The sequence below is a fragment of the Paenibacillus sp. BC26 genome (genome assembly GCF_900116125.1).
In the GTDB taxonomy this organism is placed as follows: domain Bacteria; phylum Bacillota; class Bacilli; order Paenibacillales; family Paenibacillaceae; genus Paenibacillus_Z; species Paenibacillus_Z lignilyticus.
The window spans coordinates 1,384,114-1,499,456 of record NZ_FPAD01000001.1 but is presented as its reverse complement, the minus strand read 5'-3'; the positions used below and the strand labels follow the sequence as shown (position 1 = coordinate 1,499,456).

At 51.0% G+C, this 115,343-nt stretch carries 93 protein-coding genes and 5 tRNA genes (2 of these 98 only partly in view); 19 read left to right on the top strand and 79 right to left on the bottom strand.

The window, feature by feature from the left end:
* From BM412_RS06300 to glgB, 5 genes are all read right to left on the bottom strand, one after another.
* Positions 1-1,046: the 5' portion of a glycoside hydrolase family 15 protein gene (locus BM412_RS06300; protein ID WP_091215307.1), read on the bottom strand. It extends 922 nt beyond the left edge of the window; 1,046 of the gene's 1,968 nt are visible here — the first part of the coding sequence; it begins with the start codon at positions 1,044-1,046; the stop codon falls past the left edge of the window.
* Complete coding sequence (gene glgA, locus BM412_RS06295) at positions 1,028-2,494, bottom strand: glycogen synthase GlgA (RefSeq protein ID WP_091215304.1); 1,467 nt, start codon at positions 2,492-2,494, stop codon at positions 1,028-1,030. The genes BM412_RS06300 and glgA overlap by 19 nt, the downstream gene beginning before the upstream one ends.
* Before the next feature lie 69 nt (positions 2,495-2,563).
* The gene (gene glgD / locus BM412_RS06290; RefSeq protein WP_177245684.1) at positions 2,564-3,676 is read right to left on the bottom strand and encodes a glucose-1-phosphate adenylyltransferase subunit GlgD; all 1,113 of its coding nucleotides are present in this window, start codon (positions 3,674-3,676) and stop codon (positions 2,564-2,566) included.
* Positions 3,673-4,839: a glucose-1-phosphate adenylyltransferase gene (locus tag BM412_RS06285; RefSeq protein ID WP_091215302.1), complete on the bottom strand. Its 1,167-nt coding sequence runs from the start codon at positions 4,837-4,839 to the stop codon at positions 3,673-3,675. Before BM412_RS06285 ends, glgD begins: the two co-directional genes overlap by 4 nt.
* A 67-nt stretch (positions 4,840-4,906) precedes the next feature.
* On the bottom strand, positions 4,907-6,841 hold the full coding sequence (gene glgB, locus BM412_RS06280) for a 1,4-alpha-glucan branching protein GlgB (protein WP_091215299.1): 1,935 nt from the start codon (positions 6,839-6,841) through the stop codon (positions 4,907-4,909).
* Positions 6,842-7,280: 439 nt separating this feature from the next.
* Between glgB and BM412_RS06275 the strand changes: the two genes are divergently transcribed.
* On the top strand, positions 7,281-8,447 hold the full coding sequence (locus tag BM412_RS06275; protein WP_091215296.1) for an iron-containing alcohol dehydrogenase: 1,167 nt from the start codon (positions 7,281-7,283) through the stop codon (positions 8,445-8,447).
* A 76-nt stretch (positions 8,448-8,523) separates the two neighbouring features.
* Here the strand turns inward: BM412_RS06275 and BM412_RS06270 are convergent, their stop codons facing one another.
* From BM412_RS06270 to BM412_RS06190, 17 genes are all read right to left on the bottom strand, one after another.
* Positions 8,524-10,314, bottom strand: a complete 1,791-nt coding sequence (locus BM412_RS06270; protein ID WP_256256149.1) for an ABC transporter ATP-binding protein — start codon at positions 10,312-10,314, stop codon at positions 8,524-8,526.
* Between the two features lie 175 nt (positions 10,315-10,489).
* A complete protein-coding gene (locus BM412_RS06265) occupies positions 10,490-11,398 on the bottom strand; it encodes a helix-turn-helix domain-containing protein (RefSeq protein WP_091215289.1) in 909 nt (302 codons plus the stop codon).
* Between the two features lie 72 nt (positions 11,399-11,470).
* Positions 11,471-12,091 carry a DUF4269 domain-containing protein gene (locus tag BM412_RS06260; protein ID WP_091215286.1) on the bottom strand — a complete coding sequence of 207 codons (621 nt, stop codon included), beginning with the start codon at positions 12,089-12,091 and terminating at the stop codon, positions 11,471-11,473.
* Positions 12,081-13,295, bottom strand: a complete 1,215-nt coding sequence (gene lplT, locus BM412_RS06255; RefSeq protein WP_091215284.1) for a lysophospholipid transporter LplT — start codon at positions 13,293-13,295, stop codon at positions 12,081-12,083. The genes BM412_RS06260 and lplT overlap by 11 nt, the downstream gene beginning before the upstream one ends.
* A 145-nt stretch (positions 13,296-13,440) precedes the next feature.
* Positions 13,441-14,178: a DUF4247 domain-containing protein gene (locus tag BM412_RS06250; protein ID WP_091215281.1), complete on the bottom strand. Its 738-nt coding sequence runs from the start codon at positions 14,176-14,178 to the stop codon at positions 13,441-13,443.
* A 15-nt stretch (positions 14,179-14,193) separates the two neighbouring features.
* A complete protein-coding gene (locus BM412_RS06245) occupies positions 14,194-14,700 on the bottom strand; it encodes a DUF4178 domain-containing protein (RefSeq protein ID WP_091215279.1) in 507 nt (168 codons plus the stop codon).
* Positions 14,701-14,725: 25 nt separating this feature from the next.
* A complete protein-coding gene (locus tag BM412_RS06240) occupies positions 14,726-15,130 on the bottom strand; it encodes a DUF350 domain-containing protein (RefSeq protein WP_091215276.1) in 405 nt (134 codons plus the stop codon).
* A 142-nt stretch (positions 15,131-15,272) separates the two neighbouring features.
* On the bottom strand, positions 15,273-15,944 hold the full coding sequence (locus BM412_RS06235; RefSeq protein WP_091215274.1) for a PspA/IM30 family protein: 672 nt from the start codon (positions 15,942-15,944) through the stop codon (positions 15,273-15,275).
* A 177-nt stretch (positions 15,945-16,121) separates the two neighbouring features.
* Positions 16,122-17,009, bottom strand: a complete 888-nt coding sequence (locus BM412_RS06230; RefSeq protein ID WP_091215271.1) for a phytanoyl-CoA dioxygenase family protein — start codon at positions 17,007-17,009, stop codon at positions 16,122-16,124.
* Between the two features lie 222 nt (positions 17,010-17,231).
* On the bottom strand, positions 17,232-18,350 hold the full coding sequence (locus BM412_RS06225; RefSeq protein WP_091215269.1) for a slipin family protein: 1,119 nt from the start codon (positions 18,348-18,350) through the stop codon (positions 17,232-17,234).
* Positions 18,351-18,937: 587 nt separating this feature from the next.
* The gene (locus tag BM412_RS06220; protein WP_091215266.1) at positions 18,938-19,177 is read right to left on the bottom strand and encodes a hypothetical protein; all 240 of its coding nucleotides are present in this window, start codon (positions 19,175-19,177) and stop codon (positions 18,938-18,940) included.
* A 150-nt stretch (positions 19,178-19,327) separates the two neighbouring features.
* The gene (locus BM412_RS06215) at positions 19,328-19,549 is read right to left on the bottom strand and encodes a hypothetical protein (RefSeq protein WP_091215263.1); all 222 of its coding nucleotides are present in this window, start codon (positions 19,547-19,549) and stop codon (positions 19,328-19,330) included.
* Positions 19,550-19,558: 9 nt separating this feature from the next.
* Positions 19,559-20,962: a dihydropyrimidinase gene (gene hydA, locus BM412_RS06210; protein ID WP_091215262.1), complete on the bottom strand. Its 1,404-nt coding sequence runs from the start codon at positions 20,960-20,962 to the stop codon at positions 19,559-19,561.
* Between the two features lie 5 nt (positions 20,963-20,967).
* The gene (gene preA / locus BM412_RS06205; RefSeq protein WP_091215260.1) at positions 20,968-22,245 is read right to left on the bottom strand and encodes an NAD-dependent dihydropyrimidine dehydrogenase subunit PreA; all 1,278 of its coding nucleotides are present in this window, start codon (positions 22,243-22,245) and stop codon (positions 20,968-20,970) included.
* A gap of 26 nt (positions 22,246-22,271) precedes the next feature.
* Complete coding sequence (locus BM412_RS06200; protein ID WP_091215258.1) at positions 22,272-23,615, bottom strand: NAD(P)-dependent oxidoreductase; 1,344 nt, start codon at positions 23,613-23,615, stop codon at positions 22,272-22,274.
* Between the two features lie 3 nt (positions 23,616-23,618).
* Positions 23,619-24,896 (bottom strand): M20 family metallo-hydrolase, encoded by a 1,278-nt coding sequence (locus BM412_RS06195; RefSeq protein WP_091215255.1) that lies wholly within the window; start codon positions 24,894-24,896, stop codon positions 23,619-23,621.
* A gap of 22 nt (positions 24,897-24,918) precedes the next feature.
* A complete protein-coding gene (locus BM412_RS06190; protein WP_091215253.1) occupies positions 24,919-26,295 on the bottom strand; it encodes an aspartate aminotransferase family protein in 1,377 nt (458 codons plus the stop codon).
* 148 nt (positions 26,296-26,443) lie between these two features.
* Here BM412_RS06190 and BM412_RS06185 point away from each other — a divergent pair, with 148 nt between their 5' ends.
* The 4 genes from BM412_RS06185 to rbsK all read left to right on the top strand — a co-directional run bounded on the left by BM412_RS06185 (position 26,444) and on the right by rbsK (position 28,760).
* Complete coding sequence (locus tag BM412_RS06185) at positions 26,444-26,902, top strand: N-acetyltransferase (RefSeq protein ID WP_177245683.1); 459 nt, start codon at positions 26,444-26,446, stop codon at positions 26,900-26,902.
* A 65-nt stretch (positions 26,903-26,967) separates the two neighbouring features.
* Positions 26,968-27,043, top strand: a tRNA-Thr gene (locus BM412_RS06180).
* A gap of 7 nt (positions 27,044-27,050) precedes the next feature.
* A tRNA-Pro gene (locus BM412_RS06175) sits at positions 27,051-27,127 on the top strand.
* Positions 27,128-27,842: 715 nt separating this feature from the next.
* Positions 27,843-28,760: a ribokinase gene (gene rbsK / locus BM412_RS06170; RefSeq protein ID WP_091220234.1), complete on the top strand. Its 918-nt coding sequence runs from the start codon at positions 27,843-27,845 to the stop codon at positions 28,758-28,760.
* 317 nt (positions 28,761-29,077) lie between these two features.
* Here the strand turns inward: rbsK and BM412_RS06165 are convergent, their stop codons facing one another.
* The 3 genes from BM412_RS06165 to ilvB all read right to left on the bottom strand — a co-directional run bounded on the left by BM412_RS06165 (position 29,078) and on the right by ilvB (position 32,881).
* On the bottom strand, positions 29,078-30,535 hold the full coding sequence (locus tag BM412_RS06165; protein ID WP_091215247.1) for an amidase family protein: 1,458 nt from the start codon (positions 30,533-30,535) through the stop codon (positions 29,078-29,080).
* A gap of 151 nt (positions 30,536-30,686) precedes the next feature.
* Positions 30,687-31,181 carry an acetolactate synthase small subunit gene (gene ilvN / locus BM412_RS06160; RefSeq protein ID WP_091215245.1) on the bottom strand — a complete coding sequence of 165 codons (495 nt, stop codon included), beginning with the start codon at positions 31,179-31,181 and terminating at the stop codon, positions 30,687-30,689.
* Complete coding sequence (gene ilvB, locus BM412_RS06155) at positions 31,178-32,881, bottom strand: biosynthetic-type acetolactate synthase large subunit (protein ID WP_091220233.1); 1,704 nt, start codon at positions 32,879-32,881, stop codon at positions 31,178-31,180. Before ilvB ends, ilvN begins: the two co-directional genes overlap by 4 nt.
* A 306-nt stretch (positions 32,882-33,187) precedes the next feature.
* On the opposite strand from ilvB, the gene BM412_RS06150 reads away from it, so the two are divergent.
* Genes BM412_RS06150 through BM412_RS06140 form a run of 3 tightly spaced genes read left to right on the top strand, consistent with a single transcriptional unit; the run spans position 33,188 to position 36,486 of the window.
* Entirely contained in the window at positions 33,188-34,621 is a 1,434-nt protein-coding gene (locus BM412_RS06150) for a spore germination protein (RefSeq protein WP_177245682.1), read from the top strand.
* Positions 34,504-35,403, top strand: coding sequence for a Ger(x)C family spore germination protein (locus tag BM412_RS06145; RefSeq protein ID WP_256256350.1), 900 nt, complete (start codon positions 34,504-34,506; stop codon positions 35,401-35,403). Before BM412_RS06150 ends, BM412_RS06145 begins: the two co-directional genes overlap by 118 nt.
* A gap of 18 nt (positions 35,404-35,421) precedes the next feature.
* A complete protein-coding gene (locus BM412_RS06140) occupies positions 35,422-36,486 on the top strand; it encodes a GerAB/ArcD/ProY family transporter (RefSeq protein ID WP_177245680.1) in 1,065 nt (354 codons plus the stop codon).
* A 328-nt stretch (positions 36,487-36,814) separates the two neighbouring features.
* On the opposite strand, the gene BM412_RS06135 is transcribed toward BM412_RS06140, so the two are convergent.
* A complete protein-coding gene (locus BM412_RS06135) occupies positions 36,815-38,206 on the bottom strand; it encodes a HEAT repeat domain-containing protein (RefSeq protein ID WP_091215236.1) in 1,392 nt (463 codons plus the stop codon).
* Between the two features lie 179 nt (positions 38,207-38,385).
* Between BM412_RS06135 and BM412_RS06130 the strand changes: the two genes are divergently transcribed.
* Positions 38,386-39,216, top strand: coding sequence for an AraC family transcriptional regulator (locus BM412_RS06130; protein ID WP_091215233.1), 831 nt, complete (start codon positions 38,386-38,388; stop codon positions 39,214-39,216).
* 65 nt (positions 39,217-39,281) lie between these two features.
* Here the strand turns inward: BM412_RS06130 and BM412_RS06125 are convergent, their stop codons facing one another.
* The 5 genes from BM412_RS06125 to BM412_RS06105 form a co-directional block, all read right to left on the bottom strand.
* On the bottom strand, positions 39,282-40,952 hold the full coding sequence (locus BM412_RS06125) for a hypothetical protein (protein ID WP_091215230.1): 1,671 nt from the start codon (positions 40,950-40,952) through the stop codon (positions 39,282-39,284).
* 122 nt (positions 40,953-41,074) lie between these two features.
* A complete protein-coding gene (locus BM412_RS06120; RefSeq protein ID WP_091215228.1) occupies positions 41,075-42,187 on the bottom strand; it encodes a hypothetical protein in 1,113 nt (370 codons plus the stop codon).
* Positions 42,188-42,320: 133 nt separating this feature from the next.
* The gene (locus BM412_RS06115; RefSeq protein WP_091215226.1) at positions 42,321-43,214 is read right to left on the bottom strand and encodes a cation diffusion facilitator family transporter; all 894 of its coding nucleotides are present in this window, start codon (positions 43,212-43,214) and stop codon (positions 42,321-42,323) included.
* 139 nt (positions 43,215-43,353) lie between these two features.
* Positions 43,354-44,277 carry a phytanoyl-CoA dioxygenase family protein gene (locus BM412_RS06110; RefSeq protein ID WP_091215223.1) on the bottom strand — a complete coding sequence of 308 codons (924 nt, stop codon included), beginning with the start codon at positions 44,275-44,277 and terminating at the stop codon, positions 43,354-43,356.
* A gap of 76 nt (positions 44,278-44,353) precedes the next feature.
* On the bottom strand, positions 44,354-45,634 hold the full coding sequence (locus tag BM412_RS06105) for an adenylosuccinate synthase (protein WP_091215220.1): 1,281 nt from the start codon (positions 45,632-45,634) through the stop codon (positions 44,354-44,356).
* Between the two features lie 106 nt (positions 45,635-45,740).
* Between BM412_RS06105 and BM412_RS06100 the strand changes: the two genes are divergently transcribed.
* Positions 45,741-46,628 (top strand): LysR family transcriptional regulator, encoded by an 888-nt coding sequence (locus tag BM412_RS06100; protein ID WP_091215218.1) that lies wholly within the window; start codon positions 45,741-45,743, stop codon positions 46,626-46,628.
* Between the two features lie 44 nt (positions 46,629-46,672).
* Here the strand turns inward: BM412_RS06100 and BM412_RS06095 are convergent, their stop codons facing one another.
* Positions 46,673-47,098 carry a DUF1284 domain-containing protein gene (locus BM412_RS06095; protein WP_091215215.1) on the bottom strand — a complete coding sequence of 142 codons (426 nt, stop codon included), beginning with the start codon at positions 47,096-47,098 and terminating at the stop codon, positions 46,673-46,675.
* A 21-nt stretch (positions 47,099-47,119) separates the two neighbouring features.
* Positions 47,120-47,860: a GNAT family N-acetyltransferase gene (locus tag BM412_RS06090; RefSeq protein ID WP_091215213.1), complete on the bottom strand. Its 741-nt coding sequence runs from the start codon at positions 47,858-47,860 to the stop codon at positions 47,120-47,122.
* A 139-nt stretch (positions 47,861-47,999) separates the two neighbouring features.
* Here BM412_RS06090 and BM412_RS06085 point away from each other — a divergent pair, with 139 nt between their 5' ends.
* From BM412_RS06085 to BM412_RS06070, 4 genes are all read left to right on the top strand, one after another.
* A complete protein-coding gene (locus BM412_RS06085; protein ID WP_091215210.1) occupies positions 48,000-48,779 on the top strand; it encodes a hypothetical protein in 780 nt (259 codons plus the stop codon).
* A gap of 204 nt (positions 48,780-48,983) precedes the next feature.
* A complete protein-coding gene (locus BM412_RS06080) occupies positions 48,984-50,822 on the top strand; it encodes a DEAD/DEAH box helicase (protein WP_091215207.1) in 1,839 nt (612 codons plus the stop codon).
* Positions 50,819-51,757: a YqhG family protein gene (locus BM412_RS06075; protein ID WP_091215203.1), complete on the top strand. Its 939-nt coding sequence runs from the start codon at positions 50,819-50,821 to the stop codon at positions 51,755-51,757. The genes BM412_RS06080 and BM412_RS06075 overlap by 4 nt, the downstream gene beginning before the upstream one ends.
* A 136-nt stretch (positions 51,758-51,893) precedes the next feature.
* Positions 51,894-52,844, top strand: coding sequence for a hypothetical protein (locus BM412_RS06070; protein WP_091215200.1), 951 nt, complete (start codon positions 51,894-51,896; stop codon positions 52,842-52,844).
* A gap of 13 nt (positions 52,845-52,857) precedes the next feature.
* On the opposite strand, the gene BM412_RS06065 is transcribed toward BM412_RS06070, so the two are convergent.
* On the bottom strand, positions 52,858-53,058 hold the full coding sequence (locus BM412_RS06065; RefSeq protein WP_177245679.1) for a YqzE family protein: 201 nt from the start codon (positions 53,056-53,058) through the stop codon (positions 52,858-52,860).
* Between the two features lie 133 nt (positions 53,059-53,191).
* Between BM412_RS06065 and BM412_RS06060 the strand changes: the two genes are divergently transcribed.
* Positions 53,192-53,950: an N-acetylmuramoyl-L-alanine amidase family protein gene (locus BM412_RS06060; RefSeq protein ID WP_256256144.1), complete on the top strand. Its 759-nt coding sequence runs from the start codon at positions 53,192-53,194 to the stop codon at positions 53,948-53,950.
* Here BM412_RS06060 and BM412_RS06055 read toward each other — a convergent pair.
* The 29 genes from BM412_RS06055 to BM412_RS05915 all read right to left on the bottom strand — a co-directional run bounded on the left by BM412_RS06055 (position 53,918) and on the right by BM412_RS05915 (position 89,964).
* The gene (locus tag BM412_RS06055) at positions 53,918-54,730 is read right to left on the bottom strand and encodes a divergent polysaccharide deacetylase family protein (RefSeq protein WP_091215194.1); all 813 of its coding nucleotides are present in this window, start codon (positions 54,728-54,730) and stop codon (positions 53,918-53,920) included. The two genes, BM412_RS06060 and BM412_RS06055, sit on opposite strands and share 33 nt — an antisense overlap.
* 132 nt (positions 54,731-54,862) lie before the next feature.
* Positions 54,863-55,276, bottom strand: a complete 414-nt coding sequence (locus BM412_RS06050; RefSeq protein WP_091215191.1) for a hypothetical protein — start codon at positions 55,274-55,276, stop codon at positions 54,863-54,865.
* A gap of 106 nt (positions 55,277-55,382) precedes the next feature.
* Positions 55,383-55,958, bottom strand: a complete 576-nt coding sequence (locus tag BM412_RS06045; protein WP_091215188.1) for a P-loop nucleotide/nucleoside kinase family protein — start codon at positions 55,956-55,958, stop codon at positions 55,383-55,385.
* A 156-nt stretch (positions 55,959-56,114) separates the two neighbouring features.
* A tRNA-Leu gene (locus BM412_RS06040) sits at positions 56,115-56,201 on the bottom strand.
* A 94-nt stretch (positions 56,202-56,295) separates the two neighbouring features.
* Positions 56,296-57,348, bottom strand: a complete 1,053-nt coding sequence (locus BM412_RS06035; protein WP_091215185.1) for a glycoside hydrolase family 18 protein — start codon at positions 57,346-57,348, stop codon at positions 56,296-56,298.
* 13 nt (positions 57,349-57,361) lie between these two features.
* Positions 57,362-59,980, bottom strand: coding sequence for a transglutaminase domain-containing protein (locus BM412_RS06030; protein ID WP_091215183.1), 2,619 nt, complete (start codon positions 59,978-59,980; stop codon positions 57,362-57,364).
* Positions 59,981-59,986: 6 nt separating this feature from the next.
* Positions 59,987-61,012, bottom strand: a complete 1,026-nt coding sequence (locus BM412_RS06025) for a carbohydrate-binding family 9-like protein (RefSeq protein WP_091215180.1) — start codon at positions 61,010-61,012, stop codon at positions 59,987-59,989.
* Between the two features lie 202 nt (positions 61,013-61,214).
* On the bottom strand, positions 61,215-62,363 hold the full coding sequence (locus BM412_RS06020) for a GntR family transcriptional regulator (protein WP_256256143.1): 1,149 nt from the start codon (positions 62,361-62,363) through the stop codon (positions 61,215-61,217).
* Between the two features lie 81 nt (positions 62,364-62,444).
* Positions 62,445-63,395 (bottom strand): carbohydrate ABC transporter permease, encoded by a 951-nt coding sequence (locus tag BM412_RS06015; RefSeq protein WP_091215175.1) that lies wholly within the window; start codon positions 63,393-63,395, stop codon positions 62,445-62,447.
* A 16-nt stretch (positions 63,396-63,411) separates the two neighbouring features.
* Positions 63,412-64,311, bottom strand: coding sequence for a carbohydrate ABC transporter permease (locus BM412_RS06010; protein ID WP_091215172.1), 900 nt, complete (start codon positions 64,309-64,311; stop codon positions 63,412-63,414).
* A 2-nt stretch (positions 64,312-64,313) separates the two neighbouring features.
* Entirely contained in the window at positions 64,314-66,917 is a 2,604-nt protein-coding gene (locus BM412_RS06005) for a DUF5696 domain-containing protein (RefSeq protein ID WP_091215169.1), read from the bottom strand.
* 37 nt (positions 66,918-66,954) lie between these two features.
* Positions 66,955-69,021 carry a YIP1 family protein gene (locus tag BM412_RS06000; RefSeq protein WP_256256142.1) on the bottom strand — a complete coding sequence of 689 codons (2,067 nt, stop codon included), beginning with the start codon at positions 69,019-69,021 and terminating at the stop codon, positions 66,955-66,957.
* An 18-nt stretch (positions 69,022-69,039) separates the two neighbouring features.
* Positions 69,040-69,912, bottom strand: a complete 873-nt coding sequence (locus BM412_RS05995) for a carbohydrate ABC transporter permease (RefSeq protein ID WP_091215166.1) — start codon at positions 69,910-69,912, stop codon at positions 69,040-69,042.
* Positions 69,913-69,917: 5 nt separating this feature from the next.
* Positions 69,918-70,850 carry a carbohydrate ABC transporter permease gene (locus BM412_RS05990; RefSeq protein ID WP_256256140.1) on the bottom strand — a complete coding sequence of 311 codons (933 nt, stop codon included), beginning with the start codon at positions 70,848-70,850 and terminating at the stop codon, positions 69,918-69,920.
* Positions 70,847-73,798 carry an extracellular solute-binding protein gene (locus BM412_RS05985; RefSeq protein WP_091215163.1) on the bottom strand — a complete coding sequence of 984 codons (2,952 nt, stop codon included), beginning with the start codon at positions 73,796-73,798 and terminating at the stop codon, positions 70,847-70,849. The genes BM412_RS05990 and BM412_RS05985 overlap by 4 nt, the downstream gene beginning before the upstream one ends.
* A gap of 100 nt (positions 73,799-73,898) precedes the next feature.
* Positions 73,899-75,335 (bottom strand): ABC transporter substrate-binding protein, encoded by a 1,437-nt coding sequence (locus tag BM412_RS05980; RefSeq protein ID WP_091215161.1) that lies wholly within the window; start codon positions 75,333-75,335, stop codon positions 73,899-73,901.
* A gap of 458 nt (positions 75,336-75,793) precedes the next feature.
* Positions 75,794-75,880, bottom strand: a tRNA-Leu gene (locus BM412_RS05975).
* Positions 75,881-75,971: 91 nt separating this feature from the next.
* Complete coding sequence (locus BM412_RS05970) at positions 75,972-77,111, bottom strand: SGNH/GDSL hydrolase family protein (RefSeq protein WP_177245678.1); 1,140 nt, start codon at positions 77,109-77,111, stop codon at positions 75,972-75,974.
* 263 nt (positions 77,112-77,374) lie between these two features.
* Positions 77,375-79,840, bottom strand: a complete 2,466-nt coding sequence (locus tag BM412_RS05965) for a glycoside hydrolase family 27 protein (protein WP_218163123.1) — start codon at positions 79,838-79,840, stop codon at positions 77,375-77,377.
* 72 nt (positions 79,841-79,912) lie between these two features.
* On the bottom strand, positions 79,913-81,610 hold the full coding sequence (locus BM412_RS05960) for an extracellular solute-binding protein (protein ID WP_091215156.1): 1,698 nt from the start codon (positions 81,608-81,610) through the stop codon (positions 79,913-79,915).
* A gap of 142 nt (positions 81,611-81,752) precedes the next feature.
* The gene (locus BM412_RS05955) at positions 81,753-82,649 is read right to left on the bottom strand and encodes a carbohydrate ABC transporter permease (RefSeq protein ID WP_091215154.1); all 897 of its coding nucleotides are present in this window, start codon (positions 82,647-82,649) and stop codon (positions 81,753-81,755) included.
* Positions 82,650-82,664: 15 nt separating this feature from the next.
* The gene (locus BM412_RS05950; protein ID WP_091215153.1) at positions 82,665-83,588 is read right to left on the bottom strand and encodes an ABC transporter permease; all 924 of its coding nucleotides are present in this window, start codon (positions 83,586-83,588) and stop codon (positions 82,665-82,667) included.
* Positions 83,589-83,812: 224 nt separating this feature from the next.
* A complete protein-coding gene (locus tag BM412_RS05945; RefSeq protein ID WP_091215152.1) occupies positions 83,813-85,462 on the bottom strand; it encodes an extracellular solute-binding protein in 1,650 nt (549 codons plus the stop codon).
* 14 nt (positions 85,463-85,476) lie between these two features.
* Complete coding sequence (locus BM412_RS05940) at positions 85,477-87,774, bottom strand: helix-turn-helix domain-containing protein (RefSeq protein WP_091215151.1); 2,298 nt, start codon at positions 87,772-87,774, stop codon at positions 85,477-85,479.
* Positions 87,775-88,036: 262 nt separating this feature from the next.
* Positions 88,037-88,123, bottom strand: a tRNA-Leu gene (locus BM412_RS05935).
* Between the two features lie 109 nt (positions 88,124-88,232).
* Entirely contained in the window at positions 88,233-88,616 is a 384-nt protein-coding gene (locus BM412_RS05930) for a TFIIB-type zinc ribbon-containing protein (protein ID WP_091215149.1), read from the bottom strand.
* A 70-nt stretch (positions 88,617-88,686) separates the two neighbouring features.
* Positions 88,687-88,896: a hypothetical protein gene (locus BM412_RS05925; protein WP_091215147.1), complete on the bottom strand. Its 210-nt coding sequence runs from the start codon at positions 88,894-88,896 to the stop codon at positions 88,687-88,689.
* 89 nt (positions 88,897-88,985) lie between these two features.
* Positions 88,986-89,306, bottom strand: a complete 321-nt coding sequence (locus BM412_RS05920; protein ID WP_090978009.1) for a hypothetical protein — start codon at positions 89,304-89,306, stop codon at positions 88,986-88,988.
* 88 nt (positions 89,307-89,394) lie between these two features.
* Entirely contained in the window at positions 89,395-89,964 is a 570-nt protein-coding gene (locus tag BM412_RS05915; protein ID WP_091215145.1) for a xanthine phosphoribosyltransferase, read from the bottom strand.
* A 190-nt stretch (positions 89,965-90,154) separates the two neighbouring features.
* On the opposite strand from BM412_RS05915, the gene BM412_RS05910 reads away from it, so the two are divergent.
* Positions 90,155-90,868: a hypothetical protein gene (locus tag BM412_RS05910; protein ID WP_091215144.1), complete on the top strand. Its 714-nt coding sequence runs from the start codon at positions 90,155-90,157 to the stop codon at positions 90,866-90,868.
* Here the strand turns inward: BM412_RS05910 and BM412_RS05905 are convergent.
* On the bottom strand, positions 90,851-92,134 hold the full coding sequence (locus tag BM412_RS05905) for an ArsB/NhaD family transporter (protein ID WP_177245677.1): 1,284 nt from the start codon (positions 92,132-92,134) through the stop codon (positions 90,851-90,853). The two genes, BM412_RS05910 and BM412_RS05905, sit on opposite strands and share 18 nt — an antisense overlap.
* Before the next feature lie 110 nt (positions 92,135-92,244).
* Between BM412_RS05905 and BM412_RS05900 the strand changes: the two genes are divergently transcribed.
* The gene (locus tag BM412_RS05900) at positions 92,245-93,285 is read left to right on the top strand and encodes a YkvI family membrane protein (protein ID WP_091215140.1); all 1,041 of its coding nucleotides are present in this window, start codon (positions 92,245-92,247) and stop codon (positions 93,283-93,285) included.
* A 17-nt stretch (positions 93,286-93,302) separates the two neighbouring features.
* Here the strand turns inward: BM412_RS05900 and BM412_RS05895 are convergent, their stop codons facing one another.
* From BM412_RS05895 to BM412_RS05885, 3 genes are read right to left on the bottom strand one after another with little or no spacing between them, the layout of a single operon-like run.
* Positions 93,303-96,725 carry an AAA family ATPase gene (locus tag BM412_RS05895; protein ID WP_177245676.1) on the bottom strand — a complete coding sequence of 1,141 codons (3,423 nt, stop codon included), beginning with the start codon at positions 96,723-96,725 and terminating at the stop codon, positions 93,303-93,305.
* Complete coding sequence (locus BM412_RS05890; protein WP_091215136.1) at positions 96,722-98,074, bottom strand: metallophosphoesterase family protein; 1,353 nt, start codon at positions 98,072-98,074, stop codon at positions 96,722-96,724. The genes BM412_RS05895 and BM412_RS05890 overlap by 4 nt, the downstream gene beginning before the upstream one ends.
* Before the next feature lie 11 nt (positions 98,075-98,085).
* Positions 98,086-99,228, bottom strand: coding sequence for a glycosyltransferase family 4 protein (locus tag BM412_RS05885; RefSeq protein WP_091215134.1), 1,143 nt, complete (start codon positions 99,226-99,228; stop codon positions 98,086-98,088).
* A 150-nt stretch (positions 99,229-99,378) separates the two neighbouring features.
* Between BM412_RS05885 and BM412_RS05880 the strand changes: the two genes are divergently transcribed.
* A complete protein-coding gene (locus BM412_RS05880) occupies positions 99,379-100,593 on the top strand; it encodes a GGDEF domain-containing protein (protein WP_091215132.1) in 1,215 nt (404 codons plus the stop codon).
* An 83-nt stretch (positions 100,594-100,676) separates the two neighbouring features.
* Here BM412_RS05880 and queC read toward each other — a convergent pair whose 3' ends face one another.
* The 9 genes from queC to fdhA form a co-directional block, all read right to left on the bottom strand.
* Positions 100,677-101,369: a 7-cyano-7-deazaguanine synthase QueC gene (gene queC / locus BM412_RS05875; RefSeq protein WP_091215130.1), complete on the bottom strand. Its 693-nt coding sequence runs from the start codon at positions 101,367-101,369 to the stop codon at positions 100,677-100,679.
* A 5-nt stretch (positions 101,370-101,374) separates the two neighbouring features.
* Positions 101,375-102,088 (bottom strand): 7-carboxy-7-deazaguanine synthase QueE, encoded by a 714-nt coding sequence (locus BM412_RS05870; RefSeq protein ID WP_091215128.1) that lies wholly within the window; start codon positions 102,086-102,088, stop codon positions 101,375-101,377.
* Positions 102,078-102,560 (bottom strand): 6-carboxytetrahydropterin synthase QueD, encoded by a 483-nt coding sequence (gene queD, locus BM412_RS05865; protein ID WP_091215126.1) that lies wholly within the window; start codon positions 102,558-102,560, stop codon positions 102,078-102,080. The genes BM412_RS05870 and queD overlap by 11 nt, the downstream gene beginning before the upstream one ends.
* Positions 102,561-102,641: 81 nt before the next feature.
* Entirely contained in the window at positions 102,642-103,451 is an 810-nt protein-coding gene (locus BM412_RS05860; RefSeq protein WP_091220225.1) for a PhzF family phenazine biosynthesis protein, read from the bottom strand.
* An 8-nt stretch (positions 103,452-103,459) separates the two neighbouring features.
* A complete protein-coding gene (locus tag BM412_RS05855; RefSeq protein WP_371264802.1) occupies positions 103,460-103,891 on the bottom strand; it encodes a DUF6789 family protein in 432 nt (143 codons plus the stop codon).
* Positions 103,892-103,907: 16 nt separating this feature from the next.
* Complete coding sequence (locus BM412_RS05850) at positions 103,908-104,852, bottom strand: DMT family transporter (RefSeq protein ID WP_091215122.1); 945 nt, start codon at positions 104,850-104,852, stop codon at positions 103,908-103,910.
* 52 nt (positions 104,853-104,904) lie between these two features.
* A complete protein-coding gene (locus BM412_RS05845) occupies positions 104,905-105,357 on the bottom strand; it encodes a GyrI-like domain-containing protein (protein ID WP_090977979.1) in 453 nt (150 codons plus the stop codon).
* A 172-nt stretch (positions 105,358-105,529) separates the two neighbouring features.
* Complete coding sequence (locus BM412_RS05840) at positions 105,530-106,660, bottom strand: eCIS core domain-containing protein (protein ID WP_091215120.1); 1,131 nt, start codon at positions 106,658-106,660, stop codon at positions 105,530-105,532.
* Positions 106,661-108,123: 1,463 nt separating this feature from the next.
* A complete protein-coding gene (gene fdhA / locus BM412_RS05835) occupies positions 108,124-109,341 on the bottom strand; it encodes a formaldehyde dehydrogenase, glutathione-independent (protein ID WP_091215118.1) in 1,218 nt (405 codons plus the stop codon).
* Between the two features lie 237 nt (positions 109,342-109,578).
* Between fdhA and BM412_RS05830 the strand changes: the two genes are divergently transcribed.
* Positions 109,579-110,202: a class I SAM-dependent methyltransferase gene (locus tag BM412_RS05830; RefSeq protein WP_091215116.1), complete on the top strand. Its 624-nt coding sequence runs from the start codon at positions 109,579-109,581 to the stop codon at positions 110,200-110,202.
* 32 nt (positions 110,203-110,234) lie between these two features.
* Here the strand turns inward: BM412_RS05830 and BM412_RS05825 are convergent, their stop codons facing one another.
* The 3 genes in view from BM412_RS05825 to BM412_RS05815 are tightly spaced (at most 37 nt apart) and all read right to left on the bottom strand, a layout consistent with a single transcriptional unit that may run on beyond the window.
* On the bottom strand, positions 110,235-113,270 hold the full coding sequence (locus BM412_RS05825) for a HEAT repeat domain-containing protein (RefSeq protein ID WP_091215114.1): 3,036 nt from the start codon (positions 113,268-113,270) through the stop codon (positions 110,235-110,237).
* 37 nt (positions 113,271-113,307) lie between these two features.
* Positions 113,308-113,838, bottom strand: a complete 531-nt coding sequence (locus BM412_RS05820) for a GNAT family N-acetyltransferase (protein WP_091215112.1) — start codon at positions 113,836-113,838, stop codon at positions 113,308-113,310.
* Between the two features lie 20 nt (positions 113,839-113,858).
* On the bottom strand, positions 113,859-115,343 hold the 3' portion of the coding sequence (locus BM412_RS05815; RefSeq protein WP_091215110.1) for an adenylate/guanylate cyclase domain-containing protein. Its footprint extends 1,296 nt past the window's final position; only the last 1,485 of its 2,781 coding nucleotides appear in the window; the start codon falls outside the window, past its right edge; its stop codon occupies positions 113,859-113,861.

Below are 115,343 nucleotides of genomic sequence, written 5' to 3'. Positions count from 1 at the left end.
TGAAACAAATACCCGTCCGGTGACAGCGTCTGCGCGCAGAACTGGAAGAACGGCGCGATCACGCTCTGGAACCCTGCAGCAGACATCGCATCGGCAATCAGCGCTCCGTCTCGCGGCCACATATAGCTGTAATGGTCTCGGTTGTACTGCAGAATATCGGTATCATTCGCCGCGACGATGGCTCCCCGCTCATCGGTTTGCGTCCGAACGAGCAGCAAGCTTAAGCGGAACATGTTCGCCGCTTCCTCATTCAGATCACCCAGATTATTCTCCGCACGATGGAGCCAGTGCTTCCAGTAGATCACGATCCGACTTAGCAATTTCTCCGGATGACTTTCCTGCACGTATTGGTTGAGCGATTTGACCTCTTCCAAGTTCTTGCCGATCGACATCCAGTAATAGACCGTCTTCTCGCCGCCTGCCGGCACTACCGTTCGGAAGCTGATTGTGCTATCAACCGATCCTTGCGCGATAGAGTTGCCCATCAGCGTTCCGTCCTCGGCATCCCGCCATGTTCCTTCCGCGGATTGGAATCGTTTGATCCCGGTCGTGTACTGCATGATGCCGCCTTCGTCCGAGAACCCGTTGAACATGAAGTATGACGAGCGTTTGTAATGATAGAGCGTATGGTTCTCCGGATAATATGCGGCCGTGTCCCCTACCTCGGAGCCATCAATCATGAGATCATGATGGAAGAACAAACGGATTTCACGCGGATCCGAGCCCAGGTTGCGAACGACTACGCGCTTAATGTAGATGCATTCCCGCTGATGGATGCCGTCATTCATATGCAGCTCAACAGCGAGGCGTTCATTGCGCGCGATGACGTTCGTCACGAGCGAATCCTCGATGTAGGACAACTCAAACTTCCATTCCGGATCTTCCAGCCAAGAGAATTGACCGCCTGCCCAAATCCCAAATCGACAATATTGGCCGCCCACATGATTCAGTTGACCGACGAATGGATAGTAGATGTCACGGATGTAATTGTTTCGGTCCAAATTAATCAGTATTTTACCATTGCCAATTACGAGATGACGGGCCATGGATGACTCTCCTTTCGATTAGGCGCAATCGCACTATACAACGACATATAGGCTTTCGCTGAACGCGTCCAACTGATATCGTCTTTGGCGCCGTTGGCCACAATGCGCTGCCACACTTCTTCATCCCGGTAGAATTGAAGCGCTCTGCGGATCGTATAAAGAAGATCATGCGCGTTATAGTTCGTAAAGCTGAATCCGTTGCCTTCACCTGTAAACTCGTTATATGCCTTAACCGTGTCTTTTAATCCTCCTGTCTCGCGAACAATCGGCACAGACCGATAACGCAGCGCCAGAAGCTGGCTAAGTCCGCAAGGTTCAAACTGCGAAGGCATTAAGTACATATCGCTGCCGGCGTAGATTCTGCGAGCCAGCCCATCGTTGAACCCAAACCAAGTCGTGACTTGACCCGGCTTCTTCTGCTCGGCACAGCGGAACATTTGCTCGAAATGCCAATCGCCGGAACCAAGCACGACGAGCTGCACATCTTCTTTCAAGATCTGCTCCAGCACCGCTTCAATCAGATCAAGACCCTTCTGATCGACCAACCTGGAGACGATACCGATTAAGGGCGTGTTCTCCGATTCTGTCAGCCCCAGTTCACGCTGCAGCGCAAGCTTATTCTTCCGTTTGCGAGGCAACGAGCCTCGATATGGAATTTCCACAGCCGGGTCATTCATCGGATCAAACAGCTCCGTATCGATTCCGTTCACGATGCCGACCAAGTCCTCCGAGCGGTAACGCAACAGTCCTTCGAGCTTCTCCCCATAGGCTTCCGTCTTGATTTCCTCCGCATAGGTAGGGCTTACGGTCGTCAGCTTGTCCGCGTACCGCAAACCTCCCATCATGCAGTTGCCTGCCCCATAGAAATCAATGCCTTCCGAGCCAAACAATTCGTCCCCGGAACCAAGCAGGTCCTTCAGCAGCTCTCTGCCGAACACCCCTTGATATCTCAGGTTATGTATGGTGTACACGGAAGCGATGTCGCGGCATGCCGGGTCGTGTTTGTATCTGGTTTTGAGCAGGAACGGAATAAGTCCGGTTTGCCAATCATGGCAGTGAATAATAGCCGGCCGGAAATCCATATGGTAGAGCGACTCCATTACGGCAAAGCAGAAAAATACGAACCGCTCCGCATCATCGCCATATCCATACAGCACGCCGCGCTTGAAATAAAATTCGTTATCGATCAAATAGTAGACAATGCCGTCGATCTCGGCCTTGAGCAGGCCGCAGTACTGGTCCCGCCAGCCAAGCCGTACGTTAAATGTGGCGATCGTCTCGAATTGTTCCGCCATCTCGGCCGGAATCGTATCGTACTTGGGCAGAATGACGCGCACATCCGCGCCGACTTTAGAACGCAGTGCTTTCGGAAGTGCGCCGGCTACATCAGCGAGGCCGCCCGTCTTAACGAGCGGCACCGCTTCAGAAGCAGCGAATAATACATTCATCGTATGGTTTCACCTCTACTCAACTTTCTATCTCTCTTTAGTTGCAACTAATACCGACAACGATAGGGTTTAGATTACTTTCCGCTTAACGGCCAGGAATGGCGAAACTTCGGCACCGCGCAGCTCGCGACTGCGTTCCACGGTGACATCTTTGTCGAGGATGACATGATCTACGAAGCTATGCTCTCCGATGATACCGTTCTGCATCACGATGCTGTTGCGCACAACGGCTCCTTTGCGTACATGAACGCCTCGGAACAAGATGCTGTTGATTACCGTTCCTTCGATGATGCAGCCGTTGGCAACGAGGGAATTTGAAGTCTTAGCCCCTTCCGCGTAGCGGGCAGGAGGCTCATCCTTGACCTTCGTGTAGATCGGACCCGGCTCAAAGAACAGGCTCCTCCACACTTCCGGACGAAGCAGCTGCATGTTGTTTTTGTAATAGCTGTTCAGCGTATTCACGATGCCGAGATACCCGTCATAGGCATAACTCTGAATGTGAAGCTCGTTCACCCGCGACATAATCGCATGGCGGACAAGATGATCCTGCCCTTGCGCAAGCGAAGTGTCCACAAGCTCAAGCAGCAGCTCCTTGCGCATCAAATACATCTCCATCGAGATCAGATCGCTCTCCAACCGGCCATAATGATCCTGCATAGCCGTGACGCGTCCTTTCTCGTCGGTTTGCAGCTTGCGCGCTTTACCGCCAAACAGCTCCGTTTGTTCTTTCGTCACGACCGTAATGTCCGCCCCGCTCGCTTTATGCGAAGACAGCATGGCGTCAAAATCCACATTACAAACCATATGACTGCGTGTTATCAATACATACTCTTGCGAGGAGCGCGTGAAGTAATCGCGGTGCTGGTAGAAGTGATACAGGTCTCCGCGACGCACTTCGTTCACGTCATCCGTGACGGGCGGCATGATGAACAGCCCGCTCTGACGATGATGTAAATCCCAATGCTTGCCGGAGCCCAAATGGTCGATAAGAGAACGGTATTTGGTTTGCGCGAACACGCCTACCTTCGTAATTCCGGAATTCACCATGCTGGAAAGCGTGAAATCGATAAGCCGAAACCGCGCTCCAAACGGAACAGTAGCCAAGCAGCGGCTTGCCGTCAAAGTCTCTAGTTCGTCTGATTCGTGTATAAGATTTATGACACCTAGTATGTTGGAGTTCATGACTGCTCTACCTCCTGCAACGAATGAGTAGCCGTAACGAGTTCATCACTTCCGATAACCGTAACCGAGCTGGAATCCGGGCTTCCGATCACGACCCCGTCACCGATGATCGCCCCTTCGCCGATGATGGCGCGGTAGATTCGAGCCCCTTTGCCAATCTTAACGTTCGGCATAATGACCGATTCCCGCACTTGACTGTCGAGGCCGGACTGCACCCCATGGAACAGCACCGATCGATGCACCAGCCCTTCTATTAAACAGCCTTCCGTAATGAGCGAGTCTACGATATCCGCGGTAGAAGCGGAATAATGAGCCGGCCGATTCGGGTTAACGGAGTAAATCCGCCAATCGCGGTCGTTCAGATCAAGCGCCGGCTTCTCCGACAGCAGATCCATATTGGCTTCCCATAAACTCTCGAGCGTACCGACATCTTTCCAATATCCGTTGAACGTGTAGGACTGCAGCTTCACGCCGTCTTGCAGCATAGCCGGGATGATATCTTTGCCGAAGTCGTTACCGGACAACCGATTCGCTTCATCGCGAACCAAATACTGCTGCAATACCGGCCAGGAGAAAATATAAACACCCATCGATGCCAAATTGCTTGTAGGCACTTTCGGTTTCTCTTCAAACGAAGTGATGGCACCTTCATCGTCAACATGCATAATCCCGAAGCGGCTTGCTTCCTTCCAGCCCACTTCGATGCATGCGATCGTAACATCGGCACCACGCTCCTCATGCTCTCTCAGCATGAGCTCATAATCCATTTTATAAATGTGATCGCCTGAGATCACTAGTACATAGTCGGGGTCGTACCGATCGATGAACCCCATATTTTGATAGATGGCATTCGCGGTGCCTTTATACCACATACCGCCCTTTTGCTTGACATAAGGAGGAAGTATTGCCATTCCGCCGTCGCGCCGGTCCAGTCCCCAAGGACTGCCGATACCGAGATAGGTGTTCAGGACCAGCGGCTGATATTGCGTCAGAACGCCGATTGTGTCGATGCCCGAATGTGCACAGTTGCTTAAAGTAAAATCGATAATTCGGTACTTCCCGCCAAAATGGACCGCCGGCTTAGCCACATCTTTCGTTAGCACGCCGAGCCTTTTCCCTTCTCCTCCGGCAAGAAGCATGGCCACCATACGTTTTCTGCCCATGGACACACTCTCCTTCTATACTGCAACGGCTAGCTGCAGTAGGTGTAGTGATTGCTGTCGATCCGTGCTACGTGGTAAAGCGATCATTGCGGTCAAGCGAACCCTTGGCAACCACCAGCAATTGTATGGATAGCGGCGGAAGTTCAAGCGAGATGCTGCAAGGCCTTCCATGCCAAGGTGTCGGCTTGCTATATAGAACTTCCGGAATGTCCGTTAAGACACCACCGAAGGTTGCCGCCTCACTGTGCAAAGCGATCCGGTATTCACCGGATTCCGGTACGCCGATTCGATAGTCGGAGTAGTGATGATAGGAGAAATTGCAGACCACAATCATAAACTCGTCAGTTGCATGTCCGCGGCGCATGAAGACGATGACGCTCTGTGCGGCGTTGTGGACGTCAATCCATTCAAATCCGCCGGGATCGCAATCCCTTTCCCAAAGGGAAGGCTGCGCGCCGTAAATATGATTAAGGGTTTTTACATAATGGTGCATGCTCCCGTGAGCATGATAGTCAAGAAGCTGCCAATCCAGTGCCTCAGCGTCTTTCCATTCGTCAAACTGCCCCCACTCACCGCCCATGAAGAGCAGCTTCTTGCCCGGATGCGTCATCCAATAGCCGTAGAATAAGCGGAGCTGCGCGAATTTCTGTTCATAGGTGCCGGACATTTTGTTCAAGAGCGAACGCTTCCCGTGAACGACCTCGTCGTGTGAAAGCGGCAATACGAAATTTTCAGAGAATGCATATACGAGAGAGAAGGTGATGAGGTTGTGGTGACGCATGCGATCATTCGGATCAAGCGCCATGTAGCGCAGCATGTCGTTCATCCAACCCATATTCCATTTGAAGTTGAAGCCGAGTCCGCCCATGTAGGTTGGTGAGGTGACGGCCGGCCAAGCAGAAGAGTCTTCGGCAATCATTAAGGCATCCGGGAAATACTGAAAAACGGTTTCGTTCAATCGTTTCAGAAAACGGATGGCATCGGTATTCTCCGTGCCGCCAAATGCGTTATAGGTGTAAAGCTCTGGAGGTTTGTCAAAATGAAGATCGATCATACTGGCAACGGCATCCACGCGCAGACCGTCGATATGGAATACATCCATCCAATAGATCGCATTGGAAATGAGAAAACTTTGCACTTCCGTACAGCTAAAGTCGAAAGCCAGCGTTCCCCATAGCGGTTTCTCAGCCAGCTTCCAGTTCTTGCCTTCGAAGATCGGTGTCCCGTCAAACAGCCGCAATCCATGATCATCCTTGCAAAAATGACCGGGAACCCAGTCCAAGATGACGCCGATGCCGCGCTGATGGCAGCGGTCGACGAGATGCATGAGCTGCTCGGGTGTACCATACCTGCTCGTTGGCGCATAATAGCCGGTGGCTTGATACCCCCATGATTGGTCGAGCGGATGCTCGGTAATGGGAAGCAGCTCGATATGGGTATATCCCATCTGGGCGACGTAATCAACAAGCGCACCTGCCATCTCCTCGTAGGTCCAGAACAGCTCCTTGCCCCGGTTGCGCCATGAACCAAGGTGGACTTCATACGTGAGCATCGCTTCGTGATAAGGACTGTCTTCTAGCTTACGCTGATGCCAGTCTCCATCATTCCAGTTAAAATGGAATACTTCCGCAACAACCGATGCCGTGCTTGGCCGCAGCTCGGATTGGAATGCATATGGATCCGATTTCAGAAGAAGAGCGCCATCGAGGGTTTGAATTTCATACTTATACACCGTTCCCGGCCCGATGCTTGGAACAAATAAGCTCCATACGCCGGTTTCGCCAATAAGCTCCATCTCATGATGGTACCCGTTCCAATCGTTAAACGAACCAACAATTCGGACACGCTTGGCATTGGGAGCCCAAACGGTGAATCGCACGCCGGTTTCGTCGCCGAGTCGGATGGGATGCGCACCGAAAGTACGGTAACTATGAAACAAATTTCCTTTGTTAAAAAGATATAAATCGCGCAAAGAAAGTCCGATTGCAGCCGCATTAGCCATAGTGGCATGCACCTCCCTAGTGTAGCTACTTGTAAAGGTATTGTCATGTTTACTAACGCAGGCGCGATTTTTATTTCATTATACACTCTCTTTTTAAAGTTGGCACCCTATTTTCAGAAAATTTTGATTCGTCCACTATTTCACCCTTTGTTATCTAGATGTCAGATTTGTCAAGAAAAAATTTTGTAAAAATATGGCGTAAATGAATAAAAAACTGCCCCGATAGGGACAGTTAATATTTTAATATAATGGGAGAATCAGGACAATATTTTCTTCATTCGATACTCGCGCGGCGTCGTGCCGAAGGGTATCGCAGATGTAAGATTCCGAAATAAGCGGCTTAGACACGCCTGACGCAGGCCGGATTGTCGTCGCCTTGACTTCACTCCTCTCCTATCGATAAGATAAGCATGGTGTAACCAACTTATGGAGGTGCGACATGAATTCATTTACTTTTCAGAACCCAACGAAAATCGTCTTCGGCAGCGGTACGATCAGTCAATTAGGCAAACTGACGGAGGCTTACGGCAAGTCGATTCTTCTCGTTTACGGATCCGGCAGCATTAAGAAAACCGGCTTATATGATGAAGTCATGGCGCAATTGAAATCCATCGACGCGAAGGTCGTAGAACTGTCCGGTATCGAGCCGAACCCGCGCCTGACCTCCGTTAACCGCGGGATCGAGCTGTGCCGCAGCGAGAAGGTTGACCTGGTGCTTGCCGTCGGCGGCGGAAGCGTACTCGATGCAGCCAAAGCGATTGCAGCCGGCGCACTGTACGACGGTGATGTTTGGGATTTCATGATGCAAAAAGCCGTAATTCGCGATGCCCTCCCAATCGGCACGATTCTGACCTTGTCGGCTACAGGCTCCGAGATGAACGGCAATGCCGTTATTTCGAACTGGGAAACGAAGCAGAAGCGTGCATTCGGCAGCATACATGCGTATCCGCGTTTCTCGATTTTGGATCCGACGCTTACGTTCTCGGTACCTCGCAACCAAACGGTTAACGGCGTAGTGGATATCATGTCGCATGTATTCGAACAGTACTTTACGCTAACGCCGAATGCTCCGCTGCAAGAACGTCTCTGCGAATCGATCCTTCTGACGGTTATCGAGAATGCGGAGATTGCGATGGAGAACCCGCAGAACTACGAGGCGCGCGCGAACCTGATGCTTTGCGGTACGCTGGCTCTTAACGGCGGTTTGATCAGTGTCGGCACGCAGAATGATTGGGCTTCTCACGGCATTGAGCATGAAATCAGCGCCATCTATGACATCCCGCACGGTGCCGGACTGTCCATTGTGTTCCCGAATTGGATGAAATATGTGTATCAGGAGCGGATTGACCGCTTCACGCAATATGCAGAACGCGTATGGGGGATTGAACGCGGAAACAAATCGGACGAGGAGCTGGCGCTTGCCGGCATCGAAGCAACCCGTGCGTTCTTCACACGTATCGGTGCGCCTGCGACACTGGCTTACTACGACATCGGCCGCGATAACTTGGACACGATGGCCAAAGAAGCAGTTCTCTTCGGGCCGCTTGGCAACTTCAAGAAGCTAAACGAAGCAGATGTGCGTCAAATTCTGGAGCTGTCCCTGTAAAATCAAGTCTACAAACAATAAGGCTGTCCCGAACGCTTCATCCTGATGGATAAGGTTCGGGACAGCCTTTATTGGCTTAGATTTGAAGCTGCTTCAGATGATAAAACTCCCCTTTGCTCGCGATCAGCTCATCGAATGTACCGATCTCGGCAATGCGGCCTTGCTTCATCACGACGATACGATCGGCATCGCGAATCGTGGACAACCGATGGGCGACGATGAACGTCGTTCTTCCTTTGATCAGCTCCTGCATCGCTTTCTGCACATGGTACTCCGACGCATTATCGAGCGCTGATGTCGCTTCATCCAGGATGATCACTTTCGGATTACGAATGAGTGCCCGTGCAATCGCAATGCGCTGGCGCTGTCCGCCGGACAGCTTGCCCCCATGCTCGCCTACCTTCGTATGGATGCCTGCCGGCAATCTCTTAACCATTTCCGACAGGTTGGCCATTTCAATCGCAGCATAAATTTGCTCGTCTGTTATATCCGGCAAGCCGTACACGATATTGTCGCGGATCGTACCGGAGAACAAAATATTCGTTTGCGGCACAACCGAAATGAATTTCCGGTATTCCCGAAGATCGATATCATCGATGTTCACGCCGTCGATCGTCAGCTTGCCGCCTGTAGGTCGGAGGAATCCGGTGACCAGATTAAGAATAGTCGATTTCCCTGCCCCCGACTCCCCGACGAAAGCGATACATTCGCCGGCTCTTACCGTCAGCGTTACTTCCTCCAAGACATGATGCTCAGAGCCCGGATATACAAGCTGAATATCCTCGAAAGCGATCTCTCCGCTTATCTCGCGAAGTTTTAGCTTGCCATCGTTACGTTCGATCTCCTGCGAGTTGAGAATCTCCGTGATGGAGTAAATCGACTCGAAACCTTTCGCCATATTCGGGTAGGTCGTAATCAAGGCAGAGACCGAGCCTAGGATCATGCTGAAGAACCCTTGATACATGACAATATTGCCAACCTCGATCTGCCCTTTGTAAGCCAGAAAGGCAGTGAACAGTAAGCAGAACACCTGGAACAGCTGGAACGTTACCCAGTTGGAAGCGCCAAAATACGCCTCGGCAATATCAAGCCTCAGCCCTTTCCCTTGCAGCTTTCGCAGCGTCCCGTCAATGCGCTCGATCTCCACTTCCTCCAAACCATGTGCTCTCGTGACCGGAATCATCTCGACCATCTCTGACATTTTGGAGGACATCTTCTCGATTTCTTTACGGAATTCCTTATTGGTCGAACTGATTTTCTTGCGGAATATCCGAACCAGCAGAATGGCTGCAGGAATCGTCATCACGAAGAAGAGCGAGACGGACCAGCTGTTGCGCACCGTAATAACGATTGAAACGATAATATTGATCAGTGCAGGCATTAGCGTCAGCATCACTTGCTTGGATAGCTGCTCGACTGCCTCAACGTCCCGAAGCACCTTCGACTGTAGCCTCCCCGCTTGAAGGTCGCGGTGATAGGTAATCGACAGCTGCTGCAGCTTGCGGACAAGCGCGCTGCGAATTCCGGCTTCGACATGTCGGATCGCACGGCTCATGTACGAGACATACCAAGTATGCGTCGGGATATTTTGCAGGATGACAACTACGATGACGGCGAAGTTTATCCATAATTCCCGTTCCGAATGCGCGCTTGGCTGGCTGACAATGTTGATGATGTTGGCTGTCACAATCGGCAACACGAAAATCGGGGCGCTCTTCACGATGTAAAATAACAACGAAAGCAGCAGGTTCGTGAAATTCCCTCGATATAGAGCAATCAGAAATTTCACGGGGCTTTTCTCTTCCAGCGTAGCGGCCTGCTGAAAGGTATGTTCATAATTCAGTCGAGCTTTCTCTATCTTCTCCAATGTACTCCCATCCCTCATCCTTCATCCGGTAACAAATACGAAAACGTCTTTGGTTATCTTAATTGAAAACGCCAACTTCGTAAACAGGCAAAACACAAGGGAAGCCGCTCGATCCATAGAAAACAAAAAACCTGCCAGCCCTCATAAGCGAGGACCGGCAGGCCGCGTGTTTCTATTACTCTCGATCAAGCGCGTGATTTCGCATATCCAGCATCGTTTGCTTATCCCTGCTGCTTCCCGTAAACCGCTTTCGATAGGAAAGCGGCGTAATCCCGACATGCTCGGCGAAGGAGCGCGAGAAATGCGGGGTTTGCTTAAATCCGGTTTCATCGGCGATTTTGGAAATCGGCCAATTGGTTTTCATGAGCATCAGCTTCGCTTGATCCATCCGATATGAAAGCAAGTACTGCTGAGGCGTGCAATCAAACACTTCGCCCATGCAGCGCGCAATATAGTTCGGATGCAATCCCATCACTTCGCCGAGCTTCGAATTCGTTACGGTTGTGCGGAAGTGCATCTTCAAGTAGGCGGCTGCCTCTTCGGCTACGGCAATCGGAGCTTTGGCCGCATCGCTTCGCCAGCCCTCATCGAATAACTGCAGCAGATGGAGGAACCACTGCTGCCGCTGCCAGAACGCTGCATGCGAAGTTCCCATAGCCGCATCATGAAGCTTGCTGAAGAGCGAGATGGCTTCATCCGGATACGAGAACGTCATCGTCTTCGGCAGCCGGATGGCGTACGAATAATAATCGCCGCGAATCGTGCCGCAGTTCGTTTCGTTTAACTCTTCCCAAGGACCCGCGGTTTGAAAATGAACCCAATCAAACACGGTTTCCTCTGTACATGGTTTCGTTGGATAATGCCATAAGTCCGGTCTTAATATAAGCATCTGTCCCGGACCGATTGCCCAGGAATTCGATTCCTCGCCAATGTATAACGTTCCGCTATGCACAAACAGCAAGTCGAACACGCCGATATTCCGACGGTTTGGATGTTCGCCGCCCGGCCCATAAGAGCCGCGGTTGGATTCAATGAAGTAAGGCAGCGGCGGTGAAAGAAAGGTGAGCAGCGGTTCGGACGACAAGGTAAGGCCTCCTAGCAAAAGAGTTGAGTCCGTATATTTTAACAGACATTCGCTAATGGAGATACATCTTTTCTACGATTCTTGATAATTGTTTATCCAGTCAGCCACATTCAACGCAAGCAGCTGCTCATTCGTCCAATCTGCCAGCTCCAGCAGCTTCAAATAGGGATCTCCTTCCAGCTTGAGCACCTTCGCGAAAGCCGGTTCCGTTTTGAAACCATTCTCTTTCAGACGTATGATCTCCGCTCTCAAAGCAGGACCGAACAATGCCAACAGCCGCGCTTCGACAACCATGTGACGGTAACCGTTCTGCTCAGTAGTCCGTATGGATTGCGCGAATATCTCGATCGGCCAGCGCTCCAGCGTGAAATTCACCTTGATGCGTTCCAAGCCGGCCACAACTCTTCGAACGATCGTAAAGTGCTGCTCCTGCTTGAACGCCGCAAACATCTCGATTTCGAAGGCATGGAAGTCCGCCACTTCACAGATCAGGTCCAGATCGCTGCCTGCTACGTTAATCCCGATCGGTACAGTTCCCACTAGTATCGGCGAATATAGACGAAGCTTCTCGAAGAGATGGCGATTCCTCAGCAGGTGATACACTTCGATTTGGACAGGACTTCCGTCCAGCAAATAAGAAGGGTCCTTCCAATTCACGAAATGGAACGACCCTTCTGCATAACTAGTGCTCATGTCTTTGCTTTAACGGAGCGGTCTCTCCGCCTTCCTTTATGCCGCCCACCTGCGTTGCCAGGAACAGGATGAAGAGGAGCAGCACGAGTCCAATCCCGATGACGGAGCCGTTAACGGACACATTCATCTGGCTGAGCGTCAAATAAATCACGAGTCCGCTGACCGTAAGAATATTCTCCACGAAATTCTGCACCGCAATTGTCTTGCCGGATCCGATCAGCGCTTTGCCTTCTTCCTGCAGCATCGTATTCAGCGGAATAACGAAGATGCCGCCGAAGAGACCAATTAAGAAGAGCAGGAGAATCGTCATCCACAGTACATAAGTTAACGATGCGACCATAACGGACGCGACCATAAAGAGTCCATAATAGAATGCGCGGTGCAGCCTGCCTGCCGGAACGAGCCTCGGCGTTAGGAACGCGCTGCATACGACGCCGATTGCCGTTACGCCAATCATCATCGACTGCTGATCGGTATCTTCGATCCCGAGATTGAGCGGCAGCCAAGCAATAAGCGCAATGCGCAGCACTGCAGCGGTGAGCCAGAACGATCCGGTGCCGATCAGGGAGAACCGAGCACGGGCGTTGCGAAACAGCAAGGTGAAATCACGCAGAAATTGTACTGCTTCTTTGCTGTAACGCAAGGAGTTGTTTCCTGCTTTGGCCGGAATCATCAGCGTCATGAACAACGACAACAGATAGACGGCCAAACATGTCAGTACGGCCGGCAGATCCGAATTCTGCGCGAGGAAACCGCCTGCCACTGTGCCAAGCAGAATCGCAAGTATGGTTGAACCCTCGACTTTGGCATTCGCTCGCAGCAGTTCGCTTTCATTCGAGGTAAGCTCGGTGAGGATGCCGTATTTCCCGGGTGAATAGACAACAGCTCCTATACCGACAAATACATAACAAAGTGCCGGCGGTAAACCGAAGAGCAGCAGCCCAATCCCGATCGCTTTCAGAATATTGCCTAGCAGCAGCACATTCGATTTCGCTTTCTTATCCGCAAATGCGCCAACGACCGGAGCAAGAATCACGTAGGCGCAGAGGAATGCGATCTGTATGTAATTGACGGCGATATCCGGATTGTCGACCCCTTGCCGCTTAACCATGCCCACGATAAGAAAAAAGTTCAAATTATCCGCGAATGCGCTCAAAAATTGCGTGAGTACGACCGTATTCAGCGGTGACAGCAAACGTTTCATTTCAGTTCCCCTTTCTATTACATGCAGCCATTATGATCTCTCCATCATACCTAATGCCGCATTCGAATTAAAGTAAGAACATGCGAAACCAGCAAAAAAAAGACCGGTATTAGCAGCACTAAGTCTGCATTACCGATCTCTTGGTTTATCGTCGCCTTGTTACTCTGCCGAATCCGACTCTGGTCTTCGGTTTCGAGGATTTGCGCGGCGTAAGCCAGCTGCCTGACTTCTTGCTGTCGCCGGAATCACGCGTAATTTTACCGGTCTTGGGGGGAGCTTTGTTGAAGAGCCCACCTTCGCCCACCTTGCTGGTATCCGCATTCTTCGAACGTTTGAAGATTGATCCGGTCCGATTAACCGTCATCGGAGGAACGGCTTTCTTCTCCTGAACCGACGGCGCATGGTACGTGCCGCCTTTCGGCTTGTACTTATCCCGATCCGTATAACCGCGATAAGTGCCATGGCCATAACGGCCGTTATCGAACAAATCACCTAAAATGCTGGCGATCAAATAACCTTGTAAGAAGCTGGAGCTGTAATTGTTGCGGACGTACTCTTTGGAATCCACTTCAATCAGTGTATCTTCCGGCTTAGCTGCATCCTGCTGCAGATGGACTACGCGATCCGAATAGACAAGAAACATATGGTCCGTTTTCTCCGGCGATTGCTGCTGCGGCTTGGACTCGTCGATGAGCGCCTTCGCCACCTCAGGTACGCTGACACCTGCTGCGCGGTATACATAGGACGTTTCATTCCCGCTGCCGTTGACGGACTCAAGCGGATAGTTCTCTTCGATCGTCTTGTTCAAGCCGCAAGCCGCAAGAAGTGGAACAATGAGCGTTACAACAAGCAATAATTTGATTAAATAGCTGGCTTTGCGCATCCCACTCATCATCTCCTAACTGCCGCGGAGAACGCGAACATCGGCCGGAAGCACATCTTCACCTTCATAAAGCATGAATCGGCCATCCTGCCATTCAATACGCAGCAGCTTCATATCGTCAGATTGATACTGCCAGACGTATTGCTCTCCGCCTTGCACAAACGGCGTCTTGCCTGTTGCCGTAACGAGGCCTGAATACTGCTCCTCCAAATGGAACACACGGTCATCCAATTCTAATTCCGTCGGTACTTCCTCGACCGAATCGAGCCGCCCATCGATGGAATTGTACAAAGCATACTCGGTACGTTCCCGCTCTTCAATGGTTAAGTATTGGATAGCGGAACCGTCTTGAAGCGTTAATACGATAAGATTTCGCTGACGGTTATGCAGTCGGCCGACAACCTGATACGTAACAAGCGACACTTCCACAACATCGCCGGGGCCAATAGTCAGGACGCTTTTCTCCACCTTCGCCGGCTCCGGCTTGGCCATTATATTCTTAATACGTTTGAATAAGCTCATGACGATAACTCCCTATTGTTCAAGTTTACAGACACGAACCGATGATCAGTGCGCCTGCAACGTGAAGCGATCCCGCCAGCAGCGCATGCGACAGCTTGTTGTCCTTCGTGCCTTCACTCAGATCAAGTCCTGCCGTAGAACGCAATACGTATTCCACCAAGCTCTCCACAAGCAATAAGATGACAAACGAAATGACGGATACGAGCAACGCTTCACCGAGATGATTCGAAGTCGAGATCGACTGCGACAGGATATAAGCCTGCGCGAGCAGCTTCATGACAAAACGGCTCGTCACCGCGACGTTACCCTTCTTGATTTCTTCCAGATCCTTATACCGGGTAAACAAGGAATCCACTGCCATCAGTACAACTAACAGCACCGCTCCGGCACCGGTCCATACGAATATTGCTACCATCTCATTCAATGTCATTCGATTATTCCTCCGTCATCCATTGTGCCGCAGCCTATCTGCAAAGAAAAAACGCCGCAGGGCGTGGAATCAAGCAATGTGCATGATTCCGGCCGGCAGACGTTCTTCCCTAAGCAGCCACTTGCGGATAAAGCTCCACCCGTTACTCTTTGTTCTCGTATTTCTTCATAAGCGCCGCGAGCTCATCGTCAACGGCTTTATTCTTGCCGAGCGCTTCGAACTCATCGTCCAGCGACTTGGCTTTGCTGTTCATCTCATTGCTTGCTTCCGCTTGCGCTTCAGCCTGCAGCATTTTCTCTTCCATGCGCTTCAATCCGGACATCGCCGTATCGGAGCTGAAGCCTGCCATCGATTTGTTAATCTCAGCTTGCGCTTTCGCTGCTTTGTAACGGGCAACGAGCGTTTCACGCTTGTTCTTCATTTCAGTCAGCTGCTCGCGCATTTCACCCAGCTTGGAGCGAAGATTGTCTGCGGATGCTTTGTTCTGATCGTAGCTGACTTTGTATTCGTCACGCTTCTGCTCGGCTGCTTTCTTCTCTTCCAGTGCACGTCTTGCCAGCTCGATATTCTGCATGGAAGCGGCTGTGTGCGCTTGTTCTTCACGTTTCTGAACAAGTGCATCCTGCTCTTCGTACAGCTGCTTGAACCGTTTCTCGATCGCGATTTGGGATGCAACGGCTTTCTCCGCATCCTCCAGATCCTCTTGCATATCGCGGATATATTGATCGGTCAGTTTAATCGGATCTTCGGCTTTCTCAATAAGAGAATATACGTTCGACAAGGTAAGGTCGCGCAATCGTTTAAATACAGACATGTTTCGTTTCCTCCTCAAAATGGTGTTCGCATGCGTTCATGTTCTCTAATACGACAAGTGAATCCATTCGTTTCACAAATATTCGGTCTTGTTGCAGCCTTCCCCTAATTTACCATAGGAACGTCAGACAAGAAAGAGCCTTTCGCAGTTGCAATCGCGAAAGACTCCTGATCATTCTTATACGCCCCAATTTGCTCTTGCATCCTCCATGCTGACCGTCGGGCCTGCATGCCAACCATAATGACCTTTCGGCTTCGCGCCGATCCAGCGCTCATCGACCGGCTCCGACTTGAGCTGGTATCTCGTATCCGCGCTGAACCGGTAACGGTTCGTTTGATTCGTTAGGGAGCCGTGCATCGTATACATCCCGAACAGAATCGCATCCCCGGCTCTAAACTCCGCCGTCGCCCAGCAGCCGCCATACTGGTTGATCAATTCCAGCGGATCTGATGAGAACCAGCCGTCCACGCGATCGCGATCGACATCCATCTGACCATACGTTTCACGTATGCGATCGAAATGCTGGGAGCCAAGCAATATCGCAAGCCCGCCTAATTCATACGGAATATCGTCAAGCGGTGTCCATAGCGTGTATAAATTTTTCGTACCGCGCCCCATGTAGACGATATCGTAATGGGCACCCGTGAATCCGCCCGTCTCAACGGCGCGCACCCATTTGTAATCGTAAGTGATACATTCGCCGCCGAGGAATCGTTCGAAGAACTGCATCGTCGACTCGCTGTTCACAACATCAAGCAGCTCCTGCGGTTGATTCTCGCTGCCTTGGAAACCCGCTGCCTTATTGCTTGCATTTATGACGCCTTCTTCCAGGTCCGTGCCAGGCATCAGCTTGCCTTGCTCATTGATGCGCTGCAGGAAAGCCAGCCTTGCCTGCTGTACTTTCGTGCGATTATGAAAATCTCTGATGAACAGATAGCCGTCTTCTTTCAGCCTTTCGCGCAGTTTCGCTTCGTCGTCAAGGATATCGTTGGACTCCCTCAGTTCCGTCAAATAAGGACCGTTCATGTCCAACTCACATTCGCCGATTTTCACCTTTACAGTCATATCAATTCCTCCCAAAGTAACATTGTCCTTGATACTTATACTTGTATGTATAGAAATTCGGCGCCGAAATGTATGTACCTTCCTTTATCAAGGAACAAGAAGGAAATAGGGTCATAGTCCACCAATTTCATAAGACTGACAACTACACCATTAAACTTGCTGGAATGAATAGGAAATGGCTCATTGAGTCTAGGTAGTGGTCAGTCTTGTCGATTGGCGTAACTATGCGCCGGGATTATTCGGTTTCAGCAGCATATTAAGCTGCTCCAGCAAGCCTCCGCCGCTGCTGCCCATGAGCGAGATCGTACCGATCTTCTCGCAGATCTTCTCGAGATATTCCAGCTCTTTCAGACGAAGCAGCGTCTGATTCTCATCCATGAGCTTCGCCGTATTCAGCAAGCTCCGGGTTGCCGCTGTTTCTTCTCTTCTCGTGATGAAGTTAGCTTGTGCCCGTTTCTCAGCTAGAATAACCGTGTTCAGAATCTCCTTCACGTCTCCTGGAAGAATGATATCCTTCACCCCGGCAGATAGAAATTCTACCCCGTAATCCCCTTGCTTCTCGCGAAGCCGTTGAAGCACGAATTCGCTTACCTCCCGCTTCATCTGCAGCAATTCATCGAGCTTTAATGTACCCACATACTCCCGCAATACGAGCTGTAAGGCAATATGCAGCTGCTCCTCAACAGAACGGATTTGAATGGTTTGAAGCGAATCCTTAACTTGGTACTGACACACAAAGTTGAGCCGGAGCGGCACTTTGTCCTGCGTCAACATCTCTTGACCGGTCAAATCGATCTGCTGCCTCCGCAGATCAATCGTTCTCACGATAACCTGAACATTGCTCCTCCAGAAGTAATATTTCCCCGGTCCAAGCTGCCGCTCTAATACATTGTTGTAATAGAGCAGACCTGTTTCCTGCGCACCAACATCAAATATCTGTACCAAGTTGCCTAGATGAGGCAATATTGCTAAGTCAATTTGGGGCGTCAGCTCCGGTTTGGTCAAGTCAACACGCACAAACGAGTGTTTCTTGAGCACATTCCAGAAGGCATACTTCCCTGTGCGATATAAGCCAGCGAACTTACCGTCCTCGTACCTTAGCGCCAATTCGGCGTCCGACATATCCAGAACGATAAGGTCCGCACGCAGCCGCTCGTCATGCAGGAAGAGTTCCAGATCTTTACCGGGAACCTGAAAAGGCTTCGTAATGTCAAGTACCTCTACCTTTGCATCACTGAAAGGGGAGAAACGGTAAACTCCCGGCTCCAAGTACCGTACGTAGCTTCCTTTTTGGAATAGTAATCCGCGTTGGTCGCTTTGAATGTTGATTTTCGTGAACATGTATATCAAACCTCCTAGGGGTTGTTGAAGAACGCTAAGTTGAATCTGATCGAGAGCTCTCCCGATATCAGGCAGCGGAGTTGCGCTTAAGCATGTTACGCTGTGCACTGTCTCTGAGGTTTTCCGGTGGCAGGGGCTGCCTCATCAAGCATCTGGGCTGCTCTGCCTTCCCTATTCATCTCAAAGACAACTTGCATGGCGAGTTCATGCGGTATCCGCGAACTGCAAGCTCCTGCTTCAGTGTCCGCTTCGGACTGAGAGCTCCGTCATCAGAATCGTGTAGTTTCGACTTGACGTCGAATTCGGCTAAACCATAGTCGCTTTACAGGCGATCGGGGATTCGAACCCCTTTTCAGAGCTTGAAGTCATTCCCGGCCTACAGCACACTTCGGCACATCGTGCCAAGTACTGCGGGATGAACAGACATCCTCGCCCGGTTAGGCCGGTTGAGCAGCAAGCTCCTTTATTATCATGCAAGCGCCGCATGGCGAACATGGCACAAGTATTACGACGTCTTCGAAAATATAAAAAAACCGACTGATTCTTCAGTCGGTTTCATGCCTTATATGGTTGCTTCTAATAATGCACTACTCTCGTTTACTGTCTTTCTCATTGCCGCGTTTGAAATTTCCGGTCACCTTTGCCATGACAAGCTGAACGGCTTTGAAATCCTGTCCGCTGATTCGGGTCAAAAACTTATCCGCTTCTTTACCAACTAAAGACGTAACCTGCCTTCCCATATACGAAATAAACACCTTATTGTCCTTCGTCACCCGATAAGTGAAAACTTCCTCATCCAGACGATTCCGTTTGTCGATGTTACTCATTGCAATCCCCTTCTCCGGTTATACATCATTGCGAATTCCTTACGACTAACGAATTCGATCCGCTGTAGTCGAATTCCTTGAACGATCTGCAATAAACCGGAATGAATCACAATAAAAAACGTCTCGGAATTATCCGAGACGCTGCGTAAGCTATCCTTGTCCTTGAGTCAATAAGAGAGTGGACCAATACTTCCGTGCATTGGCATTCCGCAGATGGAGCGTCGTCAGTTTGGCGTTCCCTGCCTCACCGGGAGGCGCAAGAAGCAGTTTATCGCCGCTTAAATCCTCGATGACGCCGACGATGCGGTATCCCTGCTCCAAATACCCGTCGATGGCCGCTTTCTCCGCCAGAAATTCGCTGTGCTCCGACATGGCGCCGATTCACCCTTTCTCGCTCAAGCTGACGTACTTATTGCGACGCAGAAAATTGCCGCTTCCCGGCGTGCCGACAAACTGCTGATCTCGGATAATAAACTCCCCGCGGCTGAGAACGGATACCGGAACTCCCGTTACGGCCATCCCTTCAAACGGATTGTAATCGACATTCATATGATGCGTTTCGGACGAAATAACCCGCTTGACGGTCGGATCAAAAATGACGATGTCCGCATCGCTGCCGACGGCAATCGTCCCTTTCTGAGGGAAAATGCCGAATAGCTTCGCAGCTCGGGTAGCGATAATATCAACAAACTGGCTGAGACCAAGCCTGCCTTTCTCGACTCCCTCGGAATAGAGCAAGCTGAATCTGTCTTCGATGATCGGGCCGCCGTTTGGTATTTTGCTGAAGTCGCTTAAACCAAGCTCTTTCTGCCCGTTGAAATTAAACGAACATTGATCTGAGCCGACCGTCTGCAGCTGCCCATTCTTCAGCGCATTCCATAATGCCTCTTGATGTTCCTTCGCGCGCAGCGGTGGCGACCACACATACTTGGCTCCCTCGAAATTCGGCTTCTCTAAGTACGAGATATCGAGGAGCAAATACTGCGGGCAGGTCTCTCCCCATACGCGCAGTCCGTCCAACCGTCCGTCGGCAATTTGCCGCACCGCTTCCTCGCAAGTCACATGTACGACATACAGCTGCGAATCCGCGAGTCCGGTCAAGCGCACAGCTCGCCCGGTCGCCTCGCCTTCCAATACGGAAGGGCGCGTCAAAGCATGATAGATCGGCTCCGTATGCCCTGCTGCCAATGCTTGGCGGATTAAATAATCGATGACGTCGCCATTCTCCGCATGCACCATAACCAAAGCGCCATGCTCCTTAGCACTAAGCAAGGTACGATACAGTATGCCGTCATCGGCTTGAAGGACGTTTTTGTAAGCCATGAACACTTTGAACGATGTTATCCCTTCGTCGTTGATGATGGCCGGCAGTTCCTCCAGCACCTCATCCGTAATCTCACTGATCATCAGATGGAAACCGTAATCGATGACGGCTTTCGCTTGCGCCTTCTCATGCCATGTTCGAATCGCGCTGCTGAGCGGCTTCCCCTTGTCTGTCAGGCAGAAGTCGATGATCGTCGTCGTACCGCCGTAAGCTGCCGCGATGGTGCCGGTCTCGAAATCATCAGCGGTAATCGTACCGCCAAATGGCATATCGAGATGCGTATGGGGATCGACGCCTCCGGGGAACAGATAACAGCCCGCAGCATTAATAACTTCCGCTTGAGGCGCTAACCGAAGCAAATCGCTGCCGATTGCGGTGACAATCCCGTTCTCGATGAGCAGATCCGCGCGGCTAACGTCCGCAGCGGTTACGATTATACCGTTTTGAATGATTTTGGCCATCCTGCTCATGCCTCCTTCCGCTGCTTAAGCGTCGCAATCGCCGCTTGTCGTTCATTCCATGTCATGGCGATGCCGGACGCAGGCTGCTCGATCATTTCGATAGCGCCTTCGACCGGACAGACGATCGCGCATAAATTGCAGCCGACGCAATCCTCTTCCCGCACCTTCAAATAACTCCGACCCGTGTCATCCGTCAATCGGTCAATGCATTGATGAGACGTATCCTCGCAAGCGATATAACATTTGTTGCAGGAGATGCATATTTCGGTATCGATCTGCGCCGTTACGGCATAGTTCAAATCCAGGTTCCCCCACTCGGTATAACGCTCCACCGAGCGGCCGGTCAACTCGCTGACGCTCGCAATCCCTTTGCTGTCGAGGTAATTGTTCAAGCCGTCAATCATATCCTCCACGATTCGAAAACCGTGGTGCATCGCAGCCGTGCAGATCTGCACGCCGGTTGCGCCCATCAGCATGAATTCGACGGCATCCCGCCAATCCGAAATGCCGCCGATGCCGGAAATCGGCACATCGATACGCGGATGCCTTGCACATTCCGCTACCATGTTCAGCGCGATCGGCTTCACGGCAGGTCCGCAGTATCCGCCATGCGAGCCCTTGCCGCCAACATGCGGTATCGTGTTCCAGGTGTCGAGATCGACGCCGGCGAGCGAATTAATCGTGTTAATCAGCGATATCGCATCCGCACAGCCTCTGACGGCTGCCAGCGCCGTAGCGGTAATATCGGTAATATTCGGCGTCAGCTTCACAATTACCGGCGTGCGTGCCGCTTCCTTCGCCCAGTAGGTTTGCTTCTCAACCAAATCAGGCTGCTGACCTGACGCGGAGCCCATCCCGCGTTCAGCCATGCCATGCGGACAGCCAAAATTCAGCTCAAGCCCGTCGACGCCAACGGCCTCCACCTTCTTGACGATTTCATGCCACTTATCCCGCTTCGGCTCCACCATCAGAGACACGACAAGCGCGCGATCAGGGAACAGCTTCTTCGTCTCGGCGATTTCCTTCAAATTCACTTCAAGCGGTCGATCCGTAATCAGCTCGATATTGTTGAAGCCCGCGACCCGTTGTCCGTTAAAATGAACGGCGGCGAATCGAGATGAGGTATTGATTATGGGATCGCCGAGCGTTTTCCACACCGCGCCGCCCCAGCCTGCTTCAAACGCGCGCTGCACCTGATACCCGGTATTCGTAGGCGGAGCAGATGCAAGCCAGAACGGGTTCGGTGATTCGATGCCAGCCAAATTAATCCGCAAGTCAGTCATCGGAACGTCCTGCCTCTCCTAGAAATTTAAACGCTGTCTGCCGCAAGCTGACGATAGATTGCATAAGCAGCAAGCTTCCCTTGCTGAGCAGCCGAGACGACCATCGCTTCCCCTTGCCCATCACCGAAAATAATATCGCCTGCCGCGTAAATGCGCGGGTTAGAGGTTAAATAGGTCGCTGAATCAACCGTTACAATGCCACGTTTATGCGCCAATCCAAACTGATCGATCAGCGATACATGCCTGGACTGTCCGATCGCTTTCACGACCGCATCTGCCTCAATGGTGAACTCACTGCCCGGTACTTCTACCGGCCGCGCTCTGCCGCCTTCTTCAGCGGCTTCGAGCTTCATGCGAATACACTCGATTCCTTTCACACGGCCCTGCTCGTCTCCAATAATGTGAAGAGGCGCGGTCAACCAGCGAAAAGCAACGCCGTCGCTCTTCGCAAACTCATACTCAAACTCGTAGGCCGTCATCTCCTGCTGCGAGCGGCGATAACAAATTTCCACGCGAGAAGCGCCCATACGTACGGAGCAGGTTGCCGCATCAATTGCGGTGTTGCCCGCGCCGATAACGACGACATTGCGGCCGGCAAGCTCCGCGGTAAGCGATACTTTCGTTAATTCCACAAGCTCGATTGCATCATATACACCTGCCAGCTCTTCACCGGGTATGCCAAGCATCGGCACCTTCGACATGCCCGCAGACAGCAGCACTGCGTCATATCCGCCGAGCAGCTCCTCCGCGGAAATGTCGCGGCCGACTGCCGTGTTCGTGCGGATCTCGACGCCTAACCGGCGCACCTGCTCGACCTCCCACAACGCGATCGGCTGCGGCAGCCGGAACGACACGATGCCATACGTGTTCAGCCCGCCTGCTTGCTCCTTCGCTTCAAACACGGTCACCGCAAACCCGAACCGGGCCAGCTCCCGTGCAGCCGACAATCCTGCGGGCCCGCCTCCGACGACAGCAACGGACCGACCGTTACGTTTACCGGCCGTGAATAGCTGCTGCTCATTCTTGATGGCCCAGTCCGTTGCATAACGCTGCAAGTCTCCGATGCGAATCGGCTTAGAGGAATGATTAAGCACACATGCGCCTTCGCAGAGTTCCTCTGTCGGGCAAACACGCGAGCAGCTCGCCCCAACGGGATTCGCATCCATGATGGTACGGGCCGAACCGGTCAGGTTGCCCGTTGCGATTTTTTTGATGAAGGAGGGGATGTTAATGCCTGTCGGACAAGCTTGTATGCAAGGCGCGTCGTAGCAGTAAAGACAGCGGTTGGACTCTTCGACGGCTTCCTTCGGCCGCATCCCCGCCTTCACTTCGGCAAAATTTCGCTTTAACGCTTCAACCGAAATAAACAAGGCTTATCCCCCTTTCTCTTCGCCCTCTACCGTAGACATGCGTACCATTGTGCGATACAGCAGCTCTACTCCCAGCTCGATATCCTCCGGCGTGGAATACTCCAGCGGATTATGGCTGATTCCATCCTTGCACCGGACGAAAATCATCCCGTAATCGCACACATGAGACATGGCCAGCGAATCATGAAACGGACCGCTCATCAGCTCAGGCGGCGCGTATGCAAGCAGCTCAGCTGCCTCTTCATGCATCACTTGCTTGATTCGATCCGCACAATATCTCGCTTCGCTGTTCGTATCCTCGCGCACCGTGTAGGATAAACCGTGCTCCTGTGCCACCTCTTCCAGAATCCGCCAAAGCTGCGTCTCCCGTTCTCTTCTACGCTCCATGTCGATATCCCGGAGATCGATTGTGAATGTCACTTTCTCCGGAATGATGTTGCGCGAGTTCGGGAATACGGTCAATGCGCCTACAGTTCCGACTGTTGGCGCTCCGGGCTCTGAGCGAGACAGTGCATTCAGCGCCGAAATGACGCTGGCTGCCCCAACCAGTGCGTCTCTGCGCATCGGCATCGGCACGGAACCGGCATGCCCTGCAAATCCCGTCATCTCGACCGTCAGCCAAAGCGGACCGGATATCCCGCTTACAATGCCGATCGGGCGACCCAGCGCTTCCAATACCGGTCCCTGCTCGATATGCAGCTCCAGAAAGGCGCCGACGGCTCCTTCTTGATAACGGGCTGCCTCGAATGCATCCGGGTCACCGCCAAAAGCAAGCAGCGCCTCGCGTCTGGTCACGCCTGCGGCATCTGTCCGTTCCAGCTCTCCTTCCTCCAGCTTCCCGGTGATGCCCCGGACTCCGAACAATCCTTTGTTGAAGCGGCAGCCTTCTTCATCGCAGAAAGCGGCAATCTCGATTGGCATCGCGGGCACAATGCCTTGCTCTGCCATGGATTGCACCGCCTCCAGCGCGCCGAGCACGCCGATGACGCCATCGAATCTTCCGCCATAGGGCTGCGAGTCGATGTGCGAACCGGCCATCAACAGCGGCTTACCGGCATCCTTGCCCGGAAGACGTCCGAATAAATTGCCGAACGCATCGATTCGAGTCTGCAATCCGGCTTCATCCATCCATCGTTTGACCAGCAGCACACCTTGCAAGTCCTCTTGCGACAGCGCTAGGCGGCAAACACCGGTATCGCCAAGCTTGCCGATCTGTGCCAATTCATCGATTCTGCGATGCAGTCGCTCTCTGTTTATCGCCGGGCTCCCGGATGCTGTCATATGCCTTCGACTCCTTTCTTGTTCAGCTGACAGGCTGGGAAGCGGTTAGAGCCTCGATTGCCGCAATGACGGTTCCCGCTATAAATTCAAGCTCTTCATCCGATGTAATCAGCGGCGGACATAGCGTAATAATGTTGTTGAAGCCCGGAACGGTATCGCCGTTCTTGCCCACAAGCAGGCCTCGGCGCCTGCATTCCCCGATGACGCTGAGCATCTTATCTGCCGCTGCCGGGACCTTCGAAACGTGATCCTCCACAAGCTCAATGCCGCATGCCGAACCGAACAATCGAATGTCGCCGACATGCGGATGCGTTCGCAGCACTTGGAGCCGCTGCCCCAGCTCTTGACCCAAATAGGCTGACCGTTCCACCAACCCTTCCTCTTCCAAAATCGCCAAGTTCGCCAGCGCAACCGCGCACGATACTTGATTCCCCCCAAACGTGTTCACATGCCGGAAGTGACTGTTCGCCTCCTTCGCTTTGAAGCTGTCGTACAAGCTCGCACGGACAGCCGTTGCGGAGAGCGGCGAGTACCCGCTGGTCAGTCCTTTCGCCATCGTGACGATGTCCGGCACGACACCGTAGTTGTGATGTCCGAACCGCTCTCCCGATCGGCCAAACCCGCAAATGACCTCGTCTATAATGAGCAGTACGCCATATTTATCACAAATCTCGCGTACCTTCGGCAAATATTCGGGCGGCGGGACGATCATTCCCCCACCGGTTATGACCGGCTCCATGATGACGCCTGCGACGGAATCCGCACCTTCCCAATTAATCGCGTCCTCGATGGCTTCGGCGCATTCCAGCTTGCAATTGCCATAGGTTTGTCCAAACGGGCAGCGATAGCAATACGGCGGCGGCACATGCTCGAAGCCCGCGCCAAGCGGCTCGTATTTCAGCTTGCGCTGTGCTTGACCGGTTGCGCTGAGTGCGCCGAAGGAGCTGCCGTGATAAGCGCGATGCCTCGCAATAAATTTATGGCGGGACGGCTCCCCATTTTGATGAAAATGCTGCCTAGCAATCTTGAAAGCTACTTCGTTCGCGTCCGAGCCGGAATTGGAATAGAAAATACGATAATCGCTGCCCAGCCATTCGTTGATCTTCTCCGCCAGCTCGATGGCCGGAACATGGGACTGCATCATTGGCGAATATGCGATTGTCTTCATCTGCTCATAGGCAGCCCGCGCAATCGTCTCTCTGCCATGGCCGACATTGACGCACCACAGTCCCGACATGCCGTCGAAATACCTTTTGCCCTCCGCATCCGTTATCCAGCAGCCATCCCCGGAAACAAAAATCAGCGGGTTATCATTATGAGGCGAGATATGATGCCAAACATACTTCCGATCCTTCGAAAGCCATTCCTCCGCGCCCGATACCGGTTGATCGCCGCTCATTTTTCCCCACCCTTTCGCCCATGTCGCTCTACTTCTTAGTTCAGTTTATTCGGCCTCTTTCGTCGATATGGCAATAGGTTGTCATTTCTTATTCCGCTCTACATAATATGTACATACAGGAATGCTCATCCAAACCGGGAGGTCACTGATGATGATCGAAAACTGCATCCTTACGCAGATTGAGCTCATTTCAACCGACAATTGTTACGTACACCGGATTGTGCAAACAAGGCAGGGCGATACCGTCATTCTCTACTCCCCGACCGGAAGTTTTGATATCCATGCGAGAATTGTGTTCGCTACCGGGATTGCAACCAAACGTCATCTTAATGACCTCAATATGTACATCACAGCTGTTGATGGACGACGTGCTTGGAATCTACAGTACATTCGCATTTTGGGTGAGAAAATCAATCAAGGCTACGGTTCATTAATGATGGAACAGTTACTAACGCGGGCTGTGGAGGAGAATATTCGTTCTATCGAGGGACGTATGCAGGCCGCCGAACATAAGGAGCATCTGGAGAGACTCCGTCATTTCTACACCAAGTTCGGCTTCACAATCGATGAGCAGAATCAAATTCATTGGACCAATAAAAATTTTTAAAATGGGACTTGCATAAATTATTTTTTCTGTGGTAAGATACGTCTTGTGTTTCGGTAATCACGCGCGCCGGTGTAGCTCAGTTGGTAGAGCAACTGACTTGTAATCAGTAGGTCGGGGGTTCGAATCCTCTCGCCGGCACCACTTACCGCGGGACGTAGCTCAGCTTGGTAGAGCACCTGGTTTGGGACCAGGGGGTCGCATGTTCAAATCGTGTCGTCCCGACCATATATACATAATGTATCATAGAATAGAGTTATAGAAGAGAATCTTGAGCCCTAAGCTCAAGGTTTTTTTTTATTTTGATTCGTGGAGGTGGTGAGACCCCTCGGCGTTCGCCTGTGCGGGCGGAGCTTAGCGGATATGAGCTCGGCGTCTTACCGCTAGGTCCTCTTCGAGTAAGCATAGTCATCTATTAAATCGGGATTGGGGCATCCCTTTCTTAAGTGACCATGCAAGTGTCAAACCCCAGACTTCAAGGGGGCTTATGGAGCGACCCCCTCAAGGCTAGTGATACGGACATTGGTGTCCGTTAACATCGATTAATAGTAATTTTAGCTTTCTTGCGGTCATTTGTGTCCATAAGCGAGCCTAAAGGCAGAGAAAACCGTGAAATATTCTTTCTAATGGTCATTCGTGTCCGTTAACACAGGGAATGTACTTTTTTTGTTATAATGGTCAAAATTGACCGCTGGACAGGTCCGCTTACGCTGTTGTCCATTCTGAACAATGAATACATTCATTGCTACAAACTTGTCTTATATTCCTTTGGTCTGTCTAGTGGATCGATTCAGGTATACGGAAAGTTCATCTGAGCGAAAGGTCGAATGAACTTGCGCGCGGAAAGCGCAATAAATGTCAATATGGCGCATTGACGCTTCAATTTAGCACATGCTATATTCAGGAAATGATAGAAACGCTTACATCAGCTTCGCATGAAAGGATGACCATTGTGGCAAAGCAGCCCAAGATATCGGTAGCAGGAAGCTTGAATATGGACCTTGTTCTGAAAATGCAGCGGATGCCAAAGGTTGGCGAAACCGTGCAAGGCGATGAGATTCACTACATTTCCGGCGGCAAAGGCGCGAATCAAGCCGTCGGCTGTGCACGGCTCGGCGCTGAAGTTAAGATGATCGGTGCTGTTGGCGGGGACGCCTTCGGATCGGAAATCATGGAACGGATGCGGAATTTCGGTGTGCACACGGAAGCAATCTCCAAGCTGGAAGGCGCATCGACAGGCACGGCGACCATCATGCACACGTCAGAGGATAACTGCATCGTAATCGTACCTGGCGCAAACGGGCACAACACCGCGGAAAGCATCGCGGCTCATGCTGAGTTAATCCGCCAATCGGATGTGCTTATCGTTCAGTTGGAAATTCCGATGCCTGCTGTCGAGAGAGCGCTTCGGATCGCGCGCGAAGCCGGCGTTCGCACGATTTTGAACCCGGCCCCTGCCCTTCCGCTTACGAAAGAGCAAATCGCGATGGCGGACTATTTTACGCCGAACGAGACTGAATTTGAGCTTTATTGCGGCACTGCGATTACATCGGAGGAGCAGCTGTTCGAGCGCATGACCGCATGGCAGCAACAATACCCCGATCAAACCTTGATTGTGACGCGCGGTAAACATGGCATTTCGTGCGCAACTGCGGATGGCATCGTCACGGTGCCTGCACCGCTCGTGAAGGTCGTAGACACGACCGGCGCAGGAGACTCGTTTAATGCCGCGCTGTGCTTCGGCATTGCAAGCGGCTGGTCGCTCGACCAAACGCTGCCGCTGGCCGTAAAAGCAGCTTCCTACTCCGTCACCGTATTCGGCGCGCAGGACGGCATGCCGACGCTTCAGAACTTGAATTAGTTTATTTGATGAAAAGGAGGTAAGCGACTTAGGTCGCTTACCTCCTTTTTGGCATATCTCTGATTTCCACGTTTCCCCCTCATTTCCGCCAATGTAGATCCCTAGACGAGCTACTTTCTCGCTCATGTGCGGTACAAAGTACCTCTCTTCGACCACAAACCATCATTCCACTTTTTAAGAGCGGTATCCCGTGCCTCTCTTTAGCCCCAAACCATCATTCCTCGCTCCTGCGCGGTACGCACAGCAATGCTACACAACAAAAAAAGACCTTCTCAAAAGTCGCCAAACGCGCTTTTGAGAAGGTCCCTACCCAAAACCTATATAAAACTCTTCAATGAAGGAGCCCTGCGCACCTTACTGCGCTGCTCATAGGCATAGGCCAGTTGAATGAGCCGCGGTTCGCTATATGCCTTGCCTGAGAAGGTAACGCCGAATGGGACACCGGCGGAGGTGTAGCCGGCCGGAACAATAACGGATGGATATCCGGCCCGGGCGGTTATGCGTGAGCCAAAGTCAGCCGGGAACAGCAGAGCATCCAGTCGATGCTCGTTCATGACGGCATCGATCCCTTCAACTTGGCAAAGCCGCAAATCCGTTAGTCGGTCCTTTAAATATTGTGTCTCCGTTAATGTGCCGGACGTGTTATTTTCAGCGAGCAGCAGTAAAGTTTGCCCGTATTTCAACGTTTGCTCCGGATGCGCTTCATTGAACGCGATGATTTCCGCCAAGGAGCGTACCGGTGCGTTCGAAGGCAGCGCGGACAGGTACGCATGAAGTGAAGCTTTGAACTCATTCAGGATTACAGAGGAATAAACAATTTGCCTAGCTGTTGGAATGTTGGCCGGATCGATGATTTCGGCACCAAGCTCACGCATCGTTCTAAGCGCTTGGTCGAAGATGTCCAGCTGCTCAGGCGTCAATTCTTCAAAATAATAATCGCGCGGGACGCCGATTCGAGCCCCCTCCAAACCGCCTAATTGAAGAAACTGTGCATAGTTCGTCTGACGTTTCCCTAAGCTGCTGCCCATTGCCGGATCGGCGTCGTCCACCTGCACTAGCGCATCTAACAGCACAACAGCATCCGTTACGGTTCGAGCCATCGGACCTGCCGTGTCCTGACTATTGGAGAGCGGAAGAATGCCTGAGCGGCTAACGAGTCCGACAGTCGGCTTAATACCGACGGTCGAGCTCAAATTAGCGGGATTGATGATGGAGCCGGATGTCTCCGTGCCGATTGCCGCCATGCAGAAATTGCAAGAGACCGCTACGCCTGAGCCGGAACTCGACCCACCGGTCGGCTCCGAAATATTATAAGCATTTAATACTTGTCCGCCTCGCGAGCTGTATCCGGAGGGCATGCCTTCTGTCATAAAATTCGCAAACTCGGTCATGTTCGCTTTGCCCAGTATTACTGCACCCGCTTCACGAAGCTGCTTCACAATGAAGGCATCTTCTCCGGCGTACAGGCCAGCGAGCGCGAGGGAACCTGCGCTTGTATGCAGTTTGTCGCCGGTATTAATATTGTCCTTCAACAGGATGGGGATACCGTGCAGCGGTCCTCTTGACCCGCGAGAAGCCCGTTCGGCGTCCAAGGCATCCGCGATAAACAAAGCATCGGGATTCAGCTCGAGCACGGAATTGATGGTGAGTCCATTCTTGTCGTGATCGGCAATGCGCTCCATATAGAGCAGAACTAATTCTCTGGAGGTCATGTCACCTTGTTCCATCGCAGCCTGGATATCGGCTATGGTCGCTTCTACGATTTCTACGCTCATCTTATTCCCCTCCGGATTAGCTATGGGTAAACGCCATTCATACGCAATCTAGTTCTATTGTACATGATCGCTATGAAACTTGTGGGAAGAAAAAGAGTCTGGATTCGGTTGGTTACCGCATCCAGGCTGATTGTTCCTACTTCTCTCCTTATTACTTGTTACTTCCCTCTCCACGATTCATTGCCGTCACCCCGGTACGGGATAGTTCCAAGATTCCATAGGGTTTCAGCAGCTCGACTAACGAATTCATTTTAGCTTGATCGCCAACGACTTGAATGATCAGACTTTCCACTCCCATATCGACGATCGAAGCACGAAAGGACTCAACAATACTAATGATCATCGGTTTCACTTTGGACGGCGCGCTTACTTTGATAAGCGCAAGCTCGCGATCAACCAGCGGATGTGCGGTTAAGTCAACAATTTGAATGACGTCAACTAGTTTATTAAGCTGCTTTTGCACTTGTTCGATCATATTGTCATCCCCCGACGTCACTATGATCATGCGGGATAATCCTGCTTCTTCTGACTGGCCAACCGTTATGCTTTCAATGTTGAACCCGCGGCGTCCGAATAATCCGGCAACTCGCTGCAACACGCCGGGATGGTTGTTTACAAGAACCGAAATCGTGTGTCGCTTCATCATTCATCCCCCATAATCATGTCATCAATGGTGGAACCGGGGGAAACCATGGGATAAACATTTTCTTCCTGACTGACAACAAAATCGATAAGAACAGGTCCCGGTATTTCCAGTGCTTCTTTCCATGCCTTAAGGGCTTCTTCTCGATTGGTTGCCCGCAGCCCTTTAACCCCGTAGGCTTCAGCCAATTTCACGAAATCCGGACTGCCGGAGAGCTCCATATGGCTGAAGCGATGATCATAAATGATTTCTTGCCATTGCCGTATCATGCCGAGAACCTGATTATTCAGAATGACGATCTTCACGGGAATATGATGAGCGGCGCAAATCGCAAGTTCTTGCGCACACATTTGAAACCCGCCGTCACCATTGACGGATACCACAAGCCGATCCGGCCGACCTACTTGCGCACCTATTGCAGAAGGTAAACCAAAGCCCATTGTTCCAAGTCCGCCTGAGGTTATTAACGAACGCGGGTGCTTAAACTTATAAAATTGAGCGGCCCACATTTGATTCTGGCCAACGTCCGTTGTGACGATAGCTTCGCCATCAGTCGTTTCACTAATCATCTCAATAACGAATTGCGGTTTTAACATTAATTCAGAATCCGTGTAACGCAGAGGATACTTCTTATTATTTTCTTGGATTTCTGCCAGCCATGCTTCTGATTGATTCGCTTTCGCATGAACGTTAGCCAGCCCAAGCACGGATTTCACATCGCCAATGCAAGGAATGGCCGTTTCCACAATTTTTCCGATTTCCGCCGGATCGATATCAATATGGGCGATCGTTTTCGCCCGAGGAGCAAATCCGCTTGTTTTCATCGTGACCCTGTCATCGAAGCGTGCGCCAATACTGATAAGAAGATCGCAATTTTGCAACGCTTTGTTGGCTGTGTAGGTTCCGTGCATGCCAGGCATGCCGATCCATAATTCATGCGCACTTGGAAATCCGCCTAATCCGAGCAATGTCGTCGTAACGGGTATCCGGGTTTTCTCTGCAAATTCGCGTAATTCCGCGGCTGCATCCGAATAGATAACGCCGCCGCCGGCCAGAATGACCGGTCGTTCCGCTGCTTCGATAGCGCTGATTAACTTCTTGATTTGCGTCACGTCCGTTTGGATGTCCGGGCGGTACCCGCGAAGATCAGGACTTCCTAACGGATGCTGAAATGCCATCATTTCATTGGAAACATCCTTCGGAATATCGATCAATACCGGCCCTTTTCGTCCGGTGGACGCAATATAAAAAGCTTCATGAATGATCTTCGGCAGCTCATTGACGTCGCGAACCAAATAGTTATGCTTCGAGATCGGCATTGTGATGCCGGTAATATCCGCTTCCTGAAACGCATCCGTACCGATCAGGGCTGTCGATACATTGCCGGTAATAACAACGAGCGGAACCGAATCCATATTAGCAGTGGCGATTCCCGTAACCAGATTCGTCGCCCCAGGTCCCGATGTCGCAAAACAAACGCCGACTTTGCCCGTAGCGCGCGCGTAACCGTCTGCAGCATGGATTGCCCCTTGTTCATGACGGGATAAAATATGTTTAAACTCAGGCATGACATGAAAGGCGTCATAAATGTTCAAGACACTCCCTCCCGGAATACCAAACACACAATCCACGCCTTCAAGCAGCAAACTTCTGATGAGCGCCTCCGAGCCCGTCACCCTATCATTCTTAGTAAGCCTAGTCATCCAATCCGTATTGGGTTGCTCCGTCTCTATGTCTTTCATTTATTATTCCTCCCATCGAAGCCAATAAGTTAGCCGCCCGAGGCAGTTATTGCTCCTGTTGCCCCATTCTATGGGATTCAAAATTATTGATCAATATCGTTGTTTCTATGAAAACGATAGATGTTGTCTATCGAAAGCCATTTGCAAAAGGTTACCTGTATTGGGCAAACTCAAACTGTCAAATTGGAACAGAAAGGAAGTTCAGGCGCATGCTCAAGAAACGAGGTATTCATCGACGCATGCCTCATCCTCCACTTCACACAAGGGATGGAGAAGATTCGCAATTTGGCTCAAGCTTGCGAGTTGGAGTATTTCTCAGTCCTGCAATCGAAGACAGCAACTACCTACATTGATGTGATTCAGCCTATATTAAAATCGCAAATTGCCGTGCTGGTAAATCATGAACCGCTGGCTTTGCTGGTCGATATGAAAAAATCCGAAAATCGCGGAGTAGAAGAACCGAGCTTAGAATCCACGCTTCGCGGACCTCGCGAAGGCTTTAACGAAAGCCTGCAGCTCAATCTGACTCTGCTGCTCAAACGGATTCCCAGTCATTTATTGAAGTTGGAAACGCTCGAGCTCGGTAAAATCACCCGCACAAGCGTCGTTATCGCCTATATGGAGGGGTACGTGGATCCATCCGTATTAGCCGAGGTAAAGGCAAGAATAGCGAAGATTGAAGCGGCTGCCGTTCTCGAATCCGAATACATAGAAGAATATATTGAAGATTCACCGTTCTCCCCGTTTCCGCAAATTCAAAACACGGAACGCCCAGACGTCATCGTCTCTTGCTTGTTTGAAGGCAAAGTGGCCATCATGACGGACGGCGCTCCCTGCGCACTGTTCGTACCCATGACATTCTGGGTAGGTCTGCAGGCAGCGGATGATTATTACGAACGGTTTATATATGTCAATGCCATGCGTATGGTCCGTTTCACGTTCTCGTTGGTTTCGCTGTTAGCGCCGGCGTTATACGTCACGCTGACAACCTTTCATCAGGGGATGATACCGTTTGTCTTGATGAGCAGCATTGCGATCGCGCGGGAAACGTCTCCGTTCCCTACCGCGATCGAAACGATCTTAATGGAGCTTGTGTTCGAGGGACTGCAAGAAGCCGGAATCCGGCTTCCCAACCGTATCGGACCGCTCGTCAGCATCGTAGGCGCACTGGTTATCGGACAGGCAGCCGTACAAGCAGGTATCATTTCCGCCGCGATTGTCATTGTCGTATCTGCCACCGGAATCGCTTCATACGCCATACCCAGATACAGCTTTGGAATTGCTTTTCGGCTCCTCCGTTTCGTCATGCTCGTCCTGGCATCGACGCTCGGACTGTTCAGGATGGCAGTTGGCATCATGGGGATATTAATCCACCTGGTCAGCATGAAATCTTTTGGCGTACCTTATTTCTCTCCCGTTGCCCCCCGATTGTGGACTCAAATGCTGGATATGATCATCCGTGCTCCTAAACGGATGAGAATCGGGCGCTCAAACAGCTGCGGGAGGGCGGTGCAGGGCAAGGTAACCGCAGTGGAGGATCACAAGGGAAACCTTATACGGTCGTTTCCGCTTCGGGGAAAAACATCTCCGATGCGGCATTTCACATTCAAGAGAAATTGTCCAGGCAGTTATTCCCCGGGCACAGGATCGCTTTGTTTATCAGTGAGGATGCAGCGAAACGAAGCTTCACCCCATGGCTAGACGAGCTGATTCGAAATCCGGACAGCAATACCAGAGTAAGTATCTATGTTCTTAAAGGAATTAGCTCGCAGCGCTTTCTGGAAAGCGAATATGCGATGGAACGATTCTCATCGCTTTACGCGACCCGAACAACGAGAATTGTCGGATTCGCGGAGAATATTTTCGACCTGCAGAAAGAGAAGAACAATCCTTCCAGATGCTTCATGCTCCCTGTTATATCTACACAGATGAATGGCGCAGAAAGTCAAATGGAATTTCAGGATATCGCCCTCTTTGATCAGCAGTCCAGAATGATCCATACGCTGAAAGGCGACGATGCTCTGCTTGCACTTTGGATGGCGGGGAAAATTACTCACTTGCCACTAACGTTGCCAGTCTCTTCAGACAAGGGCACCATTACACTCGATCTCCGGAAATTGAAGCACAAAATATCGGTTAAATTCAGCGGAGAGTCTGTCAAAATCACAGTCAATCTGACGGGCAAGGGGCTTATTCGTGAAAATAATACGAATCAGTACCTCCTATCTGCTTCGGTAAAGGAGCAAATTGCAAGGGAAATGAGCGAGCAAACGCAGAAGAAAGCTCGTCAAGTCATTCAAACCGCGCAAACCTATAGAACCGACATTTTCGGAATTGGCAATCAAATCGCTTGGAAGCATCCTGCTAAATGGCGAGGCCTGCGCGACAACTGGAGCCAAACCTTCTCGCATGCAGAGGTCTCTGTCCATGTCAAGCTGACCATAAACGGGGTCGGACAAGTCGGTACCGGTCCGAAATATTAACGCAGAGGATCGATGGAGATGAAACTGTCAAAATCGCAATTGTTCTGGATGGTTTTCATCTCGGAGATTGTTTTATTGACCTACTTTGCCTTTGGCCCTTCACTGAAACAGGCTAAGCAGGATATATGGATTGCTTATCTTCTGGCCGGCGCGGGAGCTGTAATCGGGTCTTACCTGATGGTTAAGGTGAGCATGGCTTATCCAAACCAAACCATGGTGCAATACATCCAAATCATTCTGGGCAAATGGCTGGGCAAGGTTGTCGCACTGGCTTATATTTGTTTCTGGTTGCTCATCATCATGATCATGCTTCGCGGAACCGTTGATTTCATAGGCACGAATCTGCTCTACCAAACACCGGCCTTGGTTATCATCGTCTTCGAGATCCTGTTAATGCTCTACTTTAATCTGCAAGGCGGCATTACGACGATCGGAAGATGCAGTCAAGTGATTGGCCCACTGCTTTTTGTTGCCGCTTTCTTACCGATGATGCTAAATAGCACGCATATGGACTACAATCAATTACTGCCGGTTTATAATGAAGGCAGCAAAGGCATTGTGAACGGAGCAGCCATAATATTCTGCTTTATCGGTGAAACCTCCATTGTCATGATGGTGACTGCATTCGTGAAAGAGTCCAAATCGGCATCATCGGGGGTATTAAGCGCCGTCGGCTTCGGAACTCTATGGGGCTGCATGATGTCGGTTGCCGTCATTTTGCTCTTCGGTGCAGTGAGTGCGGCGGATATGTATCACCCGCATTTCATGTTCATGAAATCCATCTCGATCTTGGATTTTATCCAGAACTTCGATTTGGTGATTACGTTCTTCCTGCAGTTTGGCATTATGATTAAGCTGGCATCCCATTTGTTTATCTCAAGCTATGGAATCGCTCAATGGATGAACTTCCGCAATTGGAAGCGCGTCACCTGGGTACTGGCTTTCTTGATCTTAATCGGCATGCTGACTACCTCCAATCTCAGCTTCGAGTATCTGATTCAACCCTGGTTCTTCCTGCTGTTTAACTTTGCCCTGCCTGTTCTGGTTTGGATCATTCATCTCGTTAAACGGGCTGCAGTGTAACGATTTCTTCTGCGATGAGCGCATGCGATGCCGCGATCCGACTCTAACGGTTGTGACAGTGGTTATTAGGCATCAATTTCCCCTTTTTATAAGCTAACGGTTGCCAGCGAGCTTATTTGAACGTTTCTTCTGGGAATCGACCCCTTTGCCGCAAATAACGCCTGTCACAACCGTTAGAGCTACAAAAAGGCTTATTCTCATCAAATAGCCACGCTGACAACCGTTAAAGTTTCGTTCATGAAGCAGAGACAAAAAGTGGCTGTCGATTTGGGACGATCTCGGATAACCATAAAAAAAATCCCTCTAACGAGGGATTTTTTGAGTTCATTTAGAACGTGCTCGCAGGCGTTGTATCCGAACACCAGCGTGTATTGAACAGCTCCTGAATCAGCACTTCATGGGCTTCCGGCGTGCCGATATAGCGCAGTGCTTCAAGTGCGTGGCCGCGAACGTAACGGTTCTCGTGCGTCAGCTGCTCTGCCAGAGCGGGAACGGCTTCTGCAGCATCTTTCCCGATTCGAACAAGCGACAGGCCTGCCGTAAAGCGAACTTGAGTATCCTCATCCTGCAAGCCTTTGATGAGAGCGGGAACGACCAGCTTCGCATTGGCGCTGATGATGCCAAGCGCGTCAACTGCCGTGCGTCTGATCCTCGCGGATGGGTGATCCAGCTGAGCCTCTATGTGAGATACAGCCTGATCGGCGTGACCTCTTAGCTCCGACAAAGCGAAGATGGCATGATTCACGACATCCTCATTCTCGGCACGCAGCGCTTGCAGCAATCCTTCAACAGCTCCCTCGCCGGCTACGGATAGTCCGTAAGAAGCGATGCGGGATACTTTCTTCTCTTGCTCAAGCGCGCCGAGCAAGGCTTGAATGCCTGCTTCGCCTCTTGTTGCGAGCTCGTAAGCCGCATTCAACGCATCCGGCTCTTCGCTTCCGCTCAAACGCGCTGAGAGGCTGGCGACTTCCGCAGCATCGGCGGATTTCGTATTCGCAAGCGCCGCGGTACGGCCGGACATCCAATTCCATACCTCTTCCGCAATCGGATCGTTGCTTTGGTCGCCGGCAACAGCTGTCCAGGACTGCTCCTGATTGTCCCAAGTCGGCGATTGCGGAGCTTCTGTGCGCATGAATTCGAACTTCAGCATGAAGCGCGGCTTGCCGATCAAGTTCGGCGTCGAACGATGCCAAATATCATAGTGGATCAGCGCAAACGTGCCCGCTTCGCCGTTTGCAGTCGCTTCCTCTGCCGTTTCGTCCGACACAAAGTTGCGGCTGTCTTGATATTGCGTGCCCGGCATGACTCCTGTTGGCCCGAGCTCAATCGGAGTATCTTGCGGGAAGTACATAATCATCGCCCACCATGGGTGATGGTTGCGCAGCCGGTTGTAGCCCCAGTAGCTGTCTTTGTGCCAGCCGCCCGGCTTCGGTACGGAGTTATAATGACCGTGTCTGTGCGTATGGAGCAAATAATTCGGGCCAAGCACGCTTGTCAGCGCCCCCGTGATAACCGGGTTCTCGAACACGCGTTGCAAATCGCGGATGCGAGGCAAAATGTTGTTACCCGGGTTCCCTTCGGTATCATAAATCGTATTGAGCTGCTCTACTAAACGCTCGTGAAATTCACGCGGGAAGTCGGTCTTCAAAATAAGAAAGCCATCTGTAATAAACGATTTGATTTGTTCATCTGTCAACAAAAGGGGTTGTGCAGTCGTCATTTCTGTTGAGCCTCCCATAGAATTACTTTTACAACTTGATTATAGGAGGATGCCGTCAGCGATGTAATGGCTAGAAATAAGAATGAAGGTGCTAAAACTAAGATTGCGGTTTCATCCGCCAACGAAATGCTCTATGATAAGAGAAAATCATTCAATGCTTTACAGCTGGGAGACTTCCAATGACGATATTACGTGCGGATCATGCCTTAACCGATCTCTTGCGCGCCCTTCAAATCGACGTCATCACCGCTCACCGAACACAAGTGAACAACGAGTGGGTCGATATGGACTACGTGCCCGAGTATAATAAACTCTACTATATTGTGGACGGAGAAGGGTGGCTGAAGGTAGACAATCAGGAGATGCTGCCATCCCCCGGCGAGATCTGCTTAATGCCTGCTTTCACGAAACAATCCTATTCCGTAATCAAAGGAAAAAAACCGTTCCTTAAATATTGGTGCCACTTCACGGCCTCGCTCGGTCCATTCGACTTATTCCAATGGATCGGCGTCCCGCTGCGCATTGTCCTTGCCGATCAAGAAGAAATGACCGCCTTGTTCAAGCTGCTGGTCAGCCTGCGTCAAAGCGACTCGGTCATCTCGCGGCTGCGTGAGAAAGCCATTATGCTGGAGATAGTTGCGCGGTATTTGGAGCATGTGCCGATTACGATTTTGCAGCATCGGTCGGAGGATCTGAAACGAATTCAGTTCATTCAAGCGTATATAGACAGCCATATGGCCGGTCATTTGCGCGTCGAGGATATGGCGAAGGCCGCTCATTTGCATCCGAACTATTTTATCGCCTATTTCAAGAAGCATTTCGGCGTGCCGCCGCTTAAGTACGTCAGCCGCAAACGAGTCGATAAAGCGAAGATCTTATTGTCGAGCACGACGCAGAGCATTAAGGAAATTGCCGATCAAATCGGATTTAAGGAAACAAACCATTTCGCTAAATTTTTCCGCAAAGAAACTGGGCAAAGCCCCACGGAATATCGCACACTCCACACCTAAAACAAGGCGTTCCGCTGCAGACCTGAAGCTGCAGATTGGAGCGCCTTTGTCATTAGCTCTATAAGCTACAGATTCTTCATTGTAGATACCATGACCTCGCCTGTCAGCCATCTGCGCATCAACAGGAGAATCAACAGGGTTGGCAGCGATATTAAGGCGCCGGAGAGCAGCAAATCAGCCGGCGTATACACGGGTCCCGCTTCGCCGATTTCATTCATCGCATTAGCAAATGTCATAAGCGGCGGAAACGTCTGCGGATTCGTGAGATGAATGAAGGCTTGCGTGAACGTGCTCCACAGCATGACGAAATGCAGGGCTCCAAGCGCAAGAAGCGGCTTCCAGATCGAAGGGAGATACACGTAGAAGAAGATATACGTTTCTCCTCGACCTGCCGCGGCTGCCTCTTCCCTTCGACTGCCATATTTGCTGTTAAAGATGCTCTTCAAGATGAAGATAGGCAGAATGGAGTAGAACCCTGTCATGAATAACGGGAATATTGTATTGCTCATATGTAAATCCCGATAAAACAAATATTCATGAAACGTTGAGCTGCTAAGAGTCAGCAGTGCAAGCAGCAGCAGCTTATACAGCCCCCTGCCCGGCAAGTCCTTGACGGTTAACGGGAAAGCTAGCGCTGCCGTAATCATCATAAAGATCGTGACTGCCCCCAAGTCCATGATCATGTAAACCACATACCGATGGGGAGAAAGCAGCGTATGCAGTGCGGAACCGGACAATTGGAACGTAAACGGATATAAGAACAGCAAGTACAGTAGAATCAACACGGCAGAGGATAACACAATGCCGATAAGGATGCCCGTACTATTTTTCCCCTTGCCGGTTGATTGAATAGCAGCAGCTCCGCCCGTAGAAGTAAACAATTCACGCGCGAACAGACCTCTAATGAGAAAGTACGCCAGCAAAGAACATGTAAATTGCACGATAAACTGAAAAACAGCCAGAGGTCCGGCCAGGTTGTATTCGGCATTCATAAACACCGTCCGGAAACCGAAGCTATCCAAGGTATCCCCTGTTTCGAATACGAGCGGATTGACCAGTAATCGCTGCAGCTCTGAATCCATCGTCAGCAGCGAGCCAAGCTGCATCAGCATAAATGCGGTAACTGCCTTCAATGCCGGAATGACATTGCGGTGCAAATAGCTGCTGCGGACCCGAATGCTTCCGTTATCCATCGCCGCTTGTCTCGCTCCAATCGCCGTCAGCGCGATAAGGATGGGAATACCGCAGGTTTTAAACGCTTCTACCCCGACAAGTACCACCGGAAACAGCTCCGAATGGGCAAGCGGCATCGCTTTTATTCCAAACGGAGATTGGCTTTGCGATAGAGTAAGCATCGTAACATAGACGATAACGGCCGATGGAATGAAGTAAGGGATCAGAAACAAGGTGGTTAATCCGCCTCTTAGCCAGCGGAAGCCTATACCGCTAAGCGCGAGCGCTGCACCCAGTGCGAAGATGCCGCTGACTGCCGTATAAAGAAGCTTCAACGTTAACGTATTGCTGAGAACCGACGTAAACGAAGGCAGATTAAATAGGTTACGATAATTGTCCAGCCCAACCCAGTCGCTGCTGAATAGCCCTTTAAAGATGACAAAATTGACGAATGAACCGTACAGCGTCATGAAGTGCGGAATACCTTTGAAAATAAACCAGAGCAGTAACGGCGGGATTACGAGTAAATAATGCATCCTGTACTTCCAAATTCGTTGCAGCATTGCAGTAACTTCCTCCTAATGAATTATCATCCAGTTCTTCCTCTCTTATATTCGATAAAAAAGAGGATTGTCCCTCTGTCACCTTCCGATGACTTTAGGACAATCCTCTTTATGATTACAAACTATCTGCGAATACGGTTACCGAAGTATTCTTTGGTATCGGAGCTAAAGCCCAGTGTAAGCGGCCCAAGAAGCTGGTCGTCGTCTGTTTTATAAGTAACAAGAACTACGTTGCCTTTCTTAGCTACATAATCCTCGTAAGCTTTCTTCTTGTCATCTTGCGGGAAGAGCGCTGCATCGGAAGCAGGAACGATTGTTACTTCTGCTTCGTCTTTCTTCGTTACCACATGTTTCTTCTGATCATCGGAAAGCTGTTTCCAAGCAAGCTCGCGATATTCAGTTACTTGTGCCGGGGACAAGGCAGCGGATTGCTCTGCCACAACCAGGAAGTGAAGCGCGCTGATTGGCGGAATGCTCTTAGTCGTCGCAGGACCGTAGTAAGTCGTAACTTTCATGCCGGCTTTCAAAGCCGACCATTCGATCGGTTGACGCTCGGTATCGCGGATCGTTGTTTCTTTACCGGAGTTAAGAACCAGCGTAGTTTCTTTACCGTCGCCAAATTTCACTTGCCAGCCGTCGCTTGTTTTCTCAACGGATTGAATAACATCTGTTTTAACAAGACGCTCAGAACCGACTACAACCTTCACGGCATGCGATTGACCTGGGTAGCTCATCGCCACGATTGGGCCGTATTCAGCGGTAAGCTCCAAGCCTGCTTTCAAATCTTTAGCGGCAAATGACTTGCCTTCTTGATTCGTAAGTACGGTTTCTTTATCAACGGTAAGTACGATCCAGTTGTTCTGGCCTCTGCCAAGTACGCTGATCTGAACGGAACCGTCTTTGGTAGGACGAACGTCTTCGATAATGCCGGAAACATTAATCAAATTGGACTCGCCTTCCTCCGGTTTGTCTTTGGAGGTAATCTCCAGAACTTTGTTTCTTGCGTTATAGTGCAGCTCGTAACCAAGCGCTTCCGCTTCGGAACGTGCTGGAAGATAAGCTTGGCCATTAATGAAAACAGGCTCTAAGGAAGTTGCTTTTCCGTCTACAGTAACATCAATGTCACCGCGTAGGAATCCATTCACTTTCTTCATAAAACCGGATGCCTCTACTGCTGCTGTCGTACCTAGTAGCCCGGCAATCGTGGCTACAATGATGAGTTTCTTCTTATTCATCATTTCTTGCTCCCTTCGCGATCTTTTCTATTGGTTGTAAGGCCCTACATGATCTCCAGACGTGCCTACCTACAGAAAGGTTGCACAAAAAAATAAAAAACGATCTGGACCCTATCGTCCAGACCGAATCAACTTATCCATTATCGTCCTCATACCATGGATTCAAGTGAACCAATACTTCATCCACTTCCGGATGTGCGTCCATCAATTTCTTCTTGATGGTTCTGATAATATCATGTCCTTCTTGTATGGTAAGGGTCCCGAGGACCGCGACCCTGGCATCGACCAAGACGTAGTGGCCGTGCTCCCTTGCACGCAGCCGATCAATGCGTTTCACTTCCGGAACTTCGCGCAAATGCTCCGTTATATCCTCGATTTTCTCCGGGCTTAGACTCTTGTCCATCAGGACGTCGGCCGTCTCGCGCGCCATATCAATCCCGAGCTTCAATACAAGGAGCGATACGATAACCCCTGCGGCGGGATCTCCGTAACTGAGCCAGCCAATATCTAATTTCTCGCCCAACCAGCCAAGACCGATCCCGACCGTAGCTGCCAGGGAGGCGTAGACATCTGCCAAATGGTCGTACGCGGTAGCGAGCATCGCTTTGCTCTTCGATTCCTTCCCGATGCGCATCGTGTACATATATAGAATTTGCTTGGCGATCAAGGAAACGACGGCGGCCGCAAGCGCGATGAGATGCGCTTCCGTCGGCGGCTCGAAGAACGTGAGAACGGCATGATATCCCATATATAAGGCTGCTGCAATGAGGATAAAAGCAACGATTCCCGCCCCAAGCACCTCAGCCTTGCCATGTCCGTAAGGATGATCCTCATCCGGCGGCTTGCCGGACACGCGCATGGAGCTGTACGCTGTCGCAGTGGCGATAACGTCGCCGGCATTGTGAATACCGTCCGCAATGAGAACTTGACTCTGAAACAAAATACCGACAATGAGCTTGATTCCGGTCAGAAGCACATTGCTGATCAGAGAGATCCACATCGCGACGATTGATGCTTTGCTTTCCATGTGTCCCTCTTCATTCCCCTCTTCTGCCATAGTTCATAATAATGGAGATATTACACTTTATGACATTCAAACGCAAGGTACGGAAGCGCAAAAGAGGCTCTTCCGACAAAGTCGGAAAAGCCTGTTTTTAAGGAGGTGACTATGACTGGGTCGCGGCTGCTTTCGCTTGTCTGGCGAGCTCGGGCAAATGCGCTTGATTCTCTTGAATCTGACGCAGATGGCGCAGCCGCTCGCTGCTTGCGTTATGCAGCACGGCTTCGCCATGGAGCTCCTCCACCCAATAAGGGGCAAAGGTACTCACATACTCATGCAGCTCAGCCATGTGCTCTTCGGTGTAATGTCTGGAGAAATTAATCAACAGCACGCGTCGATTATTCCCCCCGCCAAAAGCAGCATGCTTCATATAGTTATTAAAGACCAGCAAGTCCCCCGGTCTAATATCGAGCGGCACGGCCGGCAAGTCTGCGCGGTCAATGCCCCACTGCTTCTGCATATCAGTCGCATGAATTTGCTCTTTGAGAATTTCGGTAAACTGATCCCCGATATAATGGCTGCCCGGGATGACGCGCAGCGCACCGGTTTCTTTCGTTACCGGATCTAAGTAGAAGGACACATTAAGGCTCTTGAGATTCCCCGGCCACCGCTTATCCATCGAGGTGTCGGAATGCCAGCCTGTGTCTCCGACATATTTATTGCCTGCACTCGTCAAATAATTATAGTCGTCGCCAAGCAGCGTGGAACAAATCGCGTGTATGCGAGGATCATCCAATAACGAAGCCAGCTTCTCACTGTGGCCGAGAAAAGCAACGATCGTGGATGTTTTCTTGAACGTATGCGGCTTCCCGTTGAAGTTGCCCCCGTGCTTCGTAAATACGGCGTCAAACTCTTCCGTAATCTCCATGATGCGGTCTTGCATCAACCCCCGAAACACCAAATACCCGAACGTGTCGAAGAATGCTTTCTGCTGGTTTGTCACTTTGAAATCCTGCATAATCGCTACGCACACTCCCGCAAATGTAATGAGAATCGACTTCTTGCAAAAGGATTCATTGTCTATTCTCAACCTATTTCGACTCCTACAAGAGTATTCCTGCAGCTAGTCTATGCCGGGATCATTGAGGTAGGCGTAAGGTGCCGGCTTACCGATGAATCAACTGCTCTCGGCGAGGCCCTACGGATACCGTCGACACCCGAACGCCAATCGAAGCTTCGACAAAACGGACGTACTCCTTCGCTTCAAGCGGCAGCTCTTCAAAGGTTCTCGCCTCTGAAATTTCACACTTCCAGCCGGGAAGCGAGGTGAAAACCGGTGTCGCATGTTCAAGCTGCGACGTAACGGGAAAACGCTCCGTCTTCGATCCATCAGCCAGCAGATAACCGGTACAGATCGGAATTTGTTCCAGGTAGCCGAGCACGTCGAGGTTGGTTAGCGCAACTTCGGTTGCACCTTGCACCATGCAGCCGTACCTGGTCGCAACGGCGTCGAACCAGCCTACTCGTCTAGGCCGCCCCGTTGTCGCGCCAAACTCACCTGCGTCGCCGCCGCGCAACCGAAGCTCCTGTGCTTCTTCGCCGCTTAACTCAGCGACAAAAGGACCGGCACCTACACAGCTGGAGTAAGCTTTAGTAACCGCAATGACATGGCCAATGGCATAAGGCGGAATTCCAGCCCCTACTGCTGCAAAGCCGGATAAAGTAGATGAGGAAGTCGAGTAAGGATAAATGCCATGATCGGGATCGCGGAGAGCACCAAGCTGGCCTTCAACCAGAATGGACTCGCCTCTCATCCATGCTTCATGCAGCAGACTTGTCGTGTCCGCCAAGTAAGGACGAAGCTGCTCCCCATACGCCATGAGCTCCGAGATATAATCGTCCGCGCTCACAGGGTGTTCCCCATATAAGTGCTGCAGCGTCACGTTCTTCGCTGCGAGCATCTGTTCCAAGCGTCGATAGAGACGCTCTTTATCGAACAGTTCCGACGCTTGAATGCCGAGCTTCGCATACTTATCCGCATAGAAAGGTGCAATTCCGCGTTTGGTCGACCCAAAGCTGCGCTCGGCAAGCCGATCTTCCTCCAGCTCGTCAAACCGTACATGGATAGGCACCACAACCTGCGCACGCTCCGAAACAACCACCTTCGGTTTCGGCACACCGCGAGCTTGCAGCTCTTCGATTTCTCGCATCAGCATCCTCACGTCGACAGCCGTACCCGGACCAATCACATTCGTTACATTCGGATAAAACACCCCGGATGGCAGCATGTGCAATGCGAACTTCCCATAGTCATTAATGATCGTATGACCTGCGTTGCTGCCTCCTTGAAACCGAACGACATAGGATGATTGCGCAGCCAGTACATCCGTCAGCTTTCCTTTGCCTTCATCTCCCCAATTCGCACCTACAATGGCCGTTACCGTCATAAAGCCACGCCTCCCAATTGTTGTTCCTTCCTTGCTAATTTGATTATAATGAAACTAACGGCATCAAAATAATTGATATTACTAATATCAGATATTAGGAGAACTAATGACAATTAATTCAGAATGGTATCGAAGCTTCTATTGGACAGCCAAGACAGGCAGTCTGTCGCGCGCCGCGGAAAAGCTGCATATTACGCAGCCCGCAGTCAGCCATATTTTAAAACAGCTGGAAGGCGCACTGGGCGGACAGCTCTTCTTCCGCTCTGCTAAAGGCGTTATATTGACAGCGGAGGGCGAAGTGTTGTTTCGTTATATCGAGCAGGCGTTCAGCTTCATTGAATCCGGCGAGAAACGGATCGCGGAGATGCATAACCTGGAGAGCGGAGAAATACGGATCGGGGCGAGCGATACGTTATGCAAGCATTACTTAATGCCTTATTTGGAGCAGTTTCATCACCAATATCCGCAGGTACGCATCCATGTCACCAATCGGACGACTCCGGAAACGATTGCGCTGTTAACCGATGGTAAGATCGATTTCGGCATTATTAATCTACCGGCAGGCAACGCCAAAATCGACATTAAGCGGAGTCTCCCTCAGCAAGATTGTTTGGTAGGCAGCAGGAAATACGCGGATTTAGCAGGCTCGGAGCCGCTGGATGCACAGGAGATGCATCGGTATCCATTGTTAATGTTAGAGCCTGGGGGGAGCACCAGACACCACCTCAGCGAATGGGCGGCTGCGCAAGGCATCCGGCTGCAGCCGGAGCTTGAGCTAGGCAGTATTGATCTGCTCTTGCAATTCGCGATCCGAGGGTTCGGACTTGCCTTCGTAATCCGCAACTATATCGAGCATGAATTGGCCGCAGGCGAGCTGGTGGAAATCCCGCTCCAACCACCGCTGCCGGAGCGATATATCGGTATCGCTACCTTGCGAGGCGTCCCGTTATCGGCAGCCTCCAACCGATTTCTGTCAATGCTGCCGTTAACCTAAAAAAATTCACCTGGCGGCATCTATCAAGGTGCCGCCAGGTGGATTTATTGGGACGGAAGCGGTGGAAGCCACTCCCCTTGTTTGATGATTCTTACACCTGCTTCGCAGACACCGTAGCTCCGCCACTGGCAGGTGTAACACAACGTATTAATATCTTCAGGGACTACGTTCGTCCTTACCCGTTCAATAACGTCTGACCAGAGCAGCTCCATCCCGTAATCAAACCCGAGTTTTTGTAAGATCCGCTCATCATGCTGCGCTACGGAAACATTATGGCAGTGCGGCTCCACATCGGATGGAAAACACGCACACAGATCATCAGGACCTTTGACAATGGTGACCCGTGAACCCGGCTCATCTCGCAGTTTGTTGTATACAATAGTCATATTCGCAGAGAAGTCCGCAGAATACCCCATGCCCCGGAAACCTAATAAACATAATAAATGATGCCCGCGTAATTGAATCGTCATTAAATCCCACCTCAATATAGCTTACCGCTTCTTCACTCGATACCAATAGGGATAACTCTCTCGATAATTCAGCTTCCGATACAGCCGGTTCGCAGCCGCATTGCTCTGAACTACAAGCAAATACCCCTTCTCGGCACCATTCTCTCTCGCCCAATGAAGCATATGACGAATCAGTTGCTCCCCATATCCCCGATTGTGATGCGCTTCCGCAGTAACAATATCATACAACCCTATGTAACCTCGTTCTACTACGCCAAGTCCGCATGCGACGGGCTCATCGTTTACCGCTAATGTGAAATAACCTTGCTTCGGTTTCGTGCTTGTTATGATTTGAGCTGCAAGCTGCTTGTTTGTTCCCGTTATCCGATTCATCTCGCACATCGTATCGAGCCACGAATCGCTCATCTCATATTCGATCTTCATTCCTTGCAGCTCCGGTGCCGGCACGTCGACTAAGCTTTCTATTATCATAACACGGGATGGGTCTGCGATGGCATACCCGCGCTGATCCAGAATTTGATCCAGATCGGGAGGACCGAAAGGCGTTATTTTGAAAATCGTATCCTGAGCCGCTTCGTTATACACCGCTTCGCATGCTGCAATTCGTTCTTCTAAATGATGATCGTTCGCGGAGTACAGTGCGCTCACCGAATTGGACCGTTTCGTATAACCGGCAGCAAACCGGAGCAACCACCCGTCATAAACTACCGTCTGCAGGGACGGCCATGCATTGAGCGTTAATTCTTCTAGCATTTTATCCATAAGTCAGGAAGCCCCTCTCGCAAGAAATTAAGTATAAATATACATATTATTGGGTAATTATTCAATACTTCTTTACTTCATCCTACACTAAAAAAATGTTAAAATGAGACAAGCATCCACTAAGAAAGGCGGAGAACAAATGGCACAACTGATCGCACCGGCTACATATACTCCCTTCGAGAATGAAGAAGAGCAAATACAGAAATTGAAAGAATGGGGCCTGCTCTCCGAGAAAGCCTCCAAATCAAAAACGTTTATCTACAAAAATAGCGGCGTCCATACCGTTTGTTCTATTGTTGGTTACGTCGATAAAATGACAGCCGTCTTAGCGCTTGATGACAAACAGCACTGCATTCACCCTTCCTACCTGAAGGAGATGCAAACGGCAAGCTTCGGACAAAGACAAGCGGCAGCGACTGAGGACGAAGCCGGTGAAACGGACGATGCAGCCGCAGTCAGCGCTCAGACGATTGAAGCAGAGTCGGCTGAACCTTTAGAAGCGATTTCGGCAACGGTCGCCGCCGCTTCGGCAATTGAAGAGCCGGCTGTCGATACGTCAACTTCGAAGTCTGAGGTGAAGCCTGCCAAGAAAGCGAAGAAAGAGAAAGCGCCGAAGCTGGAGCTGCCTGAAGATAAAGTGAAGATGAGAGCAACGGTCAAGGAGTTCACCACCGTTCCGAACAACTTCTCCGATACGGATGATGAGGTGGTCATCTATGAGGAAGTATCCGTTGAAGAGCCGGCTCTGGAACTGGGCGCAGCTTGGTCGAGTCACAGCAATACGCTGAAGAAGCTGGAATTGGCCGTCGGGGACACGATCACGTTCGAATGTAAAATCGTCGCCAAGAAATTGACGAAACATCCCGTTGCCTACAAGATTAACAATCCCGGAAAAATTCAAAAGAAACCATCCCAATAAGCGCGATTCATCCTATAAATTTTCAGAGAAGCCATGTTACATGGCTTCTCTTTATTAGGTTTCACAGCTTTTTCGACCTTTTTCACGCTTTATCTTATGAAAATGCAGCTGCAAGGAAATACTACTACCTACGAAGGATAACCATTTTGCAAGTCCGTAAGTCGATGCTTTCCGATCGGTCAGAGAAAGGAGCTCCTCCAACCTATGCAATCGAACTATGATCCCGTAAACGGAGAAAATCTTTCAGGCCCCGCTTCAAGCCCGGGCTCAGCTTCTGCTGTAAAACGCAAGCTGCACCCGAGCGTAGATTTGCAATTTGATCGCACGTGGCTTCATCAATTGCAAGAACGCGTCGACCGTAACGGTCCTTGGGACGAGTGGACGATGTACCAATTGGCTATTGAAGCCGAACAATCGAAGCTGGTTGAGAGCTTCGATGATTTGCAATGCTTGCGCAGCCTCCCTTCCTTCGAGCCCATGCCGCATCAAATCAGCACAGCTCGCAAAGTGCTGCATGAAATGAGCGGCCGCGCCATCCTCGCCGATGAGGTCGGACTAGGCAAAACAATCGAAGCCGGCTTAGTGCTGAAAGAATATATGGTACGCGGGCTTGTGAAGCGCGCACTCATTCTGGTTCCGGCCTCCCTAGTGCTGCAATGGGTGCGGGAGCTGAACACCAAGTTCGGCATCTCTGCGGTTGCGCAGAAGAAGGATCACTCTTGGGCCTATGATGTCGTCGTCGCATCTATGGATACTGCGAAACGCGAGCCGCATCGCGAGAAGCTGCTCGGACAAGATTACGATATGATCATCATCGACGAGGCACACAAGCTGAAGAACAAGAAAACAACCAACTATCAATTCGTGAATTTGCTGCGTAAGAAGTACTGCCTCCTGCTTACAGCTACGCCTGTTCAGAATGATCTGGACGAGCTGTATAACTTAATTACCCTGCTTAAGCCGGGGCAATTAGGCGGCCAGAGCGAGTTTGCGGCCAACTTCGTCGTGGACAAGCGGTTGCCGAAGAATGAGGAGCAGCTGCATGAAGCGTTATCCTCCGTCATGATTCGGAATCGTCGCGGAGACGGCGGCATTCAATTCACGAAACGAATCGTGAAGAACATCCCGCTTTCGCTCTCCGTGGAGGAGCAAGCTTTATATGATGCGGTCACCAAATTCGTGCGCGATCGCGTCGATGAGAGCCAAGGCGATTGGTCCAGCCTCCTCTCCCTCGTTACGCTGCAAAGAGAGGTTTGCAGCAGCCGCGATGCCGTGTTCCTTACGCTCGTCAATATGTTCAAGAAGACGGCGGAAGACTCTCCGCTGCGCGCGAAAATTTGGGAGCTGGTCGAAGTCATCCGCGGCATCAACGCCAACACCAAAGCAGAGAAAACGATGGAGCTCGTACGCGAGATGAACGATAAAGTGATCATATTCACGGAGTACCGGGCTACGCAGGAATATCTGCTTCAATATTTCCGCTCCAATAATATGGTCGCTGTCCCGTATCGAGGAGGGATGAACCGCGGCAAGAAGGACTGGATGATGGATCTGTTCCGCGGACGCGCGCAGGTGCTGATCGCAACGGAAGCCGGCGGTGAAGGCATCAACCTGCAGTTCTGCCACCACATGATCAATTTCGATCTGCCTTGGAACCCTATGCGGGTCGAACAGCGGATCGGCCGTGTTCATCGACTCGGGCAAACGAGCGACGTACGCATCTATAACCTTTGTACGATCGGTACGATCGAAGAGCATATCGTCAGTTTGCTGCACGAGAAAATCAATCTGTTCGAGCTCGTAATCGGGGAGCTCGATCATATACTGGAGCGGTTCGAGAAGAGCGAAACGCTGGAACAGCGGCTTGCCCGCTTAATGCTGGAGTCCGGCGGCAACCAAGACCAGCTCCGCATGCAAATCGACGAGCTTGGCAATTCACTCAGCCGTATTCGGGACGAGGTTGAATTGGAGGAGCCCATGGATATGGGGGCGATTAATGCCGTCATGAACGCCGTAGGACAGACGATTGAGGTGAGACCATGAACGAACGTCAAATCCATAAGTTTATTCAGCGCTATCTGGAGACGACCAATTGTCAAATTATCGAGAAATCGCCGGCCCATTTTCAAGTCAAACTGTCGCCTCGCGCTGACCGTGATCTGACAAATCGGCCTTACTACTGGAGCTTCGTCGACCGCACGGGCGCCGATCCGGAAACGATGTCCATGCTGTTCGTTACCGATAAGCAGAAATATGAGCAGGCGCAGGAAGCGGTACCGCCTCCTCCTGCCCCTAACGCCGCGAACGCTGCGGCAGATGCGGCTTTAAGCCGCTCCTTCGGCCATATTCACGGCACGTTGAATACGAATATCCGCGTTCCGCGCGAGGATTTGTACTATGGCTCCCGCCGGCTGAATCAGCTTTTCGAGTCCGCTCGCAGCGGCGGAAGCTACCTTTGTTTGTTTCAAGAACCGGAGAAACGAAGCGCCCACCCGCTTCACTCCACTGCTTACAGCGCTTGGCTTGGGGTTAATATGAAAGTAGAGTTCGCCTGCGACATGAAACGCGAGGAAATCCATTCCTTCGGCGTTTCGCTTGCGACGGGACAATGCGTCGAGCAATTTCATGAACGGCTGCTGACACATCGCATGACCCCGAAGCTGCCGCCTAATGTGCATACAGCCAAAAACGCCCTTTCCCTTAATAAGGCGGCTACCATCGCAGAACAAACCTTAGAGCGCAAGCTTCGAAACTACGACTACTCGTGGGCACAAGCAGCAGCTGGACGGTTGGCTGATGAACTGTCGACCATTCATCATTATTACGAGCCTCTTCTGGCTTCGGCCGAAGAAGAGAATAAGCAGCTAATCACGGAACAGTTCGAACGCAGACAAGAAGAAATCCGCTGGCAGTATGAGCCTCGCGTCACGGCTTCTGCCATTAACTGCGGTATTTTCTATCTTCAGGGCATCGGCTAACAAGATCTCTCTTTATCCGGCAAAAATAGAACGGAGCTTGTCCCAATCCGCTGACACGTTCCTACATCCTTTTCAACTGCAGGTAAGGTACAATGACGGTGAATCGGCTTTCCCATTCTACAGGAAGCAGCAGGTGATGCAGATGATGCACAGATGCAGATGGTGGTTATCGCTTTTTGCCATAGCAGCCGCTTTCCTTTTGACGAGCACGCAGGTCTCGGCAGCAACACTTTCTTTCAGAACTGCCCCAAATGTACAGCATGCTTCCAAGCTTGAGCAGCAAGTTCAAACTTGGACGGATGCGCTGTCGGATCAGCCCAAATTTCAATCCTGGAAGAACGCTGCGGCTACCATCATCCCCCTCGGACCGGGTACGCATGGTTGGCTGGTTACATTTCGACTGGATCGTCTGCCCGTCGGCTATATGATTGTTCATGCAACCGCGGAAGGAGGTTTCGTCCTAGGGGAATATGGGACAGGCTCACACCCTGCTTTCGACCCGAATACGTTGTACAGCTCCATGGTGCGACAAGGATTGTTCACCACCTTCGCGGAAGCCATAAAAAAACCGCTCCACTTGGAACGGCTCTACGTATCGCCTGTACTTGCAGTTTGGAAATATGTAGCGGCCAATCAGGAAACCTATTATTTGGATGCCTGGACCGGAGAAGCCTTGCCCATTACGGAACAGTTATGGCAAGAGCAAGCTAAGGCCGCACTTGCTGCTGCAAATGCGGACAAGCCTGTATTAAGTGCGGCGACGGCAAATGCGTCTACCGGCGCAATTCACCTCACGAAACTGTCTGCCGCTAAAGCGAACCAAGTGTTCGATCCTTATGAACGTCTGCCTTGGCTGACTAAAGCACCTTTGTCCAAGGAGCAAATCAAGCAATTGCCTGATCTGCTTGACCAGCGGAATCAAATTCGATTCACTGCGGAGCTGTTTCGAGATACGGTATTGTTCGTGTATCCGGCAATCGGGTACCATAACTGGGATAATCAAAGCTTGTTTGTCGCTTTCGACTCCGTAGGTACCCGATATATCCCGGTCGACCTGCTTAATCAAGAAGGCCACTTCTATAATTGACGGGGCCGGATCGTTAGCCTTCTTCTCGAGGCTTGGAACGGATCAGCTGCATCACGCCTAATCCTCCCATGCCAAACCAGCGTGTCAGCCAAGGCTCTCTTGCAGCTTTGGCTTGTTTGCGTTTTTCCTTCCGCGCTTCCTGCGGCGTGTCGATGATCTCGATCATTTTACCGGTCATGAACTTAATGTACTCTTCGGGTTTCTCAACAGCCATGTCCTTCATCTCCTCGTTAAATTCTAGTGTACCTACAGTGTCCCCGTTAATCATTTACTTCAAACATGAATGAGTTTCCTTGGTCTGTGCCACGCTAACGATAGCCATTATGGAATTGGAGGTAGGGTACAGCATGCTGGAGTATCGATCTGGACGAGTAAAGACTCGATTGTTCCTGATGTTCTGTTCTGTTTTATTTGGCTCGTTTACATTAGGTTCCACCGATATACTGGCAGCCTATCCGCTGGATGCGCCTGCGACTGATAGCCATCTGCAAGCAGAAGCTCCGCCAAGTTATCAACGCGCGCTTCCCACTGCAGAAGTCCTGATCGATGTCGGTCATGGAGGAATCGACGGCGGTGCGCACCATGAGGATATTCTGGAGAAAGACATTAATTTGGCCGTAGCCAAAAAACTGTACTTGCTGCTAAGCGCCAATGGCATCCGAGCCATCCTTAATCGCGATGCCGACTATGCACTAAGTGACGATAACCGCTGGAATCCTTCCGGCTCCCGGCATCGGAGGGATTTGTCTCAGCGCAGCCAGCTGACCAAAGAAATTCAGACGAAGATTCTCGTGAGCATCCATGTGAATTGGGCACCGGACAAAACGGAACACGGTCCGCTCGTCCTCCATCAAAACGAGGGAGAAAGCGCGCTGCTCGCGTTCTGCATCCAAGATGCGCTGAATCGCAAGCATAATACGCGCCAACTCCCCCGCGTAGGTTCGCCGTTTTATTTGCTGAATGTCGTGAAGCAGCCTGCCGTTATCGTCGAGATGGGTTTTCTAAGCCACGAAGGCGACCGGACGATGCTGTTGAATCCTCGCAAGCAGCTTCAGCTGGCCGAGGCGATTTCTTCAGGAGTGCGGAATTATATCCTTCTCCGCTGAAGGCACCACCATTTCGGATAGCTTAACGAAGCTGGTCGTAGACTGCAGCCGCGGAATGGCGTCTTTGAGCACAGCGGCTGTCAGTTTACCCGGCGGTCCGACATGCCCGATGATGACGCAGCTGTCATTGGTCTCCAGATATTTCTTAAGCACGCCGACCTGCTTGGAGATATGAGTCGTCGTGTACACATCGTCAAGGAAAACTTGATTGGATAACAGCGGAACGCCGAGCTCTGCCGTCAGCTTCGGCAGAACCGTCTTATAGGTCGTTCTGCTATCCAAGAAGAACATCCCGTGTTTCTTGACGACGGACAGCACTGCCCGCATAACGCGCTCATCCGCCGTAACTTTAGAGCCCATATGGTTGTTCATGCCCACAGCATGCGGGACGGCAGCAATGGCTTCCTCCACCCGTTTGCTAATTTCAGCATCGCTCATGCTTGTCGTAATCGCGCCCGGCCCCAGCCACTCCGGCTTGCCGCGAACCGGCTCCATCGGCATATGGACGATAACGTCATCGCCTCTTTTGAACGCAAGCTCCGCATCCTGTTTCGTTGTCGGCATGAACGGCATTACAGCAACGGTAAAACGTACCGGAAGCTCCATCATCTCCGGCGTGCCTGTCATGCCGTTGCCAAAATCATCGATGACAATCGCCACCTGGCGATGTCCTTTGATGTCTGATTGTTTTGTGATAGCTGATGCCGTTAATCCGGTATTCGGAGCCAGAAATAATGCAGCGGCTGTGAGGATACCCGCTAGCACAGTTTTATGTTGCATCTTTTTACTACTCCTTCTGTTCATAAAGGTAATTACCATACCTTCATTGTTTGTAAATGATGGGAAAGATATGTAATCCAAACAAGAAAGACGAGGTTGTCCTCGTCCTTCAAGCATACTCAACTTCATTTATTAAACCGCGTAGACGGTTGCGCTGAGATTAATTGGGCCAATGACAGCAGCTTCGCCGCCCGCGTTAAGCTTTTCCACATAAAGCGAATAGCCATGTGCGCCGGTCGGCACATTGATGTCGATGACTTGAAACGATACCACGCCGTAATGCTCGAATCCTGTCTCAAAGCCTTGCAATGCATAGAAGATTTCTTGCGTGCCGCGGAAGACACGGAACAAGACATCTACAACACTATAAGTGCCGGATGCGCCGATTGTAGCAATCAGCTCAACGCGATTGTTATGGTTTTCATGCGGGATGAAGATACCCAGCTCAGCCAATATCGTTTTGGCAGGTGTTTGCGGAACCGGAATGTGCACTTGGTTCGTAACGACTGCCGGTACACTTACGTTATAATCAATAATTTTCGCCATGAATAATCAACTCCTTTCCTACCAGATACGCTATTCTATGAAAATGATTTTGCTTTGGTGTGGACGAGTTGTGTTCCAGGATTCGAAAACAAAAAAACTGCCGGATTCATTGGGAACCGGCAGTTTTAGCTTGTATTTGAGACGCAATATAGTCGTAAACTTTGACGATTTCATTCTCGTAGTTTTCGTTAATTTCAAAGTAGGCAGCACCGCTGCCCAGACATTGGCTTCTGAACGCATCATGTTCACTTCTATATTCTGAAATGAAATGCTCTTCTTCCGGATCTCCCCGATCCTCTATTACACTCTGGTGGCCAAAAATGTGAGATACAAGGCTGTTATCGATATACGCTCGCGAGAAACCAAGAAATACAGAGACGATTTTCTCCGCATATTCTTCTTCGAAGTCATGGATATACTCAGGCAAGATATAACATCCCTCAATGATAAGGTTCTGCTTGTTCTCGATATTCGTCATTATGATTCCTTTGAGAATCGGCCACAATGTCTCCCCGATATGTTCCGTGCTATCCAGAGGCGTAAATCCGCACTCCGGATTCGCTCTATACAACCCCATCTTCAGATGGTCTATGGACAGATAAGGAATGTGATAGTTCTCCAGCAAGGTTTGAGCCATTAATGTCTTACCGGTGCGGCTGCTGCCACTGATTAGAATAATCAATTCATCATTCTCCTTTAAGCATCATCGCTGCCATTGTGGACGCACTTCAAAAGCCATTAAAAAATGCCCCGGACATAAAGTCAAAATAACCAAATGATTCGGGGCTAACAAAAAAGAAACCCTTCGATCATCATCGAAGGGTTATCGTTGTAAGATTGGTGCGGTCGAGAGGACTCGAACCTCCACGGCTGTTACACCACTAGAACCTGAATCTAGCGCGTCTGCCAATTCCGCCACGACCGCATCTGGCAGTTCCTGTTTCAATCTATCGTTTGAAGCAGTAAAAATACTTTACCACGAATAGAATGGCAGTGTCAAACATGAATATGCATCCATACTATTTTACCGCTACACTACTGTTTCCTAAGCCCTTGTGAATCGCGTCCAACAACCGGAAGGTAGTATCGCAGCAGTACTCCCAGAACATCACACCTGCCAGTTCTTCTTGCTTAACAAATTGGCATTTATGGTGCAGCGATTGCTCGTCCTCGTACGAAATGAATTGATTGCCATTGTACAAGAACGGCGCCTTCGCTTCATCATCCCAGTGACGAATGTACCCGTTCTTCTCGATGTAGTCAGCAGCTAAACGCGTGAAATCCGGACCGTAGCCGCCCGCTCCTGTGGTCATCTGAAGGAAGCCGTGATTGACATCCGGAACATCCTTCCACATCCGCGAATAGAAAGCCGCGCCAATGACGATCTTCTCGCGAGGCACGCCGGCTGCAAGGAACAACCGCACAGATGCCTCGACGCTGATGCGGAACAAATCACCGGTCGATGTATGCAGGTTCGTATGGTGACCGGTCAAGGTTTGAAATCCGCCGCGCATGTCGTAGGTCATCAATTGCACGAAATCCAAATAACGCTGAACCTGATCCATTTCGGTTCCGTCGATGTAGTACTGATCGGCCCCTGCTGCGATGGTCAGCAAGTAATGCCGCTTCGTCTCTGACCCTAATTGATCGAACGCTTCTCTAAGCTCTTTCAGGAGCAGCGTGAAATTCGTTTTGTCCGCTGGGCTCGAAGCGATCCCCGCTACGCCGTAACAAGGATATTCCCAATCCAGATCAATGCCGTCGATAGGATGCTGCCGCAAGATGTCCACGGCTGTATCCGCCATCCGTTTTCTCCCCTCCGGCGTGGACGCCGCTTCAGAGAACCCGCCTGCACTCCAACCGCCGACGGACAACAAGATCGATAAATCCGGATTATAGGCTTTGATCGTTGGCAAACTGCCCAGATGCTTCAAGTGGGCAATGGATATCCCATCGTTCACCACATGACCGAATGCGATGTTAATATGGGTTAGTTTTAATGCGTTTTCTTCCGTTAATTTCGGAAGCCATGAATCTCCGACATAACCTGCCGCGATATAGTTAGCTGTCATAGATAATTCCTCCTCATTTCTGTTGGCTTAACCGGGTCCCTGTTTGAAGCACTTCTCTACCGATACCCAGCTTATAGCCGGCCGAGACATAGCGAATTCTGCCTTCTGAATCTACGACCAATACGAATGGCAGAGACCCCGTATCCGATCCCGGCAGGTTCCCGCCTGCCTGATGAATGACTAAGTCACCGTCATGAACAAAGGTAACGTCGGAAGGGAAATCTATATAAGCAGCGGGATCGAAGGATGCCGTCCACCCTGCTTCGCCTACAGCCAAGATAATAGGCATCCCAAGAGCATCATAACCGCTTGCCAGCTCTTTGATCTCACGGAGCAAATGCTTGGAAGGCTCGCGTTCCGGCTCAATCCATGCCAGCACTGCATTTCTGCCGCGAGTTAATTCATCCATGGATGCATGGGTTCCATTACGGCGAGTAAACCTCCAAGCCGAATCGACCTCACCGATGACTGGCACTTCAGTGACGGGGTACCTGAATGACAGAGGCAATTCCGCCTGCATGCCTTCCAGCACTGCAAAATAAGTAAAACGAACCAGCACGGAACCGTCCTTCAATCTTGTTCCGGCCGTCATGCGATAGCTCCCCGCTTCAAGCTCAAACGGCTGATCATACACATTGGTTTGGCCATGCGGATAAAATAACGATTGGTACCAGCCGTTCTCCAGTCTTGCAAAGGAGAAGTTGCGGAAATAAGCAGCCTCTTCCGCCTCGGCCGGAGCTTCCGGATCACGCTTCACAAGTACCTCGCCAATTCTTGCAGAAGGTGTAAGCATGCTTACTTGTTCAAAACAGGCATCATGCCAGACAGCATTCATCCAGTACTGCGGCTTACGCTCGCTTGGGTGAAGCCGCGCCGGAATACCGATGCTGCGACAGAGCGCCACGAACAGAATATCGCGCGATATCCGATCGCCTTTCAGAAGGCGATAACTGCCGGTCGGCATCGCGGATCCCTGATAGTACGTCATATCCTCGACAACCTCAAACTTCTCCAGCAGATGGCGGACAAGCCCGAAAGGAGCCTGCCGATAGTCCGCAATATCCTTAGCAAGCAATGTTTCTTGGAAAAACAGCTTATAAGGACCAATCATCTCGAACAAGACACGAGGACAAAGCACGTAACGCGAGAACAATTCCACATCATATAAGTCCGCATATTGCAGCGAGCCTTTCAAATGATCGACCAGCGCAGGGCGGAACGTATCGGTCAAATCTTTCTCGTTTAAGCTCTCTAGCAGGCGCAGCGGCCATTCTCCATAGGTTTCTGTTTGCTCCTGCAGAAAAGCAGCGATTTCATGGCTGTTCCCACGCGCCTTGCGAAGAACCTGCCATACTCTCTCTGCCGGAAGGTCAAGATCCACAGCAAGCTCGCCTGCGCGCGACTCGCTGACAAACGTATCCTCGAAGCTTTTACGGATTGCTGCTCCTTGCTGCAGTCGGTTGCGGTGCTGTTGAAGCACCTCTTCTGTTGCAGCAGATGCCTCATCGGCAGGCAGCTCCGGCGGAGGAACCATATCGAATTCGACGATGCCATCTTGCTGCTCATATTCATCTATTGTGATCGTAAACGCATCTTGTTCCGATACAGATAATTTGCTTTCGCCCCATCTGGAACCCTCTACGGCACGAACAAGCAGATCTCCGAATCCTGTCGTTAGCGAAACTTCGCCTCTAGCATCTGTCGTTAGTTTGGCGATCGGTGTGAATTCGGCGAAATTATACACTTGGAACGATACGGCAGCGCCTGAAACCGGCTGACCTTCACTGTCACGGATACGGACAACAATGTTGCGGCTTGGTGCATAGCCATCCAGCAAATTAATTTCCGTGTACCATTCATGCGCGAGCGTTATCGATTCCGGCCCCGGATATTGCGAAGGTACGCGCGTGTTAATGAGCATCGCTCTTCGCGCCGGACCGCTGAACCATCCTTCATTGAGGCGAGGTTCAGGCTCGCATGCCCCGATAAAGTGCCAGCTGCCATCCGCCCAAGCTTCCACCCAGGCATGGTTGGAGTCCGAATGTGCCCAGCGCGGCGTATAGCACTGCCTCGCCGGAATGCAGAGGCTGCGCAGCGCAGCAACGGCTAAAGTCGACTCTTCGCCGCACCGCCCCAGCGTTGTGCGAATCAGTGTCAGTGGTGAAACAGTGCGAGGATCATTGCCGATGTACGTCGCTTTCTCGTAGCACCAATGATTCGTTTCCAAGATTGCGTCTTCCATGGATAGATGCTTCACGCGGCTGTACAGCTCATCGAACAAAATTCCGCGGCTGTCCTCAATGTTCTCATTGTTCACGCGATACGGGAGTACAAAATGAAGAAACAGATGATCGGGCACCCGATTGCCCCAAGGCATCTCCCGGCGAATTTCCAACGTCTTCCGGACATGGCTCAGAAACAGGCTGCCCTCGTAATCGGCCAGGTCGTTGAGCGGCATATAAGCGTAAAGAAACTTGAGCGCCATTCGTTCTTCCTCGCTCAGCTCTTCCTCAAATACGCTAAACAGCTCTGTCTTCCTCGCGCTGGCAAGCTGCTCCTTCTCCTTGAACTTGCGCTCAATCGTGATGCGTGTTTCTTCATCTAATGAAAAGCCTGCCGCTGTTAAGGACATCTTCGCTCACTCCTTCCATAGCTTCCCATCTTCACGAATATAGTAAGTCGAGCTGCCATCTACTGAAGGCGCGGACATTTGGAAGAGCCGCGAAGTCCGTTCGATTTGAGGCTGGATCATCCACGTGTCCTCCCCCATTAGCAGGGACAGGTCCTCGCTAAACTCACCGAATTCCGCAAAATGGTTGCGCTGACGATAATACAACTTGCGCAGCTGCCACTTGATCGTTTCATCCTGCGGAAGCGCAAAGCTATCGGCGCCTTCTTCACCGGCAAATACAACATAACCCCACAACTCCGGGTAATGCATATTGACGATTCCCATCGGCGACCATACCCAATTGTCTTCCGGGAATGACTTGCCGGTAGCGGGGTTGATCACTTTCTCATAACGTCCATCTCTCACTTCTGCCTGCCATTCCACTCGTGAGAAATTCACGCGCCAGAATTGTCCGGCTGTCGGACGACGTCCCTCAGAAGCGCATTCCAACAGGCTCTTCCACGGCATGGCCACTTCGACGCTCCAACTGCGATTGGCAGCGAGTGGATTGTTCAGTTCTCCATCGATATGAACCGCTGTTTTCAAGCCGGCGATGTCCCATGCGTTAACAGCAGGGCCGCCATCACGGTACGGCTTCACCAGCAGCAAATCCCAAACGGTGTTCCAAGCATTGATTTCAAATTCGTAATATTGGTGCGAATCACCGTCAGGATCAATGAAAATCTCAAAGTCGTTATCGTAGAAGATAACGGAGTCCCGCTCCGTAAGCGTAGCCCAGATTTGGTCTTCCACCAATTCGGCACCGATATAGAAATACTCGTCATCCCATAACATCTTGACTCTCGTCTGTTTACTTGGCTTCGGTCTCAGGTCACCTTCGATATCGACAAAATCAGCCGTCCAAGGCGCATCCGCCCAAAATGATTTATCCAGTCTGCCATCCAGCGCGAGCGGCTCTGTCGCTCTTAGGCATAGGTAATGCTCGGGTGCATACTTCTTGATGTGTGGTTCCGGTACTCCGCTGAGATTCATGATCTAGCCTCCAGCCTATATTATGTTATATCTTCTTTAATCATTACGATCATTTTCCACTCTTATTATACCGTTCATTCGCCAAAAGTGTAAATATTAGATATAACAAATGACATACATTATTCCACAGAGTATATCTTAAACGCAAAAAAGCCTCCTTGAGAGCATCAAGCCCTCAAGGAGGCGAACATCGGACCTAATCTTAGTCATTCAGGTCCGGCCCTGGCCCGATCGACTGCCTTGGGATCCATTTGACCGGAATAACGGCACGTTCCCGTTGGATAACCTGGTTCTCCAATTGATCGATAATCATCATCGCGGCGCGTTTTCCGATTTCATCGTAATTTTGCTCGATGGTCGTGATCTGAATATCGCCTTGCTGCGACATATCGTTGTTATCGAAGCCTACAATCGACATTTCCTCCGGAATTTTGATCCCCAAATCAAGAGCCGCCTTCAAACAGTCATAAGCGACCATATCATGTTCGGTTTGAATCGCCGTCACGCGCAGCTTCATCAATTTCCCAAGCAAATCCTTGTAGAATTCGCGCCGAGTCGCCGGAGCCCCTTCCGCTTCCCGCGGCAAGTCGCTGAAGATCAGCTCAATATCCACCGGCAGTCCGTTATCCGTAAGCGCTTTACTATATCCGAAGAAGCGGTCGCGAACCGTACTGCGGTACTGAATGCCAATCGTAGAGATGAAAGCAATGCGCGAATGTCCCAGCTCAATCAGCTTGGATGCCGCTTGGTAACCGCCCGCATAATTATCCGATACCGCGCTTCCCATGGTCAGCAAGTTGTAATATTGGTCGACGGTTACGATCGGATATTCGCTGAGATGAAGCGCATGGACAACATCCAAATTCTTTTGCGTGCTGACAGGATATAAAATAATACCTGATGTACCTCGCTTAGGGAGCGAATGCAGCAACTCACGCTCACGTTCACTGCTCCAGTCACTGTTATGGATACTGAGGTAGTAACCTTTGGATTCGACGTATTTGGCCGCACCCTGCATATGCTCGAGCGTGTTGTGAGCGGTAACAAAAGGAAGGATCATGGAAACGATTCGGCTGGAGGGAGCTGCCTCCCTCACTTCCGTTTCAGGACGAGCTTCGTCTTGTTTCTTCACGAAGCTGCCGCTGCCCCTTCTTCGATAGATCAGACCTTCTCTTTCGAGTTCAATCAATGCACGTTTGGATGTAATGCGGCTGACGCCGAACTGCTCCGCTAGCTCAAGTTCCGTTGGAAGCTGCTGACCGGTGACGTATTCCCCTTGAGAGATGCGTTCGCGCAAAACCCCGAGTATTTGACTGTATAACGGCTTATTATCGCTCAGCACAGAATTCACACCTCAGCCTAATTAGTTCTATTTTTTTCAGTATAGCTATTATTGTCTTACTAATCCAACAGATTTTATACGAATTACGGACTAGCCCGTAATCCCCGTCCGCTCCACGCTTTCCACGAAGTATCGCTGTACGAACAGGTACATGGCAATAAGCGGCGCGATCGTCAATAGTACCCCGGTATTAAGCAGCATTGACGTATATACGGGGTCCGGTTCTTTAAGGCCAACGCCCATATCCATGAGGCTCGTGGACAGCACTTTCACTTGCTTCAAGAACAAGCTGACGTAATAGCTGTCATTCCATTGCCAGACGAAGGAGAACAGCAGCACCGTAATGATGGCTGGAATGGCGTTGGGCAGCATGATGCGGGAGAAAGTGCGCAGCACCCCTGCTCCGTCAACCAACGCAGCCTCCTCGACTTCCTTCGGAATCCCTCTAAAGAACTGCCGGAAAATATAGATATAGAGACCGTTCTTGAGTCCCATCGCCGTCCCCGCCGAAATAATAAACGGCCAGAAGGTATCGATCAAATTCAGCCCTTTCTTGCCTGTAAACAAATGAATGAGACCAAACAGATCAAAGTACCGATACGTCAAGTAAAGCGGAATCATAATCGTTTGCGGCGGGACCACGATGGTAAAGATGACGAGCGCGAATAAGATCTCGCTCCCTTTAAACTTCAGTCGTGCAAATGCATAGGCAGCCAGCGTGCAGGACGCCATCTGGATAAGGGTCGTACTTGATGTGATATAGAGCGTATTCAGCAATGAAGTCAAGTAATGCGCGGACTCCATGGCGATTTTGAAATTATCGAGCGTAAAATGCCTCGGAATCCAGAGCACGGTCGGATCGTAGATATCGACCTTGCTGCGAAATGCGATGGAGATCCGCAAGAATAACGGAAACAAAATGACGAAACAAAACCCGAGAATGAGGACAGCTCGTATCAATCTCCATACGAATCCTTTCGTTTTCTCCACCGGATTGTACCGTCTTACGAACAAATCGGCGTAAGCTGTAGGCGATTTCATCGACTCACCTCCCCATTTAGTCATAGTAGAACACTTTGCGTGAGATCAGGCCGACTGAGACGGCAAGTATCAGGCCGACGCATAGGAAGAACACCCACGACATCGCGGCGCTAAGACCGAAATCGAATACTTTGAAGGCTGTTTCCGAGATTAACAAGTTGATCTGGTTGCTGCTGAATGTATCGGTTATCGAATAGACCATATTCGTTAGAATAAGCGGCGTAACCATCGGAAACGTAATTTTCCAGAAGCTCTCGTACCCTGTCGCGCCTTCGATCTTGGAGGCTTCGTACAAGGAAGGAGAGATCGATTGCAAGCCAGCTAAGAAAATAAGAATTTGCACGCCGGATGAGCTGATAATCTCGTAAATCCGATCCACCGCGCCGGTAATATAATTCACGATAACCGGTGACAGACCGGACTCGATCATCATTTTACTTAGCTCGAAGCTTTGCAGGGCGTTCGATCCCCCCTCGCCTCCATTGCCTGCCGGAATGGCGCCGCCGCCGACAAAGCTGCTGATATCCAGATTCGCGATTGCGCTGGAGGCCAGAATGACCGGCAGGAAGAAGATCGCTCTGGCGAACGGACGCCCTATAAACTTCTGATTGAGCAGCACTGCTGCAAACAAACTGAAAATAAGAATGAGCGGCACGTTCACGACCATGTTTCCGATCGACTCCGCCAAGGTTCGAGGGAAATCCGGATTGGAAGTGAATAGGCTCGTATAATTTTCGAAGCCTTCGTAGGTTACCTCAAAGCCTCCTTCGACCATATCAAGGGAGCTTAAGCTGTAACGAAACGATTGAATCAGCGGCAAAATGAACAGCAGGATCATCCCGAACATGAGCGGCGATGCAAACAGAACACCGAACCATGCATTTTTCTGTTTTAGTGTCATTGGTTTCTTAAACATCGTCATTCACCGCCTACCCGGTAGCTTTCGGCGCCGATCTCCATGCCGTTCACCTGTACTGCCGTTTGATTATAGTTCACGATAATCGTCATGCCATTCTCGAAAGTCGTCTCCACGACTCGATCAGCAAGATTGCGATGGCCGGTAATGACCTGATTCCGCACTTGCTTCAATATGGGGTTCGCCTCGTTGTATAATTGGGCAGCTTCGTCAAACCAATCCGCATAATGGAGAGCGTACAAATCGTTATAAGCGGTATCTTTGACAACCGATGCTTCGTTATAGTACCAGGCGTAATAAATGTTCGAGCCCGTTTCCAGCGCTTTGAGCATGGAAGCGCGCGGGTTCTGATACCCATCCATATTGAACGGCGCACCTGCCAGATCCACATAGCCGTGAAGGGCAATTTGATAGAACATGACATCCTCATCGGTAATGTTTAATCGATTGCTGGAAGTTGGTGCATGGACCACGATATCGGCATATGGAAGGGTGTAAGCATTACCTCCGCTTATCATGAGCCGGCCGCTTTGCTGCTTCAACTTGTCCGTTTCACGCAAGATCGTATTTCGCGCAGCCTGACGGTCGACCGATGCTTGCGGGTCAAAGTCGGAATTCACTTCATTCCCCATATCCCGTAACGATAATCCGCTTATCCCAAACTTCGCATAATCGTTCATAAAAGCGTCCACCGTGCTCGGAAGCTTGTTCGGGGACAATTTGTAATGCGAGAATGAATCGCTGTCTTGCACGTACATGACAGGATTGTAATTGTAGACCGCAGCGCTGCGGCGATCAAGCAAGTCCGCGCTGTCTTTGGCTCCTTTATATTTCTCCAGGAATGCCACGTCCGGATACAAGCCGACCCCATTCTGTTTCGTGTAATCGATCAGACGTTGAAGCCCTTTCTTGCCTCCTAGAGCACCTTCGAGCTCGACGTCTTTCGGTGAGCTGTGACGGATGCCATCGTTAAACCAGCCAACATAACGCAGTGCAATCGTATCGATACCCTGCGTTTTCAGCAGTTTAAGCATGGAGCCTGCTTCGTCGTACGTCGTTAACGATTCCGTTGCCGAATAAGGAATGCCCAGGAATGATTTCTTCTTGCGGAACGCCCCTTCAACCTCAAGTATGAAAGGCGCATTGGCCTGTTCATCGAGCTTCTTCAGCTTGTACTTATCGATTAAATAATTCCGATAAGCACCTGCCATCCCTACATAATCGGCAGCACTGCCGGACAGGAAGCTGTAGCGGACACGAAGATCTCCTTGATAAGGCTGCTGTTGGAACATGGGAACCGAGCTGGTCTTCGTCCCTGAGCTGAGCGTATAGTAGTCCATCGCAACAAATTGAAACTCGGCATTGACCGTGTTATAGCTATCATGTCTGCCGCTAATATCGGCAAGCACGCTGGACAACGCGTCTCCGTCCTCGATAATGCCGAGCAATGCATGATCATTCTGCTTTAAGCCAAACACGGGCAATCGTACCGGAGAGCTGGTCACCACGCGCTCCTTCACATCGAATGTTCCGTCCTCACCGTAAACCGGCATGTTGAATGGCTCCGCGCTTAACTTCTTGTTGTTCAATTGAATCAATGCGCCCGAACCATCCGGAACGAAGATATATCCCTGCTTCTTATCCGTTGCCGCCCCGAAATGCTTCAGCAACTGAACGGAGGCTAGCGGAAATTCCGGACTATAGCGGACATCCTTCGCCGCGATGGAGACAACGAATTGATCCGCGTCCAAAGCATATTCAACCGGTATCGTAAACGCAGCTTGCTCGTCGGATGCTGCCGCTTCAGCGCCGTTCTCCTGATTATCCTGAGCGGCATCTTCCTTCGTATATCCCGCTTGGGTCAGATAACCTGCAAGCTCTTGCTTCACGTTATCCTGCAAATTTCGGACCTCATAGACCTGTTTCTCTTGATTGAGACGGAACTTATAGGAGACCTGCTTACGAGCATCGTCATCGGGCAGCTTGTCCAAGATGAGCTTCTGGAACCGTTCCTTGCTGATCACCGCCGGAATGTTCTCGGTACCGCCGGAAGCTTTGCCGAACCGGTAAACGATTCGTACTCCGTTCTTCGCAGCCGTAATCTCGAACTGTTTCTTCTCCACGCTGTCATCATAGCTGTTGAAACGATAGACTTGGCCCTTCTCGTTATAGTAAGTAAGCAGCAGCTGTGAAGAAAGCTCCGATTGATAAAGCGGTGAAGCCAGCGTGTCCTTCTGATGACCGATCGGGTTAGAGAACCATACATACCCGTCTCGTTTGTCCTTTACCGCAATCTCTGCTGTTTCTTTATTGATGAATAATGCGAGTGCATCCGTCTCCGATACCTGCTCCATCTGCTTGAGTGCATTCAGCTCTTCCGGTGTGTTTATCGTACGTGCAGCCGTATCCGAAGCAGGATTCAAGGAGGCAATGGCAACCTCCCCATTCGAGGACTTTCCTCTCCCGGCAGCAGCTGATCCTAATGTCGCTTCTCCCGTTGTTGAGCCGACATTCGCGTTATCCCCATCAGCGTAATTGATAATGGCAGTGCCAGCTGCCAAGCATCCGCAGAGGGCAGCAATGACGACATGCTTTCTATTGATCACAACCGTTCCCCTCCAAATAAACAAGATTCCTCGGCAATCATCGTCCTCTAAACGAAAGCTCATGGTAGAGTGACATACTGAAACTGATCATCTGCTGCAGCATACTGAAGAACAGAACGCCAAGGAACAACATGATCCCGATTACAACGAGCGTGAGCAGCATCGTTAGAACCGTTTTACCAGCCGAGTATTGATGAATCGTCATCGTGCCCACGAACAGCAATGCGATGAACCAGACAATCGCTACGGTGTCCAGCAAATAATAAAAGGAGCTCTCATCCGCTGTGATGACTCTGCTGTACAGCGTTTGCGGCAAATAAAGGATGACAAACGGCATCAAGGAGTACCCGGTAGCCATTATAATTTCTTTGAATTTGCCTTCGCCGTCCATAAGAGTCGTGAGCGACCAGTTGGCCACGCACCAGAGCAGGAACGGCAGTAGGATGTATTTCACTTCATTGATGCTGTTCAGGTCGGCGGGATTATTGAAATTGACAACGAATCCGCTGTACTGTCTTTTCACGATAGTGAGCAAGACGAGTAAAAACAAGATAATGGCTGCAATCTTGACTCTTCCCTGCTTCTCGAACTTCATCTCCCAGAAGCCGTTAAATGGATGAAGCATCGTATAGAACGGGTTCTTGAGCGGGCCGACTTCTTTATAATAGCCGCTCGCCGCCCTTCTTCTGACAAGCTTAACGATCGCGATAATGATACCGATTGCGGCTGCGATGCTGAGCACGATGGAACCGAAACGATCCATGACGATCTCTTTTCGGTATCGCTTGAAGGCTTCCGAATAGTTCTCCCGGTTGTTGCCGAGCTCGAAATACGTCATCGCTTCTTTGTTAGCGCCTTGCTTCAGCAGCGATTTTCCGATGCCGATGTACGCGACCTCGAAGTTGCTGTTCAGTTTAAGCACTTGCTGCCACGCGCTTGTGGATTGCTCCACTTTGCCGTTGTAGAGCGAAGTAACCGCATCCCGAATCAAACTTCCGTAACGCGTCGGCTCGAAAACAGTCAGCCGATTGTTATCCTTATCCAGTACGATGACGCGATCGCCCTGCAGGCCGATGGCCGAAGGCGTACGGAATTTCCCTTGCTCCGCGCCTAATCCGCCGAACATGTAAAGTAAATTACCGTCTTTGTCATACGTGAAAACACGTCCGCGCTTCGAATCCAATGCACTATACATGCCGCCGACATCCTGCGTGACATCGACGAAGATCGAGCTGCCCGGGAAGCTCCCCACTTCCAATGTGCCGATATCCCCTTTGGGCGGGAAATAGCCTTTGCTCCGTAAAATATCGACACCGGACGGATTCAGCTTCTTGATCGGACTGTTCGAGTTTTCTTCCACCGTTGTCGTATACATAAAACCGTCATTGTCGATGGCGATATTATTGAACTCCAGCGGAATAAACTGCTCCATCTGATCGCGCTGTTTCTTAGTCGAGATCCGCTTCCAGAACAAATCCATCGGACTGAATTTCACGCGGTTCGTTCCAATGAATCCACTGAACACGCCATCGGAATCAAATTCCATGATCCCTTCATAAGAACCGCGGCTGATCAGATACAACCTCTCTGCTTTATCAACGACCAGTTTAATCGGAGTAAATTGAAACCCTTGACGGATCAGCGTCGATTTGGGCTCGTTGATCTCGCGCACAAACTCGCCTTTGGCTGTAAGCTCAATAATTCGGCGATTTTGCGTATCTGCCACGAAGAGATGGCCTTTCGCATCGGCGAAAACCCCTTCGGGCTGATTAAATGTATCCTGTTTACCTGCATGGTCGAATGCAGTGATAACGCGCTCTACGCCTAGGTTCTTGTCGAGCACGATAATACGGTTGTTTCCTGTATCCGCGATATAAATAAGGCCCGCACTCGAAATATACATATCCTGCGGTGAAACCATGGGTCCGATATTCAAATCCGGACCGTAGATGACTTCAGCTGCGCGGTATGGATCCGGCGCCGGCACCGCTTCTCCCCAGTAGGAGTAATTATACCCATCCGATGAGGCGGCGGACGCAGGAGCGCATACACCGAGCATGAGCATAACCAGCATTAACGTTGCGATCGTTCTTTTGGCTGTCAAAATCCGGCTCCCCCCTGCTTACTCTTTCAGCCCCGATGTAGACATCGTTTGAATGACTTTGCTTTGCGTGATGATAAATACCGCAATCGGAACAGACATCATGAGCAGCGTCACAGCTGCAACCGGGCCTGTTCTTGCTATTCCCCCGCTTGCTATTTGTCCGAAGACGGCATCCACCGTACGAAGCTGTTCGCTGTAAATATATTTGTGGCTCGTTACGGATCCGTTCGTCCACAAGCTTTGCAGCGAGAAGATAATGAGCGTCATCCAAGCCGGTTTCACGATTGGCATGACAATTTGCCAGAATATCCGGTATTCCGTCGCGCCGTCGATCTTGGCGGCTTCGATTAAGGCATCCGGAATTTGTTCCATAAACTGCTTCATCAAATAAAGTCCCAGCGTGGAGCCGAATGCCGGAAGCAAGATCGCCCAGTACGTATTGATCATGCCAAGCCAAGAGATCGTCATATAGTTCGGTACCTGGGTTACGTAAGGCGTGAACATAAGCGACATGACGACGAGGCTGAACAGCGCATTCCGGAAAGGGAATTTCACCTTCGCAAGCGGATAGGCGGCTGCCGAAGCAATAATGACATGCCCCGTCGTTCCCGTTATCGCAATAAAGAACGTATTGAATACATACCGCGAGAACGGAACCCAGGAGTCCGCGAAGATGCCGACTAAATCGGTGAAATTCTTCATCTCCGGGTGACGAACGATAAATCTTGGCGGGAATGCGAAAATTTCGTCCAGCGGCATAAAGGCTCTGTTAATCGTATACACAAGCGGAACCGCCATAAATGCCGCGACACCTGCCAGCAGAATAAAGAGCAGAATATCGACGGACCACGAGCGATTAAGCCGTTTTCTCAATAGGAACTTCAATGCCATCGGACTTATTCACCTACTTTTTTCAGAAGCTTCTGCGTAATCAAGTTCGTTAACATCATAATCGCGAATAATATCGTCGCGATTGCCGAGGCATACCCCATCTGGAAACGGATGGTGCCGTAGTCGACCAAATGCGTAACGATCGTATGGGCGGCATAATCCACGCTCGGGAATCCGATCATATAAATCGATATTTCGGCTACCGCAAATGCCGATGTAATCTGGATAACGGCACCAAACATCAATTGCGGACGCATCGCCGGAAGGGTAATAAACCACAGCTCCTGCCACCGATTCCGTATCCCGTCGATCGCACCCGCTTCATACAAGGTTCGATCGACATTTTGCAAACCGGCGATAAAAGCAAGGAAGGATGTCCCTAAGCTGAGCCACAATTGAACGGCCATCAGAATCGGAAGCATATACCGCGGATCCTGCAGCCATTGAATCGGTTCCAGAATAAAGCCCCATTTCATCAGAAACGAGTTCATGAAACCGTAGGAATCACTGGAGAACAGCGTCTGCCAAATCAAATAGGTATTCCCTGCAATGGATGGCGCGTACAGGATGAGCGTCAGCACTGCACGCAGCTTAGGCGGCAATTCATTGATCAGCCATGCGAATATAAAGCAAGCCACATAGCTGATCGGACCTGTAATAAAGGCGAATAAGAACGTGTTCTTAACGGCAATGAGAAACACATCATCTGCAACGAACAGCTGCGCGTAATTGTCCCACCCTACAAATCTCGGAAATTCCAGCATATTGAAATAAGTGAAGCTGAGAAGGACCGACATGAATACCGGTATGACGGTAAACACGGTGAAGATTAGAAAATAAGGAGTCATCAAGACAAGCGCATGCTTGTTCTTGACCAATTCGGTCTTGATATGGCTTAGTTTCTTAAACGTCGTCGCACTAATTGGGAATCCCCTCACTTCTCATAGGGAAGATTGAATTCTTTTCTTCTGGCGTTGATCTCTTCATTCATGTAGCGAACGTAGAAGTCCATCGTTTCGCGCGGATCTTCGCCTTGTACCACTACGCGGCGGAAGGCATTGTCAATGTTACGGCCGGTCAAATAACCGCCGGGCACTTCCGGAATTCCCCGCGTCCATTCCATTTGTTCGAGCAGCGTGTTTAAATCTTGGACCGGCCATGAAAGCAGCTTCAGCGCCTCAATATTCGCAGTCGGATAACGGGCCGATGTTCCTAAACGAACTTCCATCTCGCGACCAAACGCCAATTGCGTTTCTTTGGAGGTCCACCATTTCATAAAGGACCATGCCGATTCCTTGTCCTTCGTATGCTCGAACATGACGGCTGCCGTGCCTCCCGTGCCCACATCGCGACGAATCGTTCCATCTGGCTGCTTCGTACCGGGAACAGGAGCAAATCCCCACAATCCTTTAATTTCCGGCGCGTACACGGAAAGCTTGTTATACATCGTATAGTCCACGATGCCGATTGGCATCTCGCCGGTACGGAAACGGTTCGCAAAATCAGTCTGGATCGGAATCTTGTAATTCACGTACAGATCCGTCCATTTCTTGAACTGCTCAACGGCCGTTTCTTCGTCCAATCCCGTGGCCATATCATTATTCTTATAGAACTGTCCGTCATTCTGATAGAGCAGCATGGCAAACGTAGGGCTTGGCGGAAGCGTAATGATATCGGTCGTAACGACATCATTCCCTTGCGCGTTAAGTCCTCTCTGAGGTAATCCGAATTGCAGGTTATGTTTCTGCAGCTCCGGTATGAGGGCATACACGTCGTCCCAGGTTTGAGGAATCTTCAGATGCAGTTCATCTTCAATGATGTCTTTCCGATAAAACAATACCGGGAACGTCTGCTGCTCAGGCAGTCCATAATACTTCTCGTTGTACTCGTAAGGCACCATCACACTGCTCTTAAACCGCTCGGTAACCTCACGGAAATCAGAGAATACGGACAAATCCTGGAGCGCATTACGTGTTGCGAAATTAACCGGAACCTCATTCCCTACTTGCAGCGCAACATCAGGACCTTTGCCCGCTACAGTGGAAGGCAGCAATATATCCGCGGAAACCAGCTTTAGGCTGACTTTAATTCCCGTGTCGTGCGTGAAATTGTCATCGACCAATCGTTTCAGAATCTGCGCTTGGTCGCGTCCGGAGGTCACCCAGACGGTAATGACTTTCTCCCCTGCGTCATCGCTGCTGAAATCGTCATAGTTCTCATAGAACGAGGCGGTAAACGATGCTAGGCTGGATTTGAACTTTGCCCAGGTTGTCGCTTCCGGACTCGGAAGCTCCGCACCGGGTTCAGAGACGATTAAATAATCGATCGCAACCGGCTGTTCATTAATCATCAGCATCCAGGTGCCCAGTGCACCGACATTGCTCTTGAATGCATCGATTCGGCTTGGCACCGTATCCGGCCGATCCGCCATGTCTTTCAACTGATAGGCCAGTGTATTCAATAGGGCAGAACGGTCATTGCCCCCATCCTCGGGACCTTGAATCATGCGAGCAATCGCATAGAGGCGATCGCTTTCCTCGCGGAAAACGTTAGCCATCTCGGGAATGCGCTTGTCCAGCGCATAATCCCGGAACTGATCCGGCACGACGCCTGTAAAGCTAATGACCTTCCGATACATCGCATTCAGGTTCAGCACGCTGTTCTCGACGGTCCGCAGTACAGGCGCCAGCTCGCCAAGCGTTACTTCAAGCCGGATGGTATGTTTGCCGGCAGTCATATAAAACAAGTAAGGTTTATCGTTCTGCTTGCCCAGTACCTTCATCTGCCAATTGCCGTCATATGCGAAACCGATCCGCTGCGCTTCCTTGAAAGGAAGCCGGCCGTCGATCGTCAGTGTTCGCAGCGCCGACATCGCGGTCAAATAGTTCTGCCTGTTCTTGAAGGCAATTTGATATAACCCGTCCTTCTCCACTTCGACTTCCCATTCTATCCACTGTCCGGGCATACGCCAGGTCCAGCCGCCCATCGCATTGTTACGCAGCTTCGATGCGTGGAAAGGCTCGACAGCCGGGCTTGAGCGGTCATTGTAAGGGAGGAGCATTGGCGTAGATTTCAGCGAAGAGGCTTCCCCTTGAATTTTCATAAAAGAGCCTTCGACAGGTGTATAGCCATTCTGCTTGTATTGTTTCTCCAGTTCATCGTAGGCAATGGTCTTACTCGGCTTCGTTAATTTCAGATAATCGATGACCAGCGGTTCTTTGCTTGAGGTCAACGTCAGCTCATGTTTCCCTTTACTAAGAAAGAATTGATAAGGCTGCTCATAATAGCCGCTTGCATCTTCAAACAGTGATTCCTGCCACATTGGCACTTCGATCTGCTTCGGCGCCAAATCATTGCCATTATCATCACGGTCAAATACAGCCTTCTCATCCTTCCAAATGCGGCTGAAGACAAGGCTTCTCGCTTCATTAAAAGGGGTTTCCCCGTCGATCTTCAGACCTCTCTCGATGTCCGAGTCTTTGCCCTTCACGGTAAAATACTTCATATCGATCTGGTATAAGCCGCTTTGCTCGACGTCCACGGACCATGAAATCGATCCCGTTTCTTCCGTCGAGACCATCTTTCCTTGCTCGCCTTCGTAGTTCTCGACAATGGCTGCATTCATGCCCGACGCCTCATTAAAACTTTCGGCTTCTATCAGGATGTCTGACTTTGGCTCAGGAGTGTCTCTGTGCTTGGATAAATATTCATCGTAGCTGCCTTTCTTGAACGAAGACGACAGCTTCATTAAACTTGCACTGTCAAGCGGGCGATCTTCGGCGGAAGCCGTTCGATCGGAGCTGCCCCCTATCGTTGTTGCCGCAAAATAGATGATGGCAGATAAGATAACGAGTGCCGAAATAAGTTTGGTATAGGATCGCCTCATAGTTCCCCTCACAAAAACGGACCCCCAAATCGTCTTCATATGAAAATCAAAGCCGATTTGAGGGTATCCCGTTCAAATTACATGAAATATGCTAATTGCTTTACTTCGAGTCCGCTTGCAGCTTCGCGATGCCGGCATCAAATTGATTTTTGACTTTCTCTACGGCTGTAGCAGGCGCCACTTTACCTTCCGTAATATCTTTCAGTACGCTGTCAACCAATTTGTCTGCATCCGGAATGGCGATATAGCTGCCGCTGTAATCGATTTTGTCGTACATTTGCGTACGTGTATCAAGTGCATCCGGCGTATATTGGTTTTTCCAGCTTTCTACTGCAAGCTCTTTGTTTTTACCGTGCAAGCTGATTTCGTCCATGATTTTCATGGCGATCTCAGGATTCTTGGAGTATTTGGAAACCATGTACATATTGCCGTAAGGCGTGTAGGATGTGTAATCTGATGCGTTAGGCGCTTTCGGGAAGAAGACATAACCGAGTTCCGTATCCTTCATGTTGTCCTTCAAGCCGCCAAGCTCCCAGCTAAAACCGCCATACATGACGCTTTTGCCAGCGATAAATGCTTTGTCATTGCCGTCTTTCGGAGCCGGCTGCAGAATCGATTTGTCCACGTTGTACATATCCGCTACCAATTGAAGACCTTGGATCGAGTTTGCGCTGTCCATCGAGAATTTCATGGCGCCGCTCTCGTCTTTGTCGAACGAGCCTTTATTGCCGTATACGAATTGCTCCGTACTTACCTTCATGTCGCCGATGTATCCGAAAACGTCTGTTTTGCCGTCGCCGTCTTGATCTTTCGTTGCGGCTTTAGCCAGCTCGCGGAATTTATCCCATGTCCAGGCTCCGCTCTTCTGCAATTCGTATGGATCTTCAACGCCAAGCTGCTGCACGAGCTTCTTATTATAGAAAATGCCGTATGGAGAAGGAGGAGAATCAATGAATCCGTATTGTTTGCCTTGGAAGCTGCCGCCGTTCTTCATCCAAGGAATGTACTTGGAATCGCTCAGATCCAGCATATCGTCGATTGGCAGGATGAAGTTCTTGTTTACGAGTCCCGGGAATGACCAGAACAGCTCAAGAACGACTACATCCGCGAACGGATCGCCTGCAAGCGAGGTCGTTGTCAGGTTCTCTACATATTTGCCGTAATCGCCGAACTTGACGAATTCGATTTTGCCGTTATATTTCTTCTCCGCAGCTTCGATTAACGCGATTTGCTCGTCTTCTGCAGGGCCGCGATCTTTCTCTTCCATCAGTCGCGGGTCAGCGCCGTCCCACCACAGTCCGATTTTGATTGTTGCGCCTTTCAGATCGCCCGCACTCTCTGCAGGAGCATTTTCAGCTGTGTTCGTGGCATTGGTTTCGTTCGTCGTTGCCGCCGTGTCTGTATTTGTAGCTCCTTCAGAAGTCGTGTTATTCGTTGTGTTGTTCGTTGTGTTGTTTGCGCCACATCCTGCTACCGAAAAAGCTACCATCAATGCTGCTGCCGAGACCATCAAACTACGTTTGTTTCCATTACGCATTTTGTTTTGTCCTCCCCTTGGTTAGAAAAAGTAGTTACTTGCATCTAAACCCTTGCTGAGCTGCTAAAGTATGGATGGCCTCCTCTCTGGACGCACTACTCAAAGGTATACCTTGATTCTATTAAATAGGTATAACCTGACATTTGGTTGCGTTTTCATTTTATGACTAATTCACAGAGTTGTAAATAGTGAATATATCTTTTTATGAAATTTTTAATAGATTTGACAATTTCGAACTTAAAAGTGGTATAAATATACAGGTTTTGTCGATAAAGATATACTCCATTTGCAAAAGGTATATTTGAATATGGTATATATACCGGATGTACACGATCGTACATTAAGCGGGACCGAGTTGTATGACGGAGAAAAAGCATATCTTTCGTACTGTTCGAGGCAACAAAAAAAGGGCTCCGCAAGCTCGATTGAGCTTGCCGAAACCCTTGTTCGTAAAAGTATGGTGCGGTCGAGAGGACTCGAACCTCCACGGCTGTTACACCACTAGAACCTGAATCTAGCGCGTCTGCCAATTCCGCCACGACCGCATCTGGCAGTTGTCGCTTCATAATGAGAAGCGGCGTTTATAAAAATACCATATTTGTTACGGTGAAGTCAATATTTGCTTAACATTTGCCATCAATGCTCCAGCAGCGCCAGCACGCGAAGCCAATTCCCGGTACTTCGCTCATCCTTCTGTGCTGTATTGCGCACCATGATCCGCATCGGTTCTGCTTGCGCATGTACCGCCAGTTGGACAGGTACCGGCCGCTGGAACAACGGACACCACTCATCGAACGGATTCACGAGCCTGAACGGTCCACCGTTGATCGAGAATTCCAGCATACCCGAATCCGGCCCGCATATGAGCAGCAAACCCGCTCCATGCCCATTCGCGTCGAAGCTGAACGCCGCCTCCTGTGAATCAGAGGCCAGATGATCGGCAGCATATCGCCAGTTGACCATGTTGTCCGGTCTCCCCTGTTTCAGGAGCAGCTTCACATCGTAGGCTGCGGAGATGTTTCTCATAGCACCTTGCTCATAAGATCCTTCGAGCAATGGTACCGGAAGGTCGAATGAAACCTCGTTCATCGTCCCAATCGTATTTTCCTCCAAAGCAGCCTCCAGAAACGCCAGCAATAAATCCGCATAGAATGCGTACCCGTCGTCATTCGGATGCGTACGGTCGGGTGCAAGCTGCTCCCACGTCCCTCCGCCTGCCCAGAGCCAATCGCGCACCCTCGCGAAGAACGACACCGATGGCAGACCATAGCGAGCTGCAACCTCTTCGTGTGCAGAGATGAAGAAAGGTTCCTTCTCCTTCAGGTTGTTCTCGTCCGCGGAATAGAGAAATACTAGGTCGGCCTGCGGCAACAGCCGGCGACTTTGTCTCACAATCCCCTCCATGCCGCGGATTGTCTCCTCTCTTCCTTCAGCTGTATGTTCGCGGTGCTGACTGTCATTCACCGCAAACTCGATGAACAGCAGGTCAATGTCTTGCTCCGACTTGACATGGGCTTGCAGTCGATGCGCGCCGAGCGTAGAGTTCGTCCCCCCGACCCCCGCATTAATGAAGGTCCATTCAATAGAGGGGTAGGCAGTTTGCAAGTATTGCTCCGTGAGCGCCCGCCAGCTGGACCGGTCGGGATCGGAAGCGCCGTAGCCTTCCGTAATCGAACCGCCGAGAAAAGCGACGGTAACGGGTTCGTTCAGACTCAGTTTCTTACGAAAACGCGGCAAACCTTCGCGCGCGGTGCAATATTGATCTATGTTATTCATCCTTGATCCTCCAACAAGGCAGGCCCTCCGCATAGGAACGTCCATAAAATGCTGCAGGAAATGCAGCATTTCCCCCCTTTCAAAGGGAAAACTCTACAAATGTTGCTCAATTGGCATGATTTGTAGTGAGGGATGGCACTTTTGCGTCTGTATGAAGTGAAATGTTGTAATCAGCGCAGCATTTCCTCCACTGAGCTCGCTATTCCATAGAAATGCTGCATAACTGGCAGCATTTCAACTTGCGAAGAGCCGCCTGCTTTCTATTAAGGTGTAACTCGGAGCGAATCCAGCAGCATATACGTCCCCGTTTTCTTCACGACTTTGAACGTATGGCTGCCCGAAGTCAGACCGGTGATTTGGTAGACGACCTGGTTCGCGAGCCGGGTCGCATTATACGTGCTGACTGTCGCCTTGAAGACGTTATCGATGTAAATATCGACATCGCCTTGTCCCGCTTCCTTCTCCGTGATGTATTCAATGCCGGTTCCCGTAAACGCATATTGAACGTAGTCATTGTTCGTTTGCGTAAAATGTACGTCGTTGTTGAAATCGCCGAAGCCTCGGTTTCCGTTCAACGACCATGCTCCGGAGTACGTAAGACCTGCATCCGTATTGTTGATTTGAGTTTTATTCGTGATCACCTTGAACGCGTCAATAAGCATGTAAGTTCCTGACTTCTTCACGACCTTGATCGTATGGCTGCCGCTGGTTAAGCCGGAGATCCGGTACACGCTTTGCTGCGTCAGTCGGGTTGCATTATAGGTACTTACCGTGCCTTTGAAGACATTATCGATATAAATATCGATATCCCCTTGCCCCGATTCCTTCTCCGTAATCAGTTCAACGCCGGTTCCGTTAAACGTATACTGAGCGTAGTTGTTATTCGTGGACGTATAATGCACATCGTCCTGATAATCGCCAAATCCTCTGCTGCCGTTATACGTCCACGAACCGGAGTACGTGATCGAAGTATCGGTGTCATTGACCGCGATGTCGGCCGGAACGCTGAAGCGCAATTTATCCACTAGCATATAGGTACCCGATTTCTTAACCGCCTTCAGCGTATGCGCTCCGTTTGCCAGCCCGCTGATCGCATAAACGGTCTGCTGCAGCTGCCTGGTTGCGTTATACGTACTGACCGTCCCTTTAAAGACATTATCGACGTAAATATCGACATTACCTTGGGACGAGTCCTTCTCCGTAATCAATTCCACACCTGTTCCGTTAAACGTGTATTCGAAATAATCGTCGTTAGTTTGCGTGAAATGAACGTCGTCTTGATAATCGCCGAGTCCGCGATTGTAGCTGCGCTGCCAGCTGCCCGAATACTTAATGCCTGTATCGTCGTCATTAGCCGTAACCGATCCGCCTGCAGCTCTCACCTTCAGTAGCCGTGAGCCATGAGCCGGCAGATTGATTGAGCTGTAACCGGTATTATAGGAGCCAAGATCGGTATGCGACCACAAGTCGCGGACGGTTGCCGCGCCGTTCAACCCGATGTCATTCCAGTTTACCGTCACTGTTGCCGCCGCGCTGCCGAGATTCACCAAGCCAACCGTGTATGTGCCGTCTCCGTTGTTGGCGTACCAAACCTGCTGATTCGTTGCCGTCGACACGGGATGCGCCGGACGGCCCGATTGGTTGACCGCGATGACTTCATCGTTAGTCAGCAGACTGATGCCGAAGCTGTCCAGATTCGTCAGGTCATTGCCGGTATACAGCTGCGCTGAAGACATTGCCCACAGCGTCATCGCCGTGCGGCGTTCATCCTGCGTCAAGCCGTCCATTGCGCCATTTCCGACGTTCAGCGAATCGAAATCATTCCATCCGCCGGGTCCTGCGTCCCGCCACCATATTGCCGCATCCGGAAATAACCGAGCGATATTCGGCCATGAAGTCAATGCGGTATTCGTGCAATAGCACTCCACATCCCAGTCGACGCGCCAGCCGTTCGCATACTGCTTCCAAGTGTCAACGTAATTGTGATCCAGTGCCCAAGACAGCTCGAACCAGATGCCATGCGGTGCAAGTGCTTGCGACCAAGCGGCAACATCGCCGCGGGAATCGATGGACGTATCGTTATGCCCGGATCCCGGCGTAACGCTATCGAACTTCAAGAAGTCAACGCCCCATGAATCCAGTAGATTCGCGATCGAATCGATATATTTCTGTGCGCATGGGTTCGAGAAGTCGATTTTGTAGCCGAGTCCCCAGTAATCTGCCGTCGTCAGAGGCAGTACCGCGATGTCCTGCATCGAGCAGCCCGGTGCGTTATAGATCGGCAAATCCGCGGTATACGCCTGCGGCGCCAAACCCGGAATCATGTACAACCCGATCTTCTGGCCGTTGTTGTGCACATAATCGATAACCTCGCCGAGACCGTTCGGGTAAAGCGTCGTGCTCGGCACCGGCCGCCCGTAGCCGTCCATGCCGCCGTTCCAGCCGGCATCGATGTTGATGTACTCGTAGCCATGCGATTGCAGCGTCGCATGCATCGCATCGGACTGCGCTTTAATCTGCGCTGCCGTGATCCAAGCAGAGTTGCCGCTGTACACCTGCATGCTGTAGCTGCTCCAGCCCATGTACGGTTTAGCGCCAAGCCCGTTATTTGCTGCGTACGCTCTGTTTTCTCTAGGTGCGATTACGGCAAGCTGTGCAACGATTAACAAAACAACAATCACCCACATGCGTAAAGCTATGCCTGCCCGAACCTGAATCACATCATTCATCCCCTTTGCATCATTAGCATTAAAAAAACCGGGCGCTTATGCATCGATAATGCGCCCGGTTGTCTTGCCATGCTATTTCTTGAATGTGGAGGAATCATAAGCCTTTTGCAAAATTTCCAAGTAACGATTGAGCTTCAAATCTTCCAGTCCTTTTACGTAGCTGTCCCAATCTTTATCCAGACTCTTGTGGCCCGTGATGAATTGCAGTGCGTTCTCATCGATGTACGTCTTGATGTTCGTTTGCAGCATTGTAGCTTCATCTACTTCGGAAGGATCAAGCCAGATTGCCCACAGCGGGAACAATTCCTTCGGCTCATGACCTTGGTACTGCAGCGTTGCTTGATACAAACGACGCTCATAGTTCGCGGAGTCGTAGATGTCTGTACCTTGTACATAGCTGTCACGGTATTCTTTCGGCATATAGAAGTGAGCCATACCGCTCCAACCTGCGTTACGAGGCGCTTCGCCTTCCGCTCTCGGAATCGGTGCAACCATCGGTTTCACGCCTTCGCCAAGCGCAACCTCGCCGTCTTTCGGATCTCTCCAGTCAATGTCTTTCATACCGGATGCGCCGTTGGTTTGACCTTCAGGGGAGAACATGTAATCAACAAGCTGAATCAGTGCAACTTGTGCTTCTTTGCTTGCTTTGCTGGTAATTGCGAATTTCGCGCCGGGGGAAACGCCGCCGCCGTCATGCGTAGCCAGCGAAACGCCGTTTGGACCTGTAAGCGGCGGAACTTGATTGTAGTCTTTGGAGTTTTTGTTGCCGTGATCGATGTTTACGAAGATAGCCGGGTGCATGCCTGCGCCTGCGCCGAGAATTTGCGCATCGCCGTTTTCGCCGATTTTCTTGAATGCTTCCGCATTTTGCGTGAAAGCACCCGGATCGATCAAACCTTCATCGAACAACGATTTAATGTACGTCAAACCTTGTTTCCATTCGTTGGTTACTGCCGCGGAGCCTACTTTACCGTCTTGCATCAACAAATGGTTGCGGTCGTCATCATAGACGAATGCATCCATCAGGTAAGGAACGACGCGAACACCGAAATCCTCAGTCGAGCCGCTAAGCGGTACTTCGTCTTTTTTGCCGTTGCCGTTAGGATCTTGGTTTTTAAACGCTTCCAATACTTTTTTGAAATCTTCCGTCGTTTTCGGCATTTCAAGCTTCAGCTTCTCCAGCCAGCTCGTGTTCAGCCACATTTTGTTCGGGTACGAACAGTGGAAACATTGGGAGTAAGCAGGAAGGCCGTAGATATTGCCGTCCGGCGCTACGCTGAATGCTTTGAAATCCGCGTTGCTGTCCAGGGCTGCCTTAATGTTCGGTGCATATTGATCGATCAGATCGTTCAGCGGAATCAACACGCCTTGTTTACCGTATTTGATCAGGTCCGCTTGCGAGAATTGATCGATATACGCCGTCAGCATATAAGCATCCGGGAAATCGCCGCTCGCCAAGGAAATTTGACGTTTCTCTTTAGCGCCGTCGCCGGGAATGGCTTCGAACGTGAATTTGATGTTGAATTTATCTTCTACGAATTTCGTGAACTTGTTCGTTTCCAGGTTGATGTCTTGCTCTTGCACTGCGAACAGCTTGATGTCGACCGGTTCTGCAGGTGCAGCCGTGTTTGTTTCGGCAGGTTCGTTCGTATTCGTTGCTGCGGCATTTGTCGGTTCGGTGTTCGAAGACGTATTACTGTTTCCGTTGTCTTTGGAGCAAGCCGACATCACCATGGTGGTCATCATGACGATTGCAAGCAAGCTTACCATTCTCTTTTTTAACACGTGTAATCGCTCCCTTTTAGTAGATCTGCTTGGTTTATTGCCATCACCAATACCATCGCGTTCAAGCACAGCCTGTGATCAGATGCGCTTATAAACGGCATCACCCCTTTCATAGCCTCCGTTGCAATTAGCCCTTAACCGACCCTACCAGCATCCCTTGCACAAAATAACGCTGCACGAACGGATAAATAATGAGCACCGGAAGCGTGGCTACTACAATCAGCGAGTATTTCAGAAGCTCCGCCAGCTGCTGCTTCTCCACCTGCTTCATGGCATCCATGTTGGAGCCGCTGTTGTTCTGGATAATGATACTTCGCAGGATTAGCTGCAACGGGTACTTACTTGATGTTTTGAGATAAATAAGGGCATCAAAGTACGCATTCCACTGACCGACCGCGTACATGATGACGAGTACCGCAATGATCGGCTTGGACAGGGACAGCACGACGCTGCGAATGAAGCGGATATCCGTACAGCCGTCGATTTCGCTTGCTTCCACAAGCTCTGCCGGTATGGACTGCTGGAAGAACGACCTTGCAATGATGACCTGCCATACCCAAACGGCGTTCGGAATGATAAGCGCCCATCTTGTGTCGATCAACCCCATGCTCTTCACGACCAAATAAGTCGGAATCAGTCCTCCGCTGAACAGCATCGTGAACGTAATGAGCATCATGATGACGTTACGTCCGAAGAACGTCGACCGCGATAGCGGGTATGCCAGCATGACCGTTAACATGACACTGATAAATGTGCCTGCCGCGGTATAAAGCAATGAATTGCCGTAGCCGGTCAATACTTGCGGATTCTTAAACAAAGCTTCGTAGCCCTTTATCGAAAAATCGACCGGCCACAGCCAGACACGTCCCGCTGAAACGGCAGCCGGACTGCTGAATGAGCTGCTGAAAATGTAGATTAACGGATAAAGCACCGCCACCAGCACGAGGGCCAGAATGATGTAAATGACGGTTAGGAACACTTTATCGCCTGATGATTCTTTGATTCGAGTCGCTACCTTAGCCACATGAACACCTCTTCATTACCAGATGCTGGATTTCAAAAACCGCCGTGCCATTGCGTTTACCGTAAATAACAGAACCAGATTGATGACGGAGTTAAACAAACCTACTGCCGTCGCAAAGCTGTAATTCGCATTCAGCAAACCAATTTGATACACATATGTCGCGATAATCTCTGAGCTGGCGATATTTAATTTATTTTGAAGCAGATACACTTTCTCGAAGCCGATTGCCATGACGTTGCCGACATTCAGAATCAAGATGATGGAGATTGTAGGCAGAATACCCGGCAAATCAACGTTCCAGATCTTCTGGAAGCGAGATGCGCCGTCCACCTTGGCTGCTTCATATAGCGTTGGATCAACCCCGGCAAGCGCTGCCAGATAGATAACGGCGGAATAACCGGCTGTCTGCCAAATATCCGACCATACATAAATGGACGTGAACATGTTCGGGTTACCCAGGAAGTTCACGGATTCCAGCCCCAAGTGATTCATGAATACGTTTACAAATCCGAGCCTCGGCGCTAAGAAAAGCATAATAATCGAGACCATGACGACCGTGGAAATAAAGTACGGCGCAAAGGTGACGAGCTGCACGAACCGCTTGAACTTCTGGGCGCGTACTTCATTTAACATGAGCGCGAGCAGAATCGGAACCGGGAATCCGGCAAGCAGCAGATAGAAGCTGAGCGTGAGCGTATTCTTCACGATCGTACTGAACACCGGGTTCTCAAAGAACAATCTGAAGTTATGAAAGCCCACCCATGGACTTCCCCAGATGCCCTTGGTCACGTAGTAGTCTTTGAAGGCTAATACCGCGTTCAGCATCGGGTAGTATTTGAAAATAATAAAGAATAACAGCGGCGGTGTGACGACGAGATACAATTGCCAATGTCTTGCGAAACTTCTTCTTGCGCCGAGACGTTTGCCAGCGGCTTCCAAAACAATCCCCTCCTATGAATCGAACCTTGATGTGTGACAGCGCTTTCTACAGGATCGATCATAGGTGATTTTAGGTACCTCAAGGAAGGTACAATTGCGTCTTTTAGCGTACAGATATCCCGAAATGAGGGGGACATTTCCGCATAAAACGGCCATCTGGGCAATCGCGCCTCGCAAAAAGGCGCAAAAAAACCGACCGCATCTGCTGCGGCCGGTTAACGTGCTTATTTCGTATTTTCTTGTGCAAGCCATTTGTTGTACGCCTGCTGCAAAATCGTCACGTAACGATTGGAGCCAAGTGCCTTTAGACCGTTTACATAGGCATTCCAGTCTTTCTCGAGGTCTAATTGACCCGTTATGAACGCCATTGCGCTTTCATCGATCTCGTGTTTGATATTCGATTGAAGGAGGCTCTCTTCATCTGCATTAGAGGAATCGATCCAAACCGACCACATCGGGAAAAATTCCTTTGGCTCATGTCCTGCGTATAATTCCGTCGCCTGATACAGCCTTCTCTCGTAGCCGGCCGGCGAATAAATGTCCATATCCTGCACCCAGCTGTTCCTGTAGGACTTCGGCATGTAGAAGTGGCCCATCCCGCTCCATCTCGTATTATGGTGTGCTTCCGACTCTTTCACTACAATACTCGCGAACTTCGCCGGGATATTGGGGTCAAGCGCTTGTTCGCCATCGAGCGGTCTTCGCCAATCAAGTCCTTCCTTGCCGATTTCCGCCCCGGCTTGACCTTCGGGCGTATACAGATAATCCGCAATTCGAATGAGCGCAACGCGCGCTTGCGGACTTGCTTTATCCGTAATGGCGAACTTGGCTCCCGGCGTGCTGCCGGATTGATAATAGACCGCGTAAGAAGCGTGCGGTCCTTGCAGCGGCGGAACGGGCACATAATCGTTGCCTCGTTTGTTGCCAAGTCCCGTGTCAACGAAGATCGCCGGATGCATCGCCATCCCCGATCCCAAGATCTGCGCGCCGGCATTCTCGCCGAGCTGTTTGTAGGCATCGGCATTTTGCGTAAAAGCACCTACATCGATTAAACCTTCATCATATAAAGATTTGACGTATCTCAGCCCCTCGCGCCATTCGGGCTTGTCCGCTGCCAAACTGACTTTCCCATAGGCAACTTCGACGTACGTGCGATCATCATCGTAAACAAACCCGTTCATTAAATACGGAAGCACCCGAACGCCGAAATCCTCGGTTGATCCGCTGAGCGGAACTTCGTCGGCCAAACCGTTGCCATTGGGATCACCGTTCTTGAACGCCCTAAGCACTTCGCGTAAATCCTCGGTCGTCTTCGGCATATCCAGGTGGAGCTTCTTTAGCCATTTCTCGTTCAACCACAGCTTATAGGGATAAGAGCAATGAAAACAATCGCTGAATGAGGCCAATCCATAAATATTGCCGTCCGGCGCCGTATTGAGCGCGCGAAGCCCCGGCTCTCGATCGAAAGCTGCTTTGATATTCGGGGCATATTGGTCGATCAGATCATTCAGCGGATAGAAAATGCCCTGTTTGCCGTACCGAAGAACATCCGCCTGCGTGAACTGATCTATATAGCTTGTCAAAATATAAGCATCCGGATAATTGCCGCTCGCCAGCGATATTTGTCTCTTTTCCTTGGCGCCTTCATATCGAATGGTCCTCCAATCGAAGGAGACGTTAAACTTCCGCTCCAGCGATAGCGAGAAATCATTCGTTTTCAAATTCTGATCCGAATCCTGCTGCGCGAAAATGCTGATCCGGATCGGTTGAGCAGCGGATTTATCCTGCTGCTCCACATGATCGCAAGCAGGAAGTGCGAAGAGGATTGCGCATAGTGAAATTGCTGTACAAGCTGACCGGGCAAATATCTTCAATGCAAATCCTCCTTTCAACCTTCGGCAATCTGCCGGTACGAGCTTGGTGACACACCTGTAACGCGTTTGAACGCCCTGCGGAAGGAATGCGAGCTGTTGTAGCCGACGCGCGATGAAATCTCATCGACCGTATACCGATTCTCGCGAAGCAGCGTCACCGCGTGTTCCATACGAACCTGCTCCAAATAATCCGATAGATTAGAGCCGGTTACTTCCTTAAACAGCTGCGAAATGTATTTCTCCGGCCGCTCCACTTGCTCTGCAATCCGGTATAGCGTAAGCTCGGAATCCGAAAAATGTTCGCCGATATAAGCTTTGATGCCGTCAACCGTTCGCGTATGACTATCATTCTTGCGGCTGACGACTACCGCGCACAGCGCATCGGCAATATCCTCGATTTCCGTCTGAAAGCTGCGTTTATCCTGCGCTTGAATGGCAATAATCCGATCCTTCAACTGCTCGAATATGCCGGATTCCATAAATGTCTTCTGATCAAGCAGCTTCAGTAGCGTTCCCTTAACTTCTCCGACCAGCTGCTGCCACATTTCCACCGACAGCTCGCGCTGTTCTGTATTAAGGGAAAGCACGGATCGGACGATGCGCATGGCTTCATCTGTTTCTCCGGCCCGAATGGTCCCGATTAGACGAAGCTCCAGTTCAAGCGGGTAATAGTAAGTCGCGCTCTCCATGCTCGTTTCGTCATACCAAACGACACCTTTGCGATCGGCGTGCAGCGCATGCTCCAGCGTCTGCTTGGCCTGCTCATAAGAAACGCTGACTTCCGTTTCCGAGCCAAAATGATCGCCGAGCGCAGCCGTAAATGTAATCCGATATTCCGCAAAAGCCTGCCGAGACAGCTGCTCCAGCAGCGCGGCAATCTCGCTGCGTCCAAGCGTATTGCCCGTCTCCGCTTCTTTGGAAGCGAACACGATCACGATCCTGTCCGAGCCCCAATCGGTTGTCAGCATGAAGCCGGCAATATCAAGAAGCGCTTGCTTCAAGATGAGTCTCGCGGCATGCAGCTCATTCAGCACCTCGACACTGTCCATCCCGGTATAGCCTTGTACATGAAGAATGCACACATACCCGGAATGGCCGTAAATCCCGGTATTCGCTTGGGAAGCAGCGGCAAAAATCTCCTCCCGCGTCTGCAGCTCCCCGGAAATTAACCGTTTCAAGAAAGCATCGCGAATGAGCGGCAGCTGCCGATGCAGCTCTGACTCCAGCTGATTGCTGCTGCGAATCATTTCCGCAATGTTCCCGTGCAGAAAATCGTATTCATTGCGATCGGCCGTCTCCACCTTGCCGAATTGCTCCTTCACGACCGACACCAGTTTATGAATAGGCACACTGTTGCGATAGGCCAGCAATAGACCGACCAGCAGACCTATGGCCAGCGCAATGCCGGTAATGGTCCAAGTCATGAACTTGATCTGATTCGCGTTCTCCAACAAGACATGCCTCGGAATACCCGAACGGTACACCCAGCCGTTCGTCTCCGAATGAATCGTTATGACGAGGTCATCGTCGTAAAATTGACTGGTTTGATTCGGATCAAATTTAGGATCTTTGGACAACGCTTTCATATCCGGCAACCCGGTTCCTTGAGAAGCTATCGTTTCACCGTTGGCATCGCTGATCTGCGTCCAACCGCCGTATTTGTCGGTGATACCCGTCAATAAATTCGCGATCGTTTTCTCATCGATAATAACGACGGCGACGGCAGGCGACGAACCGCTGAAGCTGTCGAGCGGGAAGGACTGCATATACGTCACTACCGCTGTTGCCGTCCCTTTATTATTGAATTTGCGAAGGGGCATGATTTCACTGCGATGTGTTTTGCCCAATATAGACTGCTTCCACTCTGCCAGCGTCTGGTCCGTATAGCGGAAGTTATCATAATAATGCTCCGGACGGAAATAGGCTGAGCCGGGCGTCAGAATCACATTGTAGTTGCCCAAATAAATATAAAACTGCTGCAGGAAATCATTGGTTTGTCCGAACGTAAGGACGCTGCGCAGCATTTTCCATATCCCATATACATTCGTTTGGTCTCCCGCGCTCTTCTCATTCATCAAGATACTTAAGTCCGGATTGATGGCGAGCTGTCTCGTGAAGCCCTCAACCTCGGCCATCCGCCGCTCCAACAATTCCTTGCTCTTCTGGAGCTGTATCACATTGTTCTGGATGGACAGCTTCTCCGTCACCGAGATGGAGGTGCGATAAGATATGAATCCCGCGATGCTGGGAATAATTAAGATAACGATATAAGAAACCAGGAAGCTGCGAAACACGCTCGAAAACTTCTTCATCAGACCTCCCCCCTCCCTCTATATGTTAGCGCTGTCACGCCTCTGCACTCTATTATCGTATAAAATCCGGCTTATCGCACGACATTTATGTAAAAGAAAAGCAACCGAAAGGTTCATTTCCTTCAGCCGATCGCCTCAATTTCCCAGCTATTCCGCGCATTTCCTCTTATTTAACAATTACACCCAGTTAAGGCGAAGTTACTTGCTTAAGAGCAAAAAAAAGAAGCCTTGCATAGGCAAGGCTTCTCTGAGTTTAATTAGTTGGTGCGGTCGAGAGGACTCGAACCTCCACGGCTGTTACACCACTAGAACCTGAATCTAGCGCGTCTGCCAATTCCGCCACGACCGCATCTGGCAGATGTGTTTGCGGTACAAGCCGCAACCACGTTTTTTATTATGGCATCCGCTTCATGCGAAGTCAAGATGATGAACAAAAGTTGAAATTTTCTAACTATAGCTTAATCAAACAAGTCGCCGAAAACATCAAGCATCGTTTTCTTCTTGCGCGGCTTACCGTATTTGTCATAGCCATGTTTATCATACCCGTGCGAGTCATATCCACTTTGGCCGTAGCCTTTGCCGGTGTTGTAATTGTGGTCCTGACTCCGGTGCCGATCGTGATCTTGATCGTAATGCGTTTCATTCGGCGGATAAGCAGGATTGACATGGACGCTGCGCTCCAGGCGATCGTAGTCATCACGAACCTCTTTGACACCGCGTACAAGCTTGTCCAGCTCCCCGCGATCCAGCCAAACCCCTTTGCAATCCGGGCAAACGTCGATCAGAACGCCGTCTTTCTCAATCTCGCGCATGCGAACATCAGAACATACAGGACATTTCATCGGAATAACCTCCAGTAACGTTTGCTACACCTATACGGATGAACCTTCATTTTGTTTCAACTTTTTTCGGTTACAACTCTGTTCGAGGTGCCGTCACCGGTTCATACACATAGCTTCTGCTGAGTTTCACCACTCTGCGGCTGCGCTTGCGAATGACGACGGAGTCCGCATCCCAGGCGACGACAATACCGAGTACATCATTTGCTTCCATGCCATCTCTTACTACGCGAACCGATGTACCTTCAACTCGAAATTGGTTCAGTTGTTCTTCTGATATCATTCTCAATCGCTCCATTTCTATAAAAAAACCTCAATACGGCAGGGAATGCCAGCATTGAGGTCTTTCCATTCTCTTGTATCCAGCTGCGCTCAGCTAACATGTTCCTTCGAATCATTCGTTTCGTACCATTCATCAAGAACGCGAGAAGACATCACACGGCTCGTGATATACTCCGCTTGCTTCTCGGTAAATTGCTCTTTCCAATCCATCTCAAGCTCTGTGGAGAGCTTCACAATCGTAAGGAGTTCGGACCATGCAACATACCGTTTATACCAGAAAAACTGCGGATGCTCAATCATATAAGGGTACAAGTCATCAAAATCCGTATGCTTGCAATCAAGAGCACGTTCGAAATGGTTCTTCGCTTCCGACAATTTGGTTACTAAATAATCAGCAGATAATTGTCCCATATGTTGTGCCTCCAATCCGTCACTTACGATCATTATAAGCCAATTCATTCAACTCGAAAAGATGGTGTTGATGGTATTTAACTGGATATTATTCGAAACGAATCTTTCCGCCATCCAGCGAAGCAATACGCACCAGCGATTCTACGCGAATGCCTTGTTCGCGAATCGTACGTGCGCCGGCTTGGAAGGATTTCTCCACTACGATGCCTAGTCCTGCCAAGGTAGCGCCGGAACGTTCGATAATTTTGATTAGACCGCGCGCTGCATCGCCGTTCGCGATGATATCGTCGATGAACAGCACGTTATCGTCAGGCGTTAGGAATTGACGGGAAACCATAATGTCCGTTACAATGCCTTTCGTGAATGACGGAACACGTTCGCAATAGGCATCCGGATCCGCGATGAGCGTTTTCTTCCGACGTGCAAATACGAGCGGCACCCCAAGAGCCAGAGCTGTCGTAAACGCAACCGGTATGCCGGAGGATTCCACCGTGATGACTTTCGTAATCGGCGATTCTGCATATAGACGCGCGAATTCTTTACCCATCTCTTGCGTAAGAATCGGGTCGACCTGATGATTCAACAGGGCATCCAGCTTGAGTACATCTTGATTTAGAATAGAGGCTTCACGCAGTATGCGTTCTTTTAGCAGTTCCATTCGCTTTCCCTCCACCAAAAAAATCTTTTCCGTTAAAGGTATCATATGGAACACCGACAGCGCAACTAATCGGCAAAAAATATACCGAAACAGCGGCTATTCATTGCAACTTTTTTCCATTGCACACGTCTAACTGTATAACAACGAAAGTGATCGGATGCCGGACGAACATCTGGGAGGTGTGACACGAATGATAACTACCCTAACTACCAAACAAATCGCCTATGCTGCCGCTGCCTGCACGATGCTTGTCCTGCTCTCAAGCTGCTCGCTTGGCGTCACAGGGCTTGAAAGTGCGAACACGAGTCGATTAACTGCCGAGCAAGACGGATCGCAGATCAACGACCATTCCGACAGCCCTCAGAAAGCGTATGTTTCGAAGGGCGATGCCCAAGAAGCTTTATTCGAGGAGAATTCCTCGCAAGACACGACGATCGCAGATGCTACTACAGAATCCACCACGGGAAAAGCCGGCACGAAGCAGGCTGTCGCGAAGGAAGAGCCGAAGTGGGATTCGAAAGCGCCCAAGCTCCACGGCATTTCGGTTGGCGATGCAAAGTCTGCGTTAGATACCCGACTGGGCAAGCAAACGGACAGCTATACGATCGAAGATGAGAAAGAGACGATTACCGTACTCGAATATCCCGGCTTCTCCGTCGGATACGGTGCGGATAAGAAAGTTCGCTTCGTTGAAGTATTCGAGAAAACCGTAGCAAGCGGCTTGAGCGGGCTGCGCGTCGGCGACAGCGAGAACGCCGTGACTACAGCTTTAGGAAAACCGACGACGCATACCGCAAGCGTACTCGCTTATCAAGCATCCGGGGCATTGCTGAAGCTGGACCTTGATCCTCAAACGAAAAAGGTACTTTCGATGAAGCTCTTCTTATTAGTAGATAAGCCATAAGGTGATAAGTGCACTAAACAGAATCGGCACGGTTAACAGCAGCCCGTATTTGGCGTATTCCCGCCAAGACATTTCGATGCCGCCTCTGCGCAGCAGCTGCAGCCACAGAAGCGTTGCGAGCGAACCGATCGGCGTCAGCTTCGCGCCGACGGAAGTACCGAGTAAGCTGGCGTACGGCAAGTAATGCGGCCCTGCCATCTGCTCGATGGCAAGCGAAGACACGAGCACGGCCGGCAAATTATTCACGGCCGCGCTGAGCAAGGAGAACAGCGCTCCGGAGCCGAGAATGCCAATCAACGGCCCTTGTTCCGTCAAAGGTTCGATGGCGTGAGGGAACCAGCTCACTGCACCGTGCAGATACATACTGTAGACGATCAGATTCATCGACAATGCGAATACGACGATTAACCAAGGCGCTCCGCGGAGCGTCTTTTTCACATTTCCTTGGCCGACAGCCATACTCGCCAGCCACTGGACCGCTGCTCCCGTTAAGGCAATCGCCGCAACCGGAACCCCTATTTTATCCGCTACCAAATATCCGCCCATAATTGCCGCAATGTTGACCCAGGATAAATAGAATAACCCTTTATGCCCGATCGCCGAAGTCGGGTCGGGAAAGGATTCCGGCGCGTGAGGCCTCTCTTCTTCTGCTCGAATGCTGCGTCCGAAATAACCTGCCGTCACCGCAATCGTGACCACAATCGCCACGATTCCCGGAAGAATCATCGTTCTGGCATATTCTCCAAAGGACAGATCAAAGAAATCCGCGGTCAAAATATTCGTTAAATTGCTCATCATGAGCGGAGCGCTTGCCGTGTCTGCCATTAAGCCTACGCCAAGCAGGAACGCAATACGGCTTCTGCGTGACAGCTGCAGCAATGCCGTAACTTCCAGCACGATCGGAATCATAATTAAGATCGTGCCGTCATTGTTGAAGAACACCGTAATTGCCGCGGCGAGCGCGCATAATCCGATTAACAGCCGCAGCTGCTTATGATGAAAGGTTCGTACGATATGGAGCGCTGCCCATCGAAAAAATCCATTCGCGTCCAGCAGTGCCGTAAACAGCATAATGCCGATTAAGGAGAAGGTCGCATTCCAAACAAAGCTCCATATATAGGCCGCATCCTCCGGCGTAAGCAGCCTGGCGACGAATAGCAATGCCGCACCCAGAAGAGCGACGATTGCTTCGTGAATTCCTTTAGGCTTCCATACAATCAGCACGAGGGATGCAGAGAAAACACTAATGGCAACAACCATAGCCATAACAGCAAATCCACCGCTTTCTCTTATAAGAAGGATAATAGTCATGCCTGTCCCTGATTGGACATACCTTTACTAGTAGGTATTGTACGAAAGGCAGGTTATGTGAACGTATGAAAAGAGCGAGTAAAATCATGCAAATCGCGTTTACGTATATGGGTACGGTAGTTGGCGCAGGTTTTGCAACCGGACAAGAGATCTTGCAGTTTTTTACTCGATTTGGCTTCTTGGGTGCCGTTACCATTCTAATGGCCACGATCATGTTTGTATGGCTCGGTGCCAAAATGATGCTGATTGCCAGCGACGTAAGGGCAAAATCCTATGAAGATGTCAATAAAGTGCTGTTCGGCGATCGGTACGGCCGCTGGATCAGCCATTTCATGATTATTGTGTTATTCGGCGTATGTGCCGTTATGCTCGCAGGCGCAGGCTCCATATTCTCGGAGAACTGGAATATCTCCTATCAATCCGGCCTGCTGATTACGATGGTCGGGTGCTTCTTCCTGCTGCGCAAAGGGATGAATGCGATATTGACCGTAAACTCTATCGTGGTACCCGTCATGCTGCTCTTCACGGTGCTCATTATAATCGATACGGTCAAAACGCCGGGCTCGGATCGGTGGCTGCTGCTAACGAGCGACCATTCGCCGATCTCCATCTGGGCTTCGCCCTTCCTCTATGCCGCATTCAATTTATCGATGGCTCAAGCCGTACTCGTGCCGCTTGGCGCGGAAATGCGAGATCGCAAAACGATCGTGTACGGCTCATGGATCGGCGGCATCGGGATCGGCTTCATGCTGCTTGCCGGCCACATCGCGTTGTCCGTGTACATGCCGGGCATCCAGCAATTTGCCATTCCGATGGGAGGGATCGCGCGCCAGCTCGGCCATGGCATTCAGTGGATTTATATTTTCCTGATTTTTGCCGAGATCTTCACCACGCTGATTGCGGATGTGTACGGTCTGACGCTGCAAATGCAGGAACGGCTCAAAGTCTCCCGAACTCTGCTCACGATCCTGACGCTGGCTTCTTGTTACGTGGCGAGCCAAATCGGGTTTGGTCCGCTCCTCTCCACGCTCTACCCGCTGTTCGGCTTGATCAGCCTCGGCTGGCTGGTGCTTCTGATTAAGCAGCGGCCTCCGCTTGGGGAGTAGCGGTAAAACTTAAGTACTCAAGATAGTTGGATCAGTTCGGCTTGCGGAATAATTGTTCGTATCAAGTCTCTCATATGATCATGGCAGGTGAACAGTATGATTTGGCGGCGCTCTGCCAGCTCGCCGAGCACTTCGACGGCGGCTTTCTGCCTTATCACATCAAAGTTAACGAGCGGATCGTCAAGTAACAGCGGCAGTTCGTTCGAAGCGGCCGCTTCATCCGCGAGTGCCAGCCTCATCGCCAGATATAACTGCTCAGCGGTCCCTCTGCTGAGCAGTTTGCTTTCCACCAGCCTGCCGTCCTTCGTCTCCAGCGAGATCGTTTGCTCTCCCTCCGGAATCGAAATCCGCTTGTAGCCTCCTTGCGACAGTCGGCTCATCATTCGCGACGCTTCGCGAAGCACGCCGGGCTGGCGCTGTTCCTCCATGATTCGTTTGGTACGCCGAATCATCGTCATGCTTATCGCGCCTACCGCATATCGCTCAATCAGCTGTTCCAGCGCAGCCGTGGCCTGCTCACGCTCCATAATGAGCCGCGATCTGCCGCTGCTTTGCAGCAGCTGCTCGAGTTGCTGGCGCTTGCGGCCGCTCTGCTCGATCCGCTCGCTTCTGCGCTGCTCCAGCTGCTCCAGCTCGCGCTTCGCTTCCTCTTGCATCTGTGCAAGCTGATTGCCATCGTAAGACGAATACCAAGTCTCCAGCAATTCGCGCTGTCCGCTTGTTAAACCCGCCGTTAGCTCCGCATCGAGGCGATAGCGCTCCGCTTCGATTTCCGCCAGTCGCTCAGAGTGCTGCAAGGCTTCCAGCCATTCCAGCTCATTGCTCACCCGTGCGGCAGCAAACCACTGCTGCTGCTTCGCTTCCAAGTCGAGCGTGAGCCGGGCCAGCTGCGAAGCCTGCTGCTCCAGCTCCGCCAGACGCGCTTGCAGCTCCTCGGCCCGGCCGGCCGCCGCCGCGTGCCTGCTCGCTTCCGCGTGCAGCATCCGGACGGCTGCGGCCGCGTCGCCATGCGCGCGATTCACCGCCGCGGGGAACGCCGCGCTCAGCTGGAGGGCCGCGTCTTCGAAGGCGGCTACCTCCGCCTGCAGCCGTGCAGCCTTGCCCGCTGCACGGTCATACGATTGCAGCCGCAGCAGCGCTTGCTCGGCCAGATCGAAGGTTTCCGCGGCCGCTTCCGGCGTTAACGCAGCCGGAAGGCCGCAATCGCGCAGCCAATCGCGCCATCTTGCCGCGATGGCTGCAGCCGCCTCGGCCGCGTGGTCCACCGCGGCGAGGGCGGCGTCCTCTTGCGCGCGCAGCCGCGCATGGCGGCGCGCAAGCTCTCCGCGGCGCTCAGCGGTGCCGGCGCGCGCGCGGAGCTCGTCCTGCCGCGCGTCGATGGCAGCGCGCAGGCGCGAGAGCATTTGCGTAGTTGCGCCGCCGGCGACGCTTCGCGGCGCTGACGTCGCGCGGCTTTCGCTCGCCGCGGCGGTCTGCCGCCAAGCCGCAGACAGCTCTGCCTGCTGCTCTTGTCCAAGCAGCGCGGCTACGATAGCCGCCGGCTCGCGGACAAGCTGCTGCACCGCGGCAACGACGCGCTTCTCCGCGTCAGCAAGCAGCGCATCAGCCGCAGCCGTCCTCTCGGAGGAGGCTTCCTCCCGTACACGCCCGCGTCCTGCTCGGCTTCGCCCGCCGGCTCGGCCCCGCGATGCGCTGCCCGGCGGCTTCGCAAGTCTCATCAACCCCGGCGCCGCAAGTACAATTGCGGCAACACCTGCGACAGCCGCGGCAACCGGCTCGCCGACAGCGACAAGCACGGCAGCACCGACTGCCGTAACGGCTGCCGCTGCCCAATAAGCGCCGCTTCCAACCCGCAGCATTGCTGCGGACTGGATATCATCACCCATACGCGCCTCCCCCGAACGGAGCGACGACGAAGCAACGTCATGGGCGGCGCGAAGCTGCGCCAATTCCAGCTCATGCCACGCTTCCTCGAACTGGCGTGCGGCATGCCGAAGCGCTTCCGAGGAATCCGGAAGCAATGCAAAAGCTGATGAAGCTCCTAACGTACTCGCAGCACCGCTGTCCGCATACAGCTCCGAAAGCTGTGCGGCCGCTTCCTTAACCTGCTGCGAGGCTGCGCGCAGCTCCGCTTCCGCTTGCCCGCACGCTTTGGAGCTCTCCTGAAGCGCGGCGCGAAATACACGCACCTGCTCCCGATCGGCAACGCCAATCGGAAACGAACGCAGCTCCGTCTCGGTCCATGTCGGTGATATACGATGAATCAGGCGGCGAGCCGTCTCTCCGTGCTCGCGCATTTCTGCCGAGAGCTCGGCAGCACTTTGCCTGGATGCCGCAATATGCTCCGCTGAGAGCAGCAAGGCTTCAATCTCATGCTCACGAGCGATTAGCTGCTCGTCGTAAGACAATAAATCAAACTGCTGCATGTGCCTCTGCGCTAATTCACGATTCTGCTGCCGTTCATCATGCAAACGAATAAGTTCAGCGGCTATTGCTTCCGTCTTGGCGCGCGCATCCGCCACCAGCCTCGGTGCGTCGCCGTAAGTCTCCTGCTCTTGCACCAGGGCAAGCCTATCGATCCACGCTTGGCGAAGGTGAACCGCTCTTGCCAGCAGCGCTTCCTTCTCTCGCGATGATGGAAGCCGCTCTTCTACCTGCGCCTGATCGCCTTCTATCTCCGCAAGCGCCGAGCTCAGCTCATTAAATACGGCAATGCTATCCTCCGACTGGCGCAGCTGCACATCGATTTCTTCCAAGGTCTTGATCAGCTTGTTCATTTGCTGCGTACTTCCTCGCGGACGATATAAACTGTCCAGCTGCGCATGCAGCAGCTTCTCTGTCTTGGCAATCGCGCTGCCGCCGTTCCAGCCGGCGTGATACAGCTGTTTGCCAAGCTCATCCCCCTCAAGCATGCCGATGGCTTGCAGCTCCGATAACGAGATCGCAAACAACTCGCGGAACAATCGCTCATTTACGCCGCCAAGAAACAACCGCTCCCACATCGACTGCGTAAGTGTTTCAACCCCACGGCTTCCGGTGTTTCCGGGATTTCCATTGTTTCCCGCGTTTCCCGTGTTTCCACTATTTCCTCCGTCACCAATGCTTCCAGTGCTTCCGTGGATTCCGTGGATCCCGTCCACCTCAAGCCGGCGAATATTCACCTTTCCTTGAGCACTGCTGTAACGCTCGAGCACAAAAGGTTGCCCTGCGCCATTTTCGAAGAACAATCGTCCGCCATGCCGGCCGCCATTAACGGGCTCCTGCCGTTCAGCCGGATTGCCCTTATGAGCAAAACCAAATAACATCGCGCGGATGAACCCGAGCATGGTGCTTTTGCCTGCCTCGTTATGTCCGTAAACAATGGTCACAGGCGCATCAAATTTGCAGTGAAGGTCGCTCAGCTTCCCGAAGCCTTCTACATGAAGTCCTTGAAGCTTCACTTTCGCTCTCCTCCTTGTTCTGCATCTTGCCCGGGCTCCGAACCACTTTGACCGTCCGTATCCTCCGTCAACATCCCGGCCGCAAGCTCCCTTGCTTGCACGAACCATCCTGCAGCCCGTTCGGTTTGCATCACTCGTATCATTTTTCGAATTCTCGCATTGCCGTTTAAGGATTGCAGCGCTTCATCCAGCAGCTGCTGCAGCGCCTGCTCGTCCGCTTGCACGTTATTGCTGCCCCGAATCAGTTCTCCTGTAAAACTATCTTCTACGGACAGAGCTTCCAGATCCAATTCCGCTCCGGTAGCAGCTTCTAAACTATAAATCCAGCTCCACTGTGCCCCTGGTATGTAACTCGATGCTGAATCCATATCGCCCACTCGTTCTCTTAATCCGCCCAGCAGCTCCGAGATTACGCCTGCATTCGTTAATACGCGATGCATCGGACCTCTGCCTTCTAAACGCAGCTTAACCATGAGCGATCTGCCCTCGCTGGCAGCCGCCGCTGATGTGACAGCTTGCTCCAAAGCGTGAAGCAAAGCTTGTTCGGACGTAATTCCGGCAATGGATACATGCAAATTCTCCCACCGTATCGTGTCTAAAGGGAGAAATTGCAGCTTAGTCTCGAAAGTATCGCTTACCTCAACGAGATAACAACCTTTCGCGCCTGTCTCGTTGGCATGTCTGCCCTGCGTATTGCCGGCATAGACAACATGCGGATAACTATGGAGCACGGCACGCTGATGGATATGTCCGAGCGCCCAGTAGTGAAAGCCCGCTCCAACCAGCTCCGCCAGGCTGCACGGCGCATAAGGATCATGTCCGGCATGGCCATCCACGGTGCCATGCAGCAGCGCAATTTGATACGAACCGTCGGCTGCCGGCTTGTAGCGAGAAGCCAAATTAGCGGTTACCGCTCTTGTCCCATATGAGATTCCATGCACATGAGCGGCCAACTCTCCATTTCTCGCGAAAACGGGCACTGCTTCTACTTGATCCGCTCCGAAGAAATGGACGGACGAAGGCCACTCCAAATTAGCCTGCGCACCCGACAACGGATCATGATTGCCATGAATAACAAATAGCCGCACGCCTTCGGCATGCAGCTTCTGCCACTCCCGCTGCAACGCTAATTGCGCACGGAGCGATCGGTCAGCCATATCATAGAGATCTCCGGAAATGACTGCAAAATCAACTGATTCGCGCAATGCCGCCTCTACCAAATGACGAACGGCCTGAAAGGTCGAGGATCCAAGTCCCTCCCGCACATGGGGAGGCACCTCCGTCAATCCGCGGAAAGGACTGTCGACATGCAAATCCGCTGCATGAATAAATCGAAATGAGACTCCCATGTCCTAACTCCCTATTCTGTCGCGTCCGCTTCCGGATTTATTTCCATATACACTTGCTTCAATTGCGCGATTACCCGCTGTAAGGAATAAACGCGTTTGGCTTTATTCCATGCCGCTCGGGCCATATTGTAGCGGAAGTCTTGATCGGATACGACCTTCTCGAGCGCGTTCGCGAGTGCTGTCGGGTTCTCCGGTTCTACCAATAAGCCATTGATGCCATCGTCGATCTGCTCGGCAATACCGCCAACATTCGTACCGACCAGTGCCAGCCAGCACAATGCGGCCTCAGCGAATACGGAGCCGAATGCCTCTGCCCGTGACGGCAGAACGAAGACGTCGAAGAAAGGCATAAACTCTTCAGGATGCAGCATGTAGCCATAAAAGATAATGTCATCATATAAGTTAAGTTTCTGTGCTAGCTGCTCCAGCTCTGGTCTGCTTGGGCCGTCGCCGATGATATGAAGGACGAAGTTCTGTCCGCGCGCTTTCAGCTGGGCGCAAGCATGCAGCAGAATATCCAACCCTTTTGCGGGAACAAGGCGGCATACCGTAATCAACTGTACGACCTCGTTCTCATGAGAAATCGGCTTGAAACGTTTCTCGTCAAACCCGTTCGGAATCACCTGGATGCGATCCGCATCGTTTACGTAAGGCCGCATATAGCTGCGGAATGCTTCGGAAGGCGTCAATATCCGGTCCGCCTTCAGCTCAAGCTCTTTATAAATCGAAGTTAGGAAACGATGCTCCATACCGCCCTCAATGATTTTGCCGTTCAGAATCAGCTCTCGTTCATAACTGGAATGAATCGTCATCACTAGCGGCGTATCCGGATAAAGCTGTTTCATCACCAGCGCGGGAATCGGATGATGCGCATGAATGAGATCGTAGGATTTCTGAATGCGCAGCTTCGTCCACCAGACGTAATCGCGATAGGTTTGCAAATATTTATCGATAATGGGATTACCCTCGTAATAGCTGATATCGAATGTTTCGAACGTAACAGGCTCTTGGCCTTTGCCCCTCACCCGTTTCGGAAGGGAGAATAATTCCATGGGCCAGCCAATCTTGTTAAATCGCTCTTGAATGTAAGGAACCATTGAGGACACGCCGCCCGGCTGCTCCGGCGGAAAAAACAATGCCTGCAAAATGTTCATGTGCAAAGCCTCCTCAATCAAACTTGCATGATACTTCTCGACCTGCCAAAAACATGATATACTAGAACATACGTTTCTGTAAAGCTGAGTTAAACACGCTTTACGCCATACCTATTTCCTGCGTTTACCCTCTTCTTAGGTGGTCTAAACATGACGATTCTTCAGTGGCTTGCCGGATCGACCGGACAAATTTTCGCATCTGCTTGTGTAATGACCATACTTGTTCTCATGCTCTTTATGGCCGTCAAGCTCTATAAGAGCTACAGACGCAATCGCACCTACTTGATTCTGATCATCGTACTCCCTATTGTTATCTTGCAGAACGGCGTTCTCATCGGGCTGTCGTTTCCCGGTCAATCGATATCGCCTTACTTGGAACTGACGCAATCGGTTGTCAGTCTGCTCTCATTTATTATTATAAACTTTGTTTTCATGAAATTGTATACCGGACCCAGCACAAGATTGAAAGGCATGCCTTTTCTGCTTATGTTTATCGGACTGATTCTTGTAGCCGGCGCCCAGATTTCGCTCTCCCCCGAATCCATGAAGGCATCCATCGGAACGACGCAAACTCAGCTGCTGGCCATTGATTTCTACGGACTCATCTTGAACTTTATTATTTTGCTTAATTTACGCGGCATTGATCAACGCTTCAACTATTCGGCAAGTCTGATTGTTTACTTCATTTATCAGCTGTCCGATTTGGCGGACGGCTATGTATTTCACGGGACTGTCCCGATGCTTGTCATTCTGAGCCACTTGCTCCCTGTTGTCTATTATACGCTTCTTTTCCTGCTCTTGTTCGAGTGGGTGCTGGAACGGTTGCTGATGACCTTCCAGTCTTCGATCACGGACGGCTTAACAAGCTTGTACAATCGGCGCCATTTCAATAAGAAAGCCGAACAGCTGCTGCGGGATACGAAGCGGATTGCCATCATTTTCTGCGATATCGACAACTTCAAGAAGCTGAATGATACGCAAGGACATCATAAAGCGGACGGCGTCCTTAAACAGGTCGCTGAAATATTGAGAGAAGAAACGGCAAGCATCGGCACGGCCGGCCGATACGGCGGCGAAGAGCTGCTCGGTCTCGTCGCTGCTCCTAACGCCAAGCCTGAGGTCGTTGCGGAAACCATTCGCAGCCGGGTCGAGAAAGAAACAATGGTCACCATCAGCATCGGCGTTAGCGCAAGCCGGGAAGGCGCTTCTATAGGAGAGATTATTAGTCAAGCCGATGAAGCGATGTATCAATCGAAGACGACCGGCAAGAACAAAGTGACCCTCCACTCCTCGATGCGGCAGCGGACACGCAGCTCCGGCTCCGGTTCCGATGAAACAGCCAAAAAAAATTCGCAGCAAGCTTAATCTTCTTCGTCGCTGCAGATCACACAATAAAAGACAGTTCACGCGGTTGGGATACTCCCTCACTTGCATGAACTGTCTTTTTATTAGGATTTATAAGGAATCGGATCGGTCGTTCCTGCTTCGGCGAACCCTTTCAAACGCAGGCGGCAGCTGTCGCACTCGCCGCAAGCCTCTGGTTCCCCGTTATAGCATGAGGTAGTCAGGTTATAAGGAACGCCCATACGCATACCTTCTGCTACGATACCGGCTTTGGTTAGATGAATGAGCGGCGTCTCGATGGAAATCGGCTTGCCTTCTACACCGACTTTAGTCGCGATTGCAATAACCTCTTCCACCTTCGCAATGAATTCAGGTCGGCAATCCGGGTAACCGCTGTAATCCAGTGCATTTACGCCGATGTAGATCGCTTCAGCGCCAACGCTTTCTGCAAACGATGTAGCAATGGACAAGAACAATAGGTTACGTCCGGGTACATAGGTAACCGGAATTTCGCCGACTTCATCCGGAACCGGATCTGCACCCATCTTAGGTACGTCGATCGTATCGTCCGTCAGTGCGCTTCCGCCAAAATCACGCAAGAATCCAAGCTCAATGATTTTGAATCGATCGCTTACGCCATAAAATTCAGCAACCGCGCGTGCATTGTTCAGCTCCATAATATGACGCTGTCCGTAGTTAAATGTGATCGGGTATAGCTCGTACCCCGCTTCTTTGGCATAACCCATGCAAGTCGTACTATCCAAACCGCCGCTCAATATAATAACCGCTTTCTTCATATCCCTTACACACCTCTCTTAGCCGGATCCCAAATAATCTTATGCAGCTGTAAGTTCAGCTTCACGCCTGTCAGTCCGCTTGCAAGCAGCTTCTCCACCAGCTTTGCCGGAGGCATGCTTTCCCACACGGGACTAAAGAGGGCAAGCGCAGCCGTCGGATACTCCTTCAGCGTTTGCACAGCAGCATCAAAGTCACGGTCCGTTGCAATTACAAATTTCACTTCATCCTGCTCCCGCAGCAATGCGAAGTTATCATGCAGCATCGCCGCATTTTCCCCCGAGTCCGGAAGCTTATAATCCATAATGTATCTGGCCTTCGAAGAATGGATATCGCGAAGGAACGGTGCCAGATCAATCGCTCCGTTGGTCTCCACGTGTACATCTTTAATCCGCTCGATCTCACATAGCGCCTGCAGCAGCGCTGCCGAACGATCGCCATAGAGAAGCGGCTCGCCCCCGGTCATGCAAATATGCTCGGCTTTATATTGCTGCTCCACTTGGGACACAATATCTTCAATCGTCATTGTAAATTCTGCCTCTGCCGGTGGATAGCTGTACTTCGTATCGCACCAAACGCAGCGCAAATTACAGCCGAACAGACGTACAAAAACGGTCGGAAACCCGGCACGTGTGCCTTCGCCTTCGACCGTTTCGAAAATTTCCACCATAGGAAGCCGAATGGAGCGCATAGCAGTCGGCGCTGTATCCTTATCCGGCATTCTCGTCCGCCTCCATCATATCGCGCGTTACAGCCGCATAGCTCGTCGGTGTTTCCCATAAGCGAATTTCTTCAATGCGGATATTCGGATGATGCCCTTCTTCCAGAAGCGCATCATGGATTTGCTCATAAATCCAAACGACCATGTTCTCTGCCGTCGTATTCATCGGTGGCAGCACTTCGTTCAGATAACGATGATCGAGCTTGTCGATGACCCGCTCTTTGGCAATCCGTTTCATATCGGCAAAATCGATGGTCAGTCCGCGATAATCCGTCTTCCCGGACATGATCGTTTGAAGCTTATAAGTATGGCCGTGCAGGCTTTTGCACTTGCCTTCATATAGATGTAAATGATGCGCACTATCAAAAGTAAATTCCTTGGAAACGATCACCCGTCGGTTATGATATCGGAGCTGCTGCTCCTGAATATCTTCGCCGAACTGCTCGATATGTTTCGGAATCTCGTAAGTCACGTTCCACACCTTCCCCTTTATGCAATTGCAATATGCAATTATAGCACAAGTTGCAGCTTCTATCCAGATAGGGATTTTTACCTACTTGCCGGTAAGCTGCCCTTGTACAACCGTTACCGCCTGACCGGACAACAGCACTCGGTCATTCCGGAGCTCGATGAACAGCTCTCCTCCTCTTGGAGAAGCTTGGTAAGCCATAAAGCTGGTCTGGCGCAAACGTCTTTGCCAATATGGAGCAAGCGCGCAATGGGCTGACCCGGTTACCGGATCCTCGTCGCATCCCGAAGCCGGATAGAAGCAGCGCGATACGAAATCATAATCGCCCGGCTTGCCCGTTCCTTTGCTTGTCACGATAACCCCTCTGGCTTCTACCTTTGCCAGCATTGCATAATCAGGCTTTAATGTTTGAACGGTCTGGACGCTGTCGACCTCAACCAAATAGTCCATGCGGTTCTTCCCCACATACCTTGGAATTAAGCCTAGCCCTTGTATGAGTTCTTCCGGAGCTTTCATCGGTTGAGCGGGCTCTGATGGAAGATTCAGCCGGATTCCCTCCTCAGTCCGTTCTGCCGTGAGCAACCCGCTGCGTGTATGGAAGGATGCAATACTATCAAGTGCTGCATGTTGATTTTCCCATAAGAAATGAGCGCTCGCCAAAGTGGCATGGCCGCATAGATCCACTTCTACAGTCGGTGTAAACCAACGCAGATCGTAGCTTCCATCTTCTCTCCGGTGTAAGAAAGCGGTCTCGGACAAATTCATCTCCGCAGCCACGTCTTGCATCCACTGCTCATCGCGCACCTCATCAAGCAGGCACACGGCAGCCGGGTTTCCACGGAAGGGTACGGATGTAAATGCATCTATGATCGAAATCGGTATCGGAATGGACATCGTAATCATCACCTCTTCAGCATATTGTTGTGGCCTATCCTACGGCGACTCTGTAATGAGCAAATTAGTGCAAGCCCTAATCCATAACAGATATGTCCGAGGAGCCACAATAGTAGAGCCGCCAAGTCTGTCGTTGCAGGAACACGATCAGATAACGCAGTTAACGGAAACCAAGTAACCGCCGTAAGGAGTCCGAATAGGAGTCCAACCATCCAACGCCGCTGAGGCGTCATTCCCTTAGTCATCGTTACATAAAAAATGCCGATCGGTACCGAAACGACAAGATGGAGCGCAAGCTCCACGGTTTCCGGCAGTTGATTCGGCATGTTCGGCACCCAATCCACATTCAGCAGCAGCGTGTATACTTGCTTGCCGGATAAGGATTGGAACCCTTTAAGCACCATAGCGAGCAGCAACCCTGCGATCAGGCCCGCTGTTATGCCTAGCTTGGATCCATTAAGCGGCTTGATGTGCCTTCACCTCGCGTTTGCGCCGATTCACGATGACGATTCCTGCGCTGACTAACGCCAAAGCTCCCAATACTGCAGCGGACAGCGGCTCCCCTAGGAACATTGCCGATTGCAGCACGCCGAATACCGGAATGAGGAACAGGTACATCGATACGCTGCCTACGCTGTTGTATTTCATGACATTATTCCAGAGCATGAACGCCAATGCCGAAACGAGCGCTAAATGAAGAAGCATGAGCAGCGCGATACCGTCAAAATGAAACGGTGCCAAACCCGGCTTCCATGCGCCGATGACGGTAAGCACAATTCCGCCGACGAGCATTTGATAGCCGTTAATGTATGGAATGCTGTATGAAGCCGCGGCGCGTTTGGATAGTAGATTCGCAATTGCATTAAACAATGTTGCCGCAATGAGCAATACCTCGCCTAACGAGAAATGCAGTCCACTGTTGCCGTCATGCTTGGATAACCCAAGCACCAGCAGCCCCAAGAAGCCGACAAGAAGTCCGAGACCTTTAGTCCCGTTGATGCGATCATTTTTATACAGGAAATGCGCCAATGCAATTTGGAAGAATGAGATCGTCCCGGCAATGACTGCACCTACGACGCCTGCGCTCTTCGATAATCCCGCATAGAAGAAAATGTATTGCAGAACCGTTTGAAACAACGCAATCGACGCAACCATGCCGCCGCTGCCCCGCTGATATCGAAGCGTTTCTTTCCGGATCAGCATATACGCCAGAATAAGCAGCCCCGCCAATGTAAAACGGTAGCCTGCGAATAAAATTTGTTCCAGCGTGTCATGCGATCCAATGCCCAGCCTTGCGTAACTTAGTTTAATAAACGGATAAGAGCTTCCCCAGAGCAAAGTTGCGCTGATGGAAGCTCCGATTATGCCTAACGGGTGAGTAAAAAATTTGGCTGCTGTCATGATTGATTCCAGTTCTCCTTATTACGGTGCAGGCAGCCAGCTGAACGAAGCTTTATTGTTCTACAATGGGAATCAGCAGTTCGACCTGCTCCTCCTCCAAGTGTTCATCAATATAAAAGATTTCAAGGGATACCGCATTTTCCCTCTTCAACAGCTTCTCCTCGTTCATCCAAGCCGATAGCTGCTCGTAGCCTTCACCGATGCGTTTATTTGTACATGCTGCCATGGCGTAGGTGCGCTGCGGAATTGTAAATTGCACCATACCATCCGGCACCTGACTTAGATGTGGGACCTCGAAACATGCCCAATACGTCGCAAATACTTCGTTGCCGAAATAAGGACTGTAAAGCACGGTTGTCTTTACTTCGCCTTCAATTTCATGCTTTCTGGAGAGAAACTCGCTTTGCAGATGAATCGCTTCATCCGGAAACGATGAATATGGACCGCAGTAGCTGATTCCGACCATGTTTAAGGCAGGTTTCGTAACTAAAGTGCAATTATGCATCGCGAATGACCTCCCACAAAGTGTAGTACGCTTTTAGGTTGACCCGTAATCAGTTTACCATGTCCACGGGTTCGTTTGGTAACTATTTATTGCCTTTCTTACGGATATATGACAAACAAAAAAGCAAACCATCCTGAGCGGAATTGTTTGCTTTTCCATATTTACAAATTGATTAGTTCTGTTGGACGATATGCGTGAGTTCATGACTGAGCAGTTGAAGCCCGCTCGCCGTACCCGGTTTGTATTCGCCTTGACGGAAGAAGATATCATTGCCGGTTGTGAACGCTCTGGCGCCGACCTTCTTCGCAAGATCGTCTGCTGCATTATCCGTGTGAATGGAAACCTTGCTGAAATCTGCGCCGAAGGAATCTTCAAGCTGCTTGCGCAGACGATCCGGCAGGGGCTGTCCCTTGCCGCGAAGCTCGTTTATCGATTCCTCCACGCCCGGGCTGGCTTCAGAAGGAGCGCCATCCACCGCACGCTGGATAATCGAGAACGGATCACGCTTCAGCTGCAGCTCTTCTTCTTCGCTCTCGCCCTGCTCCTCACGCTGGATCGCTCCGGCGCTGTCCGCCTTCAGCTGCAGCTCTTCTTCTTCGCTCTCGCCTTGCTCCTCACGCTGGATCGCTCCGGCGCTGTCGGCCTTCAGCTGCAGCTCTTCTTCTTCGCTCTCGCCTTGCTCCTCACGCTGGATCGCTCCGGCGCTGTCGGCCTTCAGCTGCAGCTCTTCTTCCTCGCTCTCGCCTTGCTCCTCACGCTGGATCGCTCCGGCGCTGTCGGCCTTCAGCTGCAGCTCTTCTTCCTCGCTCTCGCCTTGCTCCTCACGCTGGATCGCTCCGGCGCTGTCGGCCTTCAGCTGCAGCTCTTCTTCCTCGCTCTCGCCTTGCTCCTCACGCTGGATCGCTCCGGCGCTGTCGGCCTTCAGCTGCAGCTCTTCTTCCTCGCTCTCGCCTTGCTTCTCCGTCCGCTGAGCAGCCGACTCGCCATCCTTCGAATCGGATTGCAGGTCGCTGGCTACGCGAAACGCGACTTGATCCGCTTCCAGCTCGTACGCATCGGTTGGCTGATTGATCGTCATTTTGGCCATGATTGGCTTCCCGGCACCTGCGTTCAGCTGCCTGGCAGCCGAGTTGCCGATCGATCGCTGCAGCGTGTGCATGTCTGCTGCCTGGAGCGGCGCTCCGCTAGCCAGTGCACGCTGCACATGAGCCATCGAATTGGATTTGGCACGTTGGGCAGGAGCTTGCTCGTACGTGCTTTTGTCCATTTTACGAATCGATTTGCCTGAACCGAAAGTTCTCACTGAAAGATTGCCTCCCCGAATCCGCTAACAAGCCGCTTTTCTCTTAATATACCATAATTTATTAAAAGTTTCGCCACGATTCACTAGTTTCTGCAACCAACCTACGGATGTGCTCTTGCCAAATACACATTCACATTCGCATGCGAGCCAAGATTGGTTAGTTACACCGCTGAGAGTTCCACTTGTGAACTCTCAGCTCTATTTCGACGCGGGTTTCGACGGTGAGAGTTCGTTTTTCGAACTCTCAACTCCTCACACGAGCCCAGATTAGCTAGTTTGACCGCTGAGAGTTCCATTTCCGAACTCTCAGCACTACTTTATGCGCGGGTTTTATTGGTGAGAGTTCATTTTTCGAACTCTCACCCTTTGGTCGGGGCCGTTTGGGATGATTTCTGGAACTGAGAGACGGATTTTCCTACTCTCAGCTCTATTTTTTGTGCAGATTCGCCGTTGAGAGTCGGATTTCCCGACTCTCAACCCTCGGCGCTACCCTTTTAGGAGAGTCCCTGGAGCTGAGAGACGGATTTTCCTACTCTCAGCACTATTTTTATGCAGTTTCGCCTCTGAGAGTCGGATTTCCCGACTCTCAACCCTCGGCGCTACCCTTTTAGGAGAGTCCCTGGAGCTGAGAGACGGATTTTCCTACTCTCAGCACTATTTTTATGCAGTTTCGCCTCTGAGAGTCGGATTTCCCGACTCTCAACCCTCGGCGCTACCCTTTTAGGAGAGTTCCTGGAGCTGAGAGACGGATTTTCCTACAGCACTATTTTTATGCAGTTTCCCCGCTGAGAGACGGATTTTCCTACTCTCAGCCTTCGGCTGGGACCAATCGGGATGGTTCTTGGAATTGAGAATTGGATATTAGCTAGTTTGACAGCTCTACTTCGACGCGGGTTTCGACGGTGAGAGTTCGTTTTTTGAACTCTCAACTCCTCACCCGAGCCCAGAATAGTTAGTTTGACCACTGAGAGTTCCATTTCTGAACTCTCAGCTTTACTTCGACGAGGGTTTCGACGGTGAGAGTTCGTTTTTCGAACTCTCAACTCCCCACACGAGCGCAGATTAGCTATTTTCACCGCTGAGAGTTCCATTTGTGAACTCTCAGTTCTACTTCGACGAGGGTTTCGACGGGGAGAGTTCGTTTTTCGAACTCTCAACTCCTCACACGAGCCCAGATTAGCTAGTTTCACCGCTGAGAGTTCCATCTCTGAACTCTCAGCTCTACTTATGCGCAGGTTTTGATTGTGAGAGTTCGTTTTTCGAACTCTCAACTCCTCACACGAGCCCAGATTAGCTAGTTTCACCGTAGAGAGTTCCATTTCTGAACTCTCAGCTATACTTCTGCGCAGGTTTCGACGGTGAGAGTTCGTTCCGAACTCTCAACTCCTTCTAATCACCTACTCCAAACAAAAAGCTGCCTCAAAAGTCACGATCAACTTTTGAGGCAGCTTATTAGCGTTTGATTAGCGACGGACAGAGCCGTGCGGATCGATTACGAACTTCTTGGAAGCACCTTGATCGAATGCCGAGTAAGCATCCGGAGCTTGATCGAGCGAGATCAGTGTCGCGTTAACGGCTTTCGCAATTTGCGCTCTGCCGCTAAGAATCGCCGTCATCAGATCGCGGTTATATTGCATAACCGGCGTTTGGCCTGTAACGAACGTATGGGATTTCGCCCAGCCAAGGCCGAAACGGATTTTGAGCGTGCCGATTTTAGCATCCTCATCCACCGCACCCGGATCGCCTGTAACATACAAGCCCGGAATACCCAGTCTACCGCCGGCACGCGTAACTTCCATGATGGAGTTCAGCACGGTTGCCGGTGCTTCACCATGCGATTTGCCGTGACCGTGAGCTTCGAAGCCTACGCAGTCAACAGCGCAATCCACTTCAGGAACACCAAGAATTTGGTCGATTTGCTCAGCCAAATTCGCATGCTCGCGCAAGTTGACCGTTTCGCAGCCGAAGCTTCTCGCTTGCGCAAGACGCTCGCTGTTCAGATCGCCTACGATAACAACAGCTGCGCCAAGCAATTGAGCGGAGTGAGCCGCAGCAAGGCCGACAGGACCTGCGCCTGCGATATACACCGTGGAGCCCGGCTTCACGCCAGCGCTAACTGCACCGTGGTAACCTGTAGGGAAGATATCGGAGAGCATCGTCAAATCTAGGATTTTCTCCATAGCGCGCTCTTTATCCGGGAATTTCAGCAATTGGAAGTCCGCATATGGCACCATAACGTATTCCGATTGGCCGCCAACCCAGCCGCCCATATCAACGTAGCCGTATGCCGAGCCCGGACGATCCGGATTCACGTTCGAACATACGTTAGTGTTGCGTTCTTTACAGTTGCGGCAGCGTCCGCAAGCAATATTGAAAGGCACGGATACGAGATCGCCTTTCTTGATAAACTCTACATCGCGGCCGACTTCAATAACCTCGCCCGTGATTTCATGACCCAGCACGAGACCGCTCGGTGCCGTTGTACGACCGCGCACCATGTGCTGGTCACTTCCGCATATGTTAGTAGTAATTACTTTAAGGATGACGCCGTGATCGCATTTTCTGCCGACATTAAGCGGATTAACACCGGGGCCGTCACGCAAAACCAGATCAGGATAAGAAATATCCCGTACTTCAACTTTACCGGATTCTACATACACTACTGCACGATTTCCTGCCATTCGTCAGCCTCTCCTCTTATACTGGAATAAATAATCAGAAAAATATCACCCTATCATTGTAATCGCTTGCAGGTTGAAAAGCTATGCTTATTCTCCTGTTTTTCACAATCCGTATAAACCGTTCCAATTTCAGCAATCCCGGATTTTGGGCTATACTGTATCAGTGAAGGCCGGCATTTCATAGTTGATGCTGCCAGGCACATGTGACGCCACTTTTTAGCTTAAAGGAGAACAAATATGACCGAGATTTGGGAATCCAGTTTTGTTCAAAATCAAATGATGTGGGGCTTTGAGCCTGCCGATGCCGCAATTGTAACGAAGGACTTTTTCCTTGCGGAGCATGTAAAAGATATATTGATCCCCGGAATTGGATATGGTAGAAACGCAAAAGTGTTCCTAGACAACGGCATTCATGTAACGGGAATTGAGATATCACAAACCGCGATTGATCTGGCACGACGGGAAGGACTCGATATCGATATTTATCATGGATCCGTAACGGAGATGCCGTTTGATCATAAGCTCTATGACGGTATTTTTAGTTATGCATTAATTCACCTCTTGAATAAGCAGGAAAGAGCGAAATTTATTCAAGATTGCTGCAACCAATTAAAACCCGGCGGTTATATGATTTTTACAACGATTTCGAAGGATGCGCCTATGTTTGGGAAAGGCAAACAGCTGGATAAAGACTATTTCGAGATTATGGATGGGATGAAAATGTTTTTTTATGACGCTGATTCCATCCAACAAGAATTTGGACATGTCGGACGATTAGAACTATCGGAAATTGTGGAGCCCCATAAGAATATGGAAGGTAAACCGCCCTTTCCGTTCATCATGATTAAATGTCAAAAATAAAGGGAACTCTCAACGAGCTCCCTCTTAATCAATCAACCTGTTTGAGCGATCTTTTGCTCCAGCATACGGACGCGGGCGAGCGAAGCCTTCAGCAACCCCATCCCGATCTCGGGATGCAGCCGAATGAGCTTCGCCATTTCTTCGCCCAGCAATGTCAAGATGCGAACTTCCCCTACGGATCGTGCCGTCGTTGTAGCTGCCGTCGCATCGATGGCCGACGTTTCCCCGAATACATCCTTCGGACCAAGCTCGGCAATCATACCATTCTTGCTGCCTGCCGCCAGCAGCTGCACCGATCCATCCACGATTACGCCCAGCTTATTGTTGATCTCACCGCTAGCTACCAATCGAGTACCGGCCGAATGCTTTTCTTCCACCGCAATACCGGCGATATAACCGAGCTCTTCCAATGAAAGATCACTGAAGAACGGCACTTGCTTCAAAAATACGACTTTATCCAGCATCCCCATTAACGCCTGTTGTCCACTCAATGGTTCGTTCTCCTCTCGCCGCAGCGCATCGGAAGCGAGCAGCTGCAGCCACATATCCTGCAAACCGGCTGCTGCGCGAAGCACTTGAACGGCCTGTTCATAAGGCATATCGGTATGCGGAGCACTCCAGCCTTCGAACAAAGCGAGCAGTGCGGCGGTCAACCGTTTGTCCGCCGATCCCTCGGCCAATGCTTCAAGCCCGCTCTCTCTGATCTCCTCGTCCTCATCCTCGATCGCTCTGCGAACTGCGAATACGACATCGCTCTCGGCAATTCGCTCCATAACGGTCCAGACTCCATCGAGCAGGAAGGCTTTGTGCTCGGTTAGTCGCATCCGCGCCAGCTCCGCTCTTGTGCTTAGCTCCATTTTGTATAAGGCCGCCTCTATATCGCGACTCTTCCATAGCTCCTCCAGTTTCAACAGAGCAGCTCCCAGCAGCACGGATTGGCATTCCGCTTCATCCAGCAGGGCTGCAAGCGCGCGGATTGCGGCACTCCATACCTTCGGCTGAGCTTGCTGCAGGACATCCTTCAGCGGTTCGATGGCGCCGCTTCCCATGGCGATGAAAGCATCTATCGTAACTTCATATAAAGCCGGCTCTGCCCACTCCAGCTGCTCAAGCAGCCACGGAATAGCGGCGATATGCCGCAGTTTCCCCATACAGGCAATGGCCTCTGCCCGAACGGCGGGGTCGGTATGGCCAAGCAGCTGCTCGACATCCGGGAGAAAACTGTACATTTCCAGTTCGGCAATAACGCGGCAGATGTAGACGGTCTGTTCTCCGCCTTCTTTCAAGTATCGCTGAATGACCTCGTAACAAGCTTCGAAGCTTTGCTCATTTTGCAAATAATAGAGTGCTTTAACCGCTTCGGCTACGACCTTAGGGCTCGAATCGAGCAGCTTCAGTCTGACAAAATATACGGCTTGATGCCGCATATGATCAGCTCTGCCTAACAAACGTACACCGGCAGCCCGCACCTCATAATCGGGATCCTCCAGGAATGAGGCTACCTTGACCAGAGCTTGGAGCTCTGCCCGTTCGAGATTCATCGCCCTTAGCGAAGCGATACGAATACGAGCGCTGCGATCGTCTACCAAAGCCAGCAGCTTCGGCAGATAAGTATCATCTCCTGTTCGGCCAATCATCCCAAGTGCGACCTCGCGGGCATAGTCATTGCTGTTCGCCAGCAGTTGATCCAGCATCAGAGGCGATTTGTTCTCGCGCATATACTCATCGAAGGCCAATGCGAGATCCTGCCTCGTATCCGACATCGTCTGTACGCTGCGAATCAACTCCCGAATATATAAGGATTTGCCGATGTAGGTCATCAGCACGAGCAGCACGCCACCGCCCCCACCGACCCAGACAAGCAAACGCAAACTGAAACCAAGCTCAGCATGCAGCGACTGCAGGAGCGCACCAATCAGAATGCCTAGCGATGCCGCAACACCTTGTGCAATATAGCGGTATCCATCTCGCTGAAGCATCGGCAGCAGCTTGAAGAACAGCTGATTGGCGGGCTCCGCGAAGTAATAGAGCAACAAGTAGAGGAACATGTATCCCATCGACAACGAATAGAGGATAAACGATGTTCCGAACGTAGCCGCAGCTGCCACAAACCCACAAGTAAATATAATCGCGATCGCAGGCAGCATGTTACTTTGTCCAAGCCAAGCCATTAAGCGATTCGAGACGAGCTGAAGCAGCAGCGCAATCGTAAACAGCAGTGTGGTCACAAGTCCGAAGAAGGAAGCAAACTCCGATTCGGTCTTGTAGATCGTACGAGTCACATTCAGAAAGACATATTCCATTAAGAAATACAAGGCTGGCATTAACGTCATAATCCCGATGGCTACCAGCAAATAAGGCGTGGTGAACGAGCGTTTGAAATAATCTCCGGAAGACAGTCCACCCTCTGCAGCTCCTGATGCCACGCTTCGCTCCTGCTTCAACGTCAGCGGAACTAGATAGTATGCAATAGATTTCCAATAGTTTACTCCGCCTGCCAGAAGGAAGAGCGGCGCTAACATGTAAACAGCATCTGCACCCAGCCATTTGCTCACAACCTGCGCAAGCACCCCTGCAGCAATACCGCCAAGCGCGGCAGAGGAGACAAAGACAGGCATCAGCCGTTTGGCTTGCTGCGTCGGACATAGATCTACCGCCAGACTCCAGAGCAGTATCGTTTGCTGCCTTACTACGAAGCTGGAGCTAAGGAATAGAAACGGATAATAGGCGCGCGGACTGATGTCCATGCTGTTAAACAGAAGCAATGCGACCGCATTAACGCCTATAATGACGCCCATGATGGCAAAGAGCGTCCGCATGAGCTGCGGTTTGGTGAGACGGCTCGTCAGCCACGACATAAACCAAGCCTCGAGCGGCATGATAACCGCTTCGGCTCCGTACACATAAGGCAAATATTCGCTTCCGAAGCGCTGGTTGAACAAGGTCATATACCCGTTATAATTCAACAGCTCCGAAATGCCGCACAGAAAAAAAACAGGCGCCATCATGGCCAGCTTTCGCCGATCCTCGAATTTGACGCCGATCCATCGCAGTATCATTGCATTCATCGTTTAAGCACCATTTTACTTCTGAATTTGTTTACGCTCATGATCCGATAATTTCCTCGTAACGGATGCTGTTCAGCTTTAGGCTGTAGATCAACCGGTCTTCCCCTTCGAAATAATAATCGGGACAGCGGCCCGCCAACGTAAAGCCTTGACGCTCAAACAATCTGCGCACCGGCTTGTAGATATCCGTGTCGCAAGTATACGTCAATAGGTAACGCGCTGCCCTGGAACGCAGCACCTCGGTCATGTCGGTCAGCAGGAGTGACGCGATGCCGTGATTGCGGTACTTCTTATGGACGACAAGGTAATCCAAGTAGTAACCGCCCGTCTGCTGTTCATTTTGCAAATACCCGATAACGCCGATCATTTCGTTCTGTTCATTTTGAACAAAACGGTATTCATAGTCGGATGTCAGCGCATTGAGCGGATTGGTCAGATAATGCTGGATTTCACCGGGCGTATGGTTGACATCGTCGAACGAGTCATCCGACAGAAAGAACGAGCTGATTCTCCTTGCTTCTTCTTCCAGCTTGAGCGGTTGCACCTGAAAGATCGTTTGTCGTATCATTCGTTAATCCTCCCTTCGCCTTATGAAACGGCCAGTGTGCCATTCCAATCGACTGCAGTGCCCCTTTGAAAATATTCATCGCATAGATAGAAGTACAGCTTGGCTGTTTTGTCGAGACGGTTCCACTTGATCACCTCAACGAAGGTCTCTCGCGCGTCGAAGAACCGGCCTTCCTGATACAGCTGAATGCCCCGCTCGAACAGCTTCTTCGTCTTGTCCTTACCGGAGCGAAGCGCCTCCGTATCGCCTTCATAGACATCGTAAAGCTCGATTGGATCCGGATTGCCTTCGATATGTACACGGCCAAGCCAGCGGAATTGGAACCGTTCCGGCGCTTCCATCGACTCCAGCGCGGATCGCGTCACAAGAATGGAAACCCCCAGCGTCTCCGAAAGCTCCTCCAAACGCGAGGTCAACGTCACATCGTCCGATATGACATTGCTCTCCATCTTCGTCTCTTCGCCGATAATACCGAGCATAAGCGGCCCTTTATGAATCGCGATGCCGATTTCGACCGGAATATAATTCACTTTGGCTCTGTGGCCGTTATAGACGAGCAATTCTTTCCGAATGGCGATTGCCGCTTTAATCGCATCTTCGGTTCGACTCGGGAACAAGGTCATGAACCCTGCGCCCAGGTAATTGCTAATGAGACCGTTCTCCTTACGTACAAGGGGTCCGAAGCGACTCAGAAACGAGTTCATGAAATTGAAATTCTCTTTGGGCGTCAATCCCTTGGACATCTCATAGAACTGTCTCAGCTTCGTCACCATGACAACCATGTTCTGCTGCACCTGATCGCCGAGATGCACATCGAGAATGCCTCGTTTGCCCAAATATTTAAATACTTGCTGAGGCACGAATCGGAACGATGCCTCGCTGAAAGCCGTGATATCGCTGATATACTGCCGAATGTGGCGCACCATGAGATTAAACTGCTCGCCGAGGTCTGCTACTTCATCGCGCGAGCGAATATGGACTTCTGCGTCCCAATTGCCATTCGTAATATCGGTAACGCTCTTGCGCAGCTTCCGCAAGGACGCGAGCAGGAAGTAGGACGATAACATAAACACTAATAGGATGAGTACCGTAATGATCGTAATATTCTTAAATATCGTTTGATTAATCGTCGCATTCTCCGCACGTAAGACGTTCAAATCGCGGCCTGTCTCGTAAATGCCGACAATATCGCCTTTCGAGTTGTACACCGGAGCAATCGCATAGGTCCATTGCCCATTCGCATCTACCCAGCTGCCGCTCATGACCTGCCCCTGCTCAACGACCGGAAGGTTGTCCTCCGATAACGGGAAAGGTTTAAACATGTTTACGCCATCGTCATCATCTGCAATGATATAGAGCTTGCCGTTCTCGTATTTGTATACCGTGCTGTACAAGCCTCTGCGGTCAATGCTGTTATCATGCTGGAACAGGACGTTCATCCGCTTTTTGATCTCTTGATAGTCGGCGCTCATGAAATCATTCGGTGATGTGAGCTTCTCCAGCCG

Bases quoted from the DNA above. Each gene is read 5' to 3' on its own strand.
- glgA (WP_091215304.1), bottom strand. From the start codon at position 2,494: ATGAATGTATTATTCGCTGCTTCTGAAGCGGTGCCGCTCGTTAAGACG.
- glgD (WP_177245684.1), bottom strand. From the start codon at position 3,676: ATGAACTCCAACATACTAGGTGTCATAAATCTTATACACGAATCAGAC.
- BM412_RS06285 (WP_091215302.1), bottom strand. From the start codon at position 4,839: ATGGGCAGAAAACGTATGGTGGCCATGCTTCTTGCCGGAGGAGAAGGG.
- glgB (WP_091215299.1), bottom strand. From the start codon at position 6,841: ATGGCTAATGCGGCTGCAATCGGACTTTCTTTGCGCGATTTATATCTT.
- BM412_RS06275 (WP_091215296.1), top strand. From the start codon at position 7,281: ATGAATTCATTTACTTTTCAGAACCCAACGAAAATCGTCTTCGGCAGC.
- BM412_RS06260 (WP_091215286.1), bottom strand. From the start codon at position 12,091: ATGAGCACTAGTTATGCAGAAGGGTCGTTCCATTTCGTGAATTGGAAG.
- lplT (WP_091215284.1), bottom strand. From the start codon at position 13,295: ATGAAACGTTTGCTGTCACCGCTGAATACGGTCGTACTCACGCAATTT.
- BM412_RS06250 (WP_091215281.1), bottom strand. From the start codon at position 14,178: ATGCGCAAAGCCAGCTATTTAATCAAATTATTGCTTGTTGTAACGCTC.
- BM412_RS06245 (WP_091215279.1), bottom strand. From the start codon at position 14,700: ATGAGCTTATTCAAACGTATTAAGAATATAATGGCCAAGCCGGAGCCG.
- BM412_RS06240 (WP_091215276.1), bottom strand. From the start codon at position 15,130: ATGACATTGAATGAGATGGTAGCAATATTCGTATGGACCGGTGCCGGA.
- BM412_RS06235 (WP_091215274.1), bottom strand. From the start codon at position 15,944: ATGTCTGTATTTAAACGATTGCGCGACCTTACCTTGTCGAACGTATAT.
- BM412_RS06230 (WP_091215271.1), bottom strand. From the start codon at position 17,009: ATGACTGTAAAGGTGAAAATCGGCGAATGTGAGTTGGACATGAACGGT.
- BM412_RS06225 (WP_091215269.1), bottom strand. From the start codon at position 18,350: ATGTTCACGAAAATCAACATTCAAAGCGACCAACGCGGATTACTATTC.
- BM412_RS06220 (WP_091215266.1), bottom strand. From the start codon at position 19,177: ATGAGTAACATCGACAAACGGAATCGTCTGGATGAGGAAGTTTTCACT.
- BM412_RS06215 (WP_091215263.1), bottom strand. From the start codon at position 19,549: ATGTCGGAGCACAGCGAATTTCTGGCGGAGAAAGCGGCCATCGACGGG.
- hydA (WP_091215262.1), bottom strand. From the start codon at position 20,962: ATGGCCAAAATCATTCAAAACGGTATAATCGTAACCGCTGCGGACGTT.
- preA (WP_091215260.1), bottom strand. From the start codon at position 22,245: ATGACTGACTTGCGGATTAATTTGGCTGGCATCGAATCACCGAACCCG.
- BM412_RS06195 (WP_091215255.1), bottom strand. From the start codon at position 24,896: ATGACAGCATCCGGGAGCCCGGCGATAAACAGAGAGCGACTGCATCGC.
- BM412_RS06190 (WP_091215253.1), bottom strand. From the start codon at position 26,295: ATGAGCGGCGATCAACCGGTATCGGGCGCGGAGGAATGGCTTTCGAAG.
- BM412_RS06185 (WP_177245683.1), top strand. From the start codon at position 26,444: ATGATGATCGAAAACTGCATCCTTACGCAGATTGAGCTCATTTCAACC.
- rbsK (WP_091220234.1), top strand. From the start codon at position 27,843: ATGACCATTGTGGCAAAGCAGCCCAAGATATCGGTAGCAGGAAGCTTG.
- BM412_RS06165 (WP_091215247.1), bottom strand. From the start codon at position 30,535: ATGAGCGTAGAAATCGTAGAAGCGACCATAGCCGATATCCAGGCTGCG.
- ilvN (WP_091215245.1), bottom strand. From the start codon at position 31,181: ATGATGAAGCGACACACGATTTCGGTTCTTGTAAACAACCATCCCGGC.
- ilvB (WP_091220233.1), bottom strand. From the start codon at position 32,881: ATGACTAGGCTTACTAAGAATGATAGGGTGACGGGCTCGGAGGCGCTC.
- BM412_RS06150 (WP_177245682.1), top strand. From the start codon at position 33,188: ATGGAGAAGATTCGCAATTTGGCTCAAGCTTGCGAGTTGGAGTATTTC.
- BM412_RS06140 (WP_177245680.1), top strand. From the start codon at position 35,422: ATGAAACTGTCAAAATCGCAATTGTTCTGGATGGTTTTCATCTCGGAG.
- BM412_RS06135 (WP_091215236.1), bottom strand. From the start codon at position 38,206: ATGACGACTGCACAACCCCTTTTGTTGACAGATGAACAAATCAAATCG.
- BM412_RS06130 (WP_091215233.1), top strand. From the start codon at position 38,386: ATGACGATATTACGTGCGGATCATGCCTTAACCGATCTCTTGCGCGCC.
- BM412_RS06125 (WP_091215230.1), bottom strand. From the start codon at position 40,952: ATGCTGCAACGAATTTGGAAGTACAGGATGCATTATTTACTCGTAATC.
- BM412_RS06120 (WP_091215228.1), bottom strand. From the start codon at position 42,187: ATGAATAAGAAGAAACTCATCATTGTAGCCACGATTGCCGGGCTACTA.
- BM412_RS06115 (WP_091215226.1), bottom strand. From the start codon at position 43,214: ATGGAAAGCAAAGCATCAATCGTCGCGATGTGGATCTCTCTGATCAGC.
- BM412_RS06105 (WP_091215220.1), bottom strand. From the start codon at position 45,634: ATGACGGTAACGGCCATTGTAGGTGCGAATTGGGGAGATGAAGGCAAA.
- BM412_RS06100 (WP_091215218.1), top strand. From the start codon at position 45,741: ATGACAATTAATTCAGAATGGTATCGAAGCTTCTATTGGACAGCCAAG.
- BM412_RS06095 (WP_091215215.1), bottom strand. From the start codon at position 47,098: ATGACGATTCAATTACGCGGGCATCATTTATTATGTTTATTAGGTTTC.
- BM412_RS06090 (WP_091215213.1), bottom strand. From the start codon at position 47,860: ATGGATAAAATGCTAGAAGAATTAACGCTCAATGCATGGCCGTCCCTG.
- BM412_RS06085 (WP_091215210.1), top strand. From the start codon at position 48,000: ATGGCACAACTGATCGCACCGGCTACATATACTCCCTTCGAGAATGAA.
- BM412_RS06080 (WP_091215207.1), top strand. From the start codon at position 48,984: ATGCAATCGAACTATGATCCCGTAAACGGAGAAAATCTTTCAGGCCCC.
- BM412_RS06075 (WP_091215203.1), top strand. From the start codon at position 50,819: ATGAACGAACGTCAAATCCATAAGTTTATTCAGCGCTATCTGGAGACG.
- BM412_RS06070 (WP_091215200.1), top strand. From the start codon at position 51,894: ATGCAGATGATGCACAGATGCAGATGGTGGTTATCGCTTTTTGCCATA.
- BM412_RS06065 (WP_177245679.1), bottom strand. From the start codon at position 53,058: ATGGCTGTTGAGAAACCCGAAGAGTACATTAAGTTCATGACCGGTAAA.
- BM412_RS06060 (WP_256256144.1), top strand. From the start codon at position 53,192: ATGCTGGAGTATCGATCTGGACGAGTAAAGACTCGATTGTTCCTGATG.
- BM412_RS06055 (WP_091215194.1), bottom strand. From the start codon at position 54,730: ATGCAACATAAAACTGTGCTAGCGGGTATCCTCACAGCCGCTGCATTA.
- BM412_RS06050 (WP_091215191.1), bottom strand. From the start codon at position 55,276: ATGGCGAAAATTATTGATTATAACGTAAGTGTACCGGCAGTCGTTACG.
- BM412_RS06035 (WP_091215185.1), bottom strand. From the start codon at position 57,348: ATGACAGCTAACTATATCGCGGCAGGTTATGTCGGAGATTCATGGCTT.
- BM412_RS06030 (WP_091215183.1), bottom strand. From the start codon at position 59,980: ATGTCCTTAACAGCGGCAGGCTTTTCATTAGATGAAGAAACACGCATC.
- BM412_RS06025 (WP_091215180.1), bottom strand. From the start codon at position 61,012: ATGAATCTCAGCGGAGTACCGGAACCACACATCAAGAAGTATGCACCC.
- BM412_RS06015 (WP_091215175.1), bottom strand. From the start codon at position 63,395: ATGAAATCGCCTACAGCTTACGCCGATTTGTTCGTAAGACGGTACAAT.
- BM412_RS06010 (WP_091215172.1), bottom strand. From the start codon at position 64,311: ATGTTTAAGAAACCAATGACACTAAAACAGAAAAATGCATGGTTCGGT.
- BM412_RS05995 (WP_091215166.1), bottom strand. From the start codon at position 69,912: ATGGCATTGAAGTTCCTATTGAGAAAACGGCTTAATCGCTCGTGGTCC.
- BM412_RS05985 (WP_091215163.1), bottom strand. From the start codon at position 73,798: ATGAGGCGATCCTATACCAAACTTATTTCGGCACTCGTTATCTTATCT.
- BM412_RS05980 (WP_091215161.1), bottom strand. From the start codon at position 75,335: ATGCGTAATGGAAACAAACGTAGTTTGATGGTCTCGGCAGCAGCATTG.
- BM412_RS05970 (WP_177245678.1), bottom strand. From the start codon at position 77,111: ATGAATAACATAGATCAATATTGCACCGCGCGCGAAGGTTTGCCGCGT.
- BM412_RS05965 (WP_218163123.1), bottom strand. From the start codon at position 79,840: ATGAATGATGTGATTCAGGTTCGGGCAGGCATAGCTTTACGCATGTGG.
- BM412_RS05960 (WP_091215156.1), bottom strand. From the start codon at position 81,610: ATGGTAAGCTTGCTTGCAATCGTCATGATGACCACCATGGTGATGTCG.
- BM412_RS05940 (WP_091215151.1), bottom strand. From the start codon at position 87,774: ATGAAGAAGTTTTCGAGCGTGTTTCGCAGCTTCCTGGTTTCTTATATC.
- BM412_RS05930 (WP_091215149.1), bottom strand. From the start codon at position 88,616: ATGAAATGTCCTGTATGTTCTGATGTTCGCATGCGCGAGATTGAGAAA.
- BM412_RS05925 (WP_091215147.1), bottom strand. From the start codon at position 88,896: ATGATATCAGAAGAACAACTGAACCAATTTCGAGTTGAAGGTACATCG.
- BM412_RS05920 (WP_090978009.1), bottom strand. From the start codon at position 89,306: ATGGGACAATTATCTGCTGATTATTTAGTAACCAAATTGTCGGAAGCG.
- BM412_RS05915 (WP_091215145.1), bottom strand. From the start codon at position 89,964: ATGGAACTGCTAAAAGAACGCATACTGCGTGAAGCCTCTATTCTAAAT.
- BM412_RS05910 (WP_091215144.1), top strand. From the start codon at position 90,155: ATGATAACTACCCTAACTACCAAACAAATCGCCTATGCTGCCGCTGCC.
- BM412_RS05905 (WP_177245677.1), bottom strand. From the start codon at position 92,134: ATGGCTATGGTTGTTGCCATTAGTGTTTTCTCTGCATCCCTCGTGCTG.
- BM412_RS05900 (WP_091215140.1), top strand. From the start codon at position 92,245: ATGAAAAGAGCGAGTAAAATCATGCAAATCGCGTTTACGTATATGGGT.
- BM412_RS05890 (WP_091215136.1), bottom strand. From the start codon at position 98,074: ATGGGAGTCTCATTTCGATTTATTCATGCAGCGGATTTGCATGTCGAC.
- BM412_RS05885 (WP_091215134.1), bottom strand. From the start codon at position 99,228: ATGAACATTTTGCAGGCATTGTTTTTTCCGCCGGAGCAGCCGGGCGGC.
- BM412_RS05880 (WP_091215132.1), top strand. From the start codon at position 99,379: ATGACGATTCTTCAGTGGCTTGCCGGATCGACCGGACAAATTTTCGCA.
- queC (WP_091215130.1), bottom strand. From the start codon at position 101,369: ATGAAGAAAGCGGTTATTATATTGAGCGGCGGTTTGGATAGTACGACT.
- BM412_RS05870 (WP_091215128.1), bottom strand. From the start codon at position 102,088: ATGCCGGATAAGGATACAGCGCCGACTGCTATGCGCTCCATTCGGCTT.
- BM412_RS05860 (WP_091220225.1), bottom strand. From the start codon at position 103,451: ATGTCCATTCCGATACCGATTTCGATCATAGATGCATTTACATCCGTA.
- BM412_RS05850 (WP_091215122.1), bottom strand. From the start codon at position 104,852: ATGACAGCAGCCAAATTTTTTACTCACCCGTTAGGCATAATCGGAGCT.
- BM412_RS05845 (WP_090977979.1), bottom strand. From the start codon at position 105,357: ATGCATAATTGCACTTTAGTTACGAAACCTGCCTTAAACATGGTCGGA.
- fdhA (WP_091215118.1), bottom strand. From the start codon at position 109,341: ATGGCAGGAAATCGTGCAGTAGTGTATGTAGAATCCGGTAAAGTTGAA.
- BM412_RS05830 (WP_091215116.1), top strand. From the start codon at position 109,579: ATGACCGAGATTTGGGAATCCAGTTTTGTTCAAAATCAAATGATGTGG.
- BM412_RS05825 (WP_091215114.1), bottom strand. From the start codon at position 113,270: ATGAATGCAATGATACTGCGATGGATCGGCGTCAAATTCGAGGATCGG.
- BM412_RS05820 (WP_091215112.1), bottom strand. From the start codon at position 113,838: ATGATACGACAAACGATCTTTCAGGTGCAACCGCTCAAGCTGGAAGAA.